Origin of the sequence: Allobosea robiniae, assembly GCF_900102525.1 — a bacterium.
In the GTDB taxonomy this organism is placed as follows: Bacteria; Pseudomonadota; Alphaproteobacteria; order Rhizobiales; family Beijerinckiaceae; genus Allobosea; species Allobosea robiniae.
In genome coordinates, this window is the sequence record NZ_FNBZ01000002.1 from 496,829 (window position 1) to 605,169 (window position 108,341).

Sequence of the window (108,341 nt, forward strand, 5' to 3'; positions counted from 1 at the left end):
ATGTTCGAGTACAACGAGGACGAGAAGAAGGTCGATTTCTCGCACAACCCCTTCTCGATGCCGCAGGGCGGCCTGAAGGCGCTCAACGAGGAAGATCCGCTCTCGCTCAAGGCCTTCCAGTACGACATCGCCTGCAACGGCTTCGAACTCGCCTCCGGCGGCATCCGCAACCATCGCCCCGAGGCGATGGTGAAGGCGTTCGAGATCGCCGGCTATGGCGAGGAGACGGTGATCGAGCGCTTCGGCGGCATGTATCGCGCCTTCCAGTACGGCGCGCCGCCGCATGGCGGCATGGCGGCCGGCGTCGACCGGATCATCATGCTGCTGGCTGGCGCCACGAACTTGCGCGAGGTCGCTCTGTTCCCGATGAACCAGCAGGCCGTCGATCTCTTGATGGGCGCCCCGGCGGAAGCCTCGCCCAAGCAGCTGCGCGAGGCGCATCTGCGCGTCAATCCGCCCGAGAAGAACGGCTGACCCCATGCCTTCCCTGCCTGCCGGGCGAGCCCTCTCGCTCGCCTGCCTCCTGACGCCGCTGCTCGGCGCCTGCGTCGCCCATGGCGAGAGCAGCAGCGGGCGCGCTTCGGCGCTGGCGACGACGGTGTCGCGCGCCATCACCTGCAAGGCGGGCTCGCCGCAGCGCACGACGCTCGACCGCTTCCTCGCGGCTGAAAAAGCGCGCGGCGCCGACGATCAGCAGATCGCGGCGGCGCGTGCGGCCTATATCGGCGTCTCCGAGGCCGAGATGGTCAATCAGGGTGTGCGACCGCAGGCCTGCACGGCCGAAGAGCGGGCAGAACTCAAGGCACGGATGGGCCGCATCCGGGCCGGGGATTTCAACACGCTCTGAGCCCCGCAATGCCGATGCCTTCGATCCTGAAACCCGCCGCGGCGGCGGTTCTGCTTGCGGCGCTCGGCGCCTGTACGGTTGCCGGGCCGATGCCGGGCACGGTGGAGTATGCCGCCGCGACAGTCTCGCGCGCCTATGATTGCGGCCTGCGTGTCGATCGCCACCGCATCATCGCGCGGCTCGACGGACGGGATCGGCAACGCTTCATCGCGGCCAATGCCGGCTACGCCGTGAAGTCCTACAAGGCGCCGCATCGCTGCGAGAGTGCCGAGCGCGAGCGGATCAAGAGCGAGATCGGTACGCTCGCCCGCCGCTGAAATCGCTTGCTTCGAGCACCGCGACATGGCCACAAGGCCGCAATGCCCGCCGCCGCCATCACCGCCATCGTCGTCAGCTATGACAGCGCCGAGGTCCTGCCCGCCTGCCTTGATGCGCTGGCCGGGGAGGGCGTGGGGGCTATCGTCGTCGACAATGCCAGCGGGGACGATAGCCGCGCGATCGCCGCGGCGAAGGGCGCGCGGGTGATCGCGAATGCCCGCAACGAGGGCTATGGCCGGGCCAACAATATCGGCGTCGCGGCAGCCGAGACGCCCTATGTGCTGATCGTCAATCCAGATCTCGAACTCGGGCGCGGCGCCGCTACGGCGTTGCTGGCGGGGGCGGAGCGCTATCCCGATGCCGGGATGCTGGCGCCGCGTATCGTCGAGCCTTCGGGGCGCATCTTCCTGCAGCCGCGCTCGCTGCTCTCGCCACCGCATCTCAATCGCTCGGGCACGATGGCGATCCCGGAGGGCGATGCCTGCCTGCCTTTCCTCTCGGGCGCCTGCCTGCTGATCCGGCGCGATCTCTTCATCAAGCTCGGCGGCTTCGATCCGGCGATCTTCCTGTTCTATGAGGATGACGACCTGTGCCGGCGCATGCGCGATGCCGGCCATGCCCTCGTCCATGTTCATGAAGCGGAGGCGCGGCATGGGCGGGGCCGTTCGACGACGCCGTCGCCGCAACGGCGCTTCAAGGCGCGCTGGCATCTCGCCTGGTCCGAGCATTACATCGCCCGGAAATACGGGCTGGCCGGGCCGCGGCCGATCCGCCTGCTGGAGAATATCGGCAAGGCTGCGGGCTACGGGCTGCTGCTCAGGCGCGAGAAGATGTTCGCGCATGCGGGCTCGGCTGCCGGCGCCCGCGCCTGGCGGCGCGGCGAGACGGCATTGGCGCATGAAGGGCTGAGGGAAATGCCATGAGCCGGCCCACGGTCGCAGAGGCGCTCGCCAACCCGCATAACAATTTCGGGCTGCTCCGGCTGGTGATGGCGCTTGCCGTTGTCGTGTCGCATGCCTTCAGCGTGACCGATGGGCGGGTGGAGCAGGAGCCCTGGTTCCAGACCACCGGGTTCACGCTGGGCGAGCACGCCGTCAACGGCTTCTTCGCGATCTCCGGCTTCCTGGTGACGATGAGCTTCGTGCGGCGCGGCTGGCGCGACTATGTCGTCGCGCGCTTCCTGCGAATCGCGCCGGGGCTGATCGCGGCGACCCTGGTCGTGGCGCTCGTGCTGGGCGGGCTGATGACGACGCTCGACCGATCCGCCTATTTCAGCGACCCGCGTTTGTGGCGCTTCATCACGGGCACGCTGACCACCTTCAAAAGCGCGGCAGCCTTGCCGGGCGTCTTCGAGAGCAACCCGCTGCCTTTCCCGCTGGGAACGGTCTGGACGCTGAAATACGAGACCTTGTGCTATCTCGGCGTGCTGGCTGCCGGTCTCGCCGGGCTTCTAGCCCGCCCGCGTCTCGCGCTGGCCGCAATGCTGGCGCTGACCCTCGCCGTCGTCCTGCGCGAGGTTATGGCGCCGCATGGGTCCAAAGGCACCGAGACGGCTTTGCGCCTGCCCCTGATCTTCCTCGCCGGTGGCGTCGTCTATCTTTATCGCGAGAAGGTGCCGCTTTCGCTGCCGCTGCTGGCTGTGGCTCTCTTGGCGTTGGTACCCCTGTCCTTCACGCCGCTCTACAAGGCGGCGCTCTATCTCGTCACGGCCTGGGGCGTCCTCGTGCTGGCGCTGGCGCCGGCCCTGACGCGGCGCTCGATCGAGCCGCCGGCCGATCTCTCCTATGGCGTCTATCTTTATGGCTGGCCGGTGCAGCAGGCCCTGCACGCGCTCTACCCGTCGCTCGGCGCGGTGGCGCTGCTCTGGCCGTCGCTCGCGGTGACGGTCGTCGTCGCGGCGCTGTCCTGGTACCTGATCGAGAAGCCGGCGCTCGGGCTCAAGCGCCGGTTGATGGGCGCTTCCTGAGCGCTTCCAGCAGCTGGTCGATCCGCTCGGAGAGCAGAAGCGGGATCAGGCGTTCGATCTCGGCGCGGGGGCGGTTCCACCATGCGGTTTCGAGCAAAGCCGTGATCCGGGCCTCGTCGAAGCGCAACCTGACGACCCGTGCCGGGTTTCCGGCGACGATCGCATAGGGCGGCACGTCGCGTGTGACCACGGCGCGCGCCGCCACCACGGCGCCATGACCGATGGTGACGCCGGACATCACCATGCATTGCGAGCCGAGCCAGACATCGTGGCCGATGACGACATCGCCGCGGGTCGTGTCATGGCCAGTTATCCCGGCAGCGGGAGGCCAGAGGCGAGGCAAAGCAGGGAAGGGGTAGGTCGTCGCCCAGTCGAGCCGGTGATTGCCGCCGAGCAGGATCTCGACGCCATCCGCGATCGAGCCGTAGCGCCCGATCACGAGCCGGGCGCCGCTTTCAGGGAAGCGCACCTTCGGACGACCATAGGTATAGGGGCAGATGGTGAATTGCCCCGGCCGCCGCGCGACGAGCTTCGCGAGGTGCAGCCGGGTCTGGTTGTCGGGGTTCAGCCGCTTGCGCAGCCAGCCGCGGGGAACCTGCGGCAGGCCTGCCCACCAGGCCTGAAGGCCTGACGGACGCCAGTCGCTGTCCTCGGGCGCGATCACACCCTGTTCTTCACTGCGCATCGGCCTTGAGATCGATCTTCTCGAAGATCTCCGTCGGCTCCGTCATGGTGATGACGTCCGCAAGGCCCAGCCCCGTCGCCGACTTGGCGTTGGCGGAGACCGTCAGGGTGCCGGGCTTGGCGACGAAGCGGGAGGCGGCGCCTGCCACGGCCTTGGCTCCGTCGGAGGGGCCGAGAATGGCGGCCAGCCCGAGGCTCGCGACCATCGTGAATTGCTGGCGGACGTCCTCGACCTTGCGCTTGGACTTGCGCGCCTCGTTCTCGATGAGTTTCTCGACCAGCCCGAAATTCTGCAGCTTGACCTGCAGGTTGCGGGCGGTGGCGCCGAGCGCGGCCACCTGGGCGAGGGCGAGGTCGCTGGCGAACAGGTCCTTGGTGACGTTGCCGAGCGTGCCGGAGGCCTCGATCTGGGCAAGGCCGGCGCTGCCGAAGGAGAGCGTGCGGATGGCGATCTCGTTCTTCGCGGCTTCCCAGGCGAGATCAAGCTTGGCCGACAGGTCGAGCGAGCGGATACCCATCGCGATCATGTCCTTGGCCGCCGGGTTGCCGGTCGCCTCGGAGACCGGAGTGACGAGTTTGTCGATCGTCAGCGCGAGGCTGGTCGGGATGCCGTTGAGCTGCTCGCCCGCCTTGATCTCGAAGGTGCCGAGCGAGATCTTGACCGGCTCCTTGCCGGTGATGATCGCCGGTGCGTCGATCGAGATGCCGGCGAGGCGCACCGTGCCGAGCGTCGGGATGAAGCGGCGGAAATCGATCTCGTCCATCGGCTTGTCCGGTTCGGCCAGCGCCGCCCGCAACTCGCGGATGACGGAGCCGAAGGCGAAGCCGGAATAGGCGATCGAATCGATGCCGCCCTTGGCTTCGCCCGAGCGGAACTGGAAGCCTTCCATGGCGAAGCCGGATTTCGCCGGGGTGTTCTCGCCGAAGGCCATGCGGGCGATCCGCATGTCGACCGCGTCGACCTTGGCGCTGGCCTTCGGCGGCGGGCTCACGGTCATGACGAGATCGCGGGCCTCGCCGCTGCCGTATTCGAACATGTCGAAGAGCGCGAGCATCGAAAGGCCGAGCTGCCGTTCGGCCTCGGTCTTGGCCGGCGGCTTGTCGGCGTCGGTCTCCTTGTCGTCCTGCTTGCGCTCGACTTCCTCGCTCGCCTTGGCCAGTCGCGAGACCACGTCGAGGAGCGGCTCGGGGCCGACCCTGGCGGCAAAGCCGCGCGCCGTCGTCTTGCCGAGCGACATCTTGCCGGCCTTGCCCATGTCCAGGTTGTAGCCGTCCTGCTCGAAATTCCCGATGACCGGAAGCATCGCCTCGCTGGCGCCGGGCGCGGCCTTCTCGGTCAGCACGCGCGTGATCTGGCGCAGGTCAAAGGCGTCGAAGGCGGTGCGCTTCAATTCGCCCTTCATCGGGCCCGTGGCAGCGCCGTCGGCGGTGATGCTGGCGCTCGCCGATTCGCCATGGCCGATCTTGCCCTCGCGGATATCGGTCAGGCGGATGTCGCGATAGACCGTGGTCTGCTTCTGGTCGCCGACCGTCTGTTCCAGCGACAGTTCGGGCGCGCTGATTTCGGCGGCGTTCAGGCGTGCAGCCCTGGCCGAAGCGGATTCGCTGGCGGAGGCGCCGGTGAACAGCGCCAGGAAGGCGTCCTTTTCCAGCGTCGAGCCCTTGATCGCGATCTTCGGCGCGTTGATCACGAGCTTGCCGAGGTCGATCCTGACATTGTCGAGCTGGAAATCGGCGGCCCAGGCGGAGGAGGCGAAGGACATCAGGACAGCCACCAGGGCCGTGCCGGCAAGGTGCGTCGTCCGACGAGGGCGCGCAACGATCATGGATATCTCCTGCTTCAATAGCCCGGCGAAACTGCCGCAAGCGGATGACGAAAGAAAGCCGTCAGGGGACGCCGCGTGGCATCCCGCATTCATATGATGACGAAAGGCTTGACCGAAAGGCGGCGAAGGCGGCCATCTGCCGAAGATTTGCCATCGGCCCCTTCTAGAGCGCAAGGGGTCATGGCCGCCACGGAGCCCAAAGCGATGCATGCCCTCAGAAACGCTCTCGCCGCCTTCGCGCTGGCGCTGGTCGCATTGGCACCGGCCGGACTGCAAGCGCAGGGCCAGCCGGCTGCTGCCGGGGGAGCGGGCCTCGAATCGCTCGTCATCGTCAGCGGCGGCACGCGCCATGCCTTCCAGGTCGAGGTCATGCGCACGCCGGACCAGCGGGCCAAGGGCCTGATGTTCCGCAATTACATGCCGACTGACCGCGGCATGCTGTTCGATTTCGCAGTGAGCGAGCCGGTGGCGATGTGGATGCAGAACACCTACATCTCGCTCGACATGCTGTTCATCCGGGCCGACGGCACGATCGCGCGCATCGCCGAGCGCACCGAGCCGCTCTCGACGCGGACGATTCCCTCGGGCGAGCCGGTGCTCTCCGTGTTGGAGATCAATGGCGGCGTCAGCAAGCAGCTCGGCATCAAGGCCGGCGACAAGGTCGAGCACGTGCTGTTCAAGCGTTGAGGGTGCCGGCGGCTGCGTCGCTGCACAAGCTGATGCCGCATGATTGGCTTTCGCTTGCGGGTTGCGCCTGTGGCATGATAGCGAACCGCAACGTTTCGAGTGCCGTCGGGGTATAGCGCAGCCCGGTAGCGCATCTGCTTTGGGAGCAGAGGGTCCCAGGTTCGAATCCTGGTGCCCCGACCACTGGAAACGTCATGCGGCAGCCCGATGTCGGGCTGCAGGGATTTTGGTGACGGCAGAGCGCTTTCATGACCGCACGCATCTATCGCCCGGCCCGCACGGCCATGCAGTCCGGCACGGCCAAGACCGAGCGCTGGCTGCTCGAATACGAGCCGGAGGCGCCGCGCCAGATCGAGCCTCTGATGGGCTGGACCTCGTCGTCGGACATGAAGAGCCAGCTCAAGCTCTGGTTCGACAGCGAAGCCGAGGCCGTCGCCTATGCCACGCGCAACGGCATCGCCTATCGCGTCGAGCAGCCGAACGAGGCCAAGCGCCGTTCACTGTCCTATTCCGATAATTTCAAATTCTCGCGCGTCGGTCAGTGGACGCATTGAAGCCGACAGGCGAGGGGACATCCTCGCTTTCGGGCCCGTAGCTCAGATGGATAGAGCAGCAGCCTTCTAAGCTGCTGGTCGCTGGTTCGAATCCAGCCGGGCTCGCCATTTTATTCAGAAATCCCAGATGCTTGCGCGTTCTGGCATCTGGGATTGCTACCGACATGCCAGGTCGGGGTAGCGCCGGGTAGCGCTCATCTGCTGGCTTCTTCGGACTGCTGATCCTCCCATTCGAAGACCGCGCCGGCTGACAGCGAGCGCGTCTCCGCCGCCGGCAGAGTCTCGCCGTGTCGTCAGTTTGAAGGATGCCCGACGCCGTTAGCGGTTCCTATCCTGCTTGGCGAGACGACACAGAACCACTGCCACCCGTGCATGTCGACATCCGGGTTTCGCAGAAGAGGATGTGCGGTTCGGGGAAGGCGAAAAGCGATGCTTCAAACGACCTTCATGCCGGCGATCCAAGGTTATCATTTCAGCAACAGCGACATAAAATGGGAGCTGCATCCCGGCGGGCCGCACGGAGAGAATCTGTGCGGCGGGATGGTCTACAGCGCGCTCGATCATCATTACGCCCGGAAACCCATCCCGAAGGATTCCGATCCTCCGCCGGTTCGTACGCCGCTCAACGCACACATCTATTCGCGCCAGGTAAGCGCCCATGCGTACACGGTGCCCCGCCTGATGCGCAGCACGATCTTTTTCATGTTCCATCAGTTGTATGTCGACAGCGTCGCCAGCGAATACGATTTGATCCGCCGCTCGATCGCCGCCAACCGGCCGGTTCCTCTTTTCCTGATCAAGCTCGGCGCATTCACAGGCCACCATGTCCTGGTCAGCGCCTGCCAAAGCTCGCCATCGCCGGGCGGGCCGATCCTCAAGCTCTACGACCCCAATAACGAGAACACCACGACCTTCATCTACGCGCATCCGACAACGAAGCGCTTCACGATCAGCGCATTGAACGCAACCGACTATCAGATCCGCGGGTTCTTCGTGGACCGGAACTACAGCTTCAAGCCGCCGCCGGACTTCCCCAAGCCGGCGCCGCCTCCCGGCCCTGCGCCCACGCCGCCACCAGGCCCGCGGCCGCCGCCCAGCCCGCCGCCTTTGCCAGGTCCGGTATCGAGGACGCACACGGTACAGCGAGGCGAAAACCTCAGCATGATATCCCAGAAATATTATGGGACGCAGTCGAAATGGTCGGTGATCTACGCCGCAAACAGGGCGGTCATCGGCAACAATCCGAACCTCATCAAGCCGGGGCAGGTGCTGACGATCCCACCCTGATCGTGGCCTTGCCGCGGCAGTCCGCTCCGAGCCGCTTGACCTGAAACGTGTCGCAGCTCTGCACCGGTCCGGACTGGAAGCCGCTGGTGAACCATTTCATGCGCTGCGACGAGGAGCGCCGTTCGGCGCTCGCGTGCCAGCTGCTCGCCGCGACAATTCCGGTCGCTGGCGAGCATGGCCCGGGCAACTATCCCGGGGTCGTGATCAACCTGTGTGGCTACCACCGGCGGCAGGGGACGCCGCCGCAGCCAAAGGACGACGCCGGCGGCTGAAGCCGCACTCCACCGCCATAGCGCGGGCCGTTGCCATAGCCTCGGTTGTACCCGCCGCGACCATAGCCATAGCCATAGCCTCCACCGCCGCGGCCATAGCCGCCACCGCGGTAATGCCGCTGCCGGGCCGTGTTCTGCTGAATGATCATCAGACGTTCGCGTTTCGCAGCCGTCATCGAGAATTCGACGGGTGCGTTGTCGAGGCGCTGCGCGACACCAGAGGGTAAGGCTTCGCCTGCTTGAGCCGAGGCCACGATTGCAGCTAGGCCGATCCCCAGGAGGGCAGAGGTTACACCGCGATGCATGGCATTCTCCTTTTGCTTCAACGACAGAAGCACGCGGAAGCATAACGCAGGCTGAACGGAATTGTTCTCCTGCGTCGTCCATTCCCTTCGCGTCCATCCGACGGAACAGGCGACCTTCACCCCGGTTATAGGAGCGGGGGCCGATGCGGAGTACAGCCATGTTGCGGTTCGTCGCCATCACCGCCCTCGCGGCGGCTCTTTCGTCCCCGGCCCTCGCGGAGCCCGGTTTCGTCAAGACGGTGAGCCTGGCCCCGCTCGGCTCCTCGTATGGGGTCGCTCCGAAGGCGGCGTGCGAACTGCCCGTCGATCTGTCGGCCCTTACAGCCCCGGTCGCGCCGGCAACGAGTCAGGCCATGACCTTGTCGCCGCGGATGATTCAGGCAATTCGAATCGGCGAAGACTCGTCCGACGATTGACGGCCTGCGTCGGCATTGCTGCCTCGCCATGCTTGCCGACCCTTCCCCGGCAGCGTAAACCCGCGCGGCCTCGCCTTGATCGCGCCCGAAAGGCCCGCCATCGGGCGGGAATCGACTTTCAGGACAGGTGCGGCCGGGCAGCCGCGGGGATGGATGATGTTTTCGCTCACGCCAGCGATCGACCGGGTCAGGGATGCGGCCTCCGGCAGCCATCTGCGCGCCTGCATCTTCCTCCTGCTCCTGTCGCTCGCCGCCTTCCTGCCGGGCTTCAGCACGCTCCAGCCGCTCGATCGTGACGAACCGCGCTTCGCGCAGGCGAGCAAGCAGATGCTCGAAACCGGCGATTTCGTCGATATCCGCTTCCAGGATGAGGCGCGCCACAAGAAGCCGGTCGGGATCTACTGGCTGCAGAGCGCGGCGGTGCGGGCGGGCGAGGCGGTCGGCATCCCCGAGGCGCGCACGCAGATCTGGCTCTATCGCATTCCCTCGCTGATCGGCGCGACCGCAACGGTGCTGCTGACCTATTGGGCGCTGCTGGCCTTCCTTTCGCCGCCACTCGCCCTGCTCGGCGGCGCCTTGATGGCGGCTGCGGTACTGCTCGGCGTCGAGGCGCGGATCGCCAAGACGGATGCGCTGCTGGCGGCCTGCGCCGTCGCGACGATGGGCGCGCTGGCGCGGACCTGGCTCGACTGGACGCGCTCGCTCGCCTTCGTGCCGGATCGGCGCAACTGGCTGGTGTTCTGGGGCGCGACCGCGCTCGGCCTGCTGATCAAGGGGCCGATCGTGCCGATGGTCTGGGGCCTCGCCATTCTCGTTCTCAGCGCGAGCCAGCGATCCTTCCGCTGGCTGAAGCCGCTGCGCTTCGGCCCTGGCCTGCTGCTTTGTCTCGTCGTCGCCTTGCCCTGGTTCGTCGCCATCATGGTCAAGACTGGCGGCAGTTTCTTCGCCGAGAGCGTGGGGCAGGACATGCTTGGCAAGGTCGCCGAGGGGCAGGAGAAGCATTGGGGGCCGCCTGGGCTCTACCTGCTGTTCTTCTTTGCGACCTATTGGCCGGCGGCGGCTTTCGCAGCGATGGCGGTGCCCTTCGCCTGGGTCCGGCGCAAGGAGCCGCAGATCCTGTTCCTGCTCGCCTGGATCGTGCCGTCCTGGCTGGTCTTCGAGGCGGTGCCGACGAAGCTGCCGCATTACGTGCTGCCGCTCTATCCGGCGATCACCGCGCTGCTGCTGCTGGCCGTGCTGAACGGGGGAATCGACCGCCATCGACGCGGCGCCGTGCTGACCGCCTGCCTCGTTGTGATCGTGCCGCTGGCGCTGATGGCGACGATCCTGTTCGGCAACTGGACGCTCGACCGGGCGGTGCCGTGGCTGGCATTGCCGTTCTTCGCGCTCGTCCTGCTCTGCGCCGGCAGCGTCGTCGCGGCCTTCCGGCGGCTCGATTTCGAAGGCGCGCTCTGGCGCTGCGTGCTCGCGAGCCTGCTGCTGACGATCGCGGTCTATCCCTTCGCCATCGAGAGCCTGCGCTCGCTGAAGCTGTCGCCACGTCTGGCGGAGACGCTCAAGGCTGCCGGCTGCGCCGATCCGGCCGTGGTAACGCTGGGCTATCGCGAGCCCAGCCTCGTCTTCCTGACCGGGACGAAGCTCGCGATGGCTGCAAGCGGCGCGGACGCGGCGGCCTTCCTGAATCAGCCCGGCTGCCGCGTCGCCTTCGTCGAAAGCCGCTTCGCCGACGATTTCAAGGCGGCCCTGGCGAGCCAGCCGGCGAAGCCGCGGCTGGTGACCACGATCAACGGGTTCAACCTCAATGGGGGGCGCAAGCTTGAGATCGCCGTGTTCGCCCGTTCGCCCGGTTGAGGCACCCTTGCTCTCGAAGCTCTTGCCCTATTCGCCGCGCTGACGCAGTTTGCGGGCCGTTTTTCCGGATGATGCCCCTTTGACCGAAACCTCTTCCCATCCGCTGCTCAGCGTCGTCGTGCCGGTGCGCAACGAAGTCGGCAACATCGCGCCGCTCGTCGCCGATATCGAGAAGGCCTGCGCGGCGATCGGCGCCTTCGAGGTCGTCTATGTCAATGACGGCTCGACCGACGGCACGGCTGCGGCGCTGGCCGAGCTCGCCGCGACGCGACCCTGGCTGCGCGTCGTCACCCACGCCCAGTCCTGCGGCCAGAGCGCGGCGGTGCGCAGCGGCGTGCGCCATGCCCGTTCGGCCATCGTCGCGACGCTCGACGGCGACGGCCAGAACGATCCCGCCTTCCTGCCGGAAATGGTCGAGGCCTTGCAGAAGGGCGGGCTCCAGGCCGGGATGGTGCAGGGGCAGCGCGTCGGGCGCAAGGATACCGGCTTCAAGCGCTGGCAGTCGAAGGTCGCCAACGGCGTGCGCGTGCGGGTGCTGAAGGATGATACGCGCGACACCGGCTGCGGGCTGAAATGCTTCCGGCGCGAGGCCTATCTCGCCTTGCCGTATTTCGATGCGCTGCACCGCTTCATGCCGGCGCTGATGGCACGCGAGGGGCACAAGGTCCTGCATGTCGACGTGCGGGACCGGCCGCGGCTGACCGGCGTCTCGAACTACGGTTTCTTCGACCGGCTCTGGGTCGGCATCCTCGACCTGGCCGGCGTGTGGTGGCTGATCCGCCGGCGCAAGCGCGTGCCGCAGATCGTCTCGGAGACGATGTGATGCTGATCGATCTGCAGCAGACCATCGGCCGCTATTTCCACGATGTGTTCGTCAATAATGTCGATTGGTGGGTCCTGCTCGGCGTGGTCGCGCAGGGGCTCTTCACCATGCGCTTCGTGGTGCAGTGGTGGGCGAGCGAGAAGGCCCAGCGCTCGGTCGTGCCGATGACCTTCTGGTGGTTCTCGATCGGCGGTGGCCTGCTGCTGCTGATGTATGCGCTCTATCGGCGCGACCCCGTCTTCATCCTCGGCCAGGGCTTCGGCGTCTTCGTCTATATCCGCAACCTGCAATTCGTCCTGCGCGCCCGGGCGCGCGGCGAGGATACGAATTCCGGGCCGGGTTAGGCGGCCGCCTCAGCTCCGCGACGGTGCCGCCGGCTCGGCCGCCGCACCGTCGGCGGGCGAGGGCAGCTTGTCGGCTGCGGGCGGCTGCGGCTTGCGCATCGCGGCGGAGTAGGCCGGGTAGCGCTCGCGATAGGCCTTCAGGAATTCCGAAAGCGTGTCGGCATTGGCGGTGGCGCGCGCCATCTCGCGGATGTCGGAGGCGCGCGTCCGGTCGGCCCCGGTGACGAAGGCGAAGGTCCTTGCATCGGCGCCCCGCGCCATCTTCGGGGCGAACTTGCTGCGAAGCCGGTCGAGCGACAGGCTCTCGCTCGCCATCACATAGGAGACGCCGGCCCGCATCACGTCGGCGCGCTCGCCGTCGCCGAGCGCGTCGTCGCCGCGCCAGCTTTCGCCGAGCAGGCGCTCATAAGCCTCGCCCGCCTCGCGCCAGCGGCGCCCGGTCCAGTAGATGTCGGCGCGCAGCCTGTCGATCTCGGGGCCGCGCTCGGCTTCCAGCATCTCGAGCGCCTGGTCGGTGCGCGAGAGATCGGAGAGCGCCTTGGCCTCAAGCAGCAGGCGCGCGCGCTTGACGTCGGCGGGCAGTTCGACGAGCCGGGTGGTGTTGAGCGCGCGGATCGCATCGGCCGGCTTGCCGTTCATCAGGTCGATCATGGCAAGCCGGGCCGCGACCGTGGAACGCGCCGCGCCGGTGAGACGCCGGTCCATCTGGTACTTCAGGATCTCCGAGGCCTGGTCGAGCAGGTCGAGCTCGACGAGGCGATCGGCGAGCAGGCGGGTGATCTCGTCGCCGCGCCGGCCGATCGGCAGGAATTCCTTGAAATCGTAGAACAGGGCGAGCGCCTCGATGCGCGGCAGCTTGCCGAGCCCGCTGCCGCTGAACAATTCGGCGAAGCGCTGGGCGGTCTCATCATGCATGCGCCGCGTCAGCGGATCATCGGTGAAGTTCTCGTTGGCGCGGCGCGCGACCATGAAGGCGTCGCGCCAGCGCTGCTGATCGGCATAGAGCCGGCCGAGCTCGGCCAAGGCCTCGATCTCCAGCCGGCCGCCGCGCCAGATGACGGAGACCGTCTCCAGCCGGGCGATGGCTTCCTCGGGCTTGATGTCGGTGCGCTTCTCGGTGTCCGCGAGCTTGACCGCGCGCAATTGCGCTTCCGCCGCGATCGGGCGGCTCCTCGCGTCGAAGAGCGGCTTGTAGCCGTTCATCGCCGCTTCCGGGCGGCCGCCGACATCGTCGAGCCGCGCCTGCAGCAGGGCGAGATGCTCCTGGTCGAAGCTGCCGCGCGGCATGTCGGCCAGCGCCTGGATCTGACGCTCGGCGACGCCGATATCCTGCTGGGTCAGAGCAGCGCGGGCCATCGCCTCGCGGAACTCGCCCTGGAGGTCGGCCGGGTAGTGGTCGAGCACGGCTTCGGCGCGGCGGAAGCCGACCAGGGCCTGGGCGTTGCGGTTCAGGCGCTGCTCGATCAGCGCCCGCCAAAGTCCCGTCTCGGCATCGTCCTTGATCGGGCCGGCATCGAAGGCGGTCAATGCCTGCTGGTCCCGGTGCATCCCGGCGGCGATGACGCCCTTGAGGAAGAGCGCCTCGCGGTTGCCGCGCATGGAGGCATCGTCGGCCAGGAGGGCATTCAGCGGGCCGGCAGCCTCGGGCATCAGGCCGTTGGCGGCATAGAAGCGGGCGAGCGCCAGCCGGGCTTCGGATTTGCGGCTGCGCGAGGCATCGGTGACGTCGAGCAGCAGCGCACGGGCGCGGTCGCGCGGGTTGCCGATGCGCAGCTTGGCCCAGGCATCGCCGTCGAGCAGCGGCGCGGCGTCCTGTTTCCCGGCCGTCTCCTCGGCCTTCCCGCTGGGCTCACCGATATCGAGAGAGACGTTGAGCCCGCCATTGCGGCCGACCCGGACCTGCTCGGTGCCGGCGCGGACGGCGACATCGTCGGCATGCGGCTGGATTGCCAATCCCTGCGCGGTCTGAAGCAGGCCGAATTCGACGAACTGATAGGGTTTGGGCGTCAGCCTTGTCGGGCCTGTCGCGGTGGCGACGGCGACAGGCAGGCCGGCCGGGCCCGATTCGAGCCAGTGAATGCCGGTCAGGCCGGCGAGCGGCACGGCGACGATGGTCTGGCCGCGATCGTCCATGCTGCGCTGCGGCTCGACCGGAGCGGCGGGCCGGCCGGCATCCTCGCCGAGGTCGAGCGACCAGGCCAGGCCGTTGTCGAAGATCCGCGTCAGCGGCTGGCCGGCAAGCTTGAGCCTGACCAGCGTGACCTTGCCCTCGCGGGTCACCGTGCTGTCCTCGATCAGCTTGGGCATCAGCCCGGCGAGCTTGGCGGGGTCGATGGTGTCGCGGGTGTCGAAGACCAGCGTCATCACGCCGGCATCGAGGAAGGCCGCGGCGCCGGTCGGCCGGGTGAAGCGGAAGTCGAGGCGCTTGCCCTCGACCGTAATCGCGACCGGGCCCGGCGGCACCTCGGGAGCGGCAGGAGTTGCGACAGCGGCTTGGGTGACAGGCTCTGCCGGCTTGACCAGGGGCGCGGTTGCCGCGGGCTTGGCGGGGGGCTCCGCTGCTGCCGGCGTTGTGCCTGGGGCGGGGGCCGGTGGGGGGGACGGCTTGCTCAGATCGGCGAGCGACAGCGCTTCCTGCTTTACCGGCCGGAGCAGGTCGACCACCAGCCCGGTCTCGTCGCTGAAGCTGCGGGCCTGCCAGTCCTTGGGCAGGGTCAGGGCCAGGCTCAGCGCCTCCTTGCCGGCATCCAGTCCGGCGAAGCCGATATCGGCCGGCAGGGCGCTGCGGATGGCACCGGCCTCGACATTCATCGGCCGGTCGAAGACCAGCTTCAGCGTTCCATCCGATAGGTCGCTGGTGAGCTTCGTCTCGGCCGGGGCCTTGAAGATCAGGCGCTCCAGCGTCGGGAGGCTCGCCACGCGCATCGTCAGCACCGCCGGAGGCGCGACCGGCTGGCGTGCGGCTTCCCTGGCGCGGGCCTCGGCGAGGCGCAGGCGCTCGGTGAGCTCGGCGATGGCTTCCGGCGGCGGGCCGGGCATAACGCCGGTCCAGGTCTGCGGCAGCAGATCGATGAAGGCCTTGTCGCCGGCCTCGATCAGATTGGCCTTGTAGGCTTGCGTCAGCGCGAAGCGCATGCCGCGCCCGTCGGGGTCGACGCGGGCAATGGAGATGTAATTGGGCAATTCGCGGGCGATGCGTGCGGCATCGACCTGGACCTGGCCGCCGAAGGCGACGATCAGCACGCCGCTGGAGACGCGGATGCGGGTCTGGATCGGCTCGTCGAAGGTGAGGGACAGGCGGCCGAAACCGGCCGGCATGGCCTCGCCGCGCAGTTTCGCGCCGGCCGCAAGGGCACGCGTATCCAGGCCGGCGGCGAGCGCGAGAGCGGCCAGCCCGATACCGAAGGCGAGGGAGCGCGACAGACGCAAACCGTGATACTCGACCCAACGCGACACTGGGCCTTGCCACGCCCTGAGACGTGGCGGCCCTCCGGCACGCTAGCGCGTCAACCATAATGGCGTCTTAACGGAATGGGCGCGGACAGACCGTTTTCAGCGCTGCGGCGCGGGGGCGATCGCCGGGAGCTCGTTGCCGGGCAGGGGGGCTTCGTTCGCCACGCGCTCGATGCCGGCGCCGCGCCCGCCCGTCGCGAGCGCGACGGTCAGCTTCTCGGCGCGGTCGGGCGACATCGCCGCCATCACCTCGGACATCTTGCGCGGGTTCATCTGCTGGACCACCGGCACGAGCACGTCGAGGCCGAGACGGTCGAAGACACGGGCGGCGTCCTTCGGCTTCATCGCTTCGTACATGATGACGAGGTTCTTGATCGCCTTGGTTTCGTCGGCAGAGGCCTTTGCCGCCGGGCTGACCTTCTCTTCGAGGGTCTTGAGGTCGCCGACGCGTCCGTCGAGCTTCTTCTCGGCGGAGTTCAGCAGGCGCTCACGCATCTCGAGCTCGCGCATCCGGCCTTCCAGCTCCTCGCGCCGTTCGCCGAGGCGCTCCAGGAGAGCCTTCTCGGCCGGCGATACCGGCTGGACCGAGCCGTTCATGATGCCGGCCTTGTTGTTGGGGTTGGCGGCGCGTGCGGCTTCGGCCTTGGCCTCGGTTTCCTTCTTCTCCTGCTCCTTCTTCGAATCGGGAGCAGGCACGGAGCCGGTCGTCTCGGGATCGAAGACGTCGGGCGCATGGGCCCGCGCGATGATCTTGGCGAGACCCCAGATCTTGGGATCGTTCATGGCCCCGTCCTTGACCGTGGGGGCTTGTGCCATGAGCGGCAGATCGGCCGGAATGTGGCCGGGGGCGGGCTCCGCCGTCCAGGCAAGCAGCTTCAGCGCCAGGAGACCCATGGCGCCGAGAATCACTGCCGGCAGGAGGCGGGGCCGTTCGATCACGCAGCCTGTTCCTCGAGGCGGCGGGCGGCGCGGGCGCGGATGGCGGCGGCGGACTGGGCCGCGCTCTCAAGGCGGGAGACCGGTGCGGGAGCGGCGGGCGCCTCGACCGGGACCTCCTTGGCGCCGACGAGGGTCGCGGCGCTGACGATCTGGCCGATGCGCTCCATCACCGCCTGGCCGGCTTCGACCTGGGCGGCGAGATCGGCGGCGTAGCGCTCGGCCGTGCGCAGGCGCTCTTCCAGCGTCCGGTCGCAATCGCCCAGCGTCGACTTGAGGCCGGCGATGGCGCGCTCGGCATTGTCCGTCGCGGTGATCAGTGCGCCGACGGTCTGGCGCATGCCGGCCTCGTCCGCCTTCAGGCGCTCGATGCGCCTGGTCAGGATGAAGCAGGTGACGATGGTGGCGACGAGGAGGCTGGCGACAAGCACGTCGGCAATGAGATTGATCGTCATGTGTCCTCTTCAGGTCGTGGCGCCGAGATGGCTGGCGAGGCTGTCGAAAGCGGCGATGGTGGTCTTGGAGCGGCGCAAGGGGCTGACGACCTGGACGGCGATCTTGCCGTCGACCCGGCCGATGCGGCCTTCGGTGACGATGAAATCGCCGCAGCGCAGCGAGACGGTGGCATCCGGGCGGGCGTCGAACATCAGGGTATCGCCGATTTCGAGCTTCATGACGCGCTTGAGCGGCATCCGGGTCTCGTGCAGCACGCAGGTGACGTCGACATCGGCCTGCCAGACCTCGGTCGCGAGATGGTTCTCCCAGGTCGGATCGCGGCCCAGCTTCTCGCCCATGAAGCTTTCGAGCAGCAATTCGCGGATCGGCTCGATCGTGGCGTAGGGCAGGACGATGTGCAGCGCGCCGCCGCGGCCTTCCATGTCGAACTTGAGCTCGACGCGGATCGCGGCATTGGCCGGGCGGGAGATCGAGACGAAGCGCGGATTGGATTCGACGCGGTCGACGTTGAAGCGCACCGGCGAGAGCGGCTTGAAGGCGGCCTCGGCATCGCCCAGCACCAGTTCGATGACGCGGCGGATCATGCGGATTTCGATGGAGGTGAAGGGGCGGCCGTCGATGCGCGGTGCCGGCTGGCCGCGCTTGCCGCCGAACATCGCGTCGAGGACCGAGTAGATCAGCGACGATTCGATGGTGATCAGGCCGAAATTGTCCCATTCCTCGGCCTTGAACACCGAGAGCAGCGCCGGCTGCGAGATCGAGTTGACATAGTCGCCGAAGCGCACCGAGCGGATGCTCTCCAGCGTGACCTCGACATTGTCCGTGAAGAAGTTGCGCAGGCTGGTCGAGAGCAGGCGCACCAGACGCTCGAAGATGATCTCGAGCATCGGCAGGCGCTCATAGGCGACCGAGCCGGAATCGACGATCGCCTGGATGCCGTTGCGGCCGTCCTTCTCGTCGCCGCTGGAGAAACCGAGCATCGTGTCGATTTCGTCCTGCGACATCAGGCGATCGGTACCGCCTTCCTGTTCGCCGTCGTCCTCCACCATGTCGGGCATGGCGGTCCAGCCGGCCGCCATCCCTTCCGGGGTCAGCGGCTCGTCGCTCGGTACGGAGGTGTCGCGTTCGGTGCTCATCGTTCCGCCGTCATCTCGGTGCGGTCAGCCGGTTGCGGCTCACTGGACCAGCAGTTCCTTGAACAGCACGGCGTCGACCTTGGCCGGATAGACGGTCAGGTTGACGCGACGCAGAAGCTCTTCCTTGAGGCGGTACATGCCGGCCGAGCCTTCGAGATCGGACGGACGCAATTCGCGCATGAAGACCTGGAAGGCGTCCTCGACGCGCGGCAGCAGCGGCTTGACCTGGTCGGCCGCCTTCGCATCGGCGATCTCCAGCACGACCTTGATCTTCATGATCGGCTGGCGGTCCTGCTGGCCGCCATTGGACATACCGATCATCATGTCCTTCATGTCCAGGAAGGCGATGGGATTCTTGGCCTTCGCCGCGGCTTCGGCGGCTGCGATCTGTTCGGGCGAGGGCTTCTTCAGGAAGAACCAGCCACCACCGCCGGCCGCCGCCAGCAGCACGACGCCGATGATCATGAAGAGCTTCTTCCTGCTCTTCGGCGCCTCATCACCGGAGGCGCCTTCCTCTTCCGTCTTGGCTTTCTTCGCCATCTCGTCACGCGCCCCGGCAGCCGGGCCGCGTTCTGCCGCCCGTTCGGTCACCTTCGTCCGTTACGGTTAACGCGTCGTTAAGGGCGGCAGAATTTGCCGGGCTGTTCTTGCCGCTTCAGCAGCATGTGCCGGGCCGTGACGGGAGGGGGCATCCGCTCTGTATTCAATGATATCAATATCTTGCCTGGATTAACCATGTTGGCACGCCGCTTGCCGGTACTGGGCCGTGGCGACTGCGCTGGGGAGCGTCGAGGTTGCCGCGGGACATGATCGGGAGATAAGCCGTGGAGAACGCGCTTCTCATCGGCCTGTCGCGTCAGGTGGCTCTGGCGCGCGAGCTGGACGTCATCGCCAACAACGTGGCGAATGTCGGCACCAATGGATTCAAGGCGCGCAGCGCGCGCTTCACCGAATTCCTCATGCCTGTCGCGAAGGCCGACGCCTTCAAGCCGGCCGACCGGCCGCTGTCCTATGTCATCGACAAGGGCACGCCGCTCGACCTGTCGCAGGGCATGGTGGAGCTCACCGGCAATCCGCTCGACGTCGCTCTGAAGGGCGACAACTATCTCGTCGTGCAGACGCCGAACGGCGAACGCTATACCCGCGCCGGCTCCCTGAGCCTCGACCGGCAGGGCCGGCTCGTCACCCAGACCGGCCTGCCGGTGATGGGCGAGGCCGGGCCGATCGTCTTCGGCTCCAGCGAACATTCCATGCGCATCGCCGCCGACGGCACCGTCAGCAGCGACCAGGGCACGCGCGGCAAGCTGCGGCAGGTGCGCTTCGCCGATCCGGCGGCGCTGGCGAGCGAAGGCACCAACCTGTTCTCCTCGGCCACGCCGCCCCAGGCGGCGGGCATCGAGGCGCGGCTGGAGCCGGGCGCGATCGAGCGCTCCAACGTCAAGGCCGTGGTCGAATTGACCCGCCTGATGGAGGTGCAGCGCAACTACCAGAGCGTCGCCAACATGATGAGCAAATCCGATGAGCTGCGCAGCCGGGCGATCTCGCGCCTGGCGGACCAGCAGGCCTGATAGGGAGCGAGCACCATGCGCGCCATGCAGACAGCCGCGACCGGCATGATGGCCCAGGAGATGAACGTCCAGGTCATCTCCAACAATATCGCCAACGTCCGGACCACCGGTTACAAGCGCCAGCAGGTTCATTTTCAGGACCTGCTCTACGAGAATTTCCGGCGCGCCGGCTCGGCCACCTCGGACCAGAACACCCAGGCTCCGGCCGGCACTTTCATCGGTTCCGGCGTCAAGACGGTCTCGACCGGCCGCGTCATGACGCAGGGCAATATCAGCCCGACGGAGAAGCCCTACGACGTCGCCATCCGCGGCGAGGGCTTCTTCCGCATCCGCATGCCCGATGGCCGCACCACCTATAGCCGCGACGGTTCCTTCGACCTCGACGCGCAGGGCCAGCTCGTCACCCGCGACGGCTACCAGGTCGAGCCCGGCATCACCGTGCCGAACAATGCCTCCAGCGTCAGCATCAACGCGCAGGGCATCGTCGAGGCGATGGTGCCGGGGCAGACCGCCCCGCAGCAGCTTGGCCAGATCCAGCTCGTGCGCTTCGTCAACAAGGTCGGCCTCGAGTCGATCGGCGACAACCTCTATATCGAGACCGCGGCGTCGGGCCAGCCGATCGACGGCTTCGGCGGCGGCGAGGGCTTCGGCACGCTGCAGCAGAACTACCTCGAGGAAGGCAACGTCCAGGCGGTCACCGAGCTGTCCTCGCTGATCGCCGCGCAGCGCGCCTACGAGATGAATTCCAAGGTCATCACCGCCGCCGACCAGATGATGTCGGCGACGACGCAGATGTTCCGCGGCTAAGGGGGGCGCGCATCATGATCCGCCTCTCCCTGATCGCCCTGGCTCTCTCCGGCACCGCCGCTCTGGCCGCGCCGCAGCAGGCTCAGCCCGCCCCGGTCGCGGTCGCCTCCGCCGTTGCGGCTCCTGCGGCCGCAGCGCTGCCGTCCAGGCTGCAATTGCGCTCCGAGGTCAATCTCGGGCGCGATCTCGTCACCTTCGGCGATCTCATTCCCGGCCTTTCCGGCGAGGCTGCCGCGACGGCGGCCTTCCGGGCGCCGGCGCTGGGCGAGACCGGCACGATCCAGGTCGCCCGCATCGTCGAGGCCGCCCGCGCGGCCGGCATCGTCCACGATGCCAGCGAGTTCCGGAGCCAGGGTTTCGCACAGGTGGTGGTGACGCGCTCCGCCCGTCGCATCACCGCCATGGACCTCGAAGCCGCCGTGAAGACCGGACTGCAGGAGCGCTTCGGCGTCGATGCCCGCATCTTCGCTCTGGCGATCGATGGCGGGGCACCGAGCATCGCCGTCGAGCCCGAGCTGACGGGCGACGTCGCCGTGGTCGAACTCTCCTTCGATGCCCGCTCGCGGCGCCTGCAGGCCCGGCTCGCGGTGCCCGGCAGCGCGGCGATGCGGCTGAAGCCGCTGCGCATCTCCGGCCAGCTCGTCGAAACCATGGAAGTCGTGGTGCCCAGGCGCCTGATCGCCCGTGGCGAGACGCTCGGCAAGGACGATGTGGTCATCGAACGCCGCCAGCGCGAGGGGCAGGGCGGAGAGGTCATCGGCGATATCCGCGCTGCCATCGACAAGGTCGCGCGCCGTGCCCTGCTCGCCGGCGTGCCGCTGCGCGCAAGCGACGTCCAGCGCGAGGAGATCGTCGGCAAGGGCGATCTCGTCACCATCGTCTACGAGACGCCGGGCCTGCTGCTCACGCTGCGCGGCCGGGCCAACGAGGCCGGCGCGATGGGCGATGTCATCTCCATCACCAATCCCCAGTCCAAGCGCGTGCTGCAGGGCAAGGTGAGCGGTCCCGGGCGGGTTTCCGTCCAGCCTTCCGCCGCCGGCCGCGTCGCCAGCGCTCAGTAAAGTTCCGTGGAAAGAGCCATGTCCGCCAACCGCTTCGCCAAGTTCACCGGGCTCCTGCTGCTGACCGCCTCGCTCGGCGCCTGCGGCATCGGCGACCGCCTCGCCAATGTCGGCCAGGCGCCGACGCTGTCGCCGGTCGAGGACCCGACCGCCGCCAAGGGCTACAAGCCGGTTCAGATGCCGATGCCGGAGGTGTCGCACGCCTCCTATGCGCCGAACTCGCTCTGGCGCACCGGCTCGCGCGCCTTCTTCAAGGACCAGCGCGCCCGCAGGGTTGGCGACCTCGTCACCGTCAAGGTCAAGGTCACCGACAAGGCCCAGCTCAACAACACGACCAAGCGCAGCCGCAAGAACGGCGAGGATCTCGGCGCCGAGAACGCCTTCGGCTTCGAGAACAAGCTCGATGCCTTCCTGCCCAACGGCGCCAAGGCCTCCTCCCTGCTCAAGCTGGAATCCGACGGTTCCAGCGAGGGCGCGGGCTCGGTCAACCGCTCCGAGACGCTGGCGACCAATGTCGCGGCGGTCGTCACCCAGAACCTGCCCAATGGCAACCTGGTGATCGAGGGCAAGCAGGAGATCCGCGTCAATTTCGAGGTGCGCGAACTGATCGTCGCCGGCGTGATCCGGCCGGAGGACATCGAGTCCGACAACACCATCGATTCGACCAAGATCGCCCAGGCCCGTATCGCCTATGGCGGCCGCGGCCAGATCACTGATGTCCAGCAGCCGCGCTACGGCCAGCAGGTGATGGATATCCTGCTGCCCTTCTGATCTTTCGACCCTTATCACCGAAATCCCGGACGGCGCGGAACGCTCCCCCTTGTCTCCGCGCCGGCCGGCCGGCGGTCTCTCCCGAGCCGCCACCCTCCCGGCTGCCTGCCACGCTCCCCAAGCTTTACAAAGGTCGGCGGCCAGAAGCCCCGCGTCCTCCCGACGCGGGGCTTTCCCATGTCAGTCAGAGGTAGCGCCCCCCGGTTCACGCGCACCGTCAGTGGCCGGCCGCGAGCGCCGCATCGCCCTCATGCCGCGAGGCCTGGCAAATTCATGCGGCGGAGCAACGACGCCGGGCGCGCGAGGGCTATGCGGGCTTCTTCGAGCCGGCGCCTGGGAACGATGGTCCGGCCTGTTCCCGACTGCATTCGGTGAGGTCGCCATTCGAGGTCTTGTGCGTGTGGCAGCGCGCATCGTCGCGGGTGCAAGCCGACACCGTGAGCATCAGAAGCAGGCAGGCGGCCAGATTTCGCGACATGATCGACGGTTCTCCGTTAGATCTCGGAGCGGTTTGCGGCGCCACGATCGCGCTCGTAACGCTTCTTCAGCGGGAAGGGCGGCAGCCAGGCTTCGCGGCGGATGGTCCAGAGCTCGTAGGTCGGCATCAGCTGGTCCGGAGCGTCGAGCGATCCGAGGTTTACCTCGGTCTCGTCGCGGGAGCGCCCGAAGACCGGTGAGCCGCAGCGCGGGCAGAAGAACCGTCCGTCATAGTCGCGCGCTTCGCCCTCGATCGCTACCGCCTCCTGCGGGAATATCGCGGAGGCGTGAAAAAGGGCGCCGTGATGCTTGCGGCAGTCGAGGCAGTGGCAAATGCCGACCCGGTAAGGGCGCCCCGACGCCACGATCCGCAGATTGCCGCACCGGCATCCGCCTGTGAAACGGTCCATGCTGCGCGTCCTCCTCGATTGGCGGTTGTCGCCGCGAGGTTAGGGCAGGCCGCTTCCCGACGGAAACGGGCCGTCGACATAGGGGGCTTCATGCAAAAGGCCCCGCGCCTGTCGACGCGGGGCCTCTTGGACAAGTCGGGCAAGCCTGTCGCGGCTCAATCGTCGCGGAAGACGCGCTCGTTGCGCTCGTGGCGCTCCTGCGCCTCCAGCGAAAGCGTCGCGATCGGGCGGGCTTCCAGACGCTTCAGCGAGATCGGCTCGCCGGTCTCCTCGCAATAGCCGTAGGTCGCGTCATCGATTCGGGCGATGGCCGCGTCGATCTTGGCGATCAGCTTGCGCTGCCGGTCGCGGGCGCGCAGCTCGATGGCACGGTCTGTTTCGGAGGAGGCCCGGTCGGCGATGTCCGGGTGATTCTCGCTCTCTTTCTGCAAGGTCAGCAGGGTTTCCCTGGCTTCCCGCAGGATCTCGTCCTTCCAGGCGAGGAGCTTGCCGCGGAAATACTCGCGTTGACGGTCGTTCATGAACGGCTCGTCATCGCTCGGCTTGTAATCCGCCTCGAGGATGATCTGCTTCGACATGGGCGCTCTCTCAGTTGTCGGCTCACGCACCCATCGGCTGTGCCGCGGAAGGGGAGCCGATTTGGCGCCCTTATAGCGATCCGTTTCAACTGGAACAATCGCTTCCGACAGGACTTCAACGGCTTCGTGAAAACGCGCGATCCGGCGCCCATTTTTGACGAAAACGGCGGAATTCGCGTCAATTCAGCTTGCGGATCGCCTCGGCGATGTCGGCTTCGACCAGTCGGGCGATCGGTTGCCGGTAATGACTATGGTCGAAGAACAGCTTCGGATCGCGTAATTCAGGCCTGTCGACCCGCCAATCGACCAGCGCCGTGCGCGGGCGGCGGGCCGCCAGGTCGGCGAAGGCCTTGCGGCAGGCCGCATCGGCTGCGGCATCGCGCGTGCCGGGCTTCGACAGGGCGGTGACATAGACCGGCGGGCGCAGGAGAATCAGCGCGGTCTCGGCCGGGGCCGCCTTCATCAGCTCTTCCAGACCCGTCGCGGCCGGGAAGGGGCCGTCGACATTGCCGCCGCCGGCCTCGATCGGCTTCTGCAACCGGGCGATGATCTCCGGATTGGTTCCGTAACCCTGCACGCCGTAGCCCGATTCGTAGTCCCAGTAGCCGTCCGGGCGTGCACGCTCCGCCTTGCCCGACGTCAGGTAGCCGATTCGGCGGGGCAGTTCCTCCAGCAGGTCGAAGCGCATCAGCCCGCCGAGATAGTCGGGCAGGCTGCGGCTCAACAGCCAGAACGGGAAGGGCTTCTCGTTGGGCAGGGCCGGGTTCGCGGTGCACCAGTAATTGTCGATGCCGACCACGATTGCCTGCGGTGGCGCCGTGCGGTGGTGGCGCAGGAACCAGTCGATCGTCGCGAAGGTCTCCCTGGGCTGGGTCGCCGGGGCGATCAGCGAGACAAAGGGGATACCGGTCTTCGCATGCAGCTCCTCCGGCGAGATCAGCTGGATATGCGAGTTGCCGAAGATGGCGCCGGTGAAGCGCGGGTCGCGCCCGCGGCTCGCCAGCGCCGTGCGCGGGCCCTGCGGGCGCACGCCTTCCCCGAGCTTCAGCGGCGAGCGGCCGGAATCATAGGGATCGATCAGGAAGGCGGCCGTCAGGAAGGCGACCGCGATCAGCACCGCTGCGCTGAGGAAGGCGCCGGTGAAGCCCGTCCACTTCACCGCCCGAGCGGCTTGCTCAGAACTGGAAGTAGATGAACTCATAATTGGCGTCTTCGCCGATCTTCAGCAGGATGATGACGAACAGGAGCCCGGCGAGGATCGCGAGCCAGCGGGCCGGCGGCAATTTATGGACGAGGTTCCAGGCGGTGGGGCCGATGATGGCGAAGGCGGCTGCCGGCAGCAAAGCCCGCCATTTGAAGCCGGTGCCGATCGGGCCGAGCCCGAACAGGCCCTTGTAGATCGCGAGCGCGGCCTCGAAATTCGTCGCCCGGAACAGCACCCAGCAGAGCATCACGAACAGGAAGGTCAGGACCCAGCCGAGAGCAGCCGGCATCGGCAGGCCGGCGCGGCGCCAGAACAGGGCGACGATCAGCGCCAGTCCATGCGCCACGCCCCAGGCGACGAAGGTCAGGCCGGCGCCGTGCCAGAGCCCACCCAGCGCCATGGTCGCGAACAGCGCCCAGATCTGCGTCGGCAGGCCGCTGCGCGAGCCGCCGAGCGGGATGTAGAGGTAATCGCGCAGGAAGCGCGACAGAGTCATGTGCCAGCGGCGCCAGAAATCCTGGATCGAGAGCGAGCGATAGGGCGCCTCGAAGTTCTGCGGGAGCACGATGCCGAAGAGCAGGGCGAGGCCCAGCGCCATGTCGGTGTAGCCGGAGAAGTCGAAATAGATCTGGAAGGTAAAGGCGAGCGTCGCCTGCCAGGCTTCCATCAGGCTGATGACCTTGCCGGCCGCCGCGGCCGCGAAGACCGGGTTGGCGTATTCGGCGAGGGGGTCGCCGATCAGCACCTTCTTGGCGAGGCCGGCGGTGAGCAGGAGCAGGCCGCGCGCGATCCGCTCGGCTGCGTCCGGGCGCTGATAGGGCCGCTCGTCGAGCTGGTGCATGATCTCGCGCCAGCGCACCAGGGGGCCGGCGAGCACCTGTGGGAAGAAGGCGATGTAGAGCGCGTAGCGGACGAGATCGTAGCGCGGCGCCTGCCCGCGCCGCAGATCCGTCAGGTACATGATGTGGTGGAAGGTGAAGAAGGAAATGCCGAGCGGCAGCGCGATATCGAATTTCGGCGCCGGCAATCCGGGAATCATTCCAGCGAGATCGGCGAAGAAGTTGAAGTACTTGAACACCGCGAGGACCGCGAGGTTCAGGACGATCGCAAGCGTGATCAGCGCGCCGGACTTCGTCTTCTGGAAGGCCTCGGCGATCAGCCAGTTCAGCCCGATCGAGAGCACGAGCAGCGGCAGGAAGCGCCAGTCCCAATAGCCGTAGAAGGCGAAGGACAGCGCCACCAGCACCGGCAGGCGCCAGCGCGGCGCAAAGCGTTCCGCCGCCCAGTGGAGGGCGAGCGCCAGCGGCAGGAAGGCAAGCAGGAAGACGAAGGAGTTGAAAAGCATCGGGCGGGGAGCGGATCACAGGATGGGTGCCGCCTTAGACCATTATGGACGACGAGTCATGTCGGCGCTGGTGCGGCGCAGGAGGGCGGAAGAAGGCATAGGCGGCGGGCGCCTGTCCTCGCTATTTCAATCAATCGATTGATTGAAATAGCGAGCGATGATATGGATGCGGTATGAAAGCTATTTCCGAGAGCGATGCCGGGACACGCGAGGCGCTGATCCGGGCCGGGCTCGACCTGTTCGGGCGGCATGGATTCGAGGCGAGCTCGATCCGCCAGATCGCCCAGGCGGCCGGGGTCAACAGCGCCGGCATCGCCTATCATTTCGGTGGCAAGGACGGCTTGCGCCAGGCCTGTGCCGAGGCGATCGTCGCGACGATGAAGCAGCGGGTCTTCGGCGCCGCCGCGGCGATGCCGCCCCTCGACAGGCTCGCGCCGGAGGCGGCAGCCGAGCTGCTGTTCGGCATCGTCGGGCGTGTCACGGCCTTCGCGACGCAGGCGCAGGAAAGCGAGACGATCGCCCGCTTCGTCCTGCGTGAGATGATGGAGCCGACCCCGGCCTTCGAGACGCTCTACGAGGGGCTGGTCGGGCCGGTCCATGGCCATCTCTGCCGGCTCTGGGCGGCTGCGACCGGGATGGAGCCGGAGGGGGAGGCAACCAAGCTCGCGGTCTTCGCGACGATCGGGCAGGTGCTTTACTTCCGGCTGGCGCGGCCGGCCGTGATGCGGCGCATGGGCTGGAGCGCGATCAACACGGCTGAGAGCGAGGCGATCGCCGGCGTCATCCGCGCCAATCTCCGCGCCAGTATCGCCAGCATGCGGGAGAACAGGTCATGATCCTCGGCTTCCTCTGTTCCTTCGGGCTGATCGCGGCGAGCTTTTCCGCCTGCGGCGGCGATACGGTCCGCATCGCCGGCTATGTCGAGGGCGAATATGTCCGGCTCGGGCCGATCGATACGGCCCGGATCGAGCGCATCGATGTCCGCCGGGGCGACCGCGTCGAGGCCGGCCAGGCCGTGGCGGGGCTCGAACGGACCGATGCCGAGAATGCCGTTGCCGAGGCCGAGGCGCGGCTGGTGCAGGCGCGGGCGCAGCTCGACAATCTGAAGAGCGGCAAGCGGCCGGAAGAGATCGCGGTGATCGAGGCGAGCCTCGCCTCCGCCAAGGCGCAGGAACGCGAAGCCGACCGGGCGCTCGACCGGCGGCAGGACCTGTTCCGTCGGGGCGTCTCCACCCAGGCCGATCTCGACCAGGCGGTGACGGCGCGCGACGTCGCCGGCGCGCGGGTCCGCGAGATCGGTGCCAATCTTGGCGTGGCGCGGCTGGCGGCAAGGCCTGACGAGATCAAGGCCAGCGAGAATCAGGTCGAGCAGGCGAAATCCGCACTGGCACAGGCGCAGTGGAAGCTGTCGCAGCGCCAGCTCGTCGCGCCCGCGGCCGGGCGGATCAGCGACGTCCTGCGCCGGGTCGGCGAACTCGCCGGGCCGAGCGCGCCGGCGCTCCTGATGCTGCCGGACGGCGCCGCCAAGCTGATGCTCTATGTGCCGGAGATCAGAATCTCAGGCGTGACGACCGGCATGAAGCTCGATGTCCGCTGCGATGGCTGTGCGCCCGGCCTGACCGCCACCGTGACTTATGTCTCACCGGAGCCCGAATTCACGCCGCCGGTGATCTATTCGGCGCAGACGCGCCAGAAGCTGGTCTATCTGGTCGAGGCACGGCCGGATGGCGGGCCGCAATCGGCGCTTCAACCCGGCCAGATCGTCGACGTCACGCTCAGGGCGCAGCGGTGAGTGCCGCGCTCGCCATCGATGTCCGCGGCATGACCAAGCGCTTCGGCAAGCGCACGGTGGTCGACGATGTCGATCTCGCGGTCGCGACGGGCGAGATCGTCGGCTTCCTCGGCCCCAACGGCTCGGGCAAGACCACGACGATCCGGATGATCTGCGGCTTGCTCAGGCCCGATGCCGGGGAGGGCACCGTGCTCGGGCTCGATGTCCGCACCCAGAGCGCGGAGATCAAGCGCCAGGTCGGCTACATGACGCAGCGCTTTTCCTTCTACGAAGACCTGACCATCGCCGAGAACCTGACCTTCGTCGCGCGGCTCTACGAGCTCGATCCCGTAGACGAGGCAGTGGCGAAGACGCTGGACGGGCTGGGCCTGACCTCGCGCAAGGACCAGCTTGCCGGCACTCTCTCGGGCGGCTGGAAGCAGCGGCTGGCGCTGGCGGCCTGCATCATGCATCAGCCGAAGCTCTTACTGCTCGATGAGCCGACCGCCGGCGTCGATCCGAAGGCGCGGCGCGAGTTCTGGGACGAGATCCATCGGCTGGCCGGCGACGGTCTGACCGTGCTGGTCTCCACCCATTACATGGACGAGGCCGAGCGCTGCCACCGCATAGGCTACATCGCCTACGGCCGGATGCTGGCCACGGGGACCGTCGAGGAGGTCGTTCGCGGTTCGGGCCTCGTCACCTTCGTCGTCCATGGCGCACTGAAGCCCGCCCAGATCAGGTCGCTCGAGGCGACTGACGGCGTCGAGCAGGTCGCCCCCTTCGGCGCGACGCTGCATGTCGTCGGCACCGATCGAGGGAAGCTGGAAGCGGCGCTCGAGCCCCTGAAGCGCGAGGCCGGTATCAAGGTCGAGCCCGGCGAGACCAGCCTCGAGGACGTCTTCATCAAGTTCATGACCGGCGCGCAGGAGCGGGCGGCATGATTGCGCTGTTTTCCCCACGCCGGCTCGGCGCGATCCTGGCGAAGGAGTTCGTGCAGATGCGGCGCGACCGCATCACCTTCGCGATGATGCTGGCGGTGCCGATCGTCCAGCTCCTGCTCTTCGGCTATGCGATCAACAACGACCCGCGGGGCCTGCCGGCGGCGGTCCTGGCGCTCGGGCAGGATCGTTATACCCGCGCCGTGGTCTCGGCGCTGGAGGTTTCGAACTATTATCGCTTCGGCGAGCGGCCGCAGAGCGCGGCCGAGGCCGAGAGCCTGATGGCGAAGGGCGAAATCTCCTTCCTCGTCACCATTCCCAGCGATTTCGGCACCCGCGTCGAGCGGGCGGACGAGCCGCGCATCCTGGTCGAGGCCGATGCGACCGACCCGGCAGCGGCGAGCGGGGCTGTCTCGGCGCTCGGCACGATCGCGAGCCGGGCCCTGCTGCGGGCGCAGGGGCGCGAGCCGGTGACCGATCCCGCAGGGGCCAGCGGTGACAGCCTCTCCTTCGTCGTGCACCGGCGCTACAACCCGGAGAACATCACCCAGTACAACATCGTGCCGGGCCTGCTCGGCGTCATCCTGCAGATGACCATGGTGATGATGACGGCGATGGCGCTGACCCGCGAGATCGAGCGCGGCACCATGGAGAACCTGCTCGCCATGCCGGCGACGGCCGGCGAGATCATGCTCGGCAAGGTGCTGCCCTATCTCGCCATCGGTGCGGTGCAGGTGGTGATCGTTCTCGGGGCGGCCAAGCTGCTCTTCGCCGTGCCCTTCCTCGGCGGGCTTGGGCTGCTGCTCACCTGCGTGCTGGTCTTCGTGCTGGCACTGGTGCTGCTCGGCTACACGATCTCGACGGTGGCGCGCACGCAGCTCCAGGCGATGCAGCTGACCTTCTTCTTCTTCCTGCCCTCGCTGATGCTGTCGGGCTTCATGTTCCCCTTCGCCGGCATGCCGGGCTGGGCGCAGGCGCTGGGCGAGCTCTTCCCGCTGACGCATTTCCTGCGGATCATCCGCGCGATCATGCTGAAGGGCGCAGGCTTGAGCGATATCGGCGACGAGGTGTTCTATCTCAGCCTGTTCGTGCCGGTCTATGCGGGGCTCGCGCTGATGCGATTCCGGAGCACGCTGGATTAGGGGACTGTCGTTTGTCGATCGCAATGTGCCCTTGTCATTCCGGGGCGTGCCGAAGGCGCGAACCCGGAACCCACGACTGGGTGAGACATTTTTTATGCCGCCTTGTAAGCAGCTCACCCAGTCGTGGGTTCCGGGTTCTTCGCTGCGCGAAGCCCCGGAATGACAAGTTTTAGTGGAATTTACAGCGGAATGTTGTCGTGCTTCCGCCAGGGCCGCTCGACGTTCTTGGTCCTGAGCATCGCGAGGGCCCGCGCGATGCGGCGTCGCGTCGAATGCGGCATGATGACTTCGTCGATATAGCCGCGCTCGGCCGCGACGAAGGGCGACATGAAGCGGTCCTCGTATTCCTTGGTCTGGCGCGCGATGGTCTCGGCATCGCCGCCGCGGAAGATGATCTCGACCGCGCCCTTGGCGCCCATCACCGCGATCTGCGCGGTCGGCCAGGCATAGTTCACGTCGGCACCGATATGCTTCGACGCCATCACGTCATAGGCGCCGCCGAAGGCCTTGCGCGTGATGATCGTGACCAGCGGCACGGTGCATTCGCTATAGGCGAAGAGCAGCTTGGCGCCGTGCTTGATCAGGCCGCCATATTCCTGCGCCGTGCCGGGCAGGAAGCCGGGAACGTCGACGAGCGAGACGATCGGGATCTCGAAGGCGTCGCAATAGCGCACGAAGCGCGCCGCCTTGCGCGAGGCGTCGGAATCGAGCACGCCGGCCAGCACCATCGGCTGGTTGGCGACGATGCCGACGGTGCGGCCCTCGATGCGGCCGAAGCCGGTGACGATGTTGCCGGCATAGGCGGCCTGGATCTCGAAGAAGTCGCCCTCGTCGACCGTCTTCAGGATCAGCTCCTTGATGTCGTAGGGCTTGTTCGGGTTGTCGGGGACCAGCGTGTCGAGGCTCATGTCGACACGGTCGGGCACGTCGAATGACGGCCATTCCGGCACGCCGGCCGTGTTGTTGGCGGGGAGGAAGTCGAGCAGGCGGCGCACCTGCAGCAGCGCCTCGACATCGTTCTCGAAGGAGCCGTCGGCGACCGAGGACTTGGAGGTATGGACCTTGGCACCGCCGAGCTCCTCCGAGGTCACGGTCTCGTTGGTGACGGTCTTCACCACCTCAGGGCCGGTGACAAACATGTATGAGGTGTCGCGGACCATGAAGATGAAGTCGGTCATCGCGGGCGAGTAGACGTCGCCGCCGGCGCAGGGGCCCATGATCACGGAGATCTGCGGGATCACGCCCGAAGCCTGGACGTTCCGCTTGAAGACCTCGCCATAGCCGCCGAGTGCCGCGACGCCCTCCTGGATGCGGGCGCCACCGGCATCGAACAGGCCGACGATGGGCGCGCGCATCTTCAGCGCCATGTCCTGGATCTTGATGATCTTCTGGGCGTGGGTCTCGGAGAGCGAGCCGCCGAAGACGGTGAAATCCTTGGAGAAGACGAAGACGGTGCGGCCATTGACCGTACCCCAGCCGGTGACGACGCCGTCGCCGGGGATCTTCTCGGCCTTGTCCATGCCGAAATCGACGGCGCGGTGCTGCACGAACATGTCGAACTCCTCGAAGGAGTCCTTGTCGAGCAGGAGCTCGACGCGCTCGCGCGCCGTCAGCTTGCCGCGCTTGTGCTGCGCCTCGATACGGCGCTCACCGCCACCCTTGCGGGCGCCCTCGCGCCGGGATTCGAGCTGTTCGAGAATATCCTTCATGGCGGCAGGCTCCCGGCGGGCAAAACGCGTCTCAAAGCCGGCTTAAGCGGCGAAAGCGGATGAGTCCATGACGACGTTTGCGCAAGCCGGAACCGCAATCATGCGGAACGATGGAGGCTGGGCTATCGGAGCGAGGCTGGTGCGATCTGCCGTCGTCGCCGCCTACCCCTTCAGCAGCAGGAGCACCGCAGCGTCGAATTCACGGCGGCGGATGACGCGGCGCTCGGCCGCTTCCTCGTCCTGTCCCCAGATCCCGATCTGGTAGTCTTCGTCGAGATGGGCGGCATCCCAGACCGCGTCCGGATCGATCAGCCCGTTTGCCAGTGCGAGCATCAGGATGGCCGAGCCGGTCAGGGTCATGACGGTATGCGCGCCGGCGAGCGCGAGCGGGGCGGGGATTTTCCCGACCTGATGGGTCACGGCAGCGAGCGTGTCTTCCGGCTGCTGCGCGAAGACGATGCCTTCCGCCAAGAGGAAGCGGGCGCCGATCAGCGCCTCGATATCGCCGAGGATCGGCTGCCAGACCTGGTTCTGCCGTTCGACGAGCGCCTCGGGCTCTCCGGCGCGGTAGCAGAGCGCGTCGGAGCCGGCATAGCGGACGATTTCGGCGCGCACGGCCTCCTGCTGGTCCTCGACGCCGTCGAGTGCCGAGTTGACGAGCCGGGTCAGCGGCATCCGGGCGGGATCGATCCGTTCGCTTTGGGCCTGCCATTCGGCGGCAAGCGCTTCGGCGACCGGGCGCGAGCCGACGGCAAGCGGTTTGCGGGCCGGGGTCCGCGCCGTCTTGCCGTCGAGGGCGACATGGAAGAGGCCGTCGCGCTCCAGAACGCCGGCCTCCTTGTAGAAGCGGGCGGGCAGGGGATTGCGCATGGCCTGCTGGGCCGCGGCGACGGGGTCCGGCTGGCTGGCGCCGGGGGAGCCGAAACGGGCGAGGAAATCGTCGGTGGACATGGCCCCGCCATAGCGCATTCGCGCTCGGCAGGAAACGGTAGCTCAGGCGGCACGGATGCGGCCGAGGAACTGGGCGACCTCGCTGTCGAGATGCACGGACTGGAGCGAAAGCTTGTCGGCGGATTCGGCGACATGGCCCGCGGCCTCGTCGGTTTCGGCGGCGATGCGGCTGACGATGTCGATATGGCCGGCGGCGAAGACGGTTTCGTCGGCGGCGCGCCGGATGATCTGGGCGATGCCCGCAGCCGCGGCATTCTGCTGCTCGACCACGGTCGCGACATTGCCGGAGATCTGGTTGAGCGAGCCGACCGTCGCGTTCATGGCGTCGATCGCGTCGATCGCCTCGGTGCTGGAATCGCGGATCGCGCCGATCTGGCTCTGGATCTCCTCCGTTGCACGCCAGGTCTGGTTGGCGAGCGACTTGATCTCCTGGGCGACGACGGTGAAGCCGCCGCCGGAGCGGCCGAGACGGGCAGCCTCGATCGAGGCGTTGAGCGCCAGCAGGTTGGTGTGCTTGGCAATGGTCGAGATCGCGTCGGTGATATCGCCGACCTGGCCGGCCTTGCGCGACAATTCACCGACCGTGTCGAGCACGGCGCGGGCCTGCCGTGTCGTCTCGCCGACGACGCGGGTGGTTTCCGCGACCTGGCGGTCGACCTCGGCGAATGAATGCGCCAGTTCCGCCGTGCCCTGCGTGACGGCGACGACATTGGATGAGGTCTGGCGCGAGGACTGCGAGGCGGCGCTGGAGCGTTCGGAGACTTCGAGGGCGCCGGCCTTCATCTGCTGCGACGCGATGCGCAGGGATTGCACGGAGGCGATGACGTCGCGGGCGATGCCGGCGATCTCGCGTTCGAAATCGTCGGCCACGGCGTGCAGGACCTGGCGGCGAACCAGTGCGCTCCGTTCCGTGGTTTCGGCGAGATTGCGCCTGGCCTCGTCCGCCGCGGCGCGGGCGACATCGGCCTCGAGGCGTTCGCGCTCCGAGACTTCGAGCGACTGGCGCAGCGACCAGACCACCCAGCTCAGCGCGACCGACTGCACGGCGACGATCGCGCCATGCAGCAGGACGCGGTCGATCTGGTTGCCGCCGAGGAAGACGCCGCTGGGTTGCAGCAGGCTGAAAGCGAGATGATGCAGGACGATGGCGAGAGTCGCCGGGATGAAGATGCGCCAGTCGAGCCAGCCGGCGAGCACAGCCAGCATGGCGAAGAAATACATATGCATGTCGGACTGATAGGGATGCCCGGCGAAGGCATAGACCAGCAGCATGACCTGGCCCATGGTCACGATGCTGGAAACCTCGCGGGTCATCCAGCCGGTGCGGTCTATGCGCCAGATCATCGTTCCGAGAGCGGCCAGCGCGATGCCTGCCAGCGTGATCGCAGGGCCGTGCAGCGGCGAGGAGGCGGGCGTTCCGACCGCCAGCACGGCGGCATTCGCCCAGAGGATCGCGATCAGGAAACGGGAGAAGCGCTCGCGAAAGCGCGTGACGGCGTTCATCGGCTGCTCCCTGCGGCGCTTCCGGTGCAAAGCCGGGCAAAGGCGGCGTCGATGACGAGCCAGGCTCCGGCTCCGTAAAGGGATGAGACGAAGCCGTCGCGCTCGCCCATCGTGAAGGCGACGGCGGCGGCGGTATCGATCTGCAGGAGGCTGCCGCTGGCCTCGGTGACGGCTTGCGCGATATCGGCCGATGCGGTTCCAGCGGGGAAAAAGGCGGCGATCGGTCGTCCCGGCACCGGCCAGGCCGCAATCAGGAGCGCGGCGATCGCCATAGCGACACCGCAGACCAGGCCGAAGCCGATCTCGCGCATAGGGACCCCCCGGTTGTCCGATCATAAAACGGAAACCTAGGCGGGCAGATTACGGAGGTCGGCTTTATGCTTGGTAAATTACTCCATTACGTTGCGGCATGTTTTCAGGATCGGCTCAATGCCCGAAACGATCCCGCCAGGCAGGCCTGGCGCCGGCGAAGGGCAGGGCCGTTGCCGCGTGGACGCCGCGCGCCGCGGCGCGAGCCAGCACATCGGCGGCCGTGGCGCAGAGCTCCGTCATCGCGAAAGCGTCCGAGGGTGCGCCGCTGTAACCCGTTGCGGCGGCGAAGACGATGTCGCCGTCCAACGGGGCATGGGCAGGGCGCAAGGCACGGGCGAGGCCATCATGCGCGGCGAGCGCGAGGCGCCGGGCCTGCGGCTTGGTCAGGACGGCGTCGGTCGCGACCAGCGCGATCGTGGTGTTCTGGCCGGTGCCGCCCTTGAAGCGCAAAGCGGTGTCGTCAGACGTGATCGCGGCAGGCCAACCGATGCCGCCGAACTCACCATCGCGCTCATAGGGCGCCGCCCAGAAATGGGGGCCGTCGCCGATCGTGGCCGTGCCGACGGCGTTGACCGCAACCAGTGCGCCGACGATCTGCCCTGTCGCGGCCCGCGCGCTCGCCGAGCCGAGACCGCCCTTGAGATTGGCGGTGGTCGCGCCGTAGCCGGCACCGGCGGTTCCGAGCGTGAATCTGGCGGACGCCGCGGCAGCAGCCTCGGCCCCGAGCCGGGCATAGGGCGTTTCGCCTTCGCCGCGGGCCCAGGGCTTGTCGCCGCCGTTCATCAGGTCGAACAGGATGGCCTGCGGGACGATCGGCACGCGGAAGGCGCCGACCGGAAAGCCGCGCCCCTCCTTCGCCAGCCAGCGCATCACGCCATCGGCGGCCCCGAGCCCCCAGGCCGAGCCGCCGGAGAGAACGATGGCGTCGACATGCTCGACGGTCATTTCCGGATCGAGCAGCGCGGTATCGCGGGTGCCGGGCGCGCCGCCGAGCACGGCGGCGGAGGCGATGGTCGGGCGCTCGAAGATCGCGGCGGTGACGCCCGTCCCTGCTGCAACGTCATGCGCATGGCCGACGAGCAGGCCGCGGACATCGGTGATGAGATTTTGCATTGAAAACCCGATGGCGAACCGAATCGTGCCGAAGGCGTTGTCGCTACATTACGATCTTTTCATCCGCTGGCCATTGCCGGGTCAGGCCGGCAGGATCAGGTTCACGCTATCGCCAATCGGCTTCGAGACCCGCTGCGCGACGCTTCGACTGGACTGTTCCAAGGAGATTGCCCGTGAAACCCATTGCCCTCATCGCCGCATCGTCGATCGCGATGCTTGCCGGCAGCTTCGCGCTGGCGCAGCCGCAGCCGGTCCCGCCCGCGGGCGGCAGCGACCAGAAGCAGGAACGCAGCGAAAGCCGCGAACAGCGCCGCGACGAATGGCGCGAGCGCCGGGCCGAGCGCGCCAAGGAGCGGATGGAAGAGCGCTTGTCCAAGGTGCGCGCCGATCTCAAGCTCAGCCCGGAGCAGACGGCTCTCTTCGACAAGGTCGAGGGGCTGATCAAGCAGCGCAGCTCCGAGCGCGGCGAGCGCTGGCAAGCGATGCGCGAGCGGCGCGAGGCGCTGCGCCATGCCGATCTGATGGAGCGCCTCGACGCCACCACCAACCGGCAGGGCGAGCGTGCAGCCCGCTCCAAGGAACTGGCCGATGCCGTGCGCCCGCTCTGGACGACGCTCAGCGACGAGCAGAAGACGGTGCTGCGCCGCTCGGTGCGCGAGGCCATGGCGGAAGGGCGCGAGCGCTTCCGCGAGATGCGCGGCTGGCGTGGTGGCTGGCATGACAACGACCGTGGCGACCGCTGGGAGCGCGGCGATCGTGGTGACCGCGACGGACGCAGGCACTGGCGGGATCGCGACGACCGGAACGACGACTGAGCGCTGACGTCGGCCCATTCCCAACAGGTCCATGACTGAAAAGAGCCGCACCCTGTCTGGGCGCGGCTCTTCGCGTCTGGCTCGCGGGCGCCCGGTCTCAGCCGCCGACCGCGTCCGAGACGCATTTCTTGGTGAAGCTGTTCTTGGCGGCGCCGGCCAGCTTCCTGTCGGCGGCCTGCTTGTCGCAGGCGGCGCCCGCATCCTTCTCGCATTTGGTCAGGAAGCTCGCCTTCGCCGCCCCGGCCAGCTTCTTGTCCGTGGCCTGCAGGTTGCAGCTTTGCGCCTGGGCGGCGCCGGCCATGCAGCACACAGCGAACGCGGTCAGCAGAAGTCTTTTCATGCGAATCTCCTCTCCGGGGAGATGACGCTACGCTACCGTACGGCTGGGAGATATGGACAAGAGCGCTTTCCGCCCTGCTTTCGTCAAAATCCCTAACACACGGAATTCAAAAGGAATTCAGGCATTTACCATATCCATTCAGGTTGGATTCACGCCTCGCCGTTTACGCTTTGTCAGTGATTGCGATGCGAGAGGTGAGCCATGAAGCAGACATGGTCATGTTGGGCGATGCGGGCCTTCATCGGCTCGGTCTTCATCGTCTGCCTGTTCGGGCCCTATGCGCTGTCGATCCTGATCGGCTGCCTGGGAGTGGGCTGCTATTTCTTCCGCAACGAAGTCGGCTCGCATCTCTGAGCCGTTGCACGCCTGGTTCCATTCCCGGCCGAAACCGCTTTTCGTCGCCCAGCCGCGCGCGGCGCATTCTACCTGATCCGGCGCAGGTGACAGGTCTTCACCTTGCCGCCACGGCCATCCGAGCGCCAGACGCAGCCTGAACGGGCCGGGGCGCGATCATAGAGATAGATCTCCGCGCGCCGCTTACGATTGAAGCTTTGATTGGAAAAGTCGTGCCCGCCGACGCGGACATTGCGTCCGAAGCGGACTTCCGCCGACGCGCCTGATGATAGCGCTACGTTCCATCCCACCGCCATCGAGAGCAGGTACGCGGCGGTCGCCAAAGCGCCGAACGTCGCCTTCAAAACCCTCATGCCATTCTCCCGGTCGCGATCGGTGGGCGCATCATGCCGCCAAACCGGCGTATCGCCAGAACGAAAAAGGGGACGGCCCGAAGGCCGTCCCCTGAATGTCGTCTGCGCCCCGAAAGGCCAAGGGCGTTGTCGCCGATCAGCGCGAGTAGAACTCGATGACCAGGTTCGGCTCCATCTGCACCGCGTAGGGCACGTCCGACAGGGTCGGGGTGCGGGTGTAGGTGGCCGAGAACTTGGTGTGGTCGGCGTCGATGTAATCGGGCACGTCACGCTCGGCCAGCGCGGCCGACTCGATGACGATGGCGAGCTGCTTCGACGAATCCTTGACCGCGATCACGTCGCCCGGCTTCACCTGATAGGAGGCGATGTTGACGCGCTTGCCGTTCACGGTGATGTGGCCGTGGTTGACGAACTGGCGGGCCGCGAAGACGGTCGGGACGAACTTGGCGCGGTAGATCACCGCGTCGAGACGACGCTCGAGCAGGCCGACGAGGTTCTCGCCCGAGTCGCCCTTCAGGCGGATCGCCTCGGCGTAGTAGCGGCGGAACTGCTTCTCGGAGATCGAGCCGTAATAACCCTTCAGCTTCTGCTTGGCGCGCAGCTGCGTGCCGAAGTCGGACGGCTTGCCCTTGCGGCGCTGGCCGTGCTGGCCGGGGCCGTATTCACGACGGTTGACCGGGGACTTCGGGCGGCCCCAGATGTTCTGACCGAGGCGGCGGTCAATCTTGTACTTCGCCTCATGGCGCTTCGACATGTCGCGTGTCCTCTCAGGTTCGCGAGTTGAGGACCGCGCCCTCCTGTCCCCTTGCGGGGCGACAGATCCAGCTTCCGAAGAAGAGCGGATCACGGGTGCGGAAAAAGCCACGCGGCCCCGTGAGGAGCCGCGCGACGAGAGGGCGTATGACGGAAAGCCGGCTTCGAGTCAATTCCGGACAGGCGGAAAGCCGCAATCAGCGCCAGTAGCCATAGGGTCGATAATAATAATGGTGGCGCCGCGGACGGTGCTTGTACCAGCCATAGTGATGGCCGCGATTCCAGCCATGGTGGCGGCGTGGCCCGTGGCCGTAGAAGCCGTGATGCCCATGGCCTCCGCGCCAGCCATGGGGCTTCGCCTGCGCTTCCGTGCTTGTGCCGACGCCGGCGAAGGCGAGGCTGGCGGCAAGCGCCGACAGCAATAGCAGCTTTCTCATGAGGCTGGCTCCTTCTGCGATGGTCGCCGGAACCCTAAACGCTTCGGGGTCGGGCTGGTTCCCTCAGTTCGCCAGGGGCATGGGTTCGACGACGACCTGGGCTAGGCCGTAACCGGCCAGCGCGATCCGCAACGGGCCGGTCAGGCCGGAGCCGTTTGTGAAAACCGCGGTGGCGTCGTGGCAGGCAAGGGCGGGCTGACGGGCGCCGGACAGGAGATCGGCGACACGGCGCGCGATCGCCGGCGCCGGGTCGATCCACTCGACCGACCAGGGCGCGAGCCGCTTCATCCGCTCCAGCAGCAGGGGATAATGCGTGCAGGACAGGGTGACGACATCGGTGCGGCGGCCATCCTCCTCGATGAAGCAGGGGGCGATCTCGGCAGCAAGGATCGCGTCGTCGACGGCCTCGCCCTTCAGCGCCTGCTCGGCAAGACCGGCGAGCCGCGTCGCGCCGACGAGCGTGACGCGGTGACTGGCCGCATAGGTCTCGATCAGCTCGCGGGTGTAGTCGCGCGCCACGGTGCCGGGCGTGGCCAGTACCGAGATCATGCCGCTGCGGGTCGCGGCTGCGGCCGGCTTGATCGCGGGGACGGTTCCGACGAAGGGGATGGCGAAGCGTGCCCTGAGCGCCGGGAGCACCAGCGTCGAGGCCGTGTTGCAGGCGATGACCACGAGATCGGGATGGAAGCGCGCAATGAGGCGCTCCATCACGGCGAGCACGCGGGTGACGAGTTCGCCCTCGCCCAGGCGGCCATAGGGAAAGCCGGCATCGTCGGCGGCGTAGACGATATGGGCGCCGGGGCAGGCCTGGGTGGTGCGCGCGAGCACGGTGAGGCCGCCGAGGCCGGAATCGAAGACGAGGATGGTGGGCCGGGGCCGGGGGATCGCGAAGGGGCGGTGGCCCGCGCCGGCGAGGAGATCGACTTGCATTGAGAGTGCCGCAAACGCCAAAGCGCGACTCCGCCAGAGACCGGTTAAGGGACGGTCAACGACGGGTTCAGCGGCTGTCTCGAATTTAGTTGACTATGTCCACTAAATCGATTGGCATCTGGAGGAGTTCAGCAAAAGTGCGCAGCGGTTTTGCGCCCGGAACTGCGTCGAAACAAAAAGATAGAGCTTTGGAGGCGAACGGGTGCTCGCCGGAAATGCTCTAGCTGGAGGTGCGCCATGGAAACCACCGAGACCGCCGTCGCCGCGATCCGCCGCTTCAACCGCTTCCATACCCGCTGGGTCGGGGCGCTCGGCGGGAGCCTGCACGGCTCGGGCCTCGCGCTCGCCGAGGCGCGCGTGCTTTACGAGCTGGCGCAGCGCGACGACTGGCAGGCGGCCGAGATGGCCAAGTCGCTCGATCTCGATCCGGCCTATCTCTCACGCATCCTCAAGCGCTTTGCCGGGCAGGGCTGGCTCGAACGCAGCCGCTCGGTAGCCGATGGCCGGGCCTGGCGCCTGCGCCTGACGGCGAAGGGCAGGGCGGCCTTCCAGCCGCTCGACGAGGCTTCGAGCGCGCAGGCGGGGGCGATCCTGGGGCGGCTGGCACCGCTCGAGCAGGCGAGGCTTGTCGATGCGCTCGCCGATACCGAGCGGCTTCTCACCGGCGATGTTCGTGATCGTTCCGCGCCGGTTACCCGTGAGCATCGGGCCGGCGACATGGGGTGGGTCGTCGGCGCGCATGGCCGGCTCTATGCCGAGGACTACGGCTGGGATCTGAGTTTCGAGGCGCTCGTAGCGGAAATCGCCGCGAAGTTCCTGCGCGAGTTCAAGCCCGACCACGAGCGCTGCTTCATCGCCGAGCTCGATGGCCAGCCCGTCGGTTCCGCCTTCGTCGTGCAGGAGGACGAGGCGACGGCCAAGCTCAGGCTCGTGATCGTCGAGAAGCGGGCACATGGGCTCGGGCTCGGCAAGCGACTGGTCCGCGAGGCCATCGGTTTCGCGCGCGCTGCCGGCTACGGGCGCATGGTGCTCTGGACCAACGACATCCTGCACGCGGCGCGCGGCATCTATGTCGGCGAAGGCTTCAGGCTGGTGGCGGAGGAGAAGCACCACTCCTTCGGGCAGGATCTCGTCGGTCAGAACTGGGAACTGGCGCTTCGGCCGAGCGCGGCCTGATACCCGTCAAGCCTTCAGGCGCGTCAGCGCCGCTGCCGCAGCGCGGCCGGCGAGCGTTGCGCCGCCGACCGTCATGGCGCCGCCTCCGGCCGTCGCCTCGCCGGCGATGAAGAGGCGGTTGCCGATCGGCTGGGCGAGGGCGTCGCGCGCCGCCTCGTGGCCGGGATCGCAGATCGAATAGGAGCCGCGGGCGAAGGGATCGGTCCACCAGGCCGGGAAGGAGACCGCCTTCACCGCCTTCCGGAAGTCCGAACCGACCATCTTCGCCAGCAGGTCGACGAGATGGGCGCGCGCCTCGTGGGTGCCGGCCTCGGAGAGCTTGCGGGCATAATCGCCGCCGCAATAGCCGATGACGATGTCCTGCCCGCCGGGGAACATGTCGAGGTTCATCAGGCGTTCGGGCGCGGCCGCTTCGAGGAAGCTCGCGCCCGGCGCGATGCCGAAACGGTCACCCTCGACCTTCAGCGCGATCTTGGTCAGCGCGCCCATATGCAGGCCGGCAAGGGCGTCGCGCGTCGCGGCCGGCAGCTCCGGGATGAAGCGGATCGTCCCGGCCTTCAGCACGCCGACCGGGACCGTGACGATGCAGGCATTGGCCCGCAGCGTGCCCGAACGCGTGGTGACGGTGACGCCCGGTCCGTCCCAGCGGACCGTCTCGACCTGCTCGTTCAGGCGGATGTCCAGCCCGGTGGCCGAGCGTGCGACGAGATTGCCGTAGCCGGAGGGGACGACGAGATCGTCTCCGGACCAGAGGCGCTGATAGTCGCGCGCGGAGATGCGGCTCGATTCCTCGCCGATGGAAAGCAGCAGGCCGGATGCCGCGACGGGCGCCAGCTCCGGGCCGAGATCTCCCAAGAGTTCGGCGATCGACATGTCGCGTTGCGTGAGATCGATCGTTTCCAGCCGGCGGTCGATCTGGCCGAATGCGCTCCGGCGGCGATTGCGGTCGGAATCGGCCATCGGTTGGCCGTCGGCGAAGACCTTGAAGCCGCTGCCCCAGGATTCGGCAGGGGTGGCGATGCCGAGATCGCGGGCGATCTGGACCCAGGGGTTGCGCTCGGCCCAGTGGATGAACATCGCGCCCGCATCGTAGGCCGGACCGAGCGAGGCATCGGTGAAGGCGCGCCCTCCGACGCGGTCCCGCGCTTCGAGTACGACGGCCTGGCGCCCGGCGCCGCGCAGGGCCTGCGCCGCGGCGATGCCGGCCGCGCCGGCGCCGATCACGACGACGTCGGTATCAGACGCGGCTGCCGCCCGGCCGGCCATGGCGAAGCTCGTGGCCAAGGCGCCTGTTCCCGTCAACATCGTCCGGCGGTCGAGCATCTGTAGCGTCCCTTGATGCTCCGCATGTTGGAGCCCTGCCGCTGCATTGCAACGGGAAGCTGGCGGGCGAGGGGCAGGATGCGATCACGAGATCGGGAGCCGGTGGGCCTCGGCTGCGGGCTTCAGCTTAGAATGATGCGATCAATTATTATTGTTTAGATGAATTCTACTATTGTGTTCTTCCTGCATCGGAAGATGTCCTTCGTGTGGCAGGCAATTGACAGTCATCGAGTCGCTCAATATCCGAATATTGTCTTATCGGGGCAGATAAGACCTTGTTTGTATTAATTTAAAACTATTGAGGCGCGGCGGCTTTGACCCGCAGCGTTCAGAAGGACGGGTCAAGGCCATGGGGATGCATTCCGGTACATTGCGCGAAGGGGTCGCGCTCGGCAGCTTGATGGTGGTTCTGCTGGCATCGCCCGCCATCGCGCAGCAGCAGAGCCGGGCCCGCACCGCCCCCGTGGCGCAGAATGCGGACACGCCCGTCGTGCTCGACCAGATCAACGTCCAGGGCGAGGGGCAGCCGGGTGGTGTGCTGCTGGGCGGCCCGACGACGACGCGCACGACGCGCGAGGAGCTTGACCGCCAGCAGATCCAGAGCATCGCGGATCTGTCGCAGCGGCTCGAGGCCGGCATCTCCTTCAACCGGGTGAACGGCTCGGTGAACATCCGTGGCCTGGACGGCGCGCGCGTGCTGACCACGGTCGACGGCATCCGTCAGCCCTTCATCCAGGACACCCGCATCGACCGCAGCATCGGCACGGCCTTCGATTTCGACTCGCTGTCGACGCTCGACCTCCTGCGCGGCGGCAGCGGCAGCAGCACGCTCGGCTCGGGCTCGCTCGGCGGCGCGCTGGCGGTGCGAACGCTTGATCCGGAAGACCTGATCCGCCCGGGCAAGACGGTCGGCGGTCTCGCGAAGACCGGGTTCGACACGACCGACAAGGCCTGGTTCGGCAGCGGCGCGGTGGCCGGCCGGTTCCACAATACCTGGGCGCTGTTGCAGGGGGGCTTCCGAAGAGGGCACGAGGTTGACAACCGCGGCTCGAATCCGACGATCGGCGCTGCACGCACCGAGCCGAACCCGGCCGATTTCAATCAGTACAGCTTCCTCGCCAAGCTGCATCAGTATGTGAACGAGGTGCATCGCTTCGGGCTGACCGGCGAGATCTTCAAGCGCGACGAGAAGATCCAGACGCGGACCAACGCGGTCTCGCTCACCGGAAACTATCGTCCCGGCGCGCACCAGACCCAGGAGGACGTGGAGCGCAAGCGCGTTTCGCTGACCTATGACTACAAGCAGCCCGGCGGCTTCATCGACGAGGCGCACGCCAATCTCTACTGGCAGGGCGTGAAGCGGAACTCGATCCTCAACGCCTATCGCTACACCAGCGTCGTCGGTCCCTTTGCCCGCAACAACGAGGTCGAGGAAAAGTCCTTCGGCTTCAACGGCCACCTGATCAAGAGCTTCATCACCGGCCCGGTCTCGCACAAGCTGACGCTCGGCACCGAACTGCGCGCATCGACGCTCGACCAGTATTCAGCCGGGCTGGACGGTTGCCGCCCGCCCTATGCGCCTTTCTCTGCCTGCAACAACCTGCATACCAACCAGTCCGACACGCCGCGCGTCGAGGGCAATATGGTGGCGTTCTACGCGCATCATGAGTTCGGCTTCCTCAACGACACGCTGCGCCTGACGCCGGGCGTCCGCTTCGACCGGTATGAGGAAAAGCCGAAGGCGACGGCGTCCTATCTCGGGAGCTCGTCCTATGCGGGAATGCCGGCCGCATCCAGCGACGACGCCTGGTCGCCGCGCGTCCGGCTGGAATACGACATCATCAAGAACGCGCCCTATCTGAAGGACGTCACCCTGTTCGCACAGTGGTCGAAGGGCTTCCGGGCTCCGACCGCAAGCGAGCTCTATGCGAATTTCGGCGCGGTCGGCACCTATCTGCGCAGGGGCAACCCTGACCTGCGCCCGGAAACCAGCAACGGCATCGATGTCGGGTTCCGCTTCGGCGACAAGGCGTTCGGCGGTTCGGTGACCTTCTTCCACACGAACTACCGCAACTTCATCGAGACGGTGCAGATCGCGCCTCCGGGCGGGCTCTATCCGCAGGGTGGCATCCAGGGCCCGCAGAACGTGGCGCGGGTCGGGATTTCCGGCGTCGAGGCGAACATGCAATACGCTTTCGCGCCGAACTGGCTGGTGCGCGGCTCCTTCGCCTATACCGATGGCAAGAACAAGGTCACCGGCATCGGTCTCAACTCGATCCCGCCGGTGCAGGGCATCCTCGCCATCGCCTATGGCAACGAGAGCTGGGGCGGCGAGCTGTCGACCAAGCTGGCCGGTGCCCGCAAGAGCGTCGCCACGACGGGCTCGACGCAGGGCTTCCAGGCGCCGGGCTATGCGATCTTCAACGCCATGGCCTGGTGGCGGCCGATGCCGCAGATCGCAGACCTTGAATTGCAGGTCGGCGTCTACAATATCTTCGACAGGAAATATTGGGATGCCGTGACGGTGCCGACGGGCGTTCTGGCCCAGGCACGCGACTATTACAGCGAGCCGGGCCGTACCGTGAAGGCGACGCTGAAGTACCAATTCTGACCGGGCGTTTCGAGACCCCCCGACCAGACCAGCCGGCCCTTCGGGGCCGGCTTTTTTTATTCTTCGGCCTCTCCGGCCTGCCTTGCCAGGAGACGTGCCTTCTTCGGCCCCTCGACCAGCGACTTGAAGACGCCACGCAGCGTCCGGGCCTCCTGCTCGGTCATGTCGAGCCGGTGCAGGACATCGCGCAGGTTGGCGGTCATCACCGGTTTCTTGCCGGGCGGGAAGAAGCCGCAGAGATCGAGCTCGGCTTCGAGATAATCGAACATCGACAGGATCATCTCGCGCTTGGCCGGCGGCGAGGGGTTGTTCTCGCGGAAGGGCGGCTCGCCATGGGTCGTCTTGAACCATTCATAGCCGTTGAGCAGCACGGCCTGGGCGAGGTTCAGCGAGGCGAAGGCGGGATTGACCGGGAAGGTCAGGATGGCGTCGGCGAGGCTGATCTCCTCGTTGGTCAGGCCGATGCGCTCGCGTCCGAACAGGATGCCGACGCGCTCGCCGGAGCCGATGCGCCCGGCGACCTCGGGCATCGCTTCCGCCGGGGTCAGCACGCGCTTCATCTGGCCGCGCTCGCGGGCGGTCGTCGCCAACACATGGTTGAGATCGGCGATGGCCTCGGCGGCGCTGTCGAAGAGCCGGGCATTCTCCAGGATATGGGTGGCTCCGGAGGCGGCTGCGGTTGCGCCCTTCTTGAGGCCGCCGCCGCTCGGCCAGCCGTCGCGCGGGGCGACGAGGCGCATCTCGGAGAGGCCGAAATTCGCCATGGCGCGGGCGCACATGCCGATATTCTCGGCGAGCTGCGGCTCGACCAGGATGACGACGGGGGCGGGGGCCTGGACGGCCGGGCGGGTGCGGTCGGTGCCGGAACCGGTCATGGAAATCAGGTCTTGTCTTTGCGATGAGGCTTGCATCACGTCCCGGACGGCCGGGGTGATGGACAAGCTCATACGTCATGCTCGCCCTTGTGGCGAGCATCCACGTCTTGAACCCACGCCCGACAAGCCAAGACGTGGATGGTCGGGACAAGCCCGACCATGACGAGATGTGGAGCGGTCAGCCCGTAGCCTTCTCGACCGCGCGCAGCACGCGCAGCATGTTGCCGCTGGCGAGCTTGGTGAGATTCTCCTCCGACCAGCCGCGACGGATCAGCTCCGCGATCACCGACGGGAAGGTCGTGGTGTCTTCGAGCCCGTCCGGATTGATCCAGCCGAAGAAGTCCGAGCCGATGCCGACATGGTCATGGCCGATGCGCTTGGCGAGGTATTCGACATGGTCGCAATACTCCGACAGCGTCGCCTTCGGGCGCGGGCCGGACTTGGCGGCGATCTCGGCCTCGACCTTGTCATGGTCCACGCCTTCGGGGCTCTTGCCGTACTGGTCCTTGGCCGGGCGGTGCCAGTCGCGGGAAGCCTGGCTGATGAAATCCGGCACGAAGGTCGCCATCACGACGCCGCCATTGCCGGCGACGCGGTCGAGCACGTCGTCGGGGACGTTGCGCGGGTGGTCGCAGAGCGTGAAGGCGTTCGAATGCGACCAGACCAGCGGGGCGCTGGAAACGTCGAGCGCGTCATGCATCACCTTCGGCGCGACATGGGCGAGGTCGATCAGCATGCCGAGCTTGTTCATCCGGCGCAGAACGTCCTTGCCGAAATCGGTGAGGCCGTTATGGCGCGGGGCGTCGGTGGCGGAATCGCACCAGTCGGTGGTGTCGTTGTGGCAGAGCGTCATCAGGCGCACGCCGAGATCGTAATAGGCGTCGAGCGCGTCGAGCTCGCCATCGACCGCCGAGCCGTTCTCGATGGTCATGAACAGGGCGATGCGACCCTCGGCCTTGGCGGCCTCGACATCCGCGGCGGAAAGGCCTGGACGGAAGGCGTCGGCGTGGCGCTTGAGGATGCCGCGCATCAATGCGATCTGGGCGAGCGCGAAGCCGGCGGGATTGGGCTGCTTCGGCGGGACATAGGCCGCGAAGAACTGCGCCGCCATCTTGCCGGCCTGCATGCGCGGGATGTCGGTGTCGCCCTCGGCATGGACCTTGTCGAGGCCGTAGGTGGCGACGTCGCCCTTCGCCTTGCCATCCTTGCGGATGACGTAGGGCAGGTCGTTATGGCCGTCGATCAGCGGGACGCGGTCGAGCAGGGCGAGCGCGGCGGCGTAGGCATTGTCCTGGACGGGCGGTTTGGCGAGGGCCATGGCAAGGTCTCGGTCGGGAATCGGGAGCCGGATCGTGGCAGGGAGTGCGGCGGACGGCGAGGGGGCAGGACGCAGGTCTGTTATCCCGCATGCGCTGCCATGGTGTCATCCCGCACGCGCTGCGGCACGCAGTGCTGCTGCGCAGATGCGGGATCGTGCGACGAGAGGGCGCCTTTTCCGGGTGGCGGTCCCGTGTCTGCGCAGCAGCGTTGCACGCTGCGGCGCGCACGGGATGACAGTGCTCTTCAGCGGGTGTGCGCCTCAGGCGAACCGCGCCGGCGCAAACGGAGCTGGGTCCACGAAAACCTTCTGGCCCGTCACCATTTCCGCGATCATGCGGCCGGTGACGGCAGCCAGCGTCAGGCCGTGATGGGCGTGGCCGAAGGAGAACCACAGGCCCTTGTGCTTCGGTGCCGGGCCGATGATCGGCATCATGTCCGGGGTGCAGGGGCGGCGGCCGAGCCAGGGCTCGGCATCGAGACGCTCACCGAGCGGGAACAGGGCCTTGGCGATCGGTTCGGCGCGGGCGAGCTGCACCGGCGTCTTCGGCGCATCGCGATCGGCGAACTCGGCGCCGGTGGTCAGGCGCACACCCTGCAGCATCGGGGCGAGGAAATAGCCGCGCTCGGTATCGAGCACCGGGTGGTTGAGCACGGCATTGCCCTGCGGCTTGTAATGCATGTGGTAGCCGCGCTTGACCGCGAGCGGCAGGCGGTAGCCGAGCTTGTTGCTGAGGACATCGGCCCAGGGGCCGAGCGCGACGACGACATCCTTGGCCTCGGCTGTGGTGCCGTCGGCGAGGGTGACGGTCCAGCCGGCGCCGTTCTGCTGGAGCGTGCCGGCATCGCCGATGGCGAGCCTACCGCCGAGCTTCTCGAACAGCGCGACATAGGCCTTCGACAGGCCGAGCGGATCGACGACGGTCGTCGGGTCGGTCCAGTGCAGGCCGCCGATCAGGCTGCCATGGTCGAGATGCGGTTCCTCGGCCTTCAGGGTCGCCATGTCGAGCGCGCGATAGTTCAGGCCGAATTCGCGGTTCCAGCGGGCGGCCTCGGCGAGGCGGGTGTCGCGTTCCTTTTCGGTGCGGAATACCTTCATCCAGCCGTCGCGGCGCAGCAGGTTGGTGGCGCCGGCTTCCTGTGCGAGGGCGTCATGCTCGGTGACGCAGTGCTCGATCAGCGTCGCGTATTTATGGGCGATCGCCTCGTGCTGCGAGGCGCGCGAATGCATCCAGTAGGAGAACAGGAACGGGGCGAGCTTCGGGATCGCGCTCCAATGGTAATGCGCGTCGATGGTGTTGTTCATCGCGTAGCGGATGAGCGCGCCGAAATCATGCGGGAAGCCGTAGGGATAGACGCCCTCGCGCTGGATCAGGCCGGCGTTGCCGTAGCTGGTTTCCTCGCCCGGAGCGCGGCGGTCGACCAGCAAGGTGGCGCGCCCGGCCTTCTGGAGATGAAGCGCGACCGAAATGCCGACGACACCGGCGCCGAGAACGATCGTATCCACCTTCATGACCTGCTCCTGCCAGCCCCTTTTCCCGCAAGGATAGCGGTTTGCACGGGCTTGTCAGCGTCACGACCGGATTTTGCGCGAAACAGCGCAATCTTTCGCAATTTCTGCGTCTGTTTTTGCGATCGGTCCGTGATGTCTTATTTCTGGCTGTCCAGTGCGCAATTTTGTGCCGGCGCAGGACCGGGCTGCCTTCCCCGCAGGTGACGCTGGGCGCACCTTCAGCCAGTGTGCGTCTGTCTCGCGCGTGATTCCAGAGCCCAACCGATGCATCCTGCCGCCTTCCTCGCTGCCGCGCTCGCGTGGCTTGGCCGTCACGGCACGCAAGGCTTCGCGCTCTCGATCTTCCTGGGTCTGGCACTGCCGCAATTCTCGGCGATGGCGCGGCCGGCGCTGCCGATCACGATCTTCTGCTTCACCACGGTCGTGTTCATGCGGCTCGACATGAGCGTGACGCTCGGGCTGCTCCGGCGCCCGGCCAAGCTCGCTGCGAGCTGCCTCTGGCTGATCGCCGGGCCGGTGCTGCTGATCGGTGGAGCGCTCCTGCTGGTCGGGCGCGAAAATCTCGATCCCGGCATCGTGCTCGGGCTCGCGATCATGGGCGCGGCGCCGCCGATCATGTCCTCGCCGGCGGTCGCAATCCTCTACGGCTTCGAGCCGTCGCTGATCATCGCCAGCGTCATCCTGACCACGATCGTGAGCCCGATCGTCGCGCCGATCATGGTCGAACTGCTCGCCGGGGGGGCGGTCCCTCTCGATCGCTGGGCGCTGACGCTGCGCCTGCTGATCTTCATCGGCGGCGGCATGGCGGTGGCTACCGCGATCCGGATGTGGCTTGGGCTGGCGCGCGTCAAGGCGATGAAGGCCAATCTCGATGGCTTCGGCGTGCTGATGTATTTCATCTTCGCCATCGCCGCGATGGACGGCGTGACCAACGCTGCGCTCGACGATCCCAGGCTCGTGCTGTTCGTGCTTGGTTGCGTCTTCGCGGTTTCGGCCGCGGGCCTGATCTCGAGCTGGATTATTCTGCGGCGGCTGCCAGCCTCCGAGCGCTTCATGATCGGTTACGGCGCCGGGCAGCGGAACATGGGCCTTCTCGTCGCAGCGCTGGGGGCGGGCGTCTCGCCGAAGACCTTCCTCTATTTCGCTCTGGCACAGTTCCCGATCTACCTGCTGCCCTGGCTGCTCGGCGGCATCGCGGCTCGTATCCGGCGCCGGGAGGCTGCTGACGGGCGCTGACGCAGGGGCTTGCGAGGCTTTCTCCGTCGCAGGAGAGCCGCGCCATGATCACCCTCTATTCCGGGCCGCTGAGCCTGTTCTCACGCAAGGTCGAGATCGCGCTGACCGAGAAGGGCCTCGCCTTCCAGCGCATCGTGGTGCCGTTCAACCAGACGACCGGCTACGATCCCCGGCATCCCGAGGTCTTGGCGCTCAACCCGAAGCGGCAGGTGCCGGTGCTGACCGATTGCGGGCTCGTGCTCTACGATTCCACGGTGATCAACGAATATCTCGACGAGGCCTATCCCGAGCCGAAGCTGATGCCGGATTCACCCGTCGAGCGGGCGCGCTGCCGGCTCGACGAGCTCTATGGCGACGAGATCCTGTTCCAGGCCCTGAAGCCCTTGATGCATCGCACCGAGCCGCCCGCGCCGGATCGCGATCGTCGGATCGCGCAGGAGGCCGACGCGCTGATCGCCGAGGAGGGGCTGCTGCGCCATTACGACGTGCTGGAGCAGAAGCTGGCGGGGCGTCCGTTCTTCGGTGGCCGGCTTTCCGTGGCCGATATCGCCCTGTTCATGAGCGTGCTCTTCATCCGCCGCCTCGGCGGGCCGTCGCTCGATGGCTATCCCGGGCTGGCCGAGTGGTATGCGCGCTTGAAGCTGCGTCCGGCTTTCGCGCAAGTTGTCGCCGAGATGGCGGAAGCGGATCGCAGGCTGTCCTTTCCGGTGAAACTGCGCTCCGCCTGATTGCGGCAGGCGGCTTGGGGCGTTAAACCCCCGGCCATGACCAGCCCCATCCGCATCGCCCCCTCGATCCTCTCGGCCGATTTCGCCAAGCTCGGCGAGGAGGTGCGCGCGGTTGACGCTGCCGGTGCCGACTGGATCCATTGCGACGTGATGGACGGGCATTTCGTGCCGAACATCACCTTCGGCCCCGATGTGCTGAAGGCGATCCGCCCGCACAGCAAGAAGTTCTTCGACGTGCATCTGATGATCGCGCCCGTCGATCCCTATGTCGAAGCCTTCGCCAAGGCCGGCGCCGACCTGATCTCCTTCCATGTCGAGGCCGGTCCGCATCCGCACCGCACGATCCAGGCGATCAAGGCGCAAGGGAAACAGGCCGGCATCGTGCTGAATCCCGGTACGCCGGCGAGCGCGGCCGAAGCGCTGATCGGGGATGTCGACCTCATCCTGCTGATGACGGTCAATCCGGGCTTCGGCGGGCAGAGCTTCATTCGTTCCGTGGTCGAGAAGGTCTCGCAGGTGAAGGCGCTGATCGGCGACCGGCCGATCGCCCTTGAGATCGATGGTGGGGTTACCCCTGAGACCGCGCCGCTCGTCGTCAAGGCCGGCGCCGATGCGCTGGTCGCGGGCTCGGCCGTGTTCAAGGGCGGGCCTTCGGCCTATGCCGGCAATATCGAAGCGATCCGCAAGGCGGCCGAGGCTGCACGCGGGTCGTGGGTTTGAAGATCTGAAACGCTGACATCATCAGTGGAAGGCCAGAGATGATCCCGCGCTATTCCCGCCCCGAGATGGTCGCCATCTGGGAGCCGCAGACCCGCTTCCGCATCTGGTTCGAGATCGAGGCGCATGCGACCGACAAGCTCGCCGAGCTCGGCGTCGTGCCGAAGGAGGCCGCCGCGACGATCTGGGCCAAGGCCAAGGACGCCGTCTTCGACGTTGCACGCATCGACGAGATCGAGCGCGTCACCAAGCATGACGTCATCGCCTTCCTGACGCATCTGGCCGAGATCGTCGGGCCGGAGGCGCGCTTCGTTCACCAGGGCATGACCTCGTCGGACATTCTCGACACCACGCTCTCGGTCCAGCTCGCGCGCGCCACCGACATTCTGATCGCCGATGTCGACGCGCTGCTCGCCGCGATCCGCCGCCGCGCCTTCGAGCACAAGCTGACCCCGACCATCGGCCGCTCGCACGGCATCCATGCCGAGCCGGTGACCTTCGGACTGAAGCTGGCGCAGGCCTATGCCGAGTTCGATCGCTGCCGCGCCCGCCTCATTGCGGCCCGCGCCGAAATCGCGACCTGCGCGATTTCGGGCGCCGTCGGCACCTTCGCCAATATCGACCCGCAGGTCGAAGCCTATGTCGCCGAGAAGATGGGGCTCGCCGTCGAGCCGGTCTCGACCCAGGTGATCCCGCGCGACCGGCACGCGATGTATTTCGCGACGCTGGGCGTCGTCGCCTCCAGCGTGGAGCGCCTGGCGATCGAGATCCGGCATCTGCAGCGCACCGAGGTCTACGAAGCCGAAGAGTTTTTCTCGCCGGGCCAGAAGGGCTCCTCGGCGATGCCGCACAAGCGCAATCCGGTGCTCACCGAGAACCTGACCGGGCTTGCCCGCCTCGTGCGCGGCATGGTCACGCCGGCGCTCGAGAACGTGGCGCTCTGGCACGAGCGCGACATCTCGCATTCTAGCGTCGAGCGCATGATCGGCCCGGATGCGACCGTGACGCTCGATTTCGCGCTGGCGCGGCTCACCGGCGTCGTCGACAAGCTGCTGGTCTACCCGCAGAACATGCGCAAGAACCTCGACAGGCTCGGCGGGCTGCACAATTCGCAGCGCGTGCTGCTGGCCCTGACGCAAGCCGGCGCCAGCCGCGAGGAGAGCTATTCCCTGGTCCAGCGCAACGCGATGCGGACCTGGGAGCACGGCGAGGACTTCCTCACCAACCTGATGGCCGACAAGGACGTCGCGGAAAAGCTCTCGGCCTCCGAGCTCAAGGCGATGTTCGACGAGGGCTATCACTTCAAGCATGTCGACACGATCTTCCGCCGGGTATTCGGCGAGGCGTGACGCTCTGGACTTCGGCGTCGGCAGGTCTATCTAGGCCTGATGAAATCCTCCGACGTCGATATCCTCATCGTGCCCGGCTGGTCGGGCTCCGGGCCCGACCATTGGCAGAGCCGCTGGGAAACCCGCTTGAAGACCGCGCGCCGCGTCGAGCAGGCGGACTGGTACAAGCCCTCCCGCCATGTCTGGGCCGATGAGATCGTGAAAGCCGTGCGCAGCGCGACGCGGCCCGTGGTGCTGGTCGGGCACTCGGCCGGTTGCAGCGCGATCGCATTCGCCGCCGAGCATCTCCATCCCGGTGAGGTCGCTGGCGCCTTCCTGGTCGCGCCGGCTTCCGAGCGGGCAAAGGGTGCGGTGCCCGGCATGGGACCGGATTTCATCGCGCATCGCCGCGAGAAGCTGCCGTTCCCCTCGGTGCTGATCGCCAGCGCAACCGATCCCTATTGCACGCCGGACGAGGCGCGGGCGCTGGCCGAAGCCTGGGGCTCGGAATTCGTCGAGGCCGGCGATAGCGGCCATCTCAATAGCGAATCCGGGCACGGCCCCTGGCCGGACGGACTTCTGCGTTTCGCAGGGTTTCTCAAGAGCTTGAGCGTGGTTTCGCAGAAAGTGAATCAGTAGCCGACCTGCGATTTCGCCGTCATCGCGGCTACCTGCCGGGACAACAGCCGGCGGACCGGTTCCGGCCATAGCGGGTCGCCAACGAAAAGCCCGCCCCGGACGATCCGGGGCGGGCTCTTTCGTTCAGGAGGCCGGATCAGCCGCCGAGATCAATTCTCGACATAGGTGATCTTGCCGTCGGCCTGCTTCTTCCAGGTGTAGACGGTGTAGTCCGGACGGGTGATGTCGCCCTTCTTGTCGAAGCCGATATCGCCGATCACCGTCTTGACCGGCTGGCCGCCATGCAGCGCGGCGGCGATCTTCTTCGGATCGACCGAGTTCGCGCGCTTGGCGCCTTCCGCCATGATCTGGACCGCAGCGTAGCTGTAGAGCGTGTAGGCTTCCGGCTTGAAGTTCTTGGACGCGAACTTCTTGATGACGGCGGCCGCCTCCGGGCGCTTCTGCGGGTCCGGCGGGAAGGTCATCAGCGTGCCTTCGACGCCGGGGCCGCCGATCGTGGCGAACTCGTCGGTGGTAATGCCGTCGCCGGAGACGAGGATCGTCTTGAGGCCCTGGTCGCGCATCTGGCGCACGATCAGGCCGCCTTCGGTGTGCAGGCCACCCCAGTAGAGGTAGTCGGCACCGGAGGCCTTGATCTTCGAGACGAGGGCCGAGAAATCCTTCTCGCCGGCATTGATGCCTTCGTAGAGCACTTCCTTGACGCCGCCGGCGTTGAGGCCCTTCTTGGTCTCGTCGGCGAGGCCCTGGCCATAGGTCGTCTTGTCGTGGACGACGGCGATCTTCTTGTCCTTGAAGTTCTTCAGCAGATAGGCCGAGGCAACGCCGCCCTGCTGGTCGTCACGACCGCAGACACGGAAGGTGTTCCACAGGCCGCGCTCGGTGATCTTCGGGTTGGTGGCCGAAGGCGAGATCATCAGGATGCCGTTCTCGGCATAGACTTCGGACGCCGGCATGGTGACGCCGGAGTTGAAGTGGCCGACCACCCATTTCACGCCGTCGCCGACGAACTTGTTGGCGACCGAGACGCCCTGCTTCGGATCGGAGACGTCGTCGCCGACGCTGACCGCGATCTTCTGGCCGAGGACGCCGCCGGCGGCGTTGATGTCCTCGGCGGCCTGCTCGGCGCCGTTCTTGAGCTGCGCGCCGAATGCAGCATTCGGGCCGGTGATCGGACCGCCGACGCCGAGCTTGATCTGCGCGTTGGCCATGCCGGAGAAGGCGAGGACCGCGCCGAGTGCAATGCCGCCCAACAGCAGTTTCTTCATGTGATGCAACTCCCCTGTATTGATTGATCAACGGGCTGGACGGGCCGCCCGTCTCGGCGCGTTCTGGCCATCGTGAGCCGCAGTCTTGCGCTTTTCCGATGGTCTGTCACGCGACAAGCTCGCAAAGTTTCTAGAGCAGTTCGGGCCGGATCACGGCGCCTGCGCGGGGCTTCCAGCCGAAGGGGCCGGCGGGCTCGAACAGCCAGTGATATTGCCGCGTCATCTGCTTGGCGCGGGTGTAGCGCCAGCCGGCATAGCCGAAGGCGACAAGCACGATCGTGTCGACGACGTAGTAGTGGACGGTCAGCAACGTCGCCTCGAACAGCGCAAAATGGATGAAGCGCACGAACAGGCCGAGGACCAGCATGTAGACGACGAGCTGCCAGTTCGGCCGCCAGGTCAGCGCGATGGCGCGGCCGGCCATCCAGGCGAGCCAGCCGCCCATGACGACGGTCACCAGCAGGAAGAGCCAGATCGTCGGTTCTTCGTAGAGGATGCCCTGCATCTCGTGCTCCCGGCTTCAGGCGGCTTTGGAAGCGGCTGACATCACCACAGCGATGACATGGGTGGCGTGCAGCCGTCTCTCATCAAAAAGTTGCAGCGGAGGAGAGGTGCTCCTCCGCCGTCTCATCTCAGTGCCGGCCGCCTTCGAGGTAGGCGGCGCGCACCTGCGGATTGGCGAGCAGTTCCTTGCCGGTGCCGCTCATCGTGACGACGCCGTTGACCATCACATAGCCGCGATGGGCGAGCTTCAGCGCGTGGAAGGCGTTCTGCTCGACCAGGAAGACGGTGAGGCCTTGCGTCCGGTTGAGTTCGCGGATCGCCTCGAAGATCTGCTTCACGATCAGCGGCGCAAGACCGAGCGAGGGCTCGTCCAGCAGCAGGAGCTTGGGGCGCGCCATCAGGGCGCGCGCGATCGCGACCATCTGCTGCTCGCCGCCCGAGAGCGTGCCGCCGCGCTGCTGCAGGCGCTCCTTGATGCGCGGGAAGAGCACGCAGATCTTTTCCAGGTCCTCGTCGAAGTTCTCGAAATTGCGGACGGCAGCGCCCATCTGCAGGTTCTCGTACACCGTCATGCGCGGAAAGATGCGGCGCCCTTCCGGGGACTGAGCGATCCCCAGCCTCGCGATCTGGTGGCTCGGCATCCGCGTGATGTCGCGGCCCTCATAGGTGACCGAGCCTTCGCGGGCCTGCGGATTGCCGAAGATCGTCATCATCAGCGTCGATTTGCCGGCGCCGTTGGCGCCGATCATGGTGACGATCTCGCCGGGGTTGACGTCGATGTCGACGCCCTTCAGCGCGATGATCTTGCCGTAATAGGTCTTGACGCCACGGACGGCCAGAAGGGGCTGGGCGGGAGGCTGAGTTTCAGGCTGGGCTGCAGTCACGAGATGCCGACCTCCGCTTCGACCTCTTCGACCTCCTCGTCGTCGACGCCGAGATAGGCGGCGATGACTTTGGGATCGGCCTGTACTTCGGCCGGCGTGCCGTCGGCGATCTTGGTGCCGTAGTCGAGAACCACGACGTGGTCCGAGATTTCCATGACGACCGACATGTCGTGCTCGATCAGCAGCAGCGCCGTGCCCAGGTCCTTGCGGATCGAGAGCAGGAGATTGTTGAGGTCGAGGCTTTCGCGCGGGTTGAGGCCCGCGGCCGGCTCGTCGAGGCAGAGCAGGACCGGGTCCGTGCACATGGCCCGCGCGATCTCCAGCCGGCGCTGGTCGCCATAAGGCAGGTCGGCGGCGGGGTCGTCGGCGCGGTGGGTCAGGTTGATCTTGTCGAGCCAGAACTTGGCCTTTTCGATCGCCCGCTTCTCGCTGGCCTTGTAGCCGCCGATGCCGAGCACGCCGAGGAAGGTGAAGCCTGAGGCCAGCATCAGCGGGTTGTGCTGGGCGACGAGCAGGTTCTCCAGCACCGTCATGCCGCCGAACAGGCGGATGTTCTGGAAGGTACGGGCGACCTTGGCCTTCCAGGAGATGCGGAAGTCCGGCATGCGCTCGAGCAGGTAGCTCGTACCGTCGTCATGGTTGAGCGAGACCATGCCCTGCGTCGGCTTGTAGAAGCCGGTGATGCAGTTGAAGCAGGTGGTCTTGCCGGCACCATTAGGGCCGATCAGCGCGGTGATCTCGCCCTTGTGGGCCTGGAAGGAGAGGGCGTTGACGGCGGTGAGGCCGCCGAAGCGCATGGTGACCTGCTCGATCTCGAGCAGGGCGCGGCCCTGCGGCGTCGTCTGGGGAGCGATCATGGCCATCAGCCGTGTCCCTCCTGCACCATATCGGCGGAGATCGCCTTCTTCTCCTTGAGGAAGGCGGTGGGCTCGCGGGTCGAGATCAGGCCGCGCGGCTTCCAGATCATGATCACCACCATGGCGAAGCCGAAGATCAGCATGCGGTACTTCGTCGGGTCGAAGTCGTTGCCGAAGATCTGCTTCATCCATTCGAGCTCGCGCAGGAGCTCGGTGCCGCCGATCATCGCGATCGCCGCGATGGCGCAGCCCCAGAGCGAGCCCATGCCGCCGAGCACGACGATGGCGAGGATGACCGCCGATTCCATGAAGACGAAGGATTCAGGCGAGATGAAGCCCTGCCGCGCCGAGAAGAAGGCGCCGGCGAAGCCGCCGAACATGGCGCCGATCGAAAAGGCGGTGAGCTTGGTGTTGGTGGTGTTGATGCCGAGCGAACGGCAGGCGATCTCGTCCTCGCGCAGGGCCTCCCAGGCGCGCCCGACCGGCAGCCGCCGCAGGCGCAACGTGACGAAGGCGGTCAGCAGCGCCAGGCACAGGATGAGGTAATAGAGGAAGATCGTTCGGTAGAGCGGCGTGAACTCCAGACCGAAAACGGCGGCGAAACCATCGTCCGCCGCCGTGAAGGGGATGCCGAAGAAGGTGGGGCGTGGAATGCCGGAAATGCCGGCATAGCCGTTCGAGAACTCGGTCCAGTTGATCAGGACGAGGCGGATGATCTCGCCGAAGGCCAGCGTCACGATGGCGAGATAGTCGCCGCGCAGGCGCAGGACGGGGAAGCCGAGCAGCATGCCCCAGAAGGCGGCGAGGATGCCGGCAAGCGGCAGCAGGAGCCAGAAGGACAGGCCGAAATTCTTGGCCAGCAGCGCGTAGGAATAGGCGCCGACGGCATAGAAGGCGACATAGCCGAGATCGAGCAGGCCGGCGAGGCCGACGACGATGTTCAGGCCCCAGCCGAGCATGACGTAGATCAGGATCTGGACGCCGAAATTGTCGATCCATTTCAGCGCGCCGCCCCAGCCGGCGAGCCCGATCGCGATCGCCGGGAAGGTGGCGAGGAAGCCGAGCCCGAACAGCGAGAAGACGCGGGAGTGGCGCTGGAAGAAGGCGATGGTGCCGTGCGGCAGGATGCGCAACGCGGCCTTGCCTTCCTGCCGGCCCTGCTTGCGCAGCGCGACCAGGAAGCGGCCGACGAAGACGATGCCCACCGCCCAGGCGACGGCGTCCCAGCGCGGATCCAGGACCAGGACGTTGTCCATGTTCTGGCGCGTGCCCCAGGCGATGATCGGGATGCAGAGGCCGAGCGTCACGAAGGCGGCGAAGCCGGCCTCCTTGAAGGCCGCCTTCAGGTCGCGGCCGGGAGCGGCCGGGTTTGCGGTCGGATTGTTCGCCATGGTCTCAGACCTTCTCGACTTCCGGGCGCCCGAGCAGGCCGGAGGGCATGAAGACCAGCACGATCGCCAGGATGGCGAAGGCGGCGACGTCCTTGTAGTCGATGGTGAAATAGGCCGACCACATCACCTCGATCAGGCCGATCAGCAATCCGCCGATCACCGCGCCGGGCAGGGAACCGATGCCGCCGAGCACCGCCGCCGTGAAGGCCTTCACGCCGGGCACGAAGCCGTCGGCGAAGTTCACGACGCCGTAGAGCACGAGATACATCACACCGGCCACCGCTGCGAGCGCCGCGCCCATGACGAAGGTGATCGAGATCGTGCGGTCGACGTCGATGCCGAGCAGCGCCGCCATCTTGCGATCCTGCTCGCAGGCGCGCTGGGCGCGGCCGAGCGGCGTCTTCTGCACGATGTACCAGAAGGCCGCGAGCAGCACCGCCGTCGTCAGGATGATGACGATCTGCTTGTAGGAGATCTGGACCGAATAGGTCGTGCTCTCGATCAGCGTGATCGACTTGTTGAGCAGCGGCGGGATCGATTTGTTGCGCGGGCCCTGCACGACCTGCACGAAGTTCATCAGGAAGATCGACATGCCGATCGCCGAGATCAGCGGCGCCAGGCGGAAGGAGCCGCGCAAGGGCCGGTAGGCCACGCGCTCGATTGTCCAGTTCCACAGCGAGGTGACGAACATCGCCAGGCCGAGCACCACGACCAGCGCCAGCATGACCATGCCGGCGCCGGTGCCGACCACCGCCGTGATCAGCATGAAGAAGATCAGCGCGATGAAGGCGGAGAGCATGAAAATATCGCCGTGGGCGAAGTTCACCATGCCGATGATGCCGAAGACCATCGTATAGCCGATGGCGATGAGACCGTAGATCGATCCCAGTGTCAGCCCGTTGATGAGCTGCTGCAGGAAGACTTCCATTGAAAAACGCCGACCCCTCGAACCAGCTCCCGTTCTCGTCACCGGCATGACGCCGGCGCATGCGGGATGCGATTGCCGTGCAGAGCTACCAACGGCTCGTGCCGGGGACAATCGCTCCGCGCCAAATTTCTGTCAAAAGCAATTACGAACGACGTGCCCTGAAAATGTGCAGAATTCTCTGCGGAGCAGCGGGTGTTATACGCATGATGATTGCGTTGCAGGCTATGAAAACTCGCTCCGATCGCATTTCCTGCCATCGCGACGGTGATGGTCTGCCATGCGCCTGAGTGCAGGTTATCCAAAAGACGAATACGAAAAGTCGATTGTCGGATCGGAAAAATGCATGGGAGGGCGCTGCGAAGCCGTGGGCTCGGCAGTGCTTCCGAGGCCGGTCATCGGGCGGCTGCCGTCACGGCAGCGAGAGTTCCTTGAGGGCGCCGGGCTGCTTCACCTCGATCTCGACGAAGGCGATTGGGTGGTCAGAGCCGTTCATGACGTCGTGACGGATGCCGGCCGGGCGCATATAGGCTTGGCCCTGCGCCAGCGGCACGTCGGAGACATCCGTTCCGTTATGGATACGCAGCGTTCCGGCGGTCAGCATGATGACGAAATAGGGCCAGCCATGCTCGTGCCAGCCGGTCACGGCGCCGGGCTCGAAATCCCAGCGGGTGATCCTGATCGTCTCTTCGTCCTGCTGGACAGTCGGCGTGGCGGGAATCGTGCAGGTGAAGGCCATCGGGATCTCCATGGGCGGAACGCCGACGGCCACAGTCCCGATCAGGCTCCGGCCCGGCCGCTGGCAGCCGACATCGCCCCAGCCTGATGGATCGCCATCACGATATCAAGTTGCAGCGGTGCGGCCGCTTGTGGCGCCCGGCCCGTTAACGGAAGGGTGCTATATCCGGTGGCGTATTGGAGTGAGCCGCCGGCTTCGCCCTGGCTGGCGCCGGCGGCCTCCAGTCTCTACATGGACTGCTGTTCCGCCGGATCCGGGACATCGAACCGATCGAGCCGATGACGAAGACCGTTCACCCCCTGCCGCCTCTGGACCATCCGGACGCCCATGCGTTCCGCGATGCCATGGCGCGAGTCGCGAGCGCCGTGCATGTCGTGACCACCGACGGGCCGGGCGGGCGCATCGGGCTGACGGCGACGGCCGTTGCCTCCGTCTCCGATTCGCCGCCGACGGTGCTGGTCTGCATCGCCCGCGGCAGCCGCACGCTGGCGGCGATCGAGGCGAGCGGGGTGTTCTGCGTCAACACCTTGCCGGAAAGCCTCGTCGATCTCGCGGAAATCTTCGCCAGCCGGCGCGGCATCGAGGGCGAGGCACGCTTCGATACGGCCCGCTGGGGCCGGCTTGTCACCGGGGCGCCTGTCCTGCTCGACGCGATCTCTGCCTTCGACTGCCGGCTGGTCACGACGCATGACGCCGCCAGCCATCGCATCGTGATCGGTGAGGTCGCCGGCCTCGGCGGGGCCGGGCGCGGGGCGGGGCTGATCTATCGGCACCGCCGTTTCAGCGCGGTGTAGAGGGCAAACTCCAGCGTCAAGCGATGGTGATCAGACCCTCTGCCGAGATCGTGATCATGCGGTCGGCGAGCGGTCCTTGATCGGCGGCCGGCAGGCGGAAGGCCGGCGGCGTCGGCCAGCCCATCTCGCGGGCGACGACGAGGCCGAGCAGGAGGATGGCGTCCGGCGCATCCATCAGCAGGGCGGCCGGCGCCTTGCCGGCATGGACCAGTTCCAGCAGCACGGCGGAGGCCGAGGACGAGCCGATCGTGCCGGGCAGGGCGAGGATGCGGCCGGCGATATTCCGGCCACGCTCGGGATGGCGGGCATCGATGATCGCGCCGCTCGCAGGATCGACGCCGCCCCAGAAGCTGATCGGGGCGGTCAGGGCAAGGCAGCCGCCAGTGACGGCGTCGCCGGGCAGGAGGATCTCCGCTTTCAGCGCCATGCGCGGGCTTCCCTGACGAGCCGGCCGGCCACCGCGCTCTCGACGCATTCGGAGAGCGAGCCATAGGTCACGGCGTAGCCGGTATTGCCCGGCGCGTAATGGGCGAATTTCCCGGAATTGGTCATCAGAACGGCGCCCTCCAGCTCCGGCAGGATCGGGGTGACGACGACGCAGGTATCGACGACGAAGATCACGCCCGCCGCTTCCAGCGTTGCGCGCCGGCCCTGCTCTTCGAGCGGGCCGACGACGTGTCGGCCGGTATTGGCATAGAGCGGCACTGTCAGCTGGCGCCCGGCCATGAGGCGTTCGAGCGCATCGATCTCGACCAGCGAGAGATGCGGCGAGCCGATCGCGACGGCATCGATGCGCTCCGTCGGCCCGGCTGTCGAGAGGCGGGCGAGGGCGGTCGCGATGTCGGCAGGCGTCAGAGCGCTCGTCTCGCGCGGAGCGATGCCGCCCAACGCGGTCGCGGCATCCGGAGCCTCGGGCGTGACACCCGCGACATGGAACAATCCGACGCCGCCCGCCGAGGCGGCGGCGGCACCGAGCGCCTTGAGGCGGTCCTCTGTCGTGCAGCCCTGCAGGCCGTCGATCACGGCGACGTCGCTGCCGGCGCGGCGGCCGAGGATCGTGCCGAGCACGGGATAGAACACGTCCGACGAACGTAATTCGCGGGAAAGGCCGCCGACATCGATCAGCAGAGTCGCGACCCGGTTCTCCGGGCGATGCAGGCCGTAATCCGGGGCACGGCCGCTGATCGCGCAGGCGATGTCGAGGAAGTCGCCATAGCGGTTGGTTCGAGCGCCGAGCACCGAATTGCAGAACACCACGGCATTGGATTCGCCCCAGGCGACGTCGCTGCCCTGCGCCGGGCGGTGGCCGGCCTGGTAGGGCGCGCAGGTCCAGCTCGGCTCGCAGCCCATCGCCTCATAGGCCCGCATCATCCGCCGGGCCATGTCCCGCTCATGCGGCGGCAGACGGATTGCGGCGCAGCCGGCCGGGGCGAGCGAGCCGACATTGAGGCTGGCGCGCACGCCGACGCGAGCGCCGCCTGAGACCAGCTTCTCCGCGAAAAGCGTGCCGGAATCGCCATGGTAGAGCGCCCCGTCGATATGGGCGGAGGCGATCGGGATCAGGCGCGGCGCGCCCATCAGGCGGGCGGCTTCGGCCACGATCCGCATCGCCATGGCCGCCCCTGCACCGGCAGAGCCGCTGGCGATCATGCGTTCGTCGGTGGTGAGTTCCAGCATCGGTTCTCCCGCGGCCTGCCGCTTTCCAGGCCGGGCGCCTCTTGTGCAGGCGGGGGCTTTGCGACCATGGATAGGGAACTGGATAACCTTCGAACCGCGCCGGCCGCAATCGTCCGCGCTGCGGTCGTGCTGCTCGGGAGATGTGCCATGGCGATGACGATGAACGGCGAGGCGACGCTGCCGGCCGCCAAGGACGTGGTCTGGGCCAAGCTGAACGATCCCGAGGTGCTCAAGGCCTGCATTCCCGGCTGCGAGCAATTGACCATGGACGACGCCACCCATCTCTCGGCCATCGTGAAGGTGAAGCTCGGGCCGGTGAAGGCGACCTTCAAGGGCAAGGTCGAGCTCAGCGAGCTCGATCCGCCGAACGGCTATCGCATCTCCGGAGAAGGCGAGGGCGGCATTGCCGGCTTCGCCAAGGGCGGGGCGCGGGTCCATCTGAGCGATGCGGAAGGCGGCCAGACCCTGCTGCGCTACGAGGTCGAGGCCCAGGTCGGCGGCAAGCTGATGCAGCTCGGCTCCCGCCTGATCGATTCGGTCTCGAAGAAGCTCGCCGACGAGTTCTTCGCCAATTTCGCCAAGGCGGTCAGCGAGGGCTGAGCGCCCTCAGGACGCTTCGCGCAACGTGGCGAGTGCCTGGGTGACGGCGGCCTCGGCCGCCCCGACCTGAAGCGCGATATTGGCCGCGGCAGCGTTGGCCTGCTCCAACGCCTTCTGCGTCATGTCGAGGCTGCCATTGACGGCATTGGCGCTTTCGATCGCCTCGTCCGAGCTGTCGGCAACCAGCGCGGCGTCATGCGCGATCGTGGCGGTGACCTTGCTCTGCTGGGTGACGGCTTCCGAGATCGCCTCGGAATCGAGACGGATGGCATCGACCGTGGCGGCGATGGCGGCAGCGTGCGTCCCGCAGGCCTCGGCGCTCGCCGCGAGTTCGGCGATCTGGCCGGCGATGTCCTGCGTCGCGCTCGCGGTCTGGGTCGCCAGCGACTTCACCTCGGCGGCGACGACGGCGAAGCCGCGACCGGCCTCGCCGGCGCGGGCGGCCTCGATCGTGGCGTTGAGCGCCAGCAGATTGGTCTGCGCGGCGATGTCGGCGATCATCCCGACGACCTTGCCGATATTGCCGGTGGCCTCCCGCAGCCGAACGACGGCCTCGTTCATCTGGCCGGCGTCGAGCACGGCCTGATGGGTGATCGACAGGCTTTGCCGGGCGCGCTGGCCGATATCGGCGATATTGGCCGACATCTCCTCGGTCGCGGCGGCCGTCTGCAGTGATTTCTCGCGCACGACCACCGAGGCGCTGGCCACTTTTCCGACGGTGTCCTTGATGAAGCTCGTGGTCTGCCCGGTCTGGTCGGCGGTCGCCACGAATTGCTCGACGGCGTCGCTGATGGTGTCGTCGAGATGGCCGATCCGGGTCCTGAGCTTGACCGCCGCCTCATCGAGGGTGGAGGTGCGCCGGCGGGCATCACCTTCCTCGATCTGCTGGTTGATCGTGATCGCCGTATTGATATCCATCACCAAGAGGTTCTCGATGATCTCCATGTCGCTTGCGAAACGGCTGGGCGACAGCAGTGTGGTCAGGCGCGGCTTCGTCGCGATCGTCCGAAAAAGAGCGCCAGCAATCGATACGCGCGATCGGGTGCCGACCTTGATCGCGCGCTCCAGCGTGCACACGCGCTCCATCGACTTGTAGTAGCGGTCGTCGAAATCACCTTCAAAGATCAGTCGGAAGTGCTGCTCGGTGACTTCGTAGACGCTCTCGGTCAACGGGCTGATGTTGTCTTTCAGATCGGGATGGATCTGGCGGCCGTAAGCGAAGGCATTGGCGACGATCTGTTCGATGACGAGATCGACATGCTTGCGATAGCCGCGCAAGGCGGCGCGCTTCTGCTCACCGTAGCCCGTCGAGCGCAGGCGTCGCTCGACCTGTTCGGAAATCGACGTCAAGAACGGCTCCCGTGCAGCCGGCAAACAGCGCTCCGCCGCCACGTCACCGTGAACGGGCTCGGTTAAAATTTCGGCAATGCGAGGCCGGCCGCGCGGTTTTGCAAATTTTTGGCCACGTTCCAGCCAAACGCGACGAAACGCCCGCAAAACGGTGCAAATTAGCCTGGCTTGTCTTGGTGCCTCCGGCTTGACCCCGGAAAAACGCGGGTCCACATTCATTTTTGAGCTGTTCCAAGGAAGGCCTGCCTGATGAGGCCGGTTGCTCCTTAGGCTTCAGCACGGTCCAGTCCCGGGGAGGGGATGGACCGGCGTCGGAGACGGGTCACAGGAGATATGCTCATGGCCACTGTTTCGCTGACGGTGAACGGCAAAGCCGTCACCGCCAACATCGACCCGCGCACCCTTCTGGTGCAGTTCCTGCGAGAGAATCTGCGGCTCACCGGAACCCATGTCGGCTGCGATACCAGCCAGTGCGGCGCCTGCCTCGTGCATCTCGACGGCAAGGCGGTGAAATCCTGCACCACGCTTGCCGTCTCCGTGGACGGCGCCTCCGTGACGACGATCGAGGGGCTCGCTTCCGGCGACACGCTGCATCCGATGCAGGAGGCGTTCCGCGAGCATCACGGCCTGCAATGCGGCTTCTGCACGCCGGGCATGATCATGTCCGCCGTCGACATGGTGAACCGCCGTGGCCATCAGCTCGACGAGAAGACGATCCGCGAGGATCTCGACGGCAATATCTGCCGCTGCACCGGCTACCACAACATCGTCAAGGCAATCGCCGCCGGGGCCGAGGCCATGGGCAAGGGCGCTGCGCCGGCCCGCCAGGCCGCCGAATGAGGCCGCTGCCCGCGCCGCTCGGTGCGGGCTCTTCATCCTTCATGCGTTCCATGCAGTGAGGCGCCCGCGAGAGGCGCCGTGCGAGGAGGGAACACCATGTCCGCCACCGGAATCGGCGCCGCAGTCCGCCGCAAGGAAGATCACCGTTTCATCACCGGCCAGGGCCGCTACACCGACGACGTCAACCGGCCGGGCCAGGCCCACGCCTATTTCCTGCGCTCGCCGCATGCGCACGCCAAGATCAAGTCGATCGACACCAAGGCCGCCGCCGGCATGCCCGGCGTGCTCGGCATCTTCACCGGGGACGACCTCGCCACCGACAAGATCGGCGGTTTGATCTGCGGCTGGATGATCCACAACAAGGACGGTTCGCCGATGCGCGCCGGCCCGCATCCGGCGCTGGCCCAGGGCAAGGTGCGCTATGTCGGCGACCATGTCGCCGTCGTGGTAGCCGAGACGCTGGCGCAGGCGCGCGACGCGGCCGAGGCGATCGCGGTCGATTATCAGGAGCTGCCGGCGGTGGTCGACACCGCCAAGGCGATCGGCGCCAAGACCGTGGTCCATGACGAGGCGCCCGACAACAGCGTGTTCAACTGGCATCTTGGCGACAAGGACGCGACCGAGAAGGCCTTCAAGGCCGCCAGGCACGTCACGAAGATCGATCTCGTCAACAACCGGCTCGTGCCGAACGCGATGGAGCCGCGCGCGGCTGTCGGCGACTACGATGCCGGCGACGGCATCTTCACGCTCTACACCACCAGCCAGAACCCGCATGTCGCGCGGCTCGTGCTCTCCGCCTTCATCGGCATCGCGCCGGAGAACAAGCTCAGGGTGATTGCGCCGGATGTCGGCGGCGGCTTCGGCTCGAAGATCTTCATCTATGCCGAGGAGACGGTCTGCGTCTGGGCGGCGAAGAAGGTCGGACGGCCGGTGAAATGGACGGCGGACCGGACGGAGGCCTTCCTCTCCGACGCGCATGGCCGCGACCACGTCACCCATGCGGAGCTGGCGACCGATGCGGAGGGCAAGATCCTCGGCATGAAGGTCAAGACCACGGCCAATCTCGGCGCCTACCTCTCGACCTTCTCCTCCTCGGTGCCGACCTATCTCTACGCGCCGCTCTTGTCGGGCCAGTACGACATCCCGGCGATCTATTGCGAGGTCGATGCGGTCTATACCAACACTGCCCCCGTCGATGCCTATCGCGGCGCCGGGCGGCCGGAAGCGACCTTCGTGGTCGAGCGGCTGATCGAGGTCACGGCCCGCCAACTCGGCAAGGACCCGGCCAAGTTCCGGATGCAGAACTACATCAAGAAGTTCCCGCACCAGACGCCGGTCATCATGATGTACGACACCGGTAATTACAGCGCCTCGCTGAAGAAGGCGCTGGAAATGATCGACTACAAGGGGCTGGGCAAGCGCAAGCGCGATTCCGCTCGTGCCGGCAAGCTGCGCGGCATCGGCTTCTCCTCCTATATCGAGGCCTGTGGCATCGCGCCCTCGGCGGCGGTCGGCTCGCTCGGCGCCGGCGTAGGGTTGTGGGAATCGGCCGAGGTCCGGGTCAATCCGGTCGGCACGGTCGAGGTGCTGACCGGCTCGCACAGCCATGGCCAGGGCCATGAGACGACCTTCGCGCAGCTCGTCAGCGACCGGCTCGGCATCCCCATCGACAATGTCTCGATCATCCATGGCGATACCGACAAGGTGCAGATGGGCATGGGCACCTATGGCTCGCGCTCCGGCGCGGTCGGCATGTCCGCGATCTTCAAGGCGCTCGACAAGGTGATCGCCAAGGGCAAGAAGGTCGCCGCCCATGTGCTGGAGGCCGACGAGGCCGATATCGATTTCGCGGACGGGCATTTCGCGGTGAAGGGCACAGACCGCAAGCTCGATTTCGGCTCCTGCGCGCTGCAGGCCTATGTCGCGCACAAGTTCAATGGGCAGGAGCTGGAGCCGGGATTGAAGGAAGGGGCGTTCTACGACCCGACCAACTTCACCTTCCCGGCCGGCGTCCATATCTGCGAGGTCGAGATCGATCCCGAGACCGGCGTGACCAGGATCGAGCGCTGGGCCGCCGTCGACGATTTCGGGAACGTCATCAACCCGATGATCGTCGAGGGGCAGGTCCATGGCGGTATCGCCCAGGGCGTCGGCCAGGCGCTGCTGGAAGGCGCGCGCTACAATGCCGACGGCCAGCTCGTGACCGCGAGCTTCATGGACTACACCATGCCGCGCGCCGACGATCTGCCATCCTTCGATGTTGGCATGACCGTGACGCCGTGTCCGTCGAATCCGCTGGGGATCAAGGGCTGCGGCGAGGCCGGGGCCATCGCTTCGCCGCCCGCCGTGATCAACGCCATCACCGACGCGCTCGGCCATGAGGACATCGCGATGCCGGCCACGCCGCAGGCGGTGTGGCGCGCGGCGCAGAAGTCGATCAGCCGCCAGGCGGCCGAGTGAGCTGAAAGGACAAGTCGATGTACGCTTTCACCTATCACAAGCCCACCAGTGCCCGGCAGGCGGCGACGCTGCTCGCCAAGAAGGAGGACGCCAAGCTCCTCGCCGGCGGCCACACCCTGTTGCCGACGATGAAGCAGCGGCTGGCCTCGCCGACCGCGCTCGTCGATCTCGGCGCCTGTCCAGATCTCAAGGGCATCAATCGCAAGGGCCGCAACATTGTCATCGGCGCGATGACGACCCATGCCGAAGTGGCTTCCTCGGCCGAGGTTCAGGAGGCGCTGCCCGCGCTCGCCTTCCTCGCCGGCAGCATCGGCGACCCGCATGTGCGCCATCGCGGCACGATCGGCGGCTCGGTCGCCAATAACGATCCGGCGGCGGATTATCCGGCGGCCCTGCTGGCGCTTGGCGCCACCGTCGTCACCAACAAGCGCAAGCTGACGGCCGAGGAGTTCTTCACCGGACTCTACGAGACGGCGCTGGACGAGGGCGAGATCATCACCAAGGTCTCGTTCCCGCTGGTCTCGAAGGCGGGCTATGCCAAGTTCCGCAACCCGGCCTCGCGCTATGCCATGGTCGGCGTCTTCGTCGCCAAGCGCGGCAGCGATATTCGCGTCACGGTGACCGGTGCGGGCGAGGGCGGTGTCTTCCGCTGGCCGGAAGCGGAGGCTGCGCTGAAGGCGCGCTTCGCGCCGAAATCGCTGGACGGGCTGAAGCATACCGCCAAGGGCATCAACGGCGACATCCATGCCGATGCCGAGTACCGCGCCCATCTGATCGGCGTGATGGCCAAGCAGGCCGTGGCGCAGGCGACGGGGAAGTAGGCGAGGGGCTGCCAACTTGCGCACGTCGTGGCCGGGCTTGACCCGGCCATCTCGTTCGGGACCTTACTTGCTTTCGATCAAGAGATGCCCGGGACATGCCCGGGCATGATGCGAGTTGCCATGTCTTCTCCTCTGCCTTCTTCCATCGACGCCACGCTCGCGCTGCTTCAGGGGCAGGGCTATGTCGCCGACCGGGCGCTCGCGACGGTGCTGTTTCTGGCGCTTCGGATGAAGCGACCGCTGCTGTTGGAGGGCGAGGCCGGAACCGGCAAGACCGAGATCGCCAAGGTTCTGGCCGCAGGGCTCGGCCGGCGCCTGATCCGGTTGCAATGCTATGAGGGACTCGACCTGGCGTCGGCCGTCTACGAATGGAACTATGCCGGGCAGATGATGGCGATCCGGTTGGCGGAGGCCGGCGGCGCGGCCGGTGATCGCGAGCGGCTGGAAGGCGACATCTTCTCCGAGAAATACTTGGTCAAACGGCCGCTGCTACAGGCGCTGGAGCCGCAGGAGGGCGGGGCGCCGATCCTGCTGATCGACGAGCTCGACCGCACGGATGAGGCCTTCGAGGCCTTCCTGCTCGAGGTCTTGGCCGATGCGCAGGTGACGATCCCCGAACTCGGCACGATCCGCGCCGCCGAACCGCCGATCGTGATCCTGACCTCGAACCGCACCCGCGAGATCCACGATGCGCTGAAGCGGCGCTGCCTCTATCACTGGGTCGGCTACCCCGATGCCGTGCGCGAGCTGGCGATCCTCAAGGCGAAGGTGCCGGATGCTCCGGCCAAGCTCTCGAAGCAGCTCGTCGCCTTCGTGCAGGCGATCCGCAAGGAGGAATTGTTCAAGGCGCCGGGCGTCGCCGAGACGCTGGACTGGGCGACGGCGCTGGTCGAGCTCGATGCCGTCGCGCTCGATCCGGCCATCGTTTCGGATACGCTGGGCGCATTGCTGAAGTATCAGGACGATATCCAGGCGATGCAGGGCTCGCAGGTGAAGGAGCTCCTGGATCGGGCCAAGGCGGAGGCGGGGCGCTAGGTTTCCCGCGCCGCGAAGCGAGAGGGTGCTGCCATGAACGCCGATATCAAGGCCGTCGAGGCGACGGTCCGGACCTATCTCGACGGGCTCTATGAGGGCGATGCCGAGAAGCTCGCCCATGTCTTCCATCCGACCAGCGCTCTGACCACGGCGCGCGACGACGGCGCGATCCAGATCGTCCAGCGCGACGCCTGGCTCGACGCCGTGCGCAACCGGCCGGCACCGCAGGCGGCGGGCATGCAGCGCGACGATCATATCCTGACCATCGACCTCGTTGGGCCGACGCTGGCGCTGGTCAAGGTGAAGTGCCAGATGCCGCCGCGCTATTTCACCGACTTGCTCTCGCTGCTGAAGATCGAGAGCCGTTGGCAGATCGTCCAGAAAGTGTTCATGACGGAGACGCAGGGGACGTGAGCGGCAAGCTTGCCGAGAACGTCGCCTATTTCGCCCGTGCCTTGCGCGCGGCAGGGCTGCCGGTCGGGCCGGGCGCGGTGGTCGAGGCGATCGCGGCGCTGGAAGGCGGTGCGCTTGGCGGACGTGACGACGTCTACTGGGCGCTGCACGCGATCTTCGTGAAGAAGCACGAGGACTCACCGGTCTACGATCAGGCCTTCCGGCTGTTCTGGCGGCGCCGCAACCTGATCGAGAAGATCATGGCGCAGATGTCGCCGGTTTCGCCCCGCGCCGACAGCCAGCCGGAGAAGGCGGAGGCGGGGGCGCTCCGCGTGGCGGAGGCCTTCGCGCCACCGCCACGCGAGGACGAGCCACCCAAGGAACTGACCGAACTGACGGCGCGGCTCACCGTCTCCGATCGCGAGATGCTGAAATCGCGCGATTTCGCCCAGATGAGCGCCGCCGAGATCGCGCGCGCGAAGCAGCTCATCGCGGAGCTCAGGCTGCCCGATGACAGCATCGTGACGCGGCGCTTCCGGCCGGCGCATCGCGGAGCGCGCATCGACCCGCGCCGGACGTTTCGCCAGTCGCTACGCGGTGGCGGAGCGTCGATCGATCTCGCCTTCCGCGAACGGCGCGAGGTGCACCCGCCGATCGTGGCACTGGTCGATATCTCCGGCTCGATGGCCGAGTATTCGCGCATCTTCCTGCATTTCCTGCATGCTCTGACGGAGAAGCGCCGCCGCGTGCATTCCTTCGTCTTCGGCACGCGATTGACCAATGTCACGCGGATGCTCAGGGCGCGCGACCCTGACGACGCGCTGGCGCTCGCCGGTAAGGCCGCCCCGGATTGGGAAGGCGGCACGCGCATCGCGACCGCCCTGCATGAGTTCAACCGCATCTGGTCGCGGCGGGTGCTGGCGGGCGGGGCGATCGTGCTGCTCTTCACCGACGGGCTGGAGCGGCATCTCGATGACAGCCTGGGTTTCGAGATGGACCGGTTGCACCGCTCCTGCCGGCAGCTCGTCTGGCTCAACCCGCTCCTGCGCTATGACGCCTTCGCGGCACGGGCAAGCGGCATCCGGGCTATGCTGCCCCATGTCGACTCGTTCCGGCCAATCCACAATCTCGCGGCGATGGCCGATCTCTGCGCCGCGCTTTCGCTGGATGCAGGGCGGGAGAGCGATCCACGCCTGTGGTTGAAGAAAGCCGGTTGAGGCATGATCTCAAGGGCCAGATTCAGGCGTAAGGTGACATCATGATCAGCACCGAAACCGATATCCTGCGCGCTGCCGAGGATTGGGCGCGCGGCGGACGTGGCGTCGCCATCGCGACCGTGGTCGAGACCTGGGGCTCGGCGCCGCGCCCGGTCGGCTCGCATCTCGTCATCGACGGGGAGGGGAATTTCCTCGGCTCGGTCTCGGGCGGCTGCGTCGAGGGCGCCGTGGTGGCCGAGGCCGCCGATGTGATCGCCGACGGCAAGGCGCGCATGCTGGAATTCGGCGTCGCCGACGAGACGGCCTGGCAGGTGGGCTTGTCCTGCGGGGGGCGCATCAAGGTCTATGTCGAGAAGGTGAACTGAGATGGCCTCCTGGGAAACCCTCGTCGCCTTCGCGACGGTGACGATCCTCGTCGCCTATTTTCCGGGGCCGGCGCTGCTCTACACGGCCGCCCAGACGATCAGCCATGGCCGCAAGGCCGGCCTGATGGCGATGCTCGGTATCCATCTCGGCTGTTACCTGCATGTCTTCGCAGCGGCTTTCGGGCTTTCGGCCGTGTTCAAGCATGTGCCGGAGCTCTACATGGCCGTGAAGATCGCCGGCGCGCTCTACCTGATCTGGATCGGCATCGGCATGATCCGCTCGCGCATGGGCTCCCCCGATCAGCCGGTCGCGCCGCCCAAGACGGTGAAGCGTGCGCTGCTCGATTCCTTCATCGTCGAGATCCTGAATCCGAAGGTTGCGCTGTTCTTCATCGCTCTGCTGCCGCAGTTCGTCGACCCTTCGGCGTCGCTGCCGGTCTGGGCGCAGTTCCTGATCCTCGGGATGGTCGTGAACTTCGCCTTCTCCTCGGCCGATCTCGTCACCGTCTTCGGCGCCTCGCTCGTGGTCGGCGCGATGAAGAAGACCAAGGCGAGCTTCGGCTTCGGGCGCTGGATCGGTGGTTCGCTGATGATCGCGCTCGGCCTGAAGCTCGCGACGGACAGGGGCTGAGCCGTGGAGCTTTCGACCCTCGCCGCGCTCAATGAAGAGCGCCAGGCGCGCCGCGCGGCCGTGCTGGTCAGCGATCTCGCCGGCGGCACGCAGCGGCTGGTGAAGCAAGCCGCGATCGCTGGCGACCCGCTGGCGGAGCTGCTGGAGCGGCAACTGCGCTCCGGCAAGAGCGGCATGGTCGAGGCCGAGGGGACGTCCTATTTCCTGACCGTGCAGGCGCCGCATCCGCGCGTGGTCGTGACGGGTGCCGTCCATATCTCGCAGGCGATGGCGCCTATGGCGAAAGCGCTCGATCTCGATCTCGTGGTCATCGATCCGCGCAGCGCCTTCGCCACGCCCGAGCGCTTTCCGGACGTGACGCTGCTCGCCGAATGGCCGGAGGAGGCGCTTCCGCGGATCGGGCTGGACGCCTACACCGCTTTCGTCGCGCTGACGCATGATCCGAAGATCGATGATCCCGGACTTTTCGCGGCTTTGCGCTCCGACTGCTTCTATGTCGGCGCGCTCGGCAGCCGGAAGACGCATGGCAGGCGACTCGAGCGATTGACGGAAGCGGGCTTCGATACCGCCGCGACGGACCGTATCCATGCGCCGATCGGGCTCGATATCGGCGCGGTCTCGCCAGCGGAGATTGCGCTCGCGATCCTGGCCGAGATCGTCGCGACTTTGCGCGGCCCGCGCCGCAAGCCGGCCTGAGGATCACGCGATGAAATTCGGACCGGTCGCCATCGCGGACGCCGTCGGCTGCATCGCGGCGCATACGATCCGCGCGGACGGGACCATCGTGAAGAAGGGCGCGACCGTCACGGCGGAACTGGCCGCGAAGCTCGCGGCGGCCGGCATCACCGAGATCGTTGCCGTCCGTCTGGAGCCCGGCGATATCGACGAGAATGCTGCGGCGGAACGGCTGGCCGAACGGATGGTCGGAGATGCGATCGTGGCCGAGTCGCCCTTCACCGGGCGGGTCAACATGTTCGCTACGCAGGCGGGGGTGTTGCGTGTCGACATTGCGGCGATCGACGCCTTCAATGCGGTGGACGAGGCGATCACGGTCGCGACCCTGCCGGCACTGAAGGCGGTCGTGGCGGGCGAGCTCGTCGCCACCGTGAAGATCATTCCCTATGCGGTTCCGCAGACTCTGGTTGAGCAGGCGCTCGACGCACTCGGCAACACGCCGCCAGTCTCGGTCGCTGCCTACCGTCCGTCCAGCGTCGCGGTGATCTCGACCCTGCTGCCGGGGCTGAAGCCGAGCGTCGTCGACAAGACCCTGCGCATCATGCGCGATCGGCTGGAACCGGCCGAGGCGATGCTGGCCGCCGACCAGCGCGTGCCCCATGAGGCCGAGCCCCTGGCCGCGGCCATCGCCGAGCAGGCGGCGGGAGCGGCGGACATCATCGTCGTCTTCGGCGCGTCGGCCATCACCGACCGGCGCGACGTGATCCCGCAGGCGCTGGTGGAGGCCGGCGGCGAAGTCGAGCATCTCGGCATGCCGGTCGATCCCGGCAACCTGCTGATGCTCGGCCGCATCGCCGGCAAGCCGGTGATCGGCGCGCCGGGCTGCGCCCGCTCGCCCAAGGAGAACAGCTTCGACTGGGTGCTGCAGCGCTATCTGGCCGGTGTCCCCGTCGGGCGTCGCGATGTCCAGAAGATGGGTGTCGGTGGCCTGCTGATGGAGATCGTCTCGCGGCCGCAGCCGCGCGCTCCGGGTTCTCCCGAGCGCGGTCCGCTGGCGGGGATCGTGCTGGCGGCGGGGCAATCGACGCGGATGGGCGCGGAGAACAAGCTGCTGCAACCCCTGCGCGGCAAGCCGATCCTGCGCCATGCCGTCGAAGCGCAGATCGAGGCAGGCTTAAGCCCGGTGATCGTCGTGACCGGTCACCAGCGCGCCGAGGTCGAGGCGGCTCTGTCGGACCTGCCGGTGCAGCTCGTGCATAATTCCGACTACGTCTCCGGCCTCGCCAGCTCGCTCAAGGCCGGTGTTGCGGCATTGCCGCCAGAGGTCCCGGCAGCGGTGATCTCGCTTGGCGACATGCCGAATGTCACGCCTGCGGTGATCGAGCGCCTGGTCGAGGGGCATCGCGCGCAGCCCGAGGCGCTTGCGGCCGTGCCGACCCTGTTCGGCCAGCGTGGCAATCCGGTGCTGCTCGCACGCGCGATCTTTCCCGCGGTCTCGCTGCTGAGCGGTGATCGTGGCGCACGGCGGCTGCTCGACGAAGCCGGGGAGCGCGTCATCGACGTGGCCTTCGAGGACCCCGCCATCGCCATCGATGTCGATACGCCGGAGGCCTTGCGGGCGCTGCGGAGCTGACCGCCTCTCAACGCTGCCAGTGCAGTCCGAGCGTGCCGTAATAGGCGGAGGGCCGGTCGCTGGTCTTCTGCAGGCCGCCCGAGAGGCGCCATTCCAGCCCGAGGAAGCGCAGCCCGGTGAGATGCAGGCCCAGCCGGAGCTTGCGATAATCGCGTTCGCGATAGGCTTCGAATTCCGGGCCGAGATAGAATCCGGCCGGGACCTGCCAGCCCGTCGCGAGACGCGCCCAGAGGCGCCCGTTCAGGGATGATGCGTAGGCGTTGGCCTGCACGACCATTCCGGGCGCGGGAACGATCCAGAGATCAGCCTGCAGCCGGGCACCGTAGCGGGTGCCGGTGAAGGACGGGCCGAAGGCTTCGATCCGCTGTTCGCTTTCGATATCCGAGCCGGCATAGAGCGCGAGAAAGCTGTCACCGACACGCCATTCATAGCCAAGCAGGGCCTGTGTTTCGCTCTTGTAGGTCACGCCGTGCGGCCGGTGGCGGTGGGTCTGTTCCTGCGCGCCGCCGGCCTTGACGAAGAGACGGAAGCCGCTCTCAGAGAGGCCACCGGCGATGGCACGCTTCATCCCGACCGAAAGAAAGGTTTTGGTCGGCCCGGCTTCCATCGAACCGAAGATGACCATCGAGAGCGGCGCCCGCTCGGGCTCCTCTTCATCGATGCTGGCCGCAGAGGCAGGGGTGGCGGCGAAGACCATCGCCAGCCCGGCCAGCCCGGCCCTGCCCACTCGGTACGCCACGCAAGCCCCCACGCCCGCTGTCGCGCACGCTGCCATGCTCGGCAGCCTGCCTCAGGATTGCACCAGTTTGGCAGTAGGCTGGCAAGCCTTTGTTAACCAGGCGGGAGCAGGCTCGATCTACCCGGCAAAGCTTTCAGTCCGTAATGGAGGGAGGTGGCGATGGTTTCGACCGATTTCATGCGGCAACTCGAAGGCTATGGGCTGACCACGGCAACCATCCTCTACCGGATGCCGGATCATCTCAGCGTCCTGCAAACCTATATCTGGCAGCAGTACGACCTGGCACCGCGCTTCCCCGTCCTGCAGGACTTCCTGACGTTCTGGAAGCGAGAACTGGAAGGGCCGCTCCATTCCGTAACCGTGGCGCATTCGCGTCTGATCAAGCCGGCGGAAATCCGCAACGTAAACGGTGTGTTCACCCTGCACTAAGCGCTTCGCCGGCCTCCCGGCCCCGTGCCAGGGGCATTGAAAACCTGCGTCCGGCTCGCTTGTTGGCGGGTGTCCGGCCGTGCTAGGCGGGCGCTTCCGCTTCGGTACGGCCTGCTCCCTTGTCATCTCCCTTGCGTACATCCGGACTTCTGACGGCGCTGGCGGGTCTGCCCGGGGAGCGCATCGCCGTCGGCACGATCGTCGCTGCGTTGCAGGACCGGGCCTATGCCCTGCTCGTCGTGCTGCTCGGCCTGCCGAACTGCCTGCCGATGCCGCCGCCGATCCCACTGGTCTGCGGCCTGGTGCTCGCTTTCGTTGCCGTGCAGATGCTGACGGGGCGGCGGATGCCGTGGCTCCCGCAAGCGCTGCTCAAGCGCAGCATTGGCAAGCCTGAACTCACCCGGGCGGTGGCGCGGGCGCTGCCTGCCCTGACTTGGCTTGAACGTTTCTCGCGGCCGCGCCTGACGATGCTGGGAGGGGCTTATGCCATTCCGGTGCTGGGCCTCGTGATCCTGATCCTGGCGCTCGGCCTGATCGTGGCCGCGCCCTTCATCGGGCAGATCCCGCTCGGGCTTGCCGTGTGTCTCGTCGGGCTCGGTCTCGTCGAGCGGGACGGGGTGCTGATCATCATCGGTGCGGTGGTCGGTGCTGTCGGCCTGCTGCTCAGCGCAGGCTTCGCCTACGCGATCTTCAGCGGCATCCACGAGCTGTTCTTCTGAAGGTCCGCCGCGCGCCCGGCTCGTGGTGTCAGGCGGCGGCGAGGATTTCGGCGAAGGGATTGTCCAGGCCGAGCAGGCGGTCGATCTCGGTTGCGGGCACGGCCTTGGAGAAGAGGAAGCCCTGCAGTTCGTGGCAGCCGATCGCCTGCAGGAAGCGATGCTGCTCGGCGGTCTCGACGCCCTCGGCGCAGACTCGCAGGCCGAGCGCCCGCCCGAGATGAGCCATCGAATGGACGAGGATCGCCGATTCGCCGGTCGATTCCATGTATTCCAGGAAGGTGCGGTCGATCTTGATCTTGTCGAAGGCGAAGCGCCGCAGATAGATCAGGCTCGAATAGCCGGTGCCGAAATCGTCGAGCGCGAGGCCGACGCCATGCGCGCGGATGTCCATCATCGCGGCTTCGGCGGCGTCGGCATCCTCGATCAGCACGCCTTCGGTCAGTTCGAGTTCGAGCTGGGCCGGGTCGAAATCCGTCTCCGCGATGGTGCGGATAACGTTGGCGACGAAGTCCTTGTGGCGGAACTGGATCGGCGAGACGTTGACCGCAAGGCGGATGCCCTTCCAGCGCCTGGCCTCGGTGCAGGCGCGGCGCAGCACCCATTCGCTGAGCGGCACGATCAGGCCGCGTTCCTCGGCGATCGCGATGAAATCCGAAGGCGGGATCATGCCATGGGCCGGGTGCTGCCAGCGCACCAGCGCCTCGACGCCGACGATGGTCGATCCGTCGACGGAGACCTGCGGCTGGTAGTGCAGCGTGAGCTGGTCGTTGTCGATGGCATGGCGCAGGTCGTCCTCGACCATGCGCTTCAATTGCATCGAGCGGTTCATCTGCGATTCGAAGAAGGCATAGCGGTTGCGGCCGCTGTTCTTGGCTTCGTAGAGCGCGGTATCGGCGAGCTTGAGCAGGGCTTCGCGGCTGGTGCCGTCGCGCGGGGCCATGGCGATGCCGATCGAGGAGCCGATGGTGACTTCGGCGCCGGTGATGGTGAACGGCTCGCTGAGGCTGGCGAGGATGCGCTCGCCGAGCGCGGCGCAGCCGGCCGGCGTCGCGGAATGGGTCTGGATGATGCCGAATTCGTCGCCGCCCAGGCGTGCGACGGTGTCGCCGACCTGGACCGCGCCGGACAGGCGAACCGCGACCTGACGGATGAGTTCGTCGCCGGCGGTATGGCCATAGGTGTCGTTGACGGCCTTGAAGCGGTCGAGGTCGATCAGCAGCATTGCGAGGCTTGGGCCGTCATCGTGCTGGATATGAGCCAGGGTCTGATCGAGCGTCAGGTCGAAGCTGCGGCGGTTCGGAAGAAGGGACAGCTCATCCTGGCCGGCGAGGCGCTGGATCTGGCGCTCGCGCAGCTCGATCTGCTCGGCCGAGGCACGCAGGCGCTGGACGACGAAGATGAAGATCGCGGAAAACAGCAGGGCAACCGCAATCAGCGCCCAGAGGAAGCGGCGCAGCATGACATCGCCGGGACGGGCCGGAGACCAGGTCAGCCAGGCACCGATCTTGCCGTCGGCGGTGCGCAGGCTCAGATTCGACAGCGGATCGGCAGGCGGCGTGGTCACGAGCTGGATGTCGGTCACCCGATTGCGCTCGGCCAGGTCCGAGAGCAGGGCGCTGGACAGGTGCCGGTAGGCGACGAAGGACAGCGGGATCGAGCCGCCTTCGGAGCTGAAGGAGGCGATGCGCGACAGGTCGATCACCGTCAGGAGCAGTGTCTCGTCGCCATCCGTGGTGATGGTCGAACGGGCCGCGCCGAACTGGGGCGTGACCTCGTCGCCGATGACGGTAGCGACGAAGGAACTCTTCGCGCCGCGCTGCAACGCATCGATATGATGCGGGCGCTCGTGATCCGCATGATCCATCGTGGTCGGGTTCTCGACCCAGGCCAGCACGGTTCCGCCGGTTCCGCCGATATAGGCGCCGTCGAAATCCATCAGCTGATTGCCCAGACGCTTGAGCGCGGCCTTGAGCATGGCCGGGGAGCCGGGCTGCTGCAGGGCTTCAGGCAGGTCGCCGGCAGCGACGAGCCGCTCCAGCCTCAGTTCGTTCAGCTTGATCTGGGCGTTGACGGCGGCCTCGATGCGCTCGCCCTGGCGCTGGGCCTCGAGGCGATTGGCCTCGCGGGTGATCGCGACGACGACGCCGATCCCGGCAGCCATCAGCAGCAGGAAGGCGCAGCCCAGCGTCACCACGGTGCTCGCGAACATGCGAGCGGAGGAGCCCGCATTCGTCATCTTCGCGGCAGTGAATGCGGGCATTACGCGTCCGGAAAAGGGTCTTGGTGCTGTGACTTAAGGCTTGAATTATTGACATCCCGTTGCCTGCACACGGGTTTTCAAGCGCTCAAGCTCCGGGTGGTGCGTAAGGTGGCCGCGGTATCGCCATATGCGCGGCCCGCAGTGCCGCAGACCAGCGTTCGCGCAGATCGTGGAAATACGGCTCTCCCGCCTCGATCCGCCGGTTGAGCTCGAAATCATCGGCGTCGCGTCTGATGACGACGAGATCGATCGGCAGGCCGACGCCGAGATTCGAGCGCATGGTCGAATCCATCGAGATCAGACCGACTTTCAAGGCGTCGTAGAGATGGGTCTTGTAGGTGACGGCACGGTCGAGGATCGGCTTGCCGTATTTATGCTCGCCGATCTGCAGGAATGGGGAATCGATGCCGCACTCGATGAAGTTGCCGGCGCTGTAGACCATGAAGAGGCGCATCGGCTGCCCCTTGATCTGGCCGCCGAACAGCATGCCGATCTCGAATTTGACGCCAGCATCCTCCAGCGCGGGCCCGTCGATGTCGCGGACATGGCGGATGCAGCGGCCGACGAGCTGGGCGGCCCTGAACATCGAGCTGGCGTTCTGCAATGTGTCGAGTTCGCCGCTCTCGGGATTGAGCAGCCCCTCGTGCAGGAAGCTCACCACCGATTGCGTGATCGAGAGATTGCCGGCCGTCATCAGGCCGAAATTGCGGTCGCCCGGCCAGTTGAAGACATGGAGCTTGCGGAAGGTCGAGATGTCGTCGAGCCCGGCATTGGTGCGGGTGTCGGCGATCATGACGAGGCCATCCTGCACGAGGATTCCGGCGCAATAGGTCACGGGTTCGATCCCTGCTTTTTGGCCCAGTCTTCCTGGCGGAGTGCGCTGGAAGGGGCGCTACTGGTTGGCGAAGCGGCCCTCAGTTTCGCGGGCGCTGACGAGGACGCTGAGGTTCTCGCCTTCGCCGCCCTGGCGCGAGCCTCGAACCGGTGCGGCATCCGCGTAGTCGAGCCCTATCGCAACACGCACATGCGTGTCGATCGGGCAGAGCCCATTGGCACAGTCGAAGCCGATCCAGCCATAGTCCTCGAGATGAACCTCGGCCCAGGCATGGGCGCCGTTGCCATGCGGCAGGCTGTCGGACTGCGCGACATAGCCCGAGACATAGCGGGCGGGCAGGCCGAGATGCCGGGCGCAGGCCATGAAGACATGGGCGATGTCCTGTGCGATCGCTTCGCGCGCTGCAAAGGCTGCGGCCGCGCCGACTCCGCTGCGGCCGCTGGCCTCGAGGCAACCCATGCGGTCGCCGACGGCATTCATCAAGGCATGCATCTGGGAAAGCGGCGTGCCGGCGCCGGCGGTGACCGCGTCGGCGAAGCTGCGCAGCGCCTCGTCCTGCCCGGTGAGGAGCGTGTCGCGGCAATAGACCTCGCAAGGCACGCGTTCCAGCCCGCCACGGACCACGCCGGCGAGGTCGATCGTCTCGATCAGTCCGTCGATGCGGATGGCAAGCGAGGAGATCGGCCCGTCGGCGTAGAATGAGTGCACGATATTGCCATGGGCATCCTGCGAGGCACGCAGCCGGCCGTCGACATTCGGCTCGATGCGCCAGGACATGACATGCTGGCCGTCATGGTCGCGCGGCGTCAGCCGCAGGATCTGCGTGATGTGGCGCGCCGGCTCGGCATATTCGTAGCCGATCGTATGGGAAATCCTGATCCGCATGCTTCAGTCCGGGGCAGGGTTTATGGCAGTCGCGCCGAGAGCGCAGGCGAGCACTTCATTGCAGATACTGCTCGAAGATGGTGTTGCCGAGGCGGTTGTTCTCGGTGATGAACTCCTCGATGAACTCGTGCAGACCGTGCTCGAAGACGTCGTCGATCTTTGTGTTGCTGAGGCTGCCCAGCGTCTTGCGCGCCTGGCGTTGCGCCGGCCCCTGGCGGCCATAGGCATCGCCGAGCGCATCGAGGAAGCGCGAGATGTTCTCGTAGCAGGCTGCGAGCGAGCGCGGCATGCGGCGGTTCAGCACCAGGAGATCGGCGACGAGGATCGGCTTCACCGCCTCGCGATAGACCCAGTGATAGGCGGTCAGCGCCGAGACCTCGCGCAGCACGGTCGTCCATTGGAAGTAATCGAGCGAGCCGCCGACCTGCTCGTCGGCCGGTAGCAGCACATGGTATTTCACGTCGAGGATGCGGGCGGTGTTGTCGGCGCGTTCGAGATAGACACCGAGGCGCGAGAACCAGTAGCCGTCGTCGCGCAGCATGGTCCGATAGGCCGAGCCGTCGAAGACCAGTGAGACGTTCTTCACCCAGTCGAGAAAGCGGGCGAACTCCTCGCGATCCATGCGCTTCTTCTCGAAGCGCTGCAATTCCAGCCAGGCGCCGTTCAGCGCATCCCACATCTCCGAGGTCAGCGCCGTGCGTACGCCCCGTGCGTTCGAGCGGGCCTGGGCGAGGCAATTGCGGATCGAGGACGGATTGTCGGGGTTGAAGGTCAGGAAATCGCAGACATTGCGTTCATTCGCTTCGCCATAGGCCTTGGCGAAGTCATCCTCGCAGCCGGCGGTGAGGACCGCGCTCTGCCATTCCGTGCCGGCACCGCCATAGGTCGTCGGCAGGTTGGTCAGGCGCGTCGTGGCGTCGAGGATGCGGGCGAGATATTCGGCCCGTTCGACATAGCGGGAAACCCAGTAGAGGCTGTCTGCGGTACGCGAAAGCATGGTCAGCGTGTGCCTTTCCGCGGGATGGCAGGCTGTTGCGGGAGAAGGGCTGGCGAGGGCGCGGCGGGGATGCTCATGCGTCGAGCACCCAGGTGTCCTTGGTGCCGCCGCCCTGGCTGGAATTGACGACGAGCGAGCCTTCCTTGAGCGCGACGCGGGTCAGGCCGCCCGGCACGCAGGAGATGCCGTTCGCACCGGAGAGCACATAGGGGCGCAGGTCGACATGGCGCGGCGCGACGCCGGAGGCGACGAAGGTCGGGCAGGTCGAGAGCGCCAGCGTCGGCTGGGCGATGAAGCCCTCGGGCTGGGCCTTGAGCTTGCGCCGGAAGGTCTCGATCTGGGCCTTGTTGGCGTGCGGGCCCACGAGCATGCCGTAGCCGCCCGAGCCGTTGACCTCCTTGACGACGAGCTTGTCGAGATTGTCGAGCACATAGGCATTGGCTTCGGGCTCGCGGCAGCGGAAGGTCGGGACGTTCTTCAGGATCGGCTCCTCGCCGGTGAAGAACTTCACGATCTCCGGCATGTAGCTGTAGACCGCCTTGTCGTCGGCGACGCCGGTGCCGACCGCGTTCGCCAGCGTGACATTGCCGGCCTTGTAGGCGCCGATGATGCCGGGCACGCCCAGCACGGAATCGCTGCGGAAGGCGAGCGGGTCGATGAAGTCGTCATCGATGCGCCGGTAGATCACGTCGACACGCTTCGGCCCCTGCGTCGTGCGCATGTAGACGACGTCGTCCTTGACCAGCAGGTCCGAGCCCTCGACCAGCTCGACGCCGAGCTTGTCGGCGAGGAAGGAGTGTTCGTAGAAGGCCGAATTGTACTGGCCGGGCGTGAGCAGGCAGATCGTCGGGTCCGACGAGGCGCTGCGCGGCGCGACCGAGCGCAGGGTCGCCAGCAGCTGGTCCGGATAGTTGTCGACCGGCGCGACGCGGTGGGTCGAGAACAGCTCCGGGAAGAGCCTGAGCATCACCTCGCGGTTCTCCATCATGTAGGAGACGCCGGAAGGCGTGCGGGCGTTGTCCTCGAGGACGTAGAAAGTATCCGCGTCGACGCGCACCACGTCGATGCCGGCGATGTGGCAGTAGATGCCGTGCGGCACCTTGAAATCGACCATTTCGAGCTGATAGCAGGCGTTGCGATAGACCAGATCGGGCGGGATGATGCCGGCCTTCAGGCATTCCTTGGGGCCGTAGACATCGGCCAGGAACATGTTGAGGGCGGTGACGCGCTGGCGCAGGCCGGCCTCCAGCTTGGTCCATTCCGGCTTGGTCAGCACGCGCGGGATGATGTCGAAGGGGATCAGGCGCTCGGTCGATTCCTCGTCGCCATAGACCGCGAAGGTGATGCCGATGCGGCGGAAGAACAGCTCGGCCTGGCTGCGCCTGAGCGCCAGCATCTCGGGCGGCGCTTCCTTCAGCCAGCGATCCAGGGCCTCGTAGGCGGGCCTCAGCTCGGCTCCCGAACCGCTCATTTCATCGAATGCGACCATGCAGCCCTCTTCCCCGTTAAGGCCAGCCTATGCGCATTCGCGGCCGTTCGGGAAGAGGGAGAATAGCCACGTAATTCATCTGATCTGCCTTTTTCATGGGCAGTATTGATCAGGTACAGTTTGCTTTAGTTGATCTTGGCAAAGCTGATCCAGCCCGCATGAAGCGGCTGTACCTTCGTCGCGCCGCGCTAGGCGGCCATGCCTGCGTTATTCTTGGACCGAATTCGGGCGGCCGTCCAGCCAGAGGCGCAGGGCAACCGCATTGTTCCGGTTCTCGTCCTTCGCCGCATAGAGCAGGACGACCGGGCCCTGCTTCCGTTCGGCTGCCAGGGTCGCGAGAGCGGCCTGGGCCGGCGGGCTGCCGAGCTCGGTCGCATAGGCGATACAGAACTCGTCCCAGTGGTCGGGATGGCCGTGGAATTCGTGGCGCAGCGCGTCGCTGGGCGCGAGATCCTTGAGCCAGAGATCGATCCGGTCCTTCGAGACGCCGCGTGGCCAGAGTCGGTCGACCAGGATACGCCGGCCGTCGCCGGGTGCCGGGGGATCGTAGACGCGCTTGACTGTCAGTTTCGTCATCAGATCAGCCCGAGACTGCGGAAGCTGGCATGGCCATCACGGCCGACGATGATGTGGTCGTGGATGGCGACGCCCAGGGGCTTGGCGATATCGACCAGCTCGCGCGTCATCCGCATGTCGGCGCCGGATGGAGTGGGATCGCCTGACGGATGGTTGTGCACCAGGATGATCGCGGAGGCCGACAGCTCCAGCGCGCGGCGCATCACCTCGCGCGGATAGACCGGCGTATGGTCGACCGTGCCGGTCTGCTGGACTTCGTCGGCGATCAGGGTGTTCTTCTTGTCGAGGAAGAGGATGCGGAACTGCTCGCGCTCGGCGAAGGCCATCGCCATCCGGCAATAGTCCAGCACCGAGGACCAGGAGGAAAGCACCGGCCGCTTGCCGACGGCGCCCTTGGCCATGCGCTTCAGGGCGGCTTCGACGATCTTGAGGTCGAGCGCGACGCCTTCGCCGACGCCCTTAACCTCGGTGAGGCGCGCGGCCGGGGCGCCGAGGACCTCCGCGAAGGAGCCGAAGCGCTGGATCAGCTCCTTGGCGAGCGGCTTGACATCACGCTGCGGGATCGAGCGGAAGAGCAGCAGCTCCAGCAATTCGTAATCCGGCAGGGTTTCCGCGCCGGCTTCCTCGAAACGCGTGCGCAGGCGTTCGCGATGGCCGCGATAGTGCGGCGTGCCGGCGTCGGAAGGGCTGGCCGGAGAGGGCGCCTTGCGCGGTCCCTTACCTGTACCCTTGCCGATGCCGACGCTCATTTTGCAGCGAGCGGGTTGTCGAGGCCGCCGGGCGAGAGCGTGAAGATCTCGCAGCCCTGCTCGGTGACGCCGATCTGATGCTCGAACTGGGCCGAGAGCGAACGGTCGCGGGTCACGGCGGTCCAGCCGTCGGAGAGCACCTTCACCCCCGGCTTGCCGAGATTGATCATGGGCTCGATGGTGAAGACCATGCCGGGCTTGAGCAGCACGCCCTCGCCGGGACTGCCATAGTGCAGGATGTTCGGCGCGTCGTGGAAGAGCTGGCCGATGCCGTGGCCGCAGAAATCGCGCACCACCGAGCAGCGCTCGCCTTCCGCATAACGCTGGATGGCGAAGCCAATATCGCCGGTGGTGGCGCCGGCGCGCACGGCCTTGATGCCGCGCTGCAGGCTCTCATAGGTGATCTCGACCAGGCGCTCGGCCTTCCGCGAGATCTCGCCGACGCCGTACATGCGGCTCGAATCGCCGTGCCAGCCGTCGACGATCAGCGTGTAGTCGATATTGAGGATATCGCCTTCGCGCAGCGGCTTGTCGTCGGGAATGCCGTGGCAGACGACGTGGTTGATCGAGGTGCAGATCGACTTGGTGTAGCCGCGATAGAACAGCGTCGCCGGGTAGGCGCCGTTGTCCATGGCGAACTGGAAGGCGAGCTCGTCGAGGCGCTGCGTGGTGACGCCGGGCTTGACGTGAGCGCCGAGCATGTCGAGCCCCGCGGCGGTCAGCCGGCCGGCCTTGTGCATGGCCGCGAAGGCCTCGGGGCCATGTATCTTGATGGCGGGCTCGCGCGAACGCGAGCGGCCGATGGTGTCTTCGAAGGTCATTGCGCGCGGAAAACTCCTTGCCCCATATCTATTGCGTTTAATGGCGCACGCAAGCCGGTCGAGCGCGAGAGGCGGGTGACTGGCGCGCGGGCGCGGCGAGGTGTATCAGGCGGGCGCAATGGCCATCATCGAACAGAACCCGGCGGAAGAGCGGCCTTTCGGCACCTTCGCGCCGAAAGCCTATCTCGCCCGCATCATCGCCCGGACGCGGGCAGCCTCCGACAGCTTCCTCGGGCGTAAGGTGGCCTATGCGCTGCGGCGCCTCGGCCTGCGCTCGCTCGACGGCGCGCCTGTCGACATCGAGTCGCTGGGGGCGAAGATGCGTCTCTATCCGGACGGGAATGTCTGCGAGAAGCGGGTGCTGTTCACGCCGCAATATTTCGATGCGATCGAGCGGGAGCTGCTGGTCTCGCGGCTGCGCGACGGCTTCACCTTCATCGATATCGGCGCGAATATCGGCGCCTATTCGCTCTTCGTCGCGGCGCGGGCCGGGCGGGGCGCGCGCATCCTGGCGGTCGAGCCGCAGCCCGAGATCTTCGCCCGCCTTGCCTTCAACATCGCGCAGAACCCGTTCGGGACCGTCAAGGCGGTGGCCTGTGCACTCGCCGACAAGCCGGGCGAACTGACCCTGTTCATCGATCCGACCAATCGCGGGGAATCGAGCGTCCGCATCCTCAATTCGAGTGCCGGGACTTCGGTCAAGGTGCCGGCGATGACGCTGCTCTCGCTGGTCGAGGGCGAGGGCTATGAGCGCATCGACGCGGTCAAGCTCGATGTCGAAGGCGCCGAAGACCTGATTCTCGAACCTTTCCTGCGCGACGCGCCGCAAGCGCTCTGGCCGGGCTTCATCATCATCGAGGATTCGCGCCAGCGCTGGCAGACCGATCTTGCCGGCCTGCTCGGGCGCAGCGGCTATAGGCTCGTCGCCCAGACACGGCTCAACCTGGTGTTCGAGCGCAAGCCGGCCTGAGCGCGCGGCTAAAGCATGACGGGCGCGCCCGCGGCGGAGCTTGAGCACTTCGCGGGGAAAGCCTAGCTCTTGTGCGCAAGCCAGGAGCGCCGACGCCATGTCCGTGAATGAATCCAGTTCCGCCATCATCGTCACGGCCGCGATCCTGGTGATCGGCGACGAGATTCTGTCCGGACGGACGAAGGACAAGAATATCGGCTACATTGCCGAGTATCTCACCAATATCGGCGTCGACCTGCGCGAAGTCCGCGTCGTGCCCGATGTGTCCGAAGAGATCGTCGCGGCGGTCAATGCGCTACGCGGCCGCTACACTTACGTCTTCACCACCGGCGGGATCGGGCCGACCCATGACGATATCACGGCGGATGCGGTCGCGGCCGCCTTCGGCGTCGCGATCGACCATGACCCTCGCGCCGTTGCGATGCTCTCCGAACGCTTCTCGCCGGAGGAGCTGAACGAAGCCCGCCTGCGGATGGCGCGTATCCCCGCCGGGGCCGAACTGGTTGCGAATGCGATCTCCAAGGCACCTGGCTTCAACATCGGCAACGTCTACGTCATGGCCGGCGTGCCCGCGATCATGCAGGCGATGCTCGACGTCATCGGGTCGACCTTGCAGACGGGGGCGAAAATGCTGTCCGACACGGTCCGGGCCGGGCTGCGCGAGGGGGATATCGGCGGGCCGCTTGCCGAGGTCGCCAGGGCCCATCCGGAGGTTTCGATCGGCTCCTATCCGTTCTGGTCTGAAACCGGACCGGACACGAATATCGTCGTGAGATCGCGCGACGCAGAGAAACTGCTTGCAGCAATGGCTGCGGTGAAAACGATGGTCGCCGGCGAAAAGCAGAGATCACTCTGAATAAAGTTTATTCCACAACTTTTGCGTTTTTTATACAACTTTATGGAGCGTTTGTGTTTTTATAAATCGCAACCTAATCTTCCCATGACTCTATTATATCTGCTATAGGTATGAAGCGCTTTTCGTAGATGAATTTTCTACTTCAAGTTGAGATATATTCTAATCATCAATCATTCATAAACTAGTTTGAGTGATGCTTGGTAGGTGGCCGGAAAGAATTCGGCCCCCTGCCGCGCCCGGGCGCCGTAGGTATCCGATCGGGGCTTTCACGGCGACGCTGGCCACAAGGACGCCTGATCCGCGGGCCGCGCCGAAGGGGGATATGGATGCCGCTCTTTTCCGGCCTTTTCGCGAACCGGCATGCTGCGGGACAGCTGGACGCCATCAACCGCTCGCAGGCGCGGATCGAGTTCGATCTCGACGGCAAGATCCTGGATGCCAACGACAACTTCCTGTCGGCGGTCGGTTACACGCTGGCGGAGGTGAAGGGGCAGCATCACAGTATCTTCGTGACGCCCGAGGAGAAGGGCAGCCCGGCTTACAAGCAGTTCTGGGCCGATCTCGGCCGCGGCGAGTTCTCACGCGGGCAGTACTTGCGGCTCGGCAAGGGCGGCAAGGAGATCTGGATCCAGGCGAGCTACACCCCGATCCTGGGGGCGGGCGGCAAGCCGGTCGGTGTGATCAAATACGCCTTCGACGTGACCGAGCAGAAGAACCGCCTCGCCGATCTCGAAGGGCAGCGCGCCGCCATCGACAAGGCGCAAGCCGTGATCGAATTCGATCTCGCCGGCAAGATTTTGACGGCAAACGAGAATTTCCTCAGCGTCCTCGGCTATTCGCTGGCCGAGATCGTCGGCCAGCATCACCGCCTGTTCGTTGACCCGGCCGAGCGCGAGACGCCGGCCTATCGCGCCTTCTGGGAGCGTCTCGGCAAGGGCGAATACGATGCCGGCCAGTACCGGCGCATCGGCAAGGGCGGCAAGGAGATCTGGATCCAGGCGAGCTACAACCCCATCCTGGATGCGCAGGGGCGTCCCTATAAGGTCGTCAAATTCGCCTCCGACATCACCGCGACCTTCAAGGGCAAGCAGCTCGAAGCGGCGGTGAAGGAGACGAGCGCGGTGATCGACCGGGCCAAGGGCAAGGACCTGACCGGGCGCGTGCCGCTCGACGGCAAGACCGGGGAGGTCGCCACCCTCTGCGCCGGCGTCAACGACCTGCTCGATACGCTGGCTGAGGTGGTCGGCACGGTCAGCGACATCTCGGCACGGATCGACAGCGCTTCGCTCAAGATCACCTCCGACAGCCAGCAACTGGCGGAGCGGACCGAGGCCAACGCATCGAGTCTGCAGGAAACCGCGGCGACGACGGAGGAGCTTGCCGCGTCGGTGAAGCACAGTGCCGGCAATTCGCGGATGGCGGTCCAGCTCGGCAACGAGGCGAGCGCGGTCGCGGCGCGCGGCGGCGCCATCGTCACCGAGGCAGTCGCAGCGATGGGGCGGATCGAGCAGGCTTCGTCCGGCATTTCCGAGATCATCTCGATGATCGACGAGATCGCCTTCCAGACCAACCTGCTGGCGCTGAACGCCGCGGTCGAGGCGGCGCGGGCCGGCGATGCCGGGCGCGGTTTCGCCGTGGTCGCAACCGAGGTGCGGGCGCTCGCTGCCCGCTGCAGCGAATCCGCCAATGGTGTCAAGGCGTTGATCGCGAACTCTACGCAGCAGATTCAAGCTGGTGTCGGCCTGGTCAAGGATGCCGGAACGACGCTGGGCGAGATCGTCGGCGCGGCTTCCAAGGTGGCTTCCACGGTCAGCGAGATCTCGCAGGCGACGACCGAGCAGGCCAACGGCATCGACGAGATGGCCCGCACCGTCGCGCATATGGACGAGATCACGCAGCAGAACTCGCTCCTTGCCGAGCAGAGCGCCAAGGTCGCCCGCGATCTCCAGCAGGAAACCGCGGCGCTGAGTACGATGGTCTCGGCCTTCCAGCTCGGCGGCGACCGGCACAGGGCTGCGCCGCAGCTCGTTCATTCGGCCCCACCGGCACCGCGCGTGGTGCCGGCAGCTCCACGCGGCCGGCGCGTCGCATCCGGCGGCGGGGCGGATGGCTGGGCCGAATTCTGACAAGGCCGAATGACGTTCGGTTGGGGATGTTCGGCGCGTGCCTCTTGTCAGGCGCGCGCCGATAGGCTTTTCGGTCGGAAACCCGCGCCTTTCGCGTCGGGCCAAGTCCGGAGCGCTGTCCATGGCCGAACCGTCCTCGAACAAGGCTTTCCCGGTTTCCTGGGATCAGTTCCATCGCGATGCCCGCGCTCTCGCGTGGCGCCTTGCCGAGAAGGGCCCCTTCGAGGCGATGGTCTGCATCACCCGCGGCGGCCTGGTGCCGGCGGCGATCATCTGCCGCGAGCTCGGCCTGCGGGTGATCGAGACCGTCTGCGTCGCGAGCTATCACGACTACAAGAACCAGTCCGAGCTCAAGGTGCTCAAGGACATCGCCCCGAACATCAAGGCGATCGGCGACGGCACGGGCAAGGGCGTGCTGGTGGTCGACGACCTCACTGATACCGGCAAGACCGCCCGCGTGGTGCGCGAGATGCTGCCGAATGCGCATTTCGCCACAGTCTATGCCAAGCCGGCCGGCGTGCCGACGGTCGACACCTTCGTCACCGAGGTCAGCCAGGACACCTGGATCTATTTCCCCTGGGACATGGCTCTGACCTATGTCGAGCCGATCGCCAAAGGGCACAAGGGCTGAAACGCCGCGTATTCGCCTCAGCCCGTCGAGGGCGAGCGGAACGCGATCAGCATGCCGGAGACGACGATCGCCATGCCGACCAATTCGGTGGGCGAGGGCGTCTCGGCCAGAAGCAGGGCGCTGGCGGCTGCCGTCGCCACCGGCACCAGCGGCAGGAACAGCGTCGCCTTGGCCGCGCCCAGCGTCGCGACGGAGCGGGCATAGAGATAGAGCGCGACGACGCCGACCAGAACCCCCTGGTAGAGCGCCTGCAGCACGAGCTCGGAGAAGGGCACGCGTGCCATATGGATCGGCAGCGCCAGCGCCACGATCACCAGCAGCGGCACCGAGAGGATGCATGAGGCGGCGGTGATCTCCAGCGAGCTAGCGCCCCAGCGGCGGGCGAGCAGGCCGAAGATCGACCAGAGGAAGGCGATCAGCACGAAAAGCAGGTCGCCGATCCAGGCATCGGGCCGCGACGGCGCCATCGCGAGCGCATCGCGCGAGAAGATGCCGATGCCCAGCACGATGATGCCGAGGCCGATGAGCCGCATCCGCCCGGCCCGCTCGCCGGTGACGAGGAAGATCAGCAGCGCGGTGAAGACCGGGATCAGCCCGGGCGAGATGATCGACGAGTGCAGCGCCGGGGCGAAGGAGGCTCCGCCGACGAGGATCAGGCTGTAGAGCGGGCCGATCAGCAGCGCCATCACCCAGGCCCGCGGCCAGCCGAGCGAGCCGACCGGGAACGGCCGCATATGCCGGAGCGACCAGGGCAGCAGCACGGCGGCGGCCGAGACGAAGCGCAGGATCGTGACATCGGCCGGGGTCAGGTCGATCAGCATGGCATGCCGCGAGACGACGGACTGGACGCCCCAGATCAATGCGGTCAGCAGGCCGCAGAGAATGCCGAGCCATTGTGCGCGGGAGGTCATGAATGGAAGGGCCTTGCGGAAACATGCGATGCGGCGGGTGCGTTGCTGCGGCTATGCCTGTCGGCGCAGGTTGCAGCAATGCGCCGGGCGCAGCCCGCCCCGGCGTTGCGTCTATGCAGCAGCACCGGTTGCCGCAGGCCGCGCCATCCCGACCAGCGGCAGCAAGCGGGAATCCGCGATGGCGGCCAGGCGGTGTCCATAGCCGGCGAGATAGCCCTCATGACTGGCGAAGGCGATGAAGTTCTCCACGGAGGACTGCCTTATCAGCATCGCGCGGTCCCAGCGCTCCGCTTCCGGGCCGATGAAGAAGGGCCCGCCTTCGCCGATGAAGAGCAACGAACCGCCGCTTGCTTCGAGATAGGGCAGGGTATGGCTGATGTAGCGGTGGAAGGCTTCTGCTCCGCTGATCGCTTCCGCCGGTGCCAGCTCGGGCGTGGCCGCATAGTCGGCGATAGCGCGAAAGCGCAGGAGATTGAGCATCACGACCTCGCCGACGATGTTGCGGCGGAAGAGATCGCGGCCGGCTTCCCAGCTCGGAGCGAGGTAGGCGGTCACAGCTTCGGCTCCGGAAGGGCAAAGCCAGCAAGCAACTCCCGTGCATAGGCCCGGATATCGGCGGGCCAGCTTCGGCTGTGCTCGGCGAAGCGCTCGCCGTCCCCGGCGAAGAGGGCGCGCGAGGCTTCCTCGAAACCTTCGCGGTCGCCCGCCATCGTCGCGATGAAAGCGTAGGCGCGTTCTTGTGCCGCTCGTGTCTGGCTGCGTCCGCCATCGCTCTTCCGGGCATCGTCGACGAGCCGCCGGAGAGTTTGCGAGGCACCGCCCGATTGCAAAGCGAGCCAGTCCCAATGACGCGGCAGCAAGGTCACCTCGCGGGCGACGACGCCAAGCTTCGGCCGCCCCCGGCCGCGGGGTGTCTCATCGACTGCTGGTGTCGTGTCATCGCTGCGAGGAGCATAGCGCGCCGCGATCTCGGCATCGCTGCCGCGCAGGTCGAGATCGACCACCTTTCCGGTCGCATCGTCGAAGACGAGGATTGCGGCGGCCGGATCGGCGGCGAAGGCGGCTTTCACCGCGAGCGCGATGGCGGCCAGCGGGCCACCGGCGATGCGGGTGGCGTTATGGAAGGCAGTGTGGGGCATGGATTCCAACCCTGAGGCTCCTTGATTGCGAGCTTATTATCCGGGTGAATTACTCCTGGCAATATGATCCGGGTAAAATATCGTGTGATCCACTGCGTCGCCTCGGCATGACGTCATGTCGAATTGGACCGGCTTTGAAACCTGGGTCGATCCCACTAGTTTGACCGACAGACGAAACGCCGACGGGGAGACGCGCCAGGCATGGCCGCCACCAGCTTCGACGCCGCGGGCGCGCGGATCACGATCTTCCGCGCCCTGCTTCAGACCATCGCCCGCCATGGCAAGGGCCGCATCGCGCTGGAGGACCCCGAGCGCCAGCCGATCACCTATGGCCGGCTCGTGCTCGGCGCGCTGGTGCTGGGGCGCAAGCTTGCGGCCCTGACGGCGCCGAAGGAGCATGTCGGTGTGCTTTTGCCGAACATGCAGGGCATGGCAGTGACGCTGTTCTCGCTCTTCGCCTATGGCCGGGTGCCGGCGCTGCTGAACTTCACGGCCGGCGTCCGCAACCTGCGCGCGGCTGCCGAACTGGCTGAGCTCAAGACGATCGTCACCTCGCGCCGCTTCGTCGACCAGGGCAAGCTCGACGACGAGATCGCGGCTTTGGGCGAGGGGCGCCGGGTCGTCTATCTCGAAGATATCCGCAAGGAGATCACCAGTTTCGACAAGGCGCTCGGTGCCTTGCAGAGCGTGGCGCCGGGGCTCGTCCATCGCGCCCATGAAGCGCAGCCCGATGATATCGCGGTTGTCCTGTTCACCTCCGGCACCGAGGGCAAGCCGAAGGGCGTGGCATTGAGCCATGCCAATATCGTCTCGAACGCAAGGCAGGTCTTTGCCCACGCCGCAGGCGCGATCTCCGAGCGGGACGTGTTCATGAATCCGCTGCCGGCCTTCCATTCCTTCGGTTTGACGGCCGGGCTGATGGTGCCGCTGCTGCACGGGATGAAGGTCGTGCTCTATCCGAGCCCGCTGCACTACAAGCAGATTCCGAAGCTGATCGGCGACATGAAGGCCACCTTCCTGCTCGCCACCGACACCTTCCTGCAAGGATACGCCCGCGCTGCGGAAAAGGGCGATCTCGGCAGCGTGCGCTATGTCGTGGCCGGCGCCGAGCGCGTGAAGGCCGAGACCAAGCGGATGTGGGAGCCCTACGGCACCACCATCCTCGAGGGCTATGGCTGCACCGAATGTTCGCCGGTGCTGGCCGTCAATACGCCGGCGGCAATGCGGGAGGGCACGGTCGGCAAGCTCCTGCCCGGCATCGAGGCGAAGCTGGAGCCGGTCGAAGGTATCCATGAGGGCGGGCGTCTGACCGTGCGCGGGCCGAACGTCATGGCCGGCTATCTCGATCCCGAGCAGCCCGGCCGCATCATCCCGCCGGAGGGCGGCTGGCACGATACCGGCGACATCGTCGTGATCGAGGACGGTTTCGTCGCGATCCGCGGCCGGGCCAAGCGCTTCGCCAAGCTCGGCGGCGAGATGGTCTCGCTCGCGGCGGTCGAGACCATGATCGCCAAGATCTGGCCGGACCAGAACCATGTCGTCGTCGCGCTGCCGGATGCACGCAAGGGCGAGCAGCTCGTGCTCGTCACCGAGACGCCGAACGCCGACCGGGCGGCTCTGCAGGAAGCTGCGAAGCAGCAAGGTTTTCCGGAACTGTGGGTACCACGCGCGATCCTGGTGACGCAGGCGATTCCCGTGCTCGGCAACGGCAAGATCGACTACGGCTCGACGCGGGAACTCGCAGCGTCACGGCGGGCCCTGCTGTGAGGCGGCCTCGCTACCTTATGGCCACAATTGTAATTCTATTACGCTGGATGATGATTCCAGGTTCCGCCCTGGCGCTGCTGCGCGTCGCCACTCTTGCTCCCGCCCTGTCGCTCGCGGGGCCGTCCGATCTCGCGGCCCAGGCGCAGGCCGCGCTCTATATGCGCCGCGATGAGTGCATCGAGGCCGGCAAGCTGACGGCGGAGCAGTGCGAGTTCGCCTATCGCAATGCCCGCGCCGAATTCGAGCAGGCGGCGCCGCGTTATGGCTCGCGGGCAGCCTGCGAGCGCAACCACAAGCGCTGCGGCGCCCAGATGGTCTCGGCCGGCGGCTGGGAATCCTTCGGCAAGGGCGGGGCGAGCTATGTGCCGCGCTTCATCGGCGTTCGCGTGACGGGCGAGGGCGCCGCGCGCCGCGCCCTGCCGGTGGTCGAGGGCACGGCCAAGGTCGCCTTTGCCGGGCGCTCGGTGACGGAATTGCAGGACAAGGTCGCGGGCCGGCGCGGCATCATCGGCCAGGCCAGCAGCGTCGGGCGCGGTGCGCATGGCCATTCCGGCCAGGGTGCCGCTCCCTACGTCAAGCGCGGCGACCGTGACGACACGGTGCGCGTCCCGATGGAAGAGAAGACCATCGGGTCTGACGTCAAGCCGGGGCTCTATGTCGATCCCGACGGGGTCGAGTGGTACAAGCCCGCCCGCCCGCATTGAGCGCTGCGCGGCCGGAGCGCGATCGCCAAGGCTTGCGCCGGCTGACGCTGCCCGTTATCGCTGTGCCCGCTGCGGACGTGGCGAAACTGGTAGACGCACGAGACTTAAAATCTTGCGCCTTCAAAGGCTTGCGGGTTCGAGTCCCGCCGTCCGCACCATCCGCCCCGCCGTGATTCCGGTTTGCGCGATCGCGCCATCGGCAGTCAGCTCTTCCTGAAGATCACGCTCAGATTGTTCGCGGGCATCTCGACGATCTCGGGTGTGCCGAAGCCGTTTGCCGCGCCAAGCGCCGCGACCGCATCGCTATCGCGCAGACCCCAGGCCGGATCGCGGCTGCGCAGGCTTTCGTCGAAGGCGGCGTTGCCCGGTTCGAGCGGCCGGCCCGGCCGGCGATAGGGGCCGTAGAGATAGAGCGGCTGGCCCTGCTTCAAGAGGCGCCCCGCCTGCCGGAACAGCCCCTCCGCCGCGGCCCAGGGCGCGATGTGGATCATGTTGATGCAGAGGATCGCATCAGCGGATTCGACGGGCCAATGCAGCGCTGTAGCATCGACGACGACCGGCGGGAGGATGTTGCCGAGGCCGGATTCCCGGGTCCAGGCCGCGATGCTCGCCACCGCATCCGGAGAAGGATCGCTCGGCTGGAAGGTCAGGTCGGGCAGGGCGCGGGCGAAATGCACGGCATGCTCGCCGGAGCCGGAGGCGATTTCCAGCACACGCCCGGATTGCGGCAGCACGTTGTGCAGGACGGCGAGGATCGCATCGCGATTGCGCTGGGCGGAAGGCGCCCGCAGGCGGGGATCGGCGCCGAGCTGTGTATCGGCGGTCGGCTGCCAGAAACTCGGCTTGCTCATCATCCGCTCACGAATCTTTCATCCGGCCCATCGCGTTGGGGCGATGATCCGCTATAAGGGGGCAGGAAGCGAGCCGCCAGATGTCGTGGCTTCGCAGCAAGCAGGCTGGTTTTGTTAACCGAAATCCTGATCGTCGTGGCGCTGACGATCGTCAATGGTCTCCTCGCCATGTCGGAACTCGCTGTGGTTTCGTCACGCACGGCGCGCCTCAAGGTTCTCAGCGATCAGGGCAACAAGGGCGCCGCCACTGCGATGCGCCTGGCAGAAGACCCCGGCCGCTTTCTCTCCACAGTCCAGATCGGCATCACGCTCGTCGGCGTGCTCTCGGGCGCGTTCTCCGGCGCCACGCTTGGCGCGCGCCTGTCGGAATGGCTGGGCACGCATGGCTTCTCGCCATCGGTTTCCGACACGCTCGGCGTCGGCCTCGTCGTCGTCGCCATCACCTATCTCTCGCTGATCCTCGGCGAGCTCGTGCCGAAGCAGATCGCGCTGCGCGATCCCGAGCGGGTCGCGGCGCGGGTCGCACCGGCGATGTCGCTGCTCTCCAAGGTCGGTGCGCCGCTGGTGTTCCTGCTCGACATCTCCGGCAAGGCCGTCCTGCGCCTGCTCGGCCAGAAGGGCGAGTCGGAAGAGAGGGTCACCGAGGAGGAGGTTCGCACCATCATTGCCGAGGCGGAGACCGCCGGCGTGCTCGAGCGCGACGAGCGCGAAATGATTGCAGGCGTGATGCGCCTCGCCGACCGTTCGGCTCGTGCCTTGATGACGCCGCGCCGCGAGGTCGAGGTCATCGACCTCGAAGACAGCGCCGAGGAAATCCGCGAGCAATTGCGCGCGACGCGCCGCTCGCGCCTGCCCGTGCAGGATGGCGAGGCGGATTCGATCGTCGGCGTGGTTGTGGTCAAGGACCTGATCGAATTCCTTCAGGCCGGCGACAGGGGCGATCTGCGCGCGCTGGTCCAGGAAGCTCCGATCGTGATGGACACGGCGGACTCGCTGCATGTGCTGCGCGAGATTCGCGCAAGTCGCGTGCATATGGCGCTGGTCTTCGACGAGTACGGCCATTTCGAGGGCATCATCACCCCCGGCGACGTGCTTGAGGCGATCATCGGCGCCTTCCAGGAAGAGGAAGAGGACGAGCCGTCGATCGTGACGCGCGCCGACGGTTCCTATCTCGTCGCCGGCTGGATGCAGGTCGACGAGTTCTCGCATGAACTCGGCATCCCGATCCCGCGCGATGCCGATTTCCAGACGGTTGCGGGCTTCATCCTGGCCGAGATGAACCATCTGCCGAATGTCGGCGAGAGCTTCGACAAGGGGCATTGGCGCTTCGAGGTCGTCGACCTCGACGGCCGCCGCATCGACAAGATCCTGGTCACGCGGATCGAGTGAGATGGCCGCCGGCGTTGACGCCGGCGGAGCCCACGTGGTCTAGTCGTCGCCAAGGGGTGCATCGCGACGACCCCGTGAGGCTTCGGCCCAATGTTCGCGTCCAACTTCCTCGCTCAGGATGGACGCAAGCCATGTCTTCCAACGAACAGATCACGGTCGCCCAGCTGTCACGGCTGGTCGGCCTTCCCGATGCGCCAGCCATCATCGATGTCCGCATCGATGAGGATGTCGCCGCCGATCCCGTCTTCCTGCCGGGTTCGGTTCGCCGCGACTATCGCGCCGTTTCCGAATGGGGCGCTGAATTCGCCGGGCAGCGGCGCGTGGTGGTCGTCTGCCATCGCGGCCTCAAGCTCAGCGAAGGTGCCGCCGCCTGGCTGCGGCATCTCGGCATCACCGCGGAAACTCTTGAAGGCGGTCATCAGGCCTGGCGACAGGCTGGTGGGTTGACCTTTTCGCCGGAACGTTTGCCTTCGCCAGGGGTATCCGGCGGCAGCGTCTGGGTGACGCGGGCGCGGCCGAAAGTCGACCGCATTGCCTGTCCCTGGCTGATCCGCCGCTTCATAGACCGGCGCGCCGTGTTCCTCTTCGTTGCGGCCTCCGAGGTCGAGGCGGTGGCCGATCGCTTCGGCGCCACGCCTTTCGATATCGACGGCGTGTTCTGGAGCCATCGCGGGCCGCTTTGCACCTTCGATACGATGATCGCGGAATTTCGGCTGGCGTCGCCCGCGCTCGACCGATTGGCGCGGATCGTGCGGGCGGCCGATACGGCGACGCTGGAGGCCGAGCCGCAGGCGGCCGGCCTGCTTGCGGCCTCGCTTGGGCTGTCGCGCATGTACAAGCACGATCTCGAACAGCTCGAGGCCGGCATGCTGCTCTACGATGCCTTCTATCGCTGGTGCCGCGATGCGGGTGAGGAAACCCATAACTGGCCAGTGCCGAAGCCGGCCGGGGAGGCGCAGCGATGAGCGTCGCGGAAACGGATGCTGAGATGGCAATGCAAAATGCGGAGCGTTTGCCAACGCTTGGCGAGGCGACCCGCATCTGGGCGAAGATCGGCCTGCTGTCCTTCGGCGGGCCGGCCGGCCAGATCGCGCTGATGCACAGGGAGCTGGTGGAGGAGCGACGCTGGATCGGCGAAGAGCGCTTCCTGCATGCGCTGAACTACTGCATGCTTCTACCCGGACCCGAGGCGCAGCAGCTCGCCGTCTATATCGGCTGGCTGATGCATCGGACGATCGGCGGCCTGATCGCCGGCCTGTTGTTCATCCTGCCCGGCGCGCTGGTGATGCTGGGCCTCAGCATCCTCTATGTCACCTGGAGGCATGTCCCGCTGGTCGACGGGGTCTTCTTCGGCGTGAAGGCGGCGGTGCTTGCCATCGTCATCGAGGCGGGACTGAGAATCAGCCGCCGGGCGCTGAAGACCGGCGCGATGGTCGGCATCGCCGTTGCAGCTTTCGCCGGCATTTTCCTGTTCAAATTGCCGTTCCCGCTCATCGTCCTGCTCGCGGGGCTCGCGGGCTGGCTGGGCAATCGCATTCGGCCCGGCTGGTTCGGCAAGGGCGGTGCCGGCGGCGCGGCGGATGCCGCGGGCGAGGGCTTGCTCGACGCTCTGCTTGCGCGCGGAGAGCTCGACCATATCAGGCCCTCAGCCGGGCGGGCTGCCCGCGTGCTCGCCGTCTGGCTGCCGCTCTGGCTCGGGCCGGTGGCGCTGTTCTGGCTGGTCGCCGGCTCCGCCAGCGTCTGGACGCAGGTTGGCAGCTTCTTCAGCGCGATGGCGGTGGTGACCTTCGGCGGCGCCTATGCGGCGCTGGCCTATGTCGCGCAGGCGGCGGTCGACGGTTTCGGCTGGCTCGCGCCCGGCGAAATGCTGGACGGGCTCGGCCTCGCCGAGACGACGCCGGGGCCGCTCATCCTCGTGCTCGAATTCGTCGGCTTCCTCGCCGCGTTCCGGGCGCCGGGCAGCCTGCCGCCGCTCGTCGCCGGCGGGCTTGGGGCGCTGCTGACGGTCTGGGTGACCTTCGCGCCCTGCTTTCTCTGGATCTTCCTGGGCGCGCCCTATGTCGAGGCTCTGCGTGGCAACCGGGCGATCTCGGCCGCGCTCGGCGCGATCACCGCGGCCGTGGTCGGCGTCATCGCCAACCTAGCGCTCTGGTTCGGGCTGCATGTCCTCTTCCGCGAGGTCGGCAGCCTGTCCTTCCTCGGCATGAGCCCGGAGGTGCCGGTCCTGACCTCGCTGGACTGGCGTGCGGCCTTGCTGGCGGCCGGCGCTGCCATCGCATTGCTGCGCTTCAAGCTCGGGATGATGCCGGTCCTGGCGATCTGCGCCGTCGCCGGCATCGTCCTGAAGGGCGGTTTCTGAGGCTCAGCGGCGCGGCTCGTCCGGCTCGATGATGCGGTATTCGGCGTCGATGACCTCGACCCGGTCCGGCTGGCGCGGCTGGTTGGCGAACGGATTGGCGGGGTCGATGCCGGCCGCCTTCAGCTTGGCCTTGAGGCGCCAGACCGCGATCGCGCCGACGACCAGCACGACCGGAATCAGGATGAGCGCGAGGCTCGCGGCCAGCACGAAAAGCGCGACGCCGACGATCAGGCTTGCCGCCATGGCGAGCCAGGCCTGCCAGCGCGGCATGGCGCGGGCGCGGCCGTTGAGCTGCTCGTAGAGATTGACGCGGATCATAGGATGTCTGTTCCTTCCCTCGGCACAGAGATAGGAAGCGATTGCGGCTTTGACGAGGTCAGGCCGTGTCTTGCCAGTCGTAGAGCCAACCATAGCGGTTGCGCAGGCCGTTCGGCCCGAGCCGTTTCAGCGCGAAATCGCGGGCAATGCTGAGCGGCCAGCCCATATGGTAGTTGCGGCCATTGCCCCGGCTTTCCTCCTGCACACGAGCGACACGCTGGGCGCGGGTCTTGGCATAGGCAGCGAAGGCTGCGGGCACGCCGGGGGCGCCATCGCGACTGAGCGTCTCGGCGAGCAGGCGGGCGAGCACGGCGGCATCCTCGATGGCGAGCGACGCTCCCTGCGCAAGGAAGGGCAGGATCGGGTGGGCGGCATCGCCGATCAGCGCGATCCGGCCCTTGGCCATGGCGGCCGGCTTGCGATCGAACAGCGACCAGACCTGCCAGCCTTCCGCGGCACCGGTGAGATCGCGTAAGGCCTGGGAAGCGCCGGCGAGATGATCGGTTACGATGGTGTGGTCGCCTTCGCGGGACCAGCCCTCGCGGGCTTCCTTCGCCTGTCGGACGACGACGAGGTTGATCTCCCGGCCCGCGGCAACGGGGTAATGCACTGCGTGGCGGCCGGAGCCCATATGCAGTGTCACGCGCGGCTTGTCGCCAGCACGAGCCGGCACGACGGCGCGCCAGGCTTCGTAACCGGTGAAGACCGGCGGCGAGGCGTCGCCGGTGAGATCGCGCACGCGTGACCACAGGCCGTCGGCGCCGATCAGCCCAAGGGCGGAGAGCGTCCCACCGACGGCGTCGCGCGCGGCGAGCCCGATCGTGACGCCGTCCCCATCCTGGCTGACCTCGTCCACGCTGCGGCCGACCATCAGGCGGATATTCGGCATGGCGCGGGCGGCGTCGAGCAGCACGGTATGGAGGTCGTTGCGCTTCATCATGCGGAACGGCGTCGGCATGCGCTCGGGGCTGGAGGGCATCTCCAGCACCTGCGAGCCATCGGCCCAGCGCCGGATCATCAGCCCGTGCGAGGTTACGCTGATGCGCTTCAGCGGCAGGGCGAGGTCGAGCGCATCGAGCACGCGGCCGGAATTGGAGGTGACCTGCAGGCCGGCCCCGGTCTCGCCGAAGCCGGTGCGCTTCTCGACGACGGTCGCTGCGATGCCGCGCCGTGCCAGCGACAGGGCCATGGTCAGGCCGCCGATGCCGGCGCCGGCGATGACGAAATGAGGAGCGGACACGGGATCGGACGCCTTCGATGGTGGTGCTGGAAGACGCGGTGCGAGTGCCCCTCAGAACCCGAACCACCAGTGGAGTGTTTGGCTCAGGCCGCCTTGGCCGAATCCGTATAGGCGCATTCCGGCGGGATGCAGGCGGCGCCCTTCAGCGACGGCTCGTATTTGAACAGCGTCGAGCAGTAGGGGCAGACGATCTCGTGGTCCGCGCCCATGTCGAGGAAGACATGCGGATGGTCGAAGGGCGGCTTGGCGCCGATGCACATGAACTCGTGCGCGCCGACCTGGATGACGGGGACGCCGGGGTCGTTGTGGAAATGCGGGATGCCGGTCGCGGCCATGGTCGTCGCTCTTCGAAAGGCTGGAATTGCGGCGCAACCTATCGCGTGAGTCCGCCGGGCGCCAGTGCGCTGTTTCGCATCAGCGCCCGTCGCGAAGGCAACCCTGGGCGAGTTCGGTCATCCGGGTGCTTTCCTGCGGCGAGAGCAGGTTGTCGAGCGCCTTCTGCCAGAGCTTCTCGCGCTTGAGCCCTTCGACGGTGCAGGCGCAGACCATCCGGCAGACCTGCTCGGGGGCATTTGGGCCGGCGCAGCTGCGCTGGCAATCGGTCCGGAAGGCACGCTCTTCCGGCGAGGGCGGGGCGATGACCTGTGTTGCCAGCATCAGTGCGCCGATGAAGAGCGGCTGGTGGACGAGATAGACCAGCAGGCTGTGGCGCCCGCCCCACGCGACGATTCGGGTCGCCTTGCTGCCGGGGCGCCAGCCAGCGAGCGCCGTGCCGGCGAGGCGCGGCAGGATGAGGCGGGCCAGCACGATCCCGCTCAACACGCAGCCGAACCAGGGGAACACCGGCACGAAATCGGCCGTGTGGATTTCCGCGCGGGAGAAGCCGATCCAGGCCGCCCAAGGCTGGTCGAGCAGCGGATGGGCGACGAAGGAAGGCAACGCAAAGGCGACTGCCGCAGCGAGCGCGACGACGATGGTCGGCAGGCGCAGGAAGGGCAGGGCGAGCAGGCTCGCGACCGCGACATGGTGTAGGATGCCGAAGAAGATGAACTCTCCCGGCATGAACCGCCAGGTGCCGAGCGTGACCAGCGCGGCCGCGCCCGCGACCATGGCGAGGCGCTTGAGATAAGCCGTGCTGTCGAAGCCCTTGCGCGTCGCGAGGACGAGGCTGAAACCGACGATGGCGAGGAAGGTGCCGGCGATACCGCGCGCGAACAGCCGCCAACCCGGCTCGGCGACGATATCGGTCTCGATCAGCCGAAAACTCGAGAGATCATAGGCGAAATGGTAGACGAACATGGCCAGTAGCGCGACGCCGCGGGCGATGTCGACGATGGCAAGACGTGACGATTCGCGAATGGCGGGCTGGGTCATGTTCATCGTTCATCATGGCGGGCGCTCATAAGCAAGCCGCACCATGGCGGGTACACAAACCGGCTCGACCGTGGCAGGGAAAGAGCACCGTTCCAATCGTCCGAGCTGGACCCAAGACCCGCATGCAGAGCTTTTCTTCCGACGGCGTGAAGATCGCCTTCATCGACATGGCGCCGACCAGCGACGAGCCGAAGCACCGCACCGTCGTGCTCGTCCATGGTTTCGCCTCCTCGCACATCATCAACTGGGTCAATACCCAGTGGACGAAGGCGCTGACCCATGCCGGCTATCGCGTCGTCGCGCTCGACGATCGCGGCCATGGCCAGAGCGAGAAGCTCTACGATCCCGCCGCCTATTTCTCGCAGATCATGGCCGAGGATGTGCGCCGATTGATGGACCATCTCGACATCCCGCGGGCGGCGGTGATGGGCTATTCGATGGGCGCGCGGATCTCGGCGCATCTGGCGCTGGCGCATCCGCGACGGCTGGAGGCATTGCTGCTCGGCGGGCTCGGCATCCATCTGGTCGAAGGCGTCGGCCTGCCGCTCGGCATCGCCGATGCGATGGAGGCGCCCTCGCTCGATGGGCTGACCGACCCGATGCAGCGGATGTTCCGCGCCTTCGCCGAGCAGACCAGGAGCGATCTCAAGGCGCTGGCCGCCTGCATCCGCGGCTCGCGCCAGACGCTGACTGCCGAACAGGTTGGCCAGATTTCGATGCCGACGCTGATCAGCGTGGGAACAAAGGACGATGTGTCCGGCTCCGGCCCGGAACTGGCGAAGCTCATTCCCGGCGCCGAGGCCTTCGACATCATCGGGCGCGACCATAACCTCGCGGTCGGCGACAAGAGCCACAAGCAGGCTGTCCTCGACTTCCTCGCGCGTTTGTGAGAATCTCGCGAATGAATAGAGGCAAACCGGAAAAGCGGGCGACGCCAATGTGTTGTCGATCTTCCCTGAAATTCTGATTCCGCTGTCTCGCTTTTCGATTCAACACCGGTCCGGCCTGAGCTTTTGATGCGGATGCCTGCTTTGGGTAGGCTGTCCTTCCGCCGACCAGCATTTCCGGAGAATGACTATGCCGTCAGGGCGCTCCGCCGTGGAAGCACGTGACTTCGCCACCGGACTCGACCGGGTCGATCCCGTCTGGACCCGCTTGTGCACTGAAGCGGAAACGGCCGTCGCCGGCGAGCCGGCGCTCGGCACGCTGATCGTCGCGTCTGTCCTCAACCAGCCGAGCTTCGAGGCCGCCGTCGCCCATCGCGTCGCGGCACGGCTCGGCCACCCCGCCGTGACCGCAGACCTGATCGAGCAGGGTTTCGCCGAGGCGATGGCCAGCGACGAGACGATCGGCGCCGGCATGCGTGCCGACGTGATGGCCGTGCTCGACCGCGATCCGGCCTGCTACCGAGTGCTCGAACCGGTGCTGTTCTTCAAGGGCTTCCATGCGCTGCAATGCCACCGCCTGGCGCATTGGCTCTGGAAGCAGGATCGGCGCGATTTCGCGCTCTATCTGCAGGCGCGTTCCTCCGAGGTGTTCCAGACCGACATCAACCCGGCGGCGCGGATCGGCAAGGGCATCTTCCTCGACCATGCGACGGGGCTTGTCGTCGGCGAGACCGCGGTTATCGAGGACGACGTCTCGATGCTGCACGGCGTCACGCTGGGCGGCACCGGCAAGCAGGGCGGCGATCGCCACCCGAAGATCCGCAAGGGTGTGCTGATCGGCGCCGGCGCCAAGATCCTCGGCAATATCGAGGTCGGCCAATGCAGCCGCGTCGCGGCCGGCTCGGTCGTGCTCCAGCCGGTGCCACGCAACAAGACTGTTGCGGGCGTGCCGGCGAAGGTCGTCGGGGAGGCCGGCTGTGCCGAGCCCTCGCGCTCGATGGACCAGACGCTCGCCGGCGATTGCGGCGCCTATATCTGACGCGCTCGGCCGGCAGAGCCGGCGAGCCAGCCCATGATCTCGGCCCGGCGCGGATGTGCGCCGGCAGCCGTGGCCGCCGCGAGTGTCAATCGATCGACCGTCGGCATGGCCTGCGGGAACGGCGCGACGAGCCTGCCCGCGGCGAGATGGCCCCCGACGAGGCTCATCCGCCCCATCAGCACGCCTGAGCCCGACAGGCAGGCATCGAGCGCCAGGCTGTAGAGCGAGAAGGCCGGGCCGCGGCTTGGGTCGACCTTGGTGCCGGGCGCGGCGAAGGCGAGCCAGCGTGCCCAGTCGCTGCGCCAGACCGCATCATGCAGCAGCGTCTGCGCGGCGAGATCGGCGGGTGTCGTGAGCTTCGTGGCGAGCGCAGGTATGCAGACCGGCAGGATCGCGTCGGCATCGAACTGGAGTCCGCCATTTTGCGGTGCGGCCTCCCGATAGAACAGCGAGAGATCGTAGGGATCGCGCTGCGGATCGGGCGGTTCCTCCATCGCCGAGATCGATATCTGCAAATCTGGAAATGCGGCCCGCATCGCCGGCAGGCGCGGCGAGAGCCAGAGCTGCGCGAGGCAGGGCAGGGCGGCGATGGCGAGCGGCCGGTGCGGCTGGGCATCGCGCAGCGCCTGCACCGCCTGTCCCAGCATGTCGAAGCCGCGCGTCAGGCGGGGCAGGGCCTCGCGTGCCGCCTCGGTCAGGGCGACGCCCTGCGGCAGGCGGCGGAAGACGGCGAAGCCCAATGCCGCTTCGAGCTGCCGGATCTGCTGGGTGACGGCGCCGGCCGTGACGCCGATCTCGTCGGCGGCCTTGGCGAAGCTTTCCAGCCGCGCCGCAGCCTCGAAGGCACGCAGCGCATTGAGTGAAGGCAGGCGCGGGCGCGGCGGCTTGACCGGCAAGGCGAAACTCCAGGTCGAGGCTGAGAATTCCTCAGCCTGCGAGCGATGAATACTCGTTTGCGCACGGGCCGGCAAACCGCTGTTATGGCGGCACTGCGGGATTGGGCGGTTCGGGAGACAGGCGAGATGACGGCACTGGGCAGGCGCGATTGGGTTCCGCAAGCGAGCGAGGATTACGTGCTCAAGATTGCGGGCGAGACGGCAAGCCAGCCGCTCGATGCGATCGCGGCGCGGATCGATGCGCTGGCGACCGAGAACCGGACGATCCATGAGCGCGACTGCGTCAACCTCAACCCGGCGACGAATGTCATGAATCCGAAGGCCGAGGCGCTGCTCTCGGCGGGGATCGGGGCGCGGCCCTCGCTCGGCTATCCCGGCGACAAATACGAGATGGGGCTTGAGGCGATCGAGCAGATCGAGATCATCGCCGCCGAGCTCGCCGCCGAGGTGTTCGGCGCGAAATATGCCGAAATCCGCGTGCCCTCCGGCGCCATCGCCAATCTCTACGCCTTCATGATCGCGGCCAAGGCCGGCGACTGCATCATCGCGCCGCCCGGCGAGATCGGCGGGCATGTCACCCATCACGGCGCCGGCGCGGCCGGGCTCTACGGCATCGTCACGCATCCCGCGCCGATCGATCCGGTCCGTTACACCGTCGATGTCGAGAAGCTCCGCGCCGACGCATTGCGCCTGCGTCCGAAGCTGATCTCGATCGGCGGCAGCCTCAACCTGTTCCGGCATCCGATCCGCGAGATTCGGGCCATCGCCGACGAGATCGGCGCGATCGTGCTGTTCGACGCGGCGCATATGTCCGGCATGATCGCTGGCCATGGCTGGCAGCAGCCCTTGGAGGAGGGCGCCCATCTCATGACGATGAGCACCTATAAGAGCCTCGGCGGCCCGCCCTCCGGCCTGATCGTGACCAACGATGCCGAGATCGCCAAAAAACTCGACGCCATTGCCTATCCCGGCCTCACCGCCAATTTCGACGCGGCAAAATCGGCTTCGCTCGCCGTTTCGCTGCTCGACTGGAAGGCGCATGGCCGCGCCTATGCGCAGGAGATGGCAAAGACGGCCAAGGCTTTGGCCGAGGCGCTGTCAGAGCGGCAGGTGCCGGTCTTCGCCCGCGACCGGGGCATGACGACCTCGCATCAGTTCGCGATCGAGGCTGCTGCTTACGGTGGCGGGCAGGCGGCGGCGAAGAAGCTGCGCATGGTCAACATCCTCTCCTGCGGCATCGGCCTGCCGTTGCCCGCGGTCGAGGGCGATGTGAACGGGCTTAGGCTCGGCACGCCGGAGATCGTCCGCTTCGGCATGAATGCGGCGGATATGCCGGAACTTGCGGGTTATATCGCGGAAGGGCTGAACGGCTCGCGCCCGGCCGAAGCCGTGGCGAAGGACGTCACGGCCTTCCGCGGGCGGTTCCGCAATCTGCATTTCATGCGCTAGGAATCGTTGCCCGGCGCAAAGAAGCAGAGCAATTCGCCGGAATCATCGATGCAGAGATGCCAGCGGCCGTCCGGCGATGGCTTGGCCTTGTCCTGCGGGATTTCGAGCCGCAGCGGCTGCTTGCGCTCGCTCGACCACATCGGATGCTTGCCGGGCGCGATCGTGACGACGAAGCCGCCGGTGACTTCCTGCACAGCTTCCGCCTCGATCGGGGAGCAGTCGGAATCGAGGCAGCAATAGAACGGATAATCCCAGCCGCTCGGCGCCTGATGGGCGAGCGCGACCGTCGCTCCCGAAACCAGGACAGCAGCGATCATCGAGGCAAGAACACGCATCGGCCAGCCCTCGCGATGGAGGCTGCGACCGGAAGGCGGCGAATGCGTGGCGGACGGATTATGCGCCCGTTCCGCCGCCGTAGCGCTCTTCCATTTCGGCGCGCATGGCGTCCGCGCCGAGCAGGCGTGATCCCGCCATCCTGACCGAGCGAACGTTTGCTCCGTCCCGCTCCAGGGTGACGGTCTCACCAGGACTGTGGAAGCCCGACGCGTGGACGATGCGACCTTGATCGGGAGTTTCGACCGCGATCTCGGCGGCGTCGAGGAAGGGCGTCAGCAAAGCCGGAGCGGCGCAGAGCACGCGGTCGGCGACGGGCACGAGATCGGTCGCGCCCCAGAGCGTCCACCAGCGGCCGGTCCAGTCCTGCGTCTTTGCCGAGGGGGCGCCGCGCTCGGCGAAGGTTTTGAGGATATGGGCGACGCCGTCGAGCCAGGGATGGGCGAGGCCGTCGGTGGCGTTGGTCAGGACCGAGATCGTCAGATCCTGCTTCGGGAGGATGGCGGTGCGGGTGATGAAGCCCTGGAAGCCGCCGGAATGGCCGACCCAGCGCCAGTCACCCTCGCCGCCGGAAATCGTGCCGAGGCCGTAATGGCGGCCGAGGCTGGATTCGTCGTCCGGCCAGAGCCGGCGGGTCATCTCGCGGCGGCTCTTGGCCGAGAGGATGCTGCGCTCGGCATTTGGCGAGAGCTGCGCGAAATAGCGCGCGACGTCGGCGACGGTGCCGACGAAACCGGTGGCGGACGCCATGGCATGGCAGTGATTATCGGCCGGGATGACCGCGCGCCGGCCGAGCAAGTGCCTGCCGCTATGCCCCTTCGCCATCGGCCGCGGACCCCAGAGCCCGATATCGGGTTTGGTTTCAGTGAGACCGACCTTGGCGACGACTTCGTCGGTGATCCATTCGTTGTAGCTCTGGCCGGTCACGGCCTCGATGACGAGGCCGAGCAGGGCGAAGCCGTGGTTCGAGTATTTGAAGCGCTGCGAGCTCGGAAGAACCGGCGGCTTCGCGAGGTCGGCGAGCAGCTCTGCCTTGCTGCAAAAGGGCTTGCGGTCGAGGAACTGACCGGCATCGGGGCCGTCGCGGGTGAGGCCGGCGCTGTTGGAGAGGACCTGCCCGATCGTGACCTTGGCGATTTCCGGGTGCAGACCGTCTATCAGGCTGCCGACCTCGTCGTCGAGCCGCAGGCGGCCTTCGTCGACGAGGCGCAGGATGCCGGCCGAGGTGAAACTCTTCGAATGCGAGGCGATGCGGAAGCCGTGGCGCGGCGTCAGAGCTTCGCCGGTCGCGAGGTTCGCGGTGCCGAAGGCGGCCTCCAGAACGACTTCGCTGCCATCAGCGATCGCAACCGCGCAGCCTGGCTGGTCATGGTGGCGGCGCTGGAAATCGAGCCAGGTCGCGACATAGTCGAGGGCGGGAGCAAGCCACGGCTTCATGATCTCAGGTCCGTCACGGTTCCGGAAGAGTGTGAGCATCGCACGATTCCGCCGATGCCGGACAACCACCGGAAAGGCTGGCCGGCCATGTTTACGGCGGCTGCTTTCGCTTGCCCTTCCCGGCCTGTCGTGGCATCGCTCCCGGCCAATTTCGAAAGGACCCAGGACCGTGGACAAGACCGAACTCGCCAAGCTCGAAGGCTATCTGCGCCGCACCTTCAACAACCATGCGATCAGCGTACGCGCCCGGATGAAGAAGAACGACTCGGCCGAGGTTTATCTGGGCGAGGAGTTCATCGGCATCATCCATGTCGACGACGAGGATGGCGACCGCTCCTTCAACTTCACCATGGCGATCCTCGACGTCGATCTCGAGGACTGAGACGACGGCCGTCAGGCTCGGGCTCGACCCGAGCATCTCGTGACCATGAGGTTCCGGCGCCTCTTGCTACCTGAGATTCTCGGGCCTGCGCCCTGCTTCGCCCGAGAATGACGTGCAATCTTACCGGATCAGCCCGTCGAGCGTCCGCCGGACGCCGCCCAGCATCACGGCCCAGTCGGCGATGATGGCGCGAGGGAAGCGGATGTTCACGTCCATGCCGCGATGCTGGAAGGTGATGCGGCAGGGCTCGTCGAGGCCGGAGCCGGTGTCGATCGGGCAGCGCGCGGCAAAGCCCTTGCCATCGGGGACGGAGACGTAGAACTCGTCGTTCTCGAAGGGCGAGCCCTTGCGGAAGCCGCGCACCACGAGGCCGCCGGGATTGGACCAGACGGTCGGCGTCAGGAAGCGGGCATAGGTGGCGAGCTGCCGCGCCGGCTCGTTGACCCGGTCGGGCGGGCT

Annotated in this window: 115 protein-coding genes and 3 tRNA genes (2 of these 118 running past the window's edge); 60 read left to right on the forward strand and 58 right to left on the reverse strand. The window is 66.8% G+C overall.

Annotated features, from left to right (window positions below; all coding sequences use genetic code 11):
• The 5 genes in view from aspS to BLQ70_RS08050 are tightly spaced (at most 42 nt apart) and all read left to right on the forward strand, a layout consistent with a single transcriptional unit that may run on beyond the window.
• On the forward strand, positions 1 to 474 hold the 3' portion of the coding sequence (gene aspS / locus BLQ70_RS08030; RefSeq protein WP_091856677.1) for an aspartate--tRNA ligase. 1,305 nt of this gene lie to the left of the window's left edge; the window shows 474 of its 1,779 coding nt (coding positions 1,306-1,779); its start codon lies beyond the left edge, outside the window; its stop codon occupies positions 472 to 474.
• A 4-nt stretch (positions 475 to 478) separates the two neighbouring features.
• Positions 479 to 847 carry a hypothetical protein gene (locus BLQ70_RS08035; RefSeq protein WP_061966898.1) on the forward strand — a complete coding sequence of 123 codons (369 nt, stop codon included), beginning with the start codon at positions 479 to 481 and terminating at the stop codon, positions 845 to 847.
• Between the two features lie 8 nt (positions 848 to 855).
• Positions 856 to 1,164, forward strand: a complete 309-nt coding sequence (locus BLQ70_RS08040) for a hypothetical protein (RefSeq protein ID WP_091856534.1) — start codon at positions 856 to 858, stop codon at positions 1,162 to 1,164.
• A 42-nt stretch (positions 1,165 to 1,206) separates the two neighbouring features.
• Positions 1,207 to 2,088 (forward strand): glycosyltransferase family 2 protein, encoded by an 882-nt coding sequence (locus BLQ70_RS08045; protein ID WP_091856535.1) that lies wholly within the window; start codon positions 1,207 to 1,209, stop codon positions 2,086 to 2,088.
• Entirely contained in the window at positions 2,085 to 3,131 is a 1,047-nt protein-coding gene (locus BLQ70_RS08050) for an acyltransferase family protein (RefSeq protein WP_061966901.1), read from the forward strand. The genes BLQ70_RS08045 and BLQ70_RS08050 overlap by 4 nt, the downstream gene beginning before the upstream one ends.
• Here the strand turns inward: BLQ70_RS08050 and BLQ70_RS08055 are convergent.
• Together BLQ70_RS08055 and BLQ70_RS08060 are read right to left on the reverse strand one after the other, a co-directional pair.
• Positions 3,103 to 3,816, reverse strand: coding sequence for a CatB-related O-acetyltransferase (locus tag BLQ70_RS08055; protein WP_091856536.1), 714 nt, complete (start codon positions 3,814 to 3,816; stop codon positions 3,103 to 3,105). The two genes, BLQ70_RS08050 and BLQ70_RS08055, sit on opposite strands and share 29 nt — an antisense overlap.
• Entirely contained in the window at positions 3,806 to 5,641 is a 1,836-nt protein-coding gene (locus BLQ70_RS08060; protein WP_091856537.1) for a hypothetical protein, read from the reverse strand. The genes BLQ70_RS08055 and BLQ70_RS08060 overlap by 11 nt, the downstream gene beginning before the upstream one ends.
• A gap of 204 nt (positions 5,642 to 5,845) precedes the next feature.
• On the opposite strand from BLQ70_RS08060, the gene BLQ70_RS08065 reads away from it, so the two are divergent.
• From BLQ70_RS08065 to BLQ70_RS25580, 5 genes are all read left to right on the forward strand, one after another.
• On the forward strand, positions 5,846 to 6,328 hold the full coding sequence (locus BLQ70_RS08065) for a DUF192 domain-containing protein (RefSeq protein WP_091856678.1): 483 nt from the start codon (positions 5,846 to 5,848) through the stop codon (positions 6,326 to 6,328).
• 106 nt (positions 6,329 to 6,434) lie between these two features.
• Positions 6,435 to 6,511 (forward strand) — tRNA-Pro (locus BLQ70_RS08070).
• Positions 6,512 to 6,576: 65 nt separating this feature from the next.
• Positions 6,577 to 6,882 (forward strand): ETC complex I subunit, encoded by a 306-nt coding sequence (locus tag BLQ70_RS08075; RefSeq protein WP_061966904.1) that lies wholly within the window; start codon positions 6,577 to 6,579, stop codon positions 6,880 to 6,882.
• A 31-nt stretch (positions 6,883 to 6,913) separates the two neighbouring features.
• Positions 6,914 to 6,990 (forward strand) — tRNA-Arg (locus BLQ70_RS08080).
• 321 nt (positions 6,991 to 7,311) lie between these two features.
• Positions 7,312 to 8,169 carry a LysM peptidoglycan-binding domain-containing protein gene (locus BLQ70_RS25580; protein WP_091856538.1) on the forward strand — a complete coding sequence of 286 codons (858 nt, stop codon included), beginning with the start codon at positions 7,312 to 7,314 and terminating at the stop codon, positions 8,167 to 8,169.
• Here BLQ70_RS25580 and BLQ70_RS26230 read toward each other — a convergent pair.
• Positions 8,135 to 8,269: a hypothetical protein gene (locus tag BLQ70_RS26230; protein WP_210184256.1), complete on the reverse strand. Its 135-nt coding sequence runs from the start codon at positions 8,267 to 8,269 to the stop codon at positions 8,135 to 8,137. The genes BLQ70_RS25580 and BLQ70_RS26230 overlap by 35 nt on opposite strands.
• Between BLQ70_RS26230 and BLQ70_RS25790 the strand changes: the two genes are divergently transcribed.
• From BLQ70_RS25790 to BLQ70_RS08115, 5 genes are all read left to right on the forward strand, one after another.
• The gene (locus BLQ70_RS25790) at positions 8,256 to 8,441 is read left to right on the forward strand and encodes a hypothetical protein (RefSeq protein WP_210184257.1); all 186 of its coding nucleotides are present in this window, start codon (positions 8,256 to 8,258) and stop codon (positions 8,439 to 8,441) included. The genes BLQ70_RS26230 and BLQ70_RS25790 overlap by 14 nt on opposite strands.
• Before the next feature lie 463 nt (positions 8,442 to 8,904).
• Positions 8,905 to 9,162, forward strand: coding sequence for a hypothetical protein (locus BLQ70_RS08100; protein ID WP_091856540.1), 258 nt, complete (start codon positions 8,905 to 8,907; stop codon positions 9,160 to 9,162).
• A gap of 153 nt (positions 9,163 to 9,315) precedes the next feature.
• The gene (locus BLQ70_RS08105; protein WP_091856541.1) at positions 9,316 to 11,013 is read left to right on the forward strand and encodes an ArnT family glycosyltransferase; all 1,698 of its coding nucleotides are present in this window, start codon (positions 9,316 to 9,318) and stop codon (positions 11,011 to 11,013) included.
• A 79-nt stretch (positions 11,014 to 11,092) separates the two neighbouring features.
• Positions 11,093 to 11,836, forward strand: a complete 744-nt coding sequence (locus BLQ70_RS08110; protein WP_061966909.1) for a glycosyltransferase family 2 protein — start codon at positions 11,093 to 11,095, stop codon at positions 11,834 to 11,836.
• Positions 11,836 to 12,180, forward strand: a complete 345-nt coding sequence (locus BLQ70_RS08115) for a lipid-A-disaccharide synthase N-terminal domain-containing protein (protein WP_091856542.1) — start codon at positions 11,836 to 11,838, stop codon at positions 12,178 to 12,180. Before BLQ70_RS08110 ends, BLQ70_RS08115 begins: the two co-directional genes overlap by 1 nt.
• A 9-nt stretch (positions 12,181 to 12,189) precedes the next feature.
• Here BLQ70_RS08115 and BLQ70_RS08120 read toward each other — a convergent pair whose 3' ends face one another.
• The 5 genes from BLQ70_RS08120 to fliL form a co-directional block, all read right to left on the reverse strand.
• Positions 12,190 to 15,636: a tetratricopeptide repeat protein gene (locus tag BLQ70_RS08120; RefSeq protein WP_139163504.1), complete on the reverse strand. Its 3,447-nt coding sequence runs from the start codon at positions 15,634 to 15,636 to the stop codon at positions 12,190 to 12,192.
• A gap of 96 nt (positions 15,637 to 15,732) precedes the next feature.
• Positions 15,733 to 16,572 (reverse strand): MotE family protein, encoded by an 840-nt coding sequence (locus BLQ70_RS08125; protein ID WP_091856544.1) that lies wholly within the window; start codon positions 16,570 to 16,572, stop codon positions 15,733 to 15,735.
• A complete protein-coding gene (locus BLQ70_RS08130; protein ID WP_061966915.1) occupies positions 16,569 to 17,024 on the reverse strand; it encodes a DUF6468 domain-containing protein in 456 nt (151 codons plus the stop codon). Before BLQ70_RS08130 ends, BLQ70_RS08125 begins: the two co-directional genes overlap by 4 nt.
• A gap of 9 nt (positions 17,025 to 17,033) precedes the next feature.
• Complete coding sequence (gene fliM / locus BLQ70_RS08135; RefSeq protein WP_061966916.1) at positions 17,034 to 18,161, reverse strand: flagellar motor switch protein FliM; 1,128 nt, start codon at positions 18,159 to 18,161, stop codon at positions 17,034 to 17,036.
• 39 nt (positions 18,162 to 18,200) lie between these two features.
• Positions 18,201 to 18,752: a flagellar basal body-associated protein FliL gene (fliL, locus tag BLQ70_RS08140; RefSeq protein ID WP_244511940.1), complete on the reverse strand. Its 552-nt coding sequence runs from the start codon at positions 18,750 to 18,752 to the stop codon at positions 18,201 to 18,203.
• Positions 18,753 to 18,985: 233 nt separating this feature from the next.
• On the opposite strand from fliL, the gene flgF reads away from it, so the two are divergent.
• The 4 genes from flgF to flgH are packed head-to-tail and all read left to right on the forward strand — an operon-like array spanning position 18,986 to position 22,368.
• Entirely contained in the window at positions 18,986 to 19,729 is a 744-nt protein-coding gene (flgF, locus tag BLQ70_RS08145; protein ID WP_091856545.1) for a flagellar basal-body rod protein FlgF, read from the forward strand.
• Positions 19,730 to 19,744: 15 nt separating this feature from the next.
• Positions 19,745 to 20,536: a flagellar basal-body rod protein FlgG gene (gene flgG / locus BLQ70_RS08150; protein ID WP_061966919.1), complete on the forward strand. Its 792-nt coding sequence runs from the start codon at positions 19,745 to 19,747 to the stop codon at positions 20,534 to 20,536.
• A gap of 14 nt (positions 20,537 to 20,550) precedes the next feature.
• Positions 20,551 to 21,597 carry a flagellar basal body P-ring formation chaperone FlgA gene (flgA, locus tag BLQ70_RS08155; protein WP_091856546.1) on the forward strand — a complete coding sequence of 349 codons (1,047 nt, stop codon included), beginning with the start codon at positions 20,551 to 20,553 and terminating at the stop codon, positions 21,595 to 21,597.
• Between the two features lie 18 nt (positions 21,598 to 21,615).
• Positions 21,616 to 22,368 carry a flagellar basal body L-ring protein FlgH gene (gene flgH / locus BLQ70_RS08160; RefSeq protein ID WP_061966921.1) on the forward strand — a complete coding sequence of 251 codons (753 nt, stop codon included), beginning with the start codon at positions 21,616 to 21,618 and terminating at the stop codon, positions 22,366 to 22,368.
• Between the two features lie 307 nt (positions 22,369 to 22,675).
• Here flgH and BLQ70_RS25585 read toward each other — a convergent pair whose 3' ends face one another.
• From BLQ70_RS25585 to BLQ70_RS08180, 5 genes are all read right to left on the reverse strand, one after another.
• Complete coding sequence (locus BLQ70_RS25585; RefSeq protein ID WP_170843342.1) at positions 22,676 to 22,846, reverse strand: hypothetical protein; 171 nt, start codon at positions 22,844 to 22,846, stop codon at positions 22,676 to 22,678.
• Between the two features lie 16 nt (positions 22,847 to 22,862).
• Positions 22,863 to 23,255 (reverse strand): GFA family protein, encoded by a 393-nt coding sequence (locus BLQ70_RS08165; RefSeq protein ID WP_091856547.1) that lies wholly within the window; start codon positions 23,253 to 23,255, stop codon positions 22,863 to 22,865.
• 155 nt (positions 23,256 to 23,410) lie between these two features.
• Entirely contained in the window at positions 23,411 to 23,833 is a 423-nt protein-coding gene (gene dksA, locus BLQ70_RS08170; protein ID WP_061966923.1) for an RNA polymerase-binding protein DksA, read from the reverse strand.
• Between the two features lie 178 nt (positions 23,834 to 24,011).
• A complete protein-coding gene (locus BLQ70_RS08175) occupies positions 24,012 to 24,992 on the reverse strand; it encodes a hypothetical protein (RefSeq protein ID WP_244511941.1) in 981 nt (326 codons plus the stop codon).
• A gap of 16 nt (positions 24,993 to 25,008) precedes the next feature.
• Complete coding sequence (locus BLQ70_RS08180) at positions 25,009 to 26,382, reverse strand: MBOAT family O-acyltransferase (protein ID WP_091856548.1); 1,374 nt, start codon at positions 26,380 to 26,382, stop codon at positions 25,009 to 25,011.
• Between the two features lie 173 nt (positions 26,383 to 26,555).
• On the opposite strand from BLQ70_RS08180, the gene BLQ70_RS08185 reads away from it, so the two are divergent.
• The 4 genes from BLQ70_RS08185 to BLQ70_RS08200 are packed head-to-tail and all read left to right on the forward strand — an operon-like array spanning position 26,556 to position 30,236.
• Positions 26,556 to 27,218, forward strand: coding sequence for a CerR family C-terminal domain-containing protein (locus BLQ70_RS08185; RefSeq protein WP_091856549.1), 663 nt, complete (start codon positions 26,556 to 26,558; stop codon positions 27,216 to 27,218).
• Complete coding sequence (locus BLQ70_RS08190) at positions 27,215 to 28,174, forward strand: HlyD family secretion protein (RefSeq protein WP_091856550.1); 960 nt, start codon at positions 27,215 to 27,217, stop codon at positions 28,172 to 28,174. The genes BLQ70_RS08185 and BLQ70_RS08190 overlap by 4 nt, the downstream gene beginning before the upstream one ends.
• A gap of 29 nt (positions 28,175 to 28,203) precedes the next feature.
• On the forward strand, positions 28,204 to 29,097 hold the full coding sequence (locus tag BLQ70_RS08195; protein ID WP_091856680.1) for an ABC transporter ATP-binding protein: 894 nt from the start codon (positions 28,204 to 28,206) through the stop codon (positions 29,095 to 29,097).
• Positions 29,094 to 30,236: an ABC transporter permease gene (locus BLQ70_RS08200; protein WP_091856551.1), complete on the forward strand. Its 1,143-nt coding sequence runs from the start codon at positions 29,094 to 29,096 to the stop codon at positions 30,234 to 30,236. The genes BLQ70_RS08195 and BLQ70_RS08200 overlap by 4 nt, the downstream gene beginning before the upstream one ends.
• A gap of 179 nt (positions 30,237 to 30,415) precedes the next feature.
• Here BLQ70_RS08200 and BLQ70_RS08205 read toward each other — a convergent pair whose 3' ends face one another.
• From BLQ70_RS08205 to BLQ70_RS08220, 5 genes are all read right to left on the reverse strand, one after another.
• The gene (locus BLQ70_RS08205) at positions 30,416 to 31,945 is read right to left on the reverse strand and encodes an acyl-CoA carboxylase subunit beta (RefSeq protein ID WP_061966928.1); all 1,530 of its coding nucleotides are present in this window, start codon (positions 31,943 to 31,945) and stop codon (positions 30,416 to 30,418) included.
• Positions 31,946 to 32,107: 162 nt separating this feature from the next.
• Positions 32,108 to 32,896 carry an ATP12 family chaperone protein gene (locus BLQ70_RS08210; RefSeq protein WP_091856681.1) on the reverse strand — a complete coding sequence of 263 codons (789 nt, stop codon included), beginning with the start codon at positions 32,894 to 32,896 and terminating at the stop codon, positions 32,108 to 32,110.
• Positions 32,897 to 32,938: 42 nt separating this feature from the next.
• Positions 32,939 to 34,399, reverse strand: a complete 1,461-nt coding sequence (locus tag BLQ70_RS08215) for a methyl-accepting chemotaxis protein (protein WP_170843343.1) — start codon at positions 34,397 to 34,399, stop codon at positions 32,939 to 32,941.
• Positions 34,396 to 34,671, reverse strand: coding sequence for a hypothetical protein (locus BLQ70_RS25590; RefSeq protein WP_162260090.1), 276 nt, complete (start codon positions 34,669 to 34,671; stop codon positions 34,396 to 34,398). The genes BLQ70_RS08215 and BLQ70_RS25590 overlap by 4 nt, the downstream gene beginning before the upstream one ends.
• Positions 34,672 to 34,825: 154 nt before the next feature.
• The gene (locus BLQ70_RS08220; RefSeq protein WP_091856553.1) at positions 34,826 to 35,824 is read right to left on the reverse strand and encodes a P1 family peptidase; all 999 of its coding nucleotides are present in this window, start codon (positions 35,822 to 35,824) and stop codon (positions 34,826 to 34,828) included.
• A 173-nt stretch (positions 35,825 to 35,997) separates the two neighbouring features.
• Between BLQ70_RS08220 and BLQ70_RS08225 the strand changes: the two genes are divergently transcribed.
• Complete coding sequence (locus BLQ70_RS08225) at positions 35,998 to 36,639, forward strand: Spy/CpxP family protein refolding chaperone (RefSeq protein WP_091856554.1); 642 nt, start codon at positions 35,998 to 36,000, stop codon at positions 36,637 to 36,639.
• Positions 36,640 to 36,736: 97 nt separating this feature from the next.
• Here the strand turns inward: BLQ70_RS08225 and BLQ70_RS08230 are convergent, their stop codons facing one another.
• Complete coding sequence (locus BLQ70_RS08230; RefSeq protein WP_091856555.1) at positions 36,737 to 36,979, reverse strand: hypothetical protein; 243 nt, start codon at positions 36,977 to 36,979, stop codon at positions 36,737 to 36,739.
• A 201-nt stretch (positions 36,980 to 37,180) separates the two neighbouring features.
• Here BLQ70_RS08230 and BLQ70_RS25595 point away from each other — a divergent pair, with 201 nt between their 5' ends.
• A complete protein-coding gene (locus BLQ70_RS25595; RefSeq protein ID WP_170843344.1) occupies positions 37,181 to 37,333 on the forward strand; it encodes a hypothetical protein in 153 nt (50 codons plus the stop codon).
• 68 nt (positions 37,334 to 37,401) lie between these two features.
• Here the strand turns inward: BLQ70_RS25595 and BLQ70_RS08235 are convergent, their stop codons facing one another.
• The 4 genes from BLQ70_RS08235 to murI all read right to left on the reverse strand — a co-directional run bounded on the left by BLQ70_RS08235 (position 37,402) and on the right by murI (position 39,806).
• Positions 37,402 to 37,686 carry a hypothetical protein gene (locus BLQ70_RS08235; protein ID WP_210184258.1) on the reverse strand — a complete coding sequence of 95 codons (285 nt, stop codon included), beginning with the start codon at positions 37,684 to 37,686 and terminating at the stop codon, positions 37,402 to 37,404.
• A gap of 136 nt (positions 37,687 to 37,822) precedes the next feature.
• Positions 37,823 to 38,440, reverse strand: a complete 618-nt coding sequence (gene rpsD / locus BLQ70_RS08240) for a 30S ribosomal protein S4 (RefSeq protein ID WP_061966947.1) — start codon at positions 38,438 to 38,440, stop codon at positions 37,823 to 37,825.
• A 196-nt stretch (positions 38,441 to 38,636) separates the two neighbouring features.
• Entirely contained in the window at positions 38,637 to 38,876 is a 240-nt protein-coding gene (locus tag BLQ70_RS08245) for a hypothetical protein (RefSeq protein ID WP_082617368.1), read from the reverse strand.
• Between the two features lie 63 nt (positions 38,877 to 38,939).
• Positions 38,940 to 39,806 carry a glutamate racemase gene (murI, locus tag BLQ70_RS08250; protein WP_091856556.1) on the reverse strand — a complete coding sequence of 289 codons (867 nt, stop codon included), beginning with the start codon at positions 39,804 to 39,806 and terminating at the stop codon, positions 38,940 to 38,942.
• Between the two features lie 237 nt (positions 39,807 to 40,043).
• On the opposite strand from murI, the gene BLQ70_RS08255 reads away from it, so the two are divergent.
• Positions 40,044 to 40,982 (forward strand): bifunctional helix-turn-helix transcriptional regulator/GNAT family N-acetyltransferase, encoded by a 939-nt coding sequence (locus BLQ70_RS08255; RefSeq protein ID WP_091856557.1) that lies wholly within the window; start codon positions 40,044 to 40,046, stop codon positions 40,980 to 40,982.
• 6 nt (positions 40,983 to 40,988) lie between these two features.
• Here the strand turns inward: BLQ70_RS08255 and BLQ70_RS08260 are convergent, their stop codons facing one another.
• Entirely contained in the window at positions 40,989 to 42,266 is a 1,278-nt protein-coding gene (locus BLQ70_RS08260; protein WP_244511942.1) for a flavin monoamine oxidase family protein, read from the reverse strand.
• 388 nt (positions 42,267 to 42,654) lie between these two features.
• On the opposite strand from BLQ70_RS08260, the gene BLQ70_RS08265 reads away from it, so the two are divergent.
• Positions 42,655 to 44,916 (forward strand): TonB-dependent hemoglobin/transferrin/lactoferrin family receptor, encoded by a 2,262-nt coding sequence (locus BLQ70_RS08265; RefSeq protein WP_091856559.1) that lies wholly within the window; start codon positions 42,655 to 42,657, stop codon positions 44,914 to 44,916.
• 56 nt (positions 44,917 to 44,972) lie between these two features.
• Here BLQ70_RS08265 and BLQ70_RS08270 read toward each other — a convergent pair whose 3' ends face one another.
• From BLQ70_RS08270 to BLQ70_RS08280, 3 genes are all read right to left on the reverse strand, one after another.
• A complete protein-coding gene (locus BLQ70_RS08270; protein ID WP_091856560.1) occupies positions 44,973 to 45,791 on the reverse strand; it encodes an RNA methyltransferase in 819 nt (272 codons plus the stop codon).
• Between the two features lie 178 nt (positions 45,792 to 45,969).
• Positions 45,970 to 47,109, reverse strand: coding sequence for a dipeptidase (locus BLQ70_RS08275; protein ID WP_091856561.1), 1,140 nt, complete (start codon positions 47,107 to 47,109; stop codon positions 45,970 to 45,972).
• 261 nt (positions 47,110 to 47,370) lie between these two features.
• Positions 47,371 to 48,621, reverse strand: a complete 1,251-nt coding sequence (locus BLQ70_RS08280; RefSeq protein ID WP_091856562.1) for an NAD(P)/FAD-dependent oxidoreductase — start codon at positions 48,619 to 48,621, stop codon at positions 47,371 to 47,373.
• A 264-nt stretch (positions 48,622 to 48,885) separates the two neighbouring features.
• On the opposite strand from BLQ70_RS08280, the gene BLQ70_RS08285 reads away from it, so the two are divergent.
• From BLQ70_RS08285 to BLQ70_RS08305, 5 genes are read left to right on the forward strand one after another with little or no spacing between them, the layout of a single operon-like run.
• Positions 48,886 to 49,857 carry a hypothetical protein gene (locus tag BLQ70_RS08285; RefSeq protein ID WP_091856563.1) on the forward strand — a complete coding sequence of 324 codons (972 nt, stop codon included), beginning with the start codon at positions 48,886 to 48,888 and terminating at the stop codon, positions 49,855 to 49,857.
• A gap of 44 nt (positions 49,858 to 49,901) precedes the next feature.
• Entirely contained in the window at positions 49,902 to 50,585 is a 684-nt protein-coding gene (locus tag BLQ70_RS08290; protein WP_244511943.1) for a glutathione S-transferase family protein, read from the forward strand.
• A 36-nt stretch (positions 50,586 to 50,621) separates the two neighbouring features.
• Positions 50,622 to 51,305 (forward strand): ribulose-phosphate 3-epimerase, encoded by a 684-nt coding sequence (rpe, locus tag BLQ70_RS08295; RefSeq protein ID WP_091856564.1) that lies wholly within the window; start codon positions 50,622 to 50,624, stop codon positions 51,303 to 51,305.
• 38 nt (positions 51,306 to 51,343) lie between these two features.
• Complete coding sequence (gene purB, locus BLQ70_RS08300; RefSeq protein WP_061966959.1) at positions 51,344 to 52,651, forward strand: adenylosuccinate lyase; 1,308 nt, start codon at positions 51,344 to 51,346, stop codon at positions 52,649 to 52,651.
• Positions 52,652 to 52,690: 39 nt separating this feature from the next.
• On the forward strand, positions 52,691 to 53,269 hold the full coding sequence (locus BLQ70_RS08305) for an RBBP9/YdeN family alpha/beta hydrolase (RefSeq protein WP_091856565.1): 579 nt from the start codon (positions 52,691 to 52,693) through the stop codon (positions 53,267 to 53,269).
• A gap of 149 nt (positions 53,270 to 53,418) precedes the next feature.
• Here BLQ70_RS08305 and BLQ70_RS08310 read toward each other — a convergent pair whose 3' ends face one another.
• The 7 genes from BLQ70_RS08310 to BLQ70_RS08340 all read right to left on the reverse strand — a co-directional run bounded on the left by BLQ70_RS08310 (position 53,419) and on the right by BLQ70_RS08340 (position 59,834).
• A complete protein-coding gene (locus BLQ70_RS08310; protein ID WP_061966961.1) occupies positions 53,419 to 54,534 on the reverse strand; it encodes a branched-chain amino acid ABC transporter substrate-binding protein in 1,116 nt (371 codons plus the stop codon).
• A gap of 130 nt (positions 54,535 to 54,664) precedes the next feature.
• On the reverse strand, positions 54,665 to 55,039 hold the full coding sequence (locus BLQ70_RS08315) for a DUF6867 family protein (RefSeq protein ID WP_061966962.1): 375 nt from the start codon (positions 55,037 to 55,039) through the stop codon (positions 54,665 to 54,667).
• Between the two features lie 127 nt (positions 55,040 to 55,166).
• Positions 55,167 to 55,922 (reverse strand): ABC transporter ATP-binding protein, encoded by a 756-nt coding sequence (locus tag BLQ70_RS08320; RefSeq protein ID WP_061966963.1) that lies wholly within the window; start codon positions 55,920 to 55,922, stop codon positions 55,167 to 55,169.
• Complete coding sequence (locus BLQ70_RS08325) at positions 55,919 to 56,779, reverse strand: ABC transporter ATP-binding protein (protein WP_091856683.1); 861 nt, start codon at positions 56,777 to 56,779, stop codon at positions 55,919 to 55,921. Before BLQ70_RS08325 ends, BLQ70_RS08320 begins: the two co-directional genes overlap by 4 nt.
• Before the next feature lie 5 nt (positions 56,780 to 56,784).
• Positions 56,785 to 58,170, reverse strand: a complete 1,386-nt coding sequence (livM, locus tag BLQ70_RS08330; RefSeq protein ID WP_061966964.1) for a high-affinity branched-chain amino acid ABC transporter permease LivM — start codon at positions 58,168 to 58,170, stop codon at positions 56,785 to 56,787.
• Positions 58,171 to 58,174: 4 nt separating this feature from the next.
• Entirely contained in the window at positions 58,175 to 59,098 is a 924-nt protein-coding gene (locus BLQ70_RS08335) for an ABC transporter permease subunit (protein WP_061966965.1), read from the reverse strand.
• Positions 59,099 to 59,507: 409 nt separating this feature from the next.
• Positions 59,508 to 59,834 carry a cupin domain-containing protein gene (locus BLQ70_RS08340; protein ID WP_091856684.1) on the reverse strand — a complete coding sequence of 109 codons (327 nt, stop codon included), beginning with the start codon at positions 59,832 to 59,834 and terminating at the stop codon, positions 59,508 to 59,510.
• 278 nt (positions 59,835 to 60,112) lie between these two features.
• On the opposite strand from BLQ70_RS08340, the gene BLQ70_RS08345 reads away from it, so the two are divergent.
• Positions 60,113 to 60,628, forward strand: coding sequence for a flavin reductase (locus BLQ70_RS08345; protein WP_091856566.1), 516 nt, complete (start codon positions 60,113 to 60,115; stop codon positions 60,626 to 60,628).
• A gap of 16 nt (positions 60,629 to 60,644) precedes the next feature.
• Here the strand turns inward: BLQ70_RS08345 and BLQ70_RS08350 are convergent, their stop codons facing one another.
• Together BLQ70_RS08350 and BLQ70_RS08355 are read right to left on the reverse strand one after the other, a co-directional pair.
• Positions 60,645 to 61,055, reverse strand: a complete 411-nt coding sequence (locus BLQ70_RS08350) for an aconitase X swivel domain-containing protein (protein WP_091856567.1) — start codon at positions 61,053 to 61,055, stop codon at positions 60,645 to 60,647.
• A complete protein-coding gene (locus tag BLQ70_RS08355) occupies positions 61,046 to 62,305 on the reverse strand; it encodes an aconitase X (RefSeq protein ID WP_091856568.1) in 1,260 nt (419 codons plus the stop codon). The genes BLQ70_RS08350 and BLQ70_RS08355 overlap by 10 nt, the downstream gene beginning before the upstream one ends.
• 147 nt (positions 62,306 to 62,452) lie before the next feature.
• Here BLQ70_RS08355 and BLQ70_RS08360 point away from each other — a divergent pair, with 147 nt between their 5' ends.
• Positions 62,453 to 62,905 (forward strand): SRPBCC family protein, encoded by a 453-nt coding sequence (locus tag BLQ70_RS08360; protein ID WP_091856569.1) that lies wholly within the window; start codon positions 62,453 to 62,455, stop codon positions 62,903 to 62,905.
• Between the two features lie 6 nt (positions 62,906 to 62,911).
• Here BLQ70_RS08360 and BLQ70_RS08365 read toward each other — a convergent pair whose 3' ends face one another.
• Entirely contained in the window at positions 62,912 to 64,255 is a 1,344-nt protein-coding gene (locus BLQ70_RS08365) for a methyl-accepting chemotaxis protein (protein ID WP_244511944.1), read from the reverse strand.
• 339 nt (positions 64,256 to 64,594) lie between these two features.
• Between BLQ70_RS08365 and BLQ70_RS08370 the strand changes: the two genes are divergently transcribed.
• From BLQ70_RS08370 to BLQ70_RS08415, 10 genes are all read left to right on the forward strand, one after another.
• The gene (locus BLQ70_RS08370; protein ID WP_061967295.1) at positions 64,595 to 65,095 is read left to right on the forward strand and encodes a (2Fe-2S)-binding protein; all 501 of its coding nucleotides are present in this window, start codon (positions 64,595 to 64,597) and stop codon (positions 65,093 to 65,095) included.
• A gap of 96 nt (positions 65,096 to 65,191) precedes the next feature.
• On the forward strand, positions 65,192 to 67,555 hold the full coding sequence (locus BLQ70_RS08375; protein ID WP_091856572.1) for a xanthine dehydrogenase family protein molybdopterin-binding subunit: 2,364 nt from the start codon (positions 65,192 to 65,194) through the stop codon (positions 67,553 to 67,555).
• A gap of 17 nt (positions 67,556 to 67,572) precedes the next feature.
• A complete protein-coding gene (locus BLQ70_RS08380; protein WP_091856573.1) occupies positions 67,573 to 68,376 on the forward strand; it encodes an FAD binding domain-containing protein in 804 nt (267 codons plus the stop codon).
• A gap of 120 nt (positions 68,377 to 68,496) precedes the next feature.
• Positions 68,497 to 69,411 carry an AAA family ATPase gene (locus BLQ70_RS08385; protein WP_061966972.1) on the forward strand — a complete coding sequence of 305 codons (915 nt, stop codon included), beginning with the start codon at positions 68,497 to 68,499 and terminating at the stop codon, positions 69,409 to 69,411.
• Between the two features lie 33 nt (positions 69,412 to 69,444).
• Entirely contained in the window at positions 69,445 to 69,825 is a 381-nt protein-coding gene (locus BLQ70_RS08390; RefSeq protein WP_091856574.1) for a nuclear transport factor 2 family protein, read from the forward strand.
• On the forward strand, positions 69,822 to 71,021 hold the full coding sequence (locus BLQ70_RS08395; RefSeq protein WP_091856575.1) for a vWA domain-containing protein: 1,200 nt from the start codon (positions 69,822 to 69,824) through the stop codon (positions 71,019 to 71,021). Before BLQ70_RS08390 ends, BLQ70_RS08395 begins: the two co-directional genes overlap by 4 nt.
• Positions 71,022 to 71,062: 41 nt before the next feature.
• The gene (locus BLQ70_RS08400) at positions 71,063 to 71,386 is read left to right on the forward strand and encodes an XdhC family protein (protein ID WP_047574650.1); all 324 of its coding nucleotides are present in this window, start codon (positions 71,063 to 71,065) and stop codon (positions 71,384 to 71,386) included.
• 1 nt (position 71,387) lies between these two features.
• Positions 71,388 to 72,017 carry a LysE family translocator gene (locus BLQ70_RS08405; protein WP_091856576.1) on the forward strand — a complete coding sequence of 210 codons (630 nt, stop codon included), beginning with the start codon at positions 71,388 to 71,390 and terminating at the stop codon, positions 72,015 to 72,017.
• Positions 72,018 to 72,020: 3 nt separating this feature from the next.
• Positions 72,021 to 72,713: an XdhC family protein gene (locus BLQ70_RS08410; RefSeq protein WP_091856577.1), complete on the forward strand. Its 693-nt coding sequence runs from the start codon at positions 72,021 to 72,023 to the stop codon at positions 72,711 to 72,713.
• A gap of 10 nt (positions 72,714 to 72,723) precedes the next feature.
• Positions 72,724 to 74,325: an NTP transferase domain-containing protein gene (locus BLQ70_RS08415; protein ID WP_091856578.1), complete on the forward strand. Its 1,602-nt coding sequence runs from the start codon at positions 72,724 to 72,726 to the stop codon at positions 74,323 to 74,325.
• A gap of 7 nt (positions 74,326 to 74,332) precedes the next feature.
• On the opposite strand, the gene bcsS is transcribed toward BLQ70_RS08415, so the two are convergent.
• Positions 74,333 to 75,064 carry a cellulose biosynthesis protein BcsS gene (bcsS, locus tag BLQ70_RS08420; RefSeq protein ID WP_170843345.1) on the reverse strand — a complete coding sequence of 244 codons (732 nt, stop codon included), beginning with the start codon at positions 75,062 to 75,064 and terminating at the stop codon, positions 74,333 to 74,335.
• Positions 75,065 to 75,223: 159 nt separating this feature from the next.
• Between bcsS and BLQ70_RS08425 the strand changes: the two genes are divergently transcribed.
• Positions 75,224 to 75,493 (forward strand): usg protein, encoded by a 270-nt coding sequence (locus tag BLQ70_RS08425; RefSeq protein WP_091856580.1) that lies wholly within the window; start codon positions 75,224 to 75,226, stop codon positions 75,491 to 75,493.
• Positions 75,494 to 75,612: 119 nt separating this feature from the next.
• Positions 75,613 to 76,212, forward strand: a complete 600-nt coding sequence (locus tag BLQ70_RS08430) for an exopolysaccharide biosynthesis protein (protein WP_091856581.1) — start codon at positions 75,613 to 75,615, stop codon at positions 76,210 to 76,212.
• Between the two features lie 28 nt (positions 76,213 to 76,240).
• Here BLQ70_RS08430 and BLQ70_RS08435 read toward each other — a convergent pair whose 3' ends face one another.
• From BLQ70_RS08435 to map, 8 genes are all read right to left on the reverse strand, one after another.
• Complete coding sequence (locus tag BLQ70_RS08435) at positions 76,241 to 78,472, reverse strand: putative bifunctional diguanylate cyclase/phosphodiesterase (protein ID WP_082617373.1); 2,232 nt, start codon at positions 78,470 to 78,472, stop codon at positions 76,241 to 76,243.
• An 85-nt stretch (positions 78,473 to 78,557) separates the two neighbouring features.
• A complete protein-coding gene (locus BLQ70_RS08440; protein WP_061966982.1) occupies positions 78,558 to 79,307 on the reverse strand; it encodes a proteasome-type protease in 750 nt (249 codons plus the stop codon).
• Between the two features lie 57 nt (positions 79,308 to 79,364).
• A complete protein-coding gene (locus BLQ70_RS08445; RefSeq protein ID WP_091856582.1) occupies positions 79,365 to 80,192 on the reverse strand; it encodes a transglutaminase family protein in 828 nt (275 codons plus the stop codon).
• 55 nt (positions 80,193 to 80,247) lie between these two features.
• The gene (locus tag BLQ70_RS08450; RefSeq protein WP_091856583.1) at positions 80,248 to 81,189 is read right to left on the reverse strand and encodes an alpha-E domain-containing protein; all 942 of its coding nucleotides are present in this window, start codon (positions 81,187 to 81,189) and stop codon (positions 80,248 to 80,250) included.
• A gap of 73 nt (positions 81,190 to 81,262) precedes the next feature.
• Positions 81,263 to 82,678, reverse strand: a complete 1,416-nt coding sequence (locus BLQ70_RS08455) for a circularly permuted type 2 ATP-grasp protein (RefSeq protein ID WP_061966985.1) — start codon at positions 82,676 to 82,678, stop codon at positions 81,263 to 81,265.
• Between the two features lie 207 nt (positions 82,679 to 82,885).
• Entirely contained in the window at positions 82,886 to 83,254 is a 369-nt protein-coding gene (locus BLQ70_RS08460) for a DUF488 domain-containing protein (RefSeq protein ID WP_091856584.1), read from the reverse strand.
• Positions 83,254 to 84,003 (reverse strand): RadC family protein, encoded by a 750-nt coding sequence (gene radC, locus BLQ70_RS08465; RefSeq protein ID WP_091856585.1) that lies wholly within the window; start codon positions 84,001 to 84,003, stop codon positions 83,254 to 83,256. The genes BLQ70_RS08460 and radC overlap by 1 nt, the downstream gene beginning before the upstream one ends.
• The gene (gene map / locus BLQ70_RS08470) at positions 84,000 to 84,824 is read right to left on the reverse strand and encodes a type I methionyl aminopeptidase (protein ID WP_091856586.1); all 825 of its coding nucleotides are present in this window, start codon (positions 84,822 to 84,824) and stop codon (positions 84,000 to 84,002) included. Before map ends, radC begins: the two co-directional genes overlap by 4 nt.
• A 118-nt stretch (positions 84,825 to 84,942) precedes the next feature.
• Here map and BLQ70_RS08475 point away from each other — a divergent pair, with 118 nt between their 5' ends.
• The 4 genes from BLQ70_RS08475 to gpt all read left to right on the forward strand — a co-directional run bounded on the left by BLQ70_RS08475 (position 84,943) and on the right by gpt (position 89,407).
• Complete coding sequence (locus BLQ70_RS08475) at positions 84,943 to 85,794, forward strand: FkbM family methyltransferase (RefSeq protein WP_061967008.1); 852 nt, start codon at positions 84,943 to 84,945, stop codon at positions 85,792 to 85,794.
• A 97-nt stretch (positions 85,795 to 85,891) separates the two neighbouring features.
• Positions 85,892 to 86,650, forward strand: coding sequence for a competence/damage-inducible protein A (locus BLQ70_RS08480; RefSeq protein WP_091856587.1), 759 nt, complete (start codon positions 85,892 to 85,894; stop codon positions 86,648 to 86,650).
• Positions 86,651 to 86,976: 326 nt separating this feature from the next.
• Positions 86,977 to 88,776 (forward strand): methyl-accepting chemotaxis protein, encoded by a 1,800-nt coding sequence (locus tag BLQ70_RS08485; protein WP_091856588.1) that lies wholly within the window; start codon positions 86,977 to 86,979, stop codon positions 88,774 to 88,776.
• Between the two features lie 121 nt (positions 88,777 to 88,897).
• Positions 88,898 to 89,407, forward strand: a complete 510-nt coding sequence (gpt, locus tag BLQ70_RS08490; protein WP_061967013.1) for a xanthine phosphoribosyltransferase — start codon at positions 88,898 to 88,900, stop codon at positions 89,405 to 89,407.
• A gap of 17 nt (positions 89,408 to 89,424) precedes the next feature.
• Here gpt and BLQ70_RS08495 read toward each other — a convergent pair whose 3' ends face one another.
• From BLQ70_RS08495 to BLQ70_RS08505, 3 genes are all read right to left on the reverse strand, one after another.
• Positions 89,425 to 90,318: a DMT family transporter gene (locus BLQ70_RS08495; RefSeq protein WP_061967015.1), complete on the reverse strand. Its 894-nt coding sequence runs from the start codon at positions 90,316 to 90,318 to the stop codon at positions 89,425 to 89,427.
• 111 nt (positions 90,319 to 90,429) lie between these two features.
• On the reverse strand, positions 90,430 to 90,873 hold the full coding sequence (locus BLQ70_RS08500; RefSeq protein WP_091856589.1) for a DUF1330 domain-containing protein: 444 nt from the start codon (positions 90,871 to 90,873) through the stop codon (positions 90,430 to 90,432).
• Entirely contained in the window at positions 90,870 to 91,457 is a 588-nt protein-coding gene (locus BLQ70_RS08505) for a DUF2239 family protein (protein ID WP_091856685.1), read from the reverse strand. The genes BLQ70_RS08500 and BLQ70_RS08505 overlap by 4 nt, the downstream gene beginning before the upstream one ends.
• A 201-nt stretch (positions 91,458 to 91,658) precedes the next feature.
• Between BLQ70_RS08505 and BLQ70_RS08510 the strand changes: the two genes are divergently transcribed.
• The 3 genes from BLQ70_RS08510 to BLQ70_RS08520 all read left to right on the forward strand — a co-directional run bounded on the left by BLQ70_RS08510 (position 91,659) and on the right by BLQ70_RS08520 (position 94,086).
• Complete coding sequence (locus BLQ70_RS08510; protein WP_091856590.1) at positions 91,659 to 93,224, forward strand: AMP-binding protein; 1,566 nt, start codon at positions 91,659 to 91,661, stop codon at positions 93,222 to 93,224.
• A gap of 50 nt (positions 93,225 to 93,274) precedes the next feature.
• Positions 93,275 to 93,928 carry a DUF1190 domain-containing protein gene (locus BLQ70_RS08515; protein WP_170843346.1) on the forward strand — a complete coding sequence of 218 codons (654 nt, stop codon included), beginning with the start codon at positions 93,275 to 93,277 and terminating at the stop codon, positions 93,926 to 93,928.
• A gap of 71 nt (positions 93,929 to 93,999) precedes the next feature.
• A tRNA-Leu gene (locus tag BLQ70_RS08520) sits at positions 94,000 to 94,086 on the forward strand.
• 45 nt (positions 94,087 to 94,131) lie between these two features.
• Here BLQ70_RS08520 and BLQ70_RS08525 read toward each other — a convergent pair.
• A complete protein-coding gene (locus BLQ70_RS08525; RefSeq protein WP_091856686.1) occupies positions 94,132 to 94,779 on the reverse strand; it encodes a DUF938 domain-containing protein in 648 nt (215 codons plus the stop codon).
• A 111-nt stretch (positions 94,780 to 94,890) separates the two neighbouring features.
• On the opposite strand from BLQ70_RS08525, the gene BLQ70_RS08530 reads away from it, so the two are divergent.
• The 3 genes from BLQ70_RS08530 (at position 94,891) to chrA (ending at position 98,527) form a co-directional block, all read left to right on the forward strand.
• Positions 94,891 to 96,168, forward strand: a complete 1,278-nt coding sequence (locus BLQ70_RS08530) for a hemolysin family protein (protein ID WP_091856592.1) — start codon at positions 94,891 to 94,893, stop codon at positions 96,166 to 96,168.
• Between the two features lie 131 nt (positions 96,169 to 96,299).
• Positions 96,300 to 97,133 (forward strand): chromate resistance protein ChrB domain-containing protein, encoded by an 834-nt coding sequence (locus BLQ70_RS08535; protein WP_091856593.1) that lies wholly within the window; start codon positions 96,300 to 96,302, stop codon positions 97,131 to 97,133.
• Positions 97,130 to 98,527 (forward strand): chromate efflux transporter, encoded by a 1,398-nt coding sequence (chrA, locus tag BLQ70_RS08540; RefSeq protein WP_091856594.1) that lies wholly within the window; start codon positions 97,130 to 97,132, stop codon positions 98,525 to 98,527. The genes BLQ70_RS08535 and chrA overlap by 4 nt, the downstream gene beginning before the upstream one ends.
• 3 nt (positions 98,528 to 98,530) lie before the next feature.
• On the opposite strand, the gene BLQ70_RS08545 is transcribed toward chrA, so the two are convergent.
• From BLQ70_RS08545 to BLQ70_RS08560, 4 genes are all read right to left on the reverse strand, one after another.
• Entirely contained in the window at positions 98,531 to 98,845 is a 315-nt protein-coding gene (locus tag BLQ70_RS08545; protein ID WP_061967028.1) for a hypothetical protein, read from the reverse strand.
• Between the two features lie 58 nt (positions 98,846 to 98,903).
• Positions 98,904 to 100,085 (reverse strand): FAD-dependent monooxygenase, encoded by a 1,182-nt coding sequence (locus BLQ70_RS08550; protein WP_091856595.1) that lies wholly within the window; start codon positions 100,083 to 100,085, stop codon positions 98,904 to 98,906.
• An 83-nt stretch (positions 100,086 to 100,168) separates the two neighbouring features.
• The gene (locus BLQ70_RS08555) at positions 100,169 to 100,420 is read right to left on the reverse strand and encodes a zinc-finger domain-containing protein (protein ID WP_091856596.1); all 252 of its coding nucleotides are present in this window, start codon (positions 100,418 to 100,420) and stop codon (positions 100,169 to 100,171) included.
• A gap of 79 nt (positions 100,421 to 100,499) precedes the next feature.
• The gene (locus BLQ70_RS08560) at positions 100,500 to 101,459 is read right to left on the reverse strand and encodes an acetyltransferase domain-containing protein (protein WP_170843348.1); all 960 of its coding nucleotides are present in this window, start codon (positions 101,457 to 101,459) and stop codon (positions 100,500 to 100,502) included.
• Positions 101,460 to 101,581: 122 nt separating this feature from the next.
• Here BLQ70_RS08560 and BLQ70_RS08565 point away from each other — a divergent pair, with 122 nt between their 5' ends.
• Together BLQ70_RS08565 and cysE are read left to right on the forward strand one after the other, a co-directional pair.
• Positions 101,582 to 102,349 carry an alpha/beta fold hydrolase gene (locus BLQ70_RS08565; RefSeq protein ID WP_091856598.1) on the forward strand — a complete coding sequence of 256 codons (768 nt, stop codon included), beginning with the start codon at positions 101,582 to 101,584 and terminating at the stop codon, positions 102,347 to 102,349.
• Between the two features lie 187 nt (positions 102,350 to 102,536).
• Positions 102,537 to 103,385 carry a serine O-acetyltransferase gene (cysE, locus tag BLQ70_RS08570; RefSeq protein WP_091856599.1) on the forward strand — a complete coding sequence of 283 codons (849 nt, stop codon included), beginning with the start codon at positions 102,537 to 102,539 and terminating at the stop codon, positions 103,383 to 103,385.
• Here cysE and BLQ70_RS08575 read toward each other — a convergent pair.
• Positions 103,376 to 104,281, reverse strand: a complete 906-nt coding sequence (locus BLQ70_RS08575) for a LysR family transcriptional regulator (protein WP_162766515.1) — start codon at positions 104,279 to 104,281, stop codon at positions 103,376 to 103,378. The two genes, cysE and BLQ70_RS08575, sit on opposite strands and share 10 nt — an antisense overlap.
• Before the next feature lie 126 nt (positions 104,282 to 104,407).
• Here BLQ70_RS08575 and BLQ70_RS08580 point away from each other — a divergent pair, with 126 nt between their 5' ends.
• Positions 104,408 to 105,730 (forward strand): serine hydroxymethyltransferase, encoded by a 1,323-nt coding sequence (locus tag BLQ70_RS08580; RefSeq protein ID WP_091856601.1) that lies wholly within the window; start codon positions 104,408 to 104,410, stop codon positions 105,728 to 105,730.
• Here BLQ70_RS08580 and BLQ70_RS08585 read toward each other — a convergent pair.
• Together BLQ70_RS08585 and BLQ70_RS08590 are read right to left on the reverse strand one after the other, a co-directional pair.
• Positions 105,727 to 106,065 carry a hypothetical protein gene (locus tag BLQ70_RS08585; protein WP_061967040.1) on the reverse strand — a complete coding sequence of 113 codons (339 nt, stop codon included), beginning with the start codon at positions 106,063 to 106,065 and terminating at the stop codon, positions 105,727 to 105,729. The genes BLQ70_RS08580 and BLQ70_RS08585 overlap by 4 nt on opposite strands.
• A gap of 58 nt (positions 106,066 to 106,123) precedes the next feature.
• Positions 106,124 to 107,500 (reverse strand): serine hydrolase domain-containing protein, encoded by a 1,377-nt coding sequence (locus BLQ70_RS08590; RefSeq protein ID WP_091856602.1) that lies wholly within the window; start codon positions 107,498 to 107,500, stop codon positions 106,124 to 106,126.
• A gap of 169 nt (positions 107,501 to 107,669) precedes the next feature.
• On the opposite strand from BLQ70_RS08590, the gene BLQ70_RS08595 reads away from it, so the two are divergent.
• Positions 107,670 to 107,882, forward strand: a complete 213-nt coding sequence (locus BLQ70_RS08595; RefSeq protein ID WP_061967041.1) for a DUF3126 family protein — start codon at positions 107,670 to 107,672, stop codon at positions 107,880 to 107,882.
• Positions 107,883 to 108,002: 120 nt separating this feature from the next.
• Here BLQ70_RS08595 and BLQ70_RS08600 read toward each other — a convergent pair whose 3' ends face one another.
• Positions 108,003 to 108,341, reverse strand: partial view of a hypothetical protein gene (locus BLQ70_RS08600; RefSeq protein WP_061967043.1) — the end only. The gene runs 381 nt beyond the window's last position; 339 of the gene's 720 nt are visible here — the last part of the coding sequence; its start codon lies off the right edge, out of view; it ends in the stop codon at positions 108,003 to 108,005.

What these genes read in the sequence shown, in the direction of transcription:
- BLQ70_RS08460 (WP_091856584.1), bottom strand. Translation starts at nt 83,254, where the DNA reads ATGACGAAACTGACAGTCAAGCGCGTCTACGATCCCCCGGCACCCGGC.
- BLQ70_RS08065 (WP_091856678.1), top strand. Translation starts at nt 5,846, where the DNA reads ATGCATGCCCTCAGAAACGCTCTCGCCGCCTTCGCGCTGGCGCTGGTC.
- BLQ70_RS08525 (WP_091856686.1), bottom strand. Translation starts at nt 94,779, where the DNA reads ATGAGCAAGCCGAGTTTCTGGCAGCCGACCGCCGATACACAGCTCGGC.
- rpsD (WP_061966947.1), bottom strand. Translation starts at nt 38,440, where the DNA reads ATGTCGAAGCGCCATGAGGCGAAGTACAAGATTGACCGCCGCCTCGGT.
- BLQ70_RS08270 (WP_091856560.1), bottom strand. Translation starts at nt 45,791, where the DNA reads ATGACCGGTTCCGGCACCGACCGCACCCGCCCGGCCGTCCAGGCCCCC.
- BLQ70_RS08305 (WP_091856565.1), top strand. Translation starts at nt 52,691, where the DNA reads ATGAAATCCTCCGACGTCGATATCCTCATCGTGCCCGGCTGGTCGGGC.
- BLQ70_RS25585 (WP_170843342.1), bottom strand. Translation starts at nt 22,846, where the DNA reads ATGTCGCGAAATCTGGCCGCCTGCCTGCTTCTGATGCTCACGGTGTCG.
- flgA (WP_091856546.1), top strand. Translation starts at nt 20,551, where the DNA reads ATGATCCGCCTCTCCCTGATCGCCCTGGCTCTCTCCGGCACCGCCGCT.
- chrA (WP_091856594.1), top strand. Translation starts at nt 97,130, where the DNA reads ATGAGCGTCGCGGAAACGGATGCTGAGATGGCAATGCAAAATGCGGAG.
- BLQ70_RS08390 (WP_091856574.1), top strand. Translation starts at nt 69,445, where the DNA reads ATGAACGCCGATATCAAGGCCGTCGAGGCGACGGTCCGGACCTATCTC.
- BLQ70_RS08505 (WP_091856685.1), bottom strand. Translation starts at nt 91,457, where the DNA reads ATGCCCCACACTGCCTTCCATAACGCCACCCGCATCGCCGGTGGCCCG.
- BLQ70_RS08180 (WP_091856548.1), bottom strand. Translation starts at nt 26,382, where the DNA reads ATGCTTTTCAACTCCTTCGTCTTCCTGCTTGCCTTCCTGCCGCTGGCG.
- fliM (WP_061966916.1), bottom strand. Translation starts at nt 18,161, where the DNA reads ATGAGCACCGAACGCGACACCTCCGTACCGAGCGACGAGCCGCTGACC.
- BLQ70_RS08510 (WP_091856590.1), top strand. Translation starts at nt 91,659, where the DNA reads ATGGCCGCCACCAGCTTCGACGCCGCGGGCGCGCGGATCACGATCTTC.
- BLQ70_RS08195 (WP_091856680.1), top strand. Translation starts at nt 28,204, where the DNA reads ATGACCAAGCGCTTCGGCAAGCGCACGGTGGTCGACGATGTCGATCTC.
- BLQ70_RS08580 (WP_091856601.1), top strand. Translation starts at nt 104,408, where the DNA reads ATGACGGCACTGGGCAGGCGCGATTGGGTTCCGCAAGCGAGCGAGGAT.
- rpe (WP_091856564.1), top strand. Translation starts at nt 50,622, where the DNA reads ATGACCAGCCCCATCCGCATCGCCCCCTCGATCCTCTCGGCCGATTTC.
- BLQ70_RS08585 (WP_061967040.1), bottom strand. Translation starts at nt 106,065, where the DNA reads ATGCGTGTTCTTGCCTCGATGATCGCTGCTGTCCTGGTTTCGGGAGCG.
- BLQ70_RS08055 (WP_091856536.1), bottom strand. Translation starts at nt 3,816, where the DNA reads ATGCGCAGTGAAGAACAGGGTGTGATCGCGCCCGAGGACAGCGACTGG.
- purB (WP_061966959.1), top strand. Translation starts at nt 51,344, where the DNA reads ATGATCCCGCGCTATTCCCGCCCCGAGATGGTCGCCATCTGGGAGCCG.
- BLQ70_RS08535 (WP_091856593.1), top strand. Translation starts at nt 96,300, where the DNA reads ATGTCTTCCAACGAACAGATCACGGTCGCCCAGCTGTCACGGCTGGTC.
- radC (WP_091856585.1), bottom strand. Translation starts at nt 84,003, where the DNA reads ATGAGCGTCGGCATCGGCAAGGGTACAGGTAAGGGACCGCGCAAGGCG.
- BLQ70_RS08400 (WP_047574650.1), top strand. Translation starts at nt 71,063, where the DNA reads ATGATCAGCACCGAAACCGATATCCTGCGCGCTGCCGAGGATTGGGCG.
- BLQ70_RS08360 (WP_091856569.1), top strand. Translation starts at nt 62,453, where the DNA reads ATGGCGATGACGATGAACGGCGAGGCGACGCTGCCGGCCGCCAAGGAC.
- BLQ70_RS08325 (WP_091856683.1), bottom strand. Translation starts at nt 56,779, where the DNA reads ATGATCGCTCCCCAGACGACGCCGCAGGGCCGCGCCCTGCTCGAGATC.
- BLQ70_RS08100 (WP_091856540.1), top strand. Translation starts at nt 8,905, where the DNA reads ATGTTGCGGTTCGTCGCCATCACCGCCCTCGCGGCGGCTCTTTCGTCC.
- BLQ70_RS08060 (WP_091856537.1), bottom strand. Translation starts at nt 5,641, where the DNA reads ATGATCGTTGCGCGCCCTCGTCGGACGACGCACCTTGCCGGCACGGCC.
- BLQ70_RS25595 (WP_170843344.1), top strand. Translation starts at nt 37,181, where the DNA reads ATGAAGCAGACATGGTCATGTTGGGCGATGCGGGCCTTCATCGGCTCG.
- BLQ70_RS08415 (WP_091856578.1), top strand. Translation starts at nt 72,724, where the DNA reads ATGAAATTCGGACCGGTCGCCATCGCGGACGCCGTCGGCTGCATCGCG.
- BLQ70_RS08130 (WP_061966915.1), bottom strand. Translation starts at nt 17,024, where the DNA reads ATGACGATCAATCTCATTGCCGACGTGCTTGTCGCCAGCCTCCTCGTC.
- BLQ70_RS08350 (WP_091856567.1), bottom strand. Translation starts at nt 61,055, where the DNA reads ATGGCGCTGAAAGCGGAGATCCTCCTGCCCGGCGACGCCGTCACTGGC.
- BLQ70_RS08045 (WP_091856535.1), top strand. Translation starts at nt 1,207, where the DNA reads ATGCCCGCCGCCGCCATCACCGCCATCGTCGTCAGCTATGACAGCGCC.
- flgG (WP_061966919.1), top strand. Translation starts at nt 19,745, where the DNA reads ATGCGCGCCATGCAGACAGCCGCGACCGGCATGATGGCCCAGGAGATG.
- BLQ70_RS08115 (WP_091856542.1), top strand. Translation starts at nt 11,836, where the DNA reads ATGCTGATCGATCTGCAGCAGACCATCGGCCGCTATTTCCACGATGTG.
- BLQ70_RS08075 (WP_061966904.1), top strand. Translation starts at nt 6,577, where the DNA reads ATGACCGCACGCATCTATCGCCCGGCCCGCACGGCCATGCAGTCCGGC.
- cysE (WP_091856599.1), top strand. Translation starts at nt 102,537, where the DNA reads ATGCCGTCAGGGCGCTCCGCCGTGGAAGCACGTGACTTCGCCACCGGA.
- BLQ70_RS08205 (WP_061966928.1), bottom strand. Translation starts at nt 31,945, where the DNA reads ATGAAGGATATTCTCGAACAGCTCGAATCCCGGCGCGAGGGCGCCCGC.
- BLQ70_RS08035 (WP_061966898.1), top strand. Translation starts at nt 479, where the DNA reads ATGCCTTCCCTGCCTGCCGGGCGAGCCCTCTCGCTCGCCTGCCTCCTG.
- BLQ70_RS08455 (WP_061966985.1), bottom strand. Translation starts at nt 82,678, where the DNA reads ATGGTCGCATTCGATGAAATGAGCGGTTCGGGAGCCGAGCTGAGGCCC.
- BLQ70_RS08480 (WP_091856587.1), top strand. Translation starts at nt 85,892, where the DNA reads ATGTCCGTGAATGAATCCAGTTCCGCCATCATCGTCACGGCCGCGATC.
- BLQ70_RS08105 (WP_091856541.1), top strand. Translation starts at nt 9,316, where the DNA reads ATGATGTTTTCGCTCACGCCAGCGATCGACCGGGTCAGGGATGCGGCC.
- BLQ70_RS08445 (WP_091856582.1), bottom strand. Translation starts at nt 80,192, where the DNA reads ATGCGGATCAGGATTTCCCATACGATCGGCTACGAATATGCCGAGCCG.
- BLQ70_RS08210 (WP_091856681.1), bottom strand. Translation starts at nt 32,896, where the DNA reads ATGTCCACCGACGATTTCCTCGCCCGTTTCGGCTCCCCCGGCGCCAGC.
- BLQ70_RS08340 (WP_091856684.1), bottom strand. Translation starts at nt 59,834, where the DNA reads ATGGCCTTCACCTGCACGATTCCCGCCACGCCGACTGTCCAGCAGGAC.
- BLQ70_RS08515 (WP_170843346.1), top strand. Translation starts at nt 93,275, where the DNA reads ATGATTCCAGGTTCCGCCCTGGCGCTGCTGCGCGTCGCCACTCTTGCT.
- BLQ70_RS08425 (WP_091856580.1), top strand. Translation starts at nt 75,224, where the DNA reads ATGGTTTCGACCGATTTCATGCGGCAACTCGAAGGCTATGGGCTGACC.
- murI (WP_091856556.1), bottom strand. Translation starts at nt 39,806, where the DNA reads ATGCAAGTCGATCTCCTCGCCGGCGCGGGCCACCGCCCCTTCGCGATC.
- BLQ70_RS08355 (WP_091856568.1), bottom strand. Translation starts at nt 62,305, where the DNA reads ATGCTGGAACTCACCACCGACGAACGCATGATCGCCAGCGGCTCTGCC.
- BLQ70_RS08335 (WP_061966965.1), bottom strand. Translation starts at nt 59,098, where the DNA reads ATGGAAGTCTTCCTGCAGCAGCTCATCAACGGGCTGACACTGGGATCG.
- BLQ70_RS08345 (WP_091856566.1), top strand. Translation starts at nt 60,113, where the DNA reads ATGACGAAGACCGTTCACCCCCTGCCGCCTCTGGACCATCCGGACGCC.
- gpt (WP_061967013.1), top strand. Translation starts at nt 88,898, where the DNA reads ATGGCCGAACCGTCCTCGAACAAGGCTTTCCCGGTTTCCTGGGATCAG.
- BLQ70_RS08450 (WP_091856583.1), bottom strand. Translation starts at nt 81,189, where the DNA reads ATGCTTTCGCGTACCGCAGACAGCCTCTACTGGGTTTCCCGCTATGTC.
- BLQ70_RS08190 (WP_091856550.1), top strand. Translation starts at nt 27,215, where the DNA reads ATGATCCTCGGCTTCCTCTGTTCCTTCGGGCTGATCGCGGCGAGCTTT.
- BLQ70_RS08275 (WP_091856561.1), bottom strand. Translation starts at nt 47,109, where the DNA reads ATGGCCCTCGCCAAACCGCCCGTCCAGGACAATGCCTACGCCGCCGCG.
- BLQ70_RS08220 (WP_091856553.1), bottom strand. Translation starts at nt 35,824, where the DNA reads ATGCAAAATCTCATCACCGATGTCCGCGGCCTGCTCGTCGGCCATGCG.
- livM (WP_061966964.1), bottom strand. Translation starts at nt 58,170, where the DNA reads ATGGCGAACAATCCGACCGCAAACCCGGCCGCTCCCGGCCGCGACCTG.
- BLQ70_RS08245 (WP_082617368.1), bottom strand. Translation starts at nt 38,876, where the DNA reads ATGAGAAAGCTGCTATTGCTGTCGGCGCTTGCCGCCAGCCTCGCCTTC.
- BLQ70_RS08230 (WP_091856555.1), bottom strand. Translation starts at nt 36,979, where the DNA reads ATGAAAAGACTTCTGCTGACCGCGTTCGCTGTGTGCTGCATGGCCGGC.
- BLQ70_RS08285 (WP_091856563.1), top strand. Translation starts at nt 48,886, where the DNA reads ATGCATCCTGCCGCCTTCCTCGCTGCCGCGCTCGCGTGGCTTGGCCGT.
- BLQ70_RS08235 (WP_210184258.1), bottom strand. Translation starts at nt 37,686, where the DNA reads ATGAGGGTTTTGAAGGCGACGTTCGGCGCTTTGGCGACCGCCGCGTAC.
- BLQ70_RS08590 (WP_091856602.1), bottom strand. Translation starts at nt 107,500, where the DNA reads ATGAAGCCGTGGCTTGCTCCCGCCCTCGACTATGTCGCGACCTGGCTC.
- BLQ70_RS08560 (WP_170843348.1), bottom strand. Translation starts at nt 101,459, where the DNA reads ATGACCCAGCCCGCCATTCGCGAATCGTCACGTCTTGCCATCGTCGAC.
- BLQ70_RS08255 (WP_091856557.1), top strand. Translation starts at nt 40,044, where the DNA reads ATGGAAACCACCGAGACCGCCGTCGCCGCGATCCGCCGCTTCAACCGC.
- BLQ70_RS08290 (WP_244511943.1), top strand. Translation starts at nt 49,902, where the DNA reads ATGATCACCCTCTATTCCGGGCCGCTGAGCCTGTTCTCACGCAAGGTC.
- BLQ70_RS08380 (WP_091856573.1), top strand. Translation starts at nt 67,573, where the DNA reads ATGTACGCTTTCACCTATCACAAGCCCACCAGTGCCCGGCAGGCGGCG.
- BLQ70_RS25590 (WP_162260090.1), bottom strand. Translation starts at nt 34,671, where the DNA reads ATGGCGATCGCCGCGCTCCTGATTGCGGCCTGGCCGGTGCCGGGACGA.
- BLQ70_RS08485 (WP_091856588.1), top strand. Translation starts at nt 86,977, where the DNA reads ATGCCGCTCTTTTCCGGCCTTTTCGCGAACCGGCATGCTGCGGGACAG.
- flgH (WP_061966921.1), top strand. Translation starts at nt 21,616, where the DNA reads ATGTCCGCCAACCGCTTCGCCAAGTTCACCGGGCTCCTGCTGCTGACC.
- BLQ70_RS08555 (WP_091856596.1), bottom strand. Translation starts at nt 100,420, where the DNA reads ATGGCCGCGACCGGCATCCCGCATTTCCACAACGACCCCGGCGTCCCC.
- BLQ70_RS08565 (WP_091856598.1), top strand. Translation starts at nt 101,582, where the DNA reads ATGCAGAGCTTTTCTTCCGACGGCGTGAAGATCGCCTTCATCGACATG.
- dksA (WP_061966923.1), bottom strand. Translation starts at nt 23,833, where the DNA reads ATGTCGAAGCAGATCATCCTCGAGGCGGATTACAAGCCGAGCGATGAC.
- BLQ70_RS08370 (WP_061967295.1), top strand. Translation starts at nt 64,595, where the DNA reads ATGGCCACTGTTTCGCTGACGGTGAACGGCAAAGCCGTCACCGCCAAC.
- BLQ70_RS08200 (WP_091856551.1), top strand. Translation starts at nt 29,094, where the DNA reads ATGATTGCGCTGTTTTCCCCACGCCGGCTCGGCGCGATCCTGGCGAAG.
- BLQ70_RS08310 (WP_061966961.1), bottom strand. Translation starts at nt 54,534, where the DNA reads ATGAAGAAACTGCTGTTGGGCGGCATTGCACTCGGCGCGGTCCTCGCC.
- BLQ70_RS08375 (WP_091856572.1), top strand. Translation starts at nt 65,192, where the DNA reads ATGTCCGCCACCGGAATCGGCGCCGCAGTCCGCCGCAAGGAAGATCAC.
- BLQ70_RS08215 (WP_170843343.1), bottom strand. Translation starts at nt 34,399, where the DNA reads ATGAACGCCGTCACGCGCTTTCGCGAGCGCTTCTCCCGTTTCCTGATC.
- BLQ70_RS25580 (WP_091856538.1), top strand. Translation starts at nt 7,312, where the DNA reads ATGCTTCAAACGACCTTCATGCCGGCGATCCAAGGTTATCATTTCAGC.
- BLQ70_RS08185 (WP_091856549.1), top strand. Translation starts at nt 26,556, where the DNA reads ATGAAAGCTATTTCCGAGAGCGATGCCGGGACACGCGAGGCGCTGATC.
- BLQ70_RS26230 (WP_210184256.1), bottom strand. Translation starts at nt 8,269, where the DNA reads ATGAAATGGTTCACCAGCGGCTTCCAGTCCGGACCGGTGCAGAGCTGC.
- BLQ70_RS08475 (WP_061967008.1), top strand. Translation starts at nt 84,943, where the DNA reads ATGGCCATCATCGAACAGAACCCGGCGGAAGAGCGGCCTTTCGGCACC.
- BLQ70_RS08050 (WP_061966901.1), top strand. Translation starts at nt 2,085, where the DNA reads ATGAGCCGGCCCACGGTCGCAGAGGCGCTCGCCAACCCGCATAACAAT.
- map (WP_091856586.1), bottom strand. Translation starts at nt 84,824, where the DNA reads ATGACCTTCGAAGACACCATCGGCCGCTCGCGTTCGCGCGAGCCCGCC.
- BLQ70_RS08280 (WP_091856562.1), bottom strand. Translation starts at nt 48,621, where the DNA reads ATGAAGGTGGATACGATCGTTCTCGGCGCCGGTGTCGTCGGCATTTCG.
- BLQ70_RS08265 (WP_091856559.1), top strand. Translation starts at nt 42,655, where the DNA reads ATGGGGATGCATTCCGGTACATTGCGCGAAGGGGTCGCGCTCGGCAGC.
- BLQ70_RS08165 (WP_091856547.1), bottom strand. Translation starts at nt 23,255, where the DNA reads ATGGACCGTTTCACAGGCGGATGCCGGTGCGGCAATCTGCGGATCGTG.
- BLQ70_RS08495 (WP_061967015.1), bottom strand. Translation starts at nt 90,318, where the DNA reads ATGACCTCCCGCGCACAATGGCTCGGCATTCTCTGCGGCCTGCTGACC.
- BLQ70_RS08545 (WP_061967028.1), bottom strand. Translation starts at nt 98,845, where the DNA reads ATGATCCGCGTCAATCTCTACGAGCAGCTCAACGGCCGCGCCCGCGCC.
- BLQ70_RS08040 (WP_091856534.1), top strand. Translation starts at nt 856, where the DNA reads ATGCCGATGCCTTCGATCCTGAAACCCGCCGCGGCGGCGGTTCTGCTT.
- BLQ70_RS08405 (WP_091856576.1), top strand. Translation starts at nt 71,388, where the DNA reads ATGGCCTCCTGGGAAACCCTCGTCGCCTTCGCGACGGTGACGATCCTC.
- BLQ70_RS08315 (WP_061966962.1), bottom strand. Translation starts at nt 55,039, where the DNA reads ATGCAGGGCATCCTCTACGAAGAACCGACGATCTGGCTCTTCCTGCTG.
- BLQ70_RS08435 (WP_082617373.1), bottom strand. Translation starts at nt 78,472, where the DNA reads ATGCCCGCATTCACTGCCGCGAAGATGACGAATGCGGGCTCCTCCGCT.
- BLQ70_RS08385 (WP_061966972.1), top strand. Translation starts at nt 68,497, where the DNA reads ATGTCTTCTCCTCTGCCTTCTTCCATCGACGCCACGCTCGCGCTGCTT.